The sequence below is a fragment of the Streptomyces africanus genome (genome assembly GCF_030816955.1).
Lineage (GTDB): Bacteria > Actinomycetota > Actinomycetes > Streptomycetales > Streptomycetaceae > Streptomyces > Streptomyces africanus.
In genome coordinates this window covers 7,221,816-7,336,527 of the sequence record NZ_JAUSYP010000001.1, presented here as the reverse complement: position 1 = coordinate 7,336,527, position 114,712 = coordinate 7,221,816, and the positions used below count along the sequence as shown (strand labels likewise).

Sequence of the window (114,712 nt, the reverse complement as noted above, 5' to 3'; positions counted from 1 at the left end):
CCCCGAGCGAGACGTCCTGGTCCGGGTGCATGTCGGAGGTGCCGTAACCCGCCATGTCCCACACGTGCACATGGTGTCCGGTGGCGGCGAGTGCCGGAGCGGTCTCGTGCCACACGTAGGAGGAGAACGGCGTCCCGTGCAGCAGTACGACCGGCTCGCCGCCGGGATCCCCGAACCGGTCCCAGCGCACGGTCCCCGACGTGGTGGCCAGGCTCTCCCGCAGTATCCAGTCAGCCAAGATCCCGCTCCCTCTTCTCTCGTGCGCCGGCCCGCGATCTCTCCGTGCACCGACCCGCGATTATTTGTCATTTCGGCGCGACAGTGTCGCTCCTCCGACCGTAATGTGACCTCATCGGACAGCCTGCGCAACGGATCTTGGCCGGACCTTTTGCCGCGCCGGAAGGAGCGGCTCGCATGAACGGGTATGCGCCCTCGGACCGGGACGCCGTCACGGCCGCGCCCGGTGGGCTGCTGGACCTGCTGAAGGTCGCGGCCGTGGTCCTGGACGGCGACGGGCACATCGCCCTGTGGAGCCCCGAGATCGAGCAGCTGCTCGGCTACACCGCCGAGGAGGCCTTGCGGCAGCGCGCCGACACACTCCTGATCGCGCCCGAGAACCGCCCCCGGGGCAGGGAGCTGTTCGCCCAGGTCAGGTCGGGGGAACGCTGGGCCGGTGTCTTCCCGCTGCGGCACCGCGACGGCACGGAACGCGCCGTGGAGTTCCGCACGATGCGGCTCCTCGACAGCGAGGGCCGGCCCCACCTGCTGGGTCTGGCCACGGACGCGACGACGGTACGGAAGGTGGAGCGGGACCTCGCCCTCTCGCACAGCCTCGTCAACCAGACCCCGCTCGGTATCGCCGTCTTCGACAACGACCTGCGCTGGGTCGGGGTCAACCCCGCGCTGGAGCGGATCAACGGGGTGCCCGAGGAGGCCTTGCTGGGCCGGCGGCTCGGCGAGGTGCTGCCGGGCCTGGACGTCGAGGCGATCGAGGCCCGGATGCGGCACGTCCTCAAGACCGGCAGACCCCTGCTCGACCAGCAGACCATCGGCCGTACGGCGGCGGACGAACAGGACCGCGCCTACTCGGAGTCGTACCACCGCATCGAGGACACCGACGGCCGCGTCCTCGGTCTCGCGATGGCCGTGCTGGACGTGACCGAACGCCAGCAGGCCGCGGCCGAGGTCGCGCAGGCGCGCCAGCACCTGTCGGTGATCGCCGAGGCCGGGGTGCGGATCGGCACCACGCTGGACCTTCAGCAGACCGCCCGGGAGCTGGCCGACGTGGTGGTGTCGCACCTGGCGGACCTGGCCGCCGTGGACGTCCTGGAGTCCGTCGTGGCCCGCGGCACCATCGCACCGGTGTCGGGCGGCGCGCCCGCGGAGTTCCGGGCGCTGGCCGTCGCGGCGGGCTACCCGACCGACGCCATCCACGCCGCCGACCCGGTCGGCGAACTGGCCACCTACGCCTCGTCGCGGATCATCACACAGTGCGTCCGCAGGGCCCGCCCGGTCCTGGTCGAGCGTGTCGACCCGAAGATGATGCGGCGCATCGCCCGGGACGCGCGGGCCGCCCGGACCCTGCACGAGGCCGGCGCACACTCCTACCTGGCGGTGCCGCTGGTGGCCCGGGGCAAGGTGCTCGGCACCCTCACCCTGTACCGCACGGTCGACGAACGCCCCTTCGACGACCGGGACCAGGTGCTCGCCTCGGAGCTCGCCGCGCGCGCCGCGATCTGCATCGACAACGCCCGCCTCTACGGCCGGGAACGCGGCACCGCCCTGACGCTCCAGCGCAGCCTGCTCCCGGCCACGCCCGCCGAGCAGGAGGGGCTCGACATCGCCGCCCGCTACCGCCCGGCGCTCAGCGAGGTCGGCGGCGACTGGTACGACGTGCTGCCGCTGGGCCCGGGACGCACCGGGCTCGTGGTGGGCGACGTCATGGGCAAGGGCGTCCAAGCCGCGGCGATCATGGGGCAGCTGAGCACGGCGACGCGGGCACTGGCCCGGCTGGACCTGCCGCCCGCCGAACTGCTGCGGCATCTCGACGACATCGCCGGCTCGCTCGGCGACGCGATCGCCACGTGCGTGTACGCGGTGTGCGACCTGCGGGCCGGGATCTGCTCACTGTCCAGCGCCGGTCATCTGCCGCCGGTACTCGCCGGGGCGGACGGCGGCGTGAAGCTCGTCGACGTGCCCGGCGGCGTGCCGCTGGGGGTGGGCGGCGTGGAGTTCGGCACCGTGGAGCTGGAGTTCGCGCCGGGCTCCCTGCTCGCCCTGTACACCGACGGGCTGGTCGAGAACCGCGGGGAGCCGATCGACACCGGCCTCAACCTGCTGACCCGCCTCCTGGAGAACGCGGGACCCAGCCTGCAACGGACCAGTGACAGCCTCCTCGGTGCGCTGAGCCCGGAGCCCGACGACGACGTCGCGCTCCTGCTGGTCCGCGCCCGCTCCTGAGCGAACGGCCTCAGACCCTGTCCCTGCGCACGACGCACAGGGCCCAGATGATGAAGCCGGAGATCGCGATCATCACGACCGACCAGACCGGGTAGGACGGCAGGGAGAGGAAGTTGGCGATGATGACGAGGCCGGCGATGCCCACGCCGGCGACCCGCGCCCACGTCGACGCCTGGAACAGCCCCATGCTGACGATCACGGCGACCACACCCAGGCTCAGATGGATCCAGCCCCAGCCCGTGAGGTCGAACGCGAACACGTAGTTGGGGGTCGAGAGGAACACGTTGTCCTCGGCGATCGCCGAGATGCCGCGCAGGATGCCCAGGATCCCGGCGACCATGAGCATGACGGCACCGAAGGCCATCAGGCCGACGGCGAATCCGCGGTGGGCGGTGTGTCCGTGCGTAGGGTGTGTGGCGGTCATCCTGGTGCCTCGTTTCTGTCGGGTGCGGCGCGCTCCGCGACCGGGAGGAGGTCCGGAGACCAGGCCCGGCTCGCTTCCCGGCTGCCCGTGTTCCTGCCCCGGGCGATGACGTAGGCGAACGCTCCGGGAAAGGGCAGGACGACGCGGAACCGTCTCAGCGTGCCCGCGTACAGGACGGGGCCGCCTCACCCGCGGCGGGTGATCCGTACGCCGTGCCGTGCCGCTGAGGTGGGTAGCGCACCCCCGAGAGACCGGAGAGAGCCGAGATGAACGATCCCGTACCGAGCCTCGCCCCGGCCTTCCGGTCACCGGCCGAGCGGGCCGCCGCGGGCCGCGAGGCGCGCCGGCGGGTCCCGCGTTCGTCCCACAGCTGGTTCGAGGCGGGGCCGGAGCGGCCGGACCCGGTCGAGGTGGTGGAGCGCCAGTCGGCCACCCGCCTGCCGGAGCTGGTGCCGATCCGCTACGGCCGCATGCTCGAATCGCCGTTCCGCTTCTACCGGGGTGCGGCGGCGATCATGGCCGAGGACCTGGGCCGCGCTCCGGACACGGGGCTGCGGGTGCAGCTCTGCGGTGACGCCCATCTGCTGAACTTCCGGCTGCTGGCCTCGCCCGAACGCCATCTGGTCTTCGACATCAACGACTTCGACGAGACCCTGGCCGGGCCGTTCGAGTGGGACGTCAAGCGGCTGGCGGCCAGTTTCGCCGTCGCGGGCCGTGCCCATGGCTTCGGGGCCGAGGAGCAGAGCGCCGCGGTGGAAGCGTGCGTACGGGCCTACCGGCGGCGGATGCGCGAGTTCGCCGGCATGCGCAACCTGGACATCTGGTACGCCCAGGACGACGCCGACCGCCTGCGGGAACTACTGGCCGCGTCGATGTCCGGGGAGGCCAGGCGGCGTACTGACGAGGCGACGGCGAAGGCCCGCACCCGCACCCACCTCCAGGCCTTCGCGAAGCTCACCCGCGTGACGGCCGAAGGGCGGCGGATCGCGCCCGACCCGCCCCTGATCACTCCGTTGCGGGACCTGGTGACCGACTCCTCGCCGCACGGGCAGGAGCAGGAGCTGCGCGCCGTCCTGGAGGGCTACGCCCGGACCCTGTCGTCCGAGCGCCGGCACCTGTTGCGCCGCTACCGGCTGGTGGACATCGCCCGCAAGGTGGTGGGGGTCGGCAGTGTCGGCACCCGCTGCTGGATCGTGCTGCTGCTCGGCCGGGACGACGACGATCCCCTGCTGCTCCAGGCCAAGGAGGCACAGGCGTCGGTGCTCGCCGCCCACACCGGGGGCGAGGGCTACGACAACGAGGGCCGCCGTGTGGTGGCGGGACAGCGGCTGATCCAGACGACGAGTGACATCCTCCTGGGCTGGACGCACGCCGTGGGCCTCGACGGACACGAGCGGGACTTCTACGTACGCCAGCTGCGGGACTGGAAGGGCATCGCGCGGCCGGACACCATGGGCCCCGGCCTGTTCCGCCTGTTCGCGCGGCTGTGCGGGGCGAGCCTGGCGCGGGCCCACGCCCGCTCGGGCGACCCCATCGCCATCGCGGCGTACCTGGGCGGCGGCGACCGCTTCGACCGCGCGCTCGCCGCGTTCGCCGGGTCCTACGCCGACCGGAACGAGCGGGACTTCGCCGCGCTGGGCGCCGCCGCCCGCTCCGGCAGGATCCCCACGGCGACTCTGTGAGCCCGGCTCACTCCGGCAGCTGGCGCATCTCCACGACCCTGAGTCCCAGCGCCTGGAGGCGGGTCAGCAGCCCGTACAGGTGGGCCTCGTCGACGACGGGGCCGTACAGGACCGTCTGGCCGGACATCAGCACGTGGTCCAGCTCCGGGAAGACCTTGGCCAGCGTCTCCGACATATGTCCGTCGACACGGATCTCGTAGCGCATGAACTGCTCTCCCGCGGACGGCCTGGAGCGGGCGGGGCACGCCCTTCCCTGGCGATGCTCCGCCCTGGCGCGCCCTGTGGCGTCACCCGGCGCAGGTGAACCTCACGGCAACCGTCACACCAGCCGCCGTTCGCGGGCGCGGCGGACCGCGTCGCTGCGGCGGCCGACCGCGAGTTTGCGGTAGATGCTCTTGAGGTGGGTCTTCACCGTGTTCACGGACACGTGCAGGCCGGCGGCGATCTCCTGCGTCGACCTCATCTCGGCCAGGAGCCGCAGCACGTCGCGCTCGCGTGCGCTGAGTTCCTCGACGGCCAGTGCCGGGTGCCGGTCCGGCGTGGCGGGCCCGGTGTCCGGGTGGCGGCCGGGGCGGGGGAGGAGCCAGCCGCCGGACAGTTCCCGGAGCCGGCCGGTGCTCAGCAGGGGGCGCAGCCAGGGACTGGCTTCCAGGAAGGGGCGGCGCAGGTGCCCGCGCCGGCCGTCGAGCAGGGCCCGGGCGACCAGGCGGCGGGCGGTGACGAGGTCGCCGGTCACGTGGGCGGCCTGGGCGCGGACCAGCGTGGCGCGGACGGTGACCGCCGGCCCGGGCCGGTCGTCCTCCGGCAGGCTGTCGATCATGTCGAGCGCCCCTTCGACCTGGCCTGCCGCGAGCCGGGCCCGCGCCGCCTCGACCGCGCAGGCCGTCCGGTGGTGTGCCACGTGCTCCAGGACCGCCCGGGCCGATTCGGGGTGCCCCCGGGCCAGGTGCGCGGCGGAGGCGAGCAGGGCGGCGTGGTCCTCCGCCCAGGGTGAGGTCACCGCTGCCGGCACGGACGCGTCCGCCGCCGCCAGCGCGGCCCGGGCGTCCCCTCGGGCGAGGAGCAGCCGCCCCCGGGTGAGGGTCCGGCAGGCCTGCGTCACCGGGTCGTCACCGAGCGGCAGGGAGACGGCCGCGTCGAGGAGCGCCTCGGCGTCGTCGAGTTCGTCGCGGTCGATCAGGACGGCGGCCAGGACCAGCTGGGCGAGGCCGGACCCGGACTGCGGGGGCAGACTGTGGCGCTCCGCCTGGCCGGCCGCCGCCAGGGCCTTGTGCTCCGCCGGGCCGGGCCGGCCGTTCAGGTGGTCGATCAGCGCGAGATGGCCGAGCGCCTCGCACCGGGGCAGCGCCATCGCCGCTCCGCCAGGGGGGCCGGCGACCGCCGACAGGGCGTCGCGGGCGTCGTCGAAACGCCCGGCCCACAGGCGGGCGGAGCCGAGGTGGGTGAGCAGCAGGGCGGTGACTTCCGGGTGGTTCTCCAGGACGTGTGCGGGGAGGTCCTGCCGGAGGGCCCGCGCCTCCTCGGCGGCTCGCTCCGCCCTGTCCGGAGAGCCGGTCATCCGTGCCGCCAGGGCCTCCAGCAGGGCGCGGCCGAGCAGGACCGGCGCCCGGTCGCGGCCGTTGCCGGCCAGCTCCCGCCCGGCCCGCCGCAGGTGGGACAGGCCGTGATCGAGGTCGTGGTGGGCCAGTTCGCGGGCGGCACGGACGAGGTCGGGGGCCGGGCCCGTGGTCTCGGGGCCCATCCGCGCGAACAGGGCGGACAGGTCCTCGGAGTGCAGGCCGGTGAACAGCTGCCCGATCGCGAGGTCGTCGACCACGGCGTCGGCCGTGAACTCCCAGTCGTCCGCCGCTGCGCCCTGGACGAGCGCTTCGTGCAGGGCGCCGGACCGCCGCAGCCACCGTGCGGCCCGGCCACGCAGCTCCGGCTCCAGTCCGGGGCAGCGTTCCCGCAGGTGGGCGCGGAGGATCTCGGCGAACAGCGGGTGCAGGGCGTACCACGAGTGGCCGAGGTACTGGACGAAGGCGTTCTCCCGGTGCAGCGCGGCCAGGACCGGCTCGGCGTCGGTGCGCAGCGTGAGCGCGTTCACCAGGTCGGGGCAGCAGCGGTCCAGGACGCTGATGCGCAGCAGCAGGCCCTGGGTGCCGGGTGGCTGCCGGTCGAGCACCTCGGCCAGCAGGAAGTCGGCCACCGCGCTGTGGTCGGCCTCGAACTGCTTCACGTACAGGTGGGGGTCCGCGACCTCCCGGGCGGCCAGTGCGCACAGTCTGAGGCCGGCGGCCCAGCCCTGGGTGCGGTGCACCAGGGCCCGCACGGCGCTGTGGTTCAGGTGCAGACCGTGTCGCGACAGCAGCTCCGCGGCCTCCTCGGCGGTGAACGCCAGCTCCGCGTCGCGGATCTCCGTCATCTCGCCCGAGGCCCGGTACCGGTGCAGCGGCAGCAGGGGTTCCGTGCGGGTGACGAGGACCAGGCGCAGGCCGTGTCCGGCGTGGTGCAGGACGAACTGCAACTGCTCCGCGATCTCGGGTGAGGTCACCCGGTCGAACTCGTCGAGCACGACGACGGTGGTGTGGTCCCGGCTCTCGAGGTCGGCGGCGAGGCGGGTCAGTGTCCGCCGGTCCACCCGGCCGGCCTCTGCCGGGCAGCCGACCTCGCCCGCCACGGGTACGCCGGCGGCGCGCAGTGCCTCCAGCAGATAGGCCCAGAAGATGCCGGGAGCCTGGTCGGAGGGGTCGGCGGTGAGCCAGACGACCGGTTCCCGCAGGCCGGCGGCCCAGTCGGCGACCAGGAGGGTCTTGCCCGCACCGGCCGGCCCGTTGACCATCGTCAGGGGGGTCACGAGCGCCTGGTCGAGGTGTCCGGTCAGGCGGGTCCGGCGCAGGAAGCCGGCGGGCCGCTTCGGCAGGGCGAACCGGGTGCGCAGCAACGGGTCGCCCGTGGGGTCGACGCCCGTGGGCGCCGGCTCCGCACCAGTCTCCGCGGTCGCGGCCATGGGGCTCCCACTGCCTGCCGTGCGCCGGATCATGAGCGGCGCTCGTTTCCCCAGGATCTCAGTGTTCACTGACCCGCGCACACCGGCCCGGGCCTCACCACTCCCCCGGCAACCACCCGTGGCGGGCGATGCGCCACCGCGGGTGACCGGTGTTGTCTGGGACGACGCGCCGCGGCCCCGGCGCGCGAAACACATCCGCACCGACACCTGAGAAGCCGCACGGCACGGCCGGGGCGGCTCGGATCGGGGGTGGCGACCATGTGCCGCTGGCTCGCCTACTCGGGCACTCCCGTGCTGCTGGACGATGTCCTCTACCGGCCGCAGCACTCGCTGATCGACCAGAGCCTGCATGCCCGGATGGGGGTCGAGACCACCAACGGCGACGGCTTCGGAGTCGGCTGGTACGCATGGCACCTGCGCACCCCCGCCGTCATCCGCGACACCGGCCCGGCCTGGAGCAACCGCAATCTCCGGGAGATCGCCGACCACGTCCGCTCGCCGCTGTTCTTCGCCCACGTCCGCGCCTCCACGGGGTCGGCCGTGCAGCAGACCAACTGTCACCCCTTCCGGCACGGGCAGTGGATGTGGATGCACAACGGGGCGATCACCGGGTTCAGCGAACTGCGCCGCGACCTCATGCTCGCCGTGGATCCGGAGCTGTTCCCGTCGCTGGAGGGCACGACGGACTCCGAGGTGATGTTCCACGTGGCCCTCACCCTCGGGCTGGACGGCGATCCGCCGGGCGCGGTGGCCCGCATGGTGGGGCTCGTCGAGCGGCTGGGACACGAGCACGGGGTGCCGGAGCCGCTCCAGATGACGGTCGCGGTGACCGACGGCGAACGGCTGTGGTTCTTCCGGTACTCCAGCGCGGGAGACTCACGGTCGCTGTACTACAGCAGCCGGGTGGAGGACGTGCGTGCTCTCCACCCCGACCTCGCGTTCCTGAAGCACATCTCCGACGACACCCGGCTGGTCGTGTCCGAGCCGCTCGGTGATCTCCCCGGGGTCTGGAACGCGGTACCGGAGAGCAGCTACGGCGTCGTGCAGCCCGGCCGGGAGCTGCTGCGGCACTTCGAGCCCGAGCCGGTCTGAGCCGGTCCGAGCGGGCCGGCCCGACCGGGTCGCGTCAGCGGAGCCGGCCGGCGAACACCTCGTACGCCCGCTCGTCGAAGAGCACGAACCGGACCTCCTCGACCGCCGTGTCCGCTGCCCGTGCGGTCTCCACGGCGATGCGCGCGCCGTCGTCCATCGGCCAGCCGTAGACGCCTGTGGATATGGCCGGGAACGCCACCGTGCGGGCGCCGAGCTCGTCGGCGACGCGGAGGGACTCGCGGTAGCAGGAGGCGAGGAGGGCGGAGCGGTCCTCGGTGGCGCTGTAGACGGGGCCGACCGTGTGGATCACCCAGCGGGCGTCCAGGTCGCCGGCGGTGGTGGCGACCGCCCGGCCGGTGGGCAGGCCCCGGCCGTAGTGGGCGGCGCGGAGCTTGCGGCACTCCTCCAGGATCGCGGGGCCGCCGCGCCGGTGGATCGCCCCGTCCACGCCTCCCCCGCCCAGCAGCGAGGAGTTGGCGGCGTTGACGATGGCGTCGACGCTCTCTCGGGTGATGTCGCCCTGGACCAGTTCGATCGTGGTCATGTCTGCCTCAGTCGCTTCCAGACGGCCTTCGCCGCGTTGTGCCCCGACATGCCGTGCACACCGGGGCCCGGCGGGGTCGCCGACGAGCAGATGAAGACGGCCGGGTGGGGGGTGCGGTACGGGAACAGGGTCGGTTTGGGGCGCAGCAGGACCTGGAGGCCGGAGACCGCGCCGGAGGCGATGTCGCCGCCGACGTAGTTGGCGTTGCGGGAGGCGAGTTGGGGCGGCCCCGCGGTGGCGCGGGCCAGGACGCGGTCGCGGAACCCCGGGGCGAACCGCTCCAGTTGGCGTTCGATGGCGTCGGTGAGGTCGCCGGTCCAGCCGTGCGGTACGTGGCCGTAGGCCCAGAAGACCTGCTTGCCCGCCGGGGCCCGGGTGGGGTCGACGACGCTCGGCTGGACCGTGATCAGGAACGGTTTGTCGGGGGCCCGGCCCTCCCGGGACGCCGCGCGCAGGGCAGCGCCGATCTCCGCGCGGTTCGCGCCGATCTGCACGGTGCCGGCGACGCGGGCCTCCTTCGCGGTCCAGGGCACGGGGCCGTCCAGCGCGTAGTCGATCTTGAAGACGCCCGGGCCGTAGCGGTAGTCCGCGTAGTGGTTGCCGAAGCCGGCGATGCGGGCCAGGGCGGTGGGTGAGGTGTCGAAGACGTACGCGCGGGCCGGCGGCAGGTCGTCGAGGCGCTTGACCTCGTAGTCGGTGTGGACACTGCCGCCGAGGTCGCGCAGGTAGGCGGCGAGGGCGTCGGAGATGGCCTGGGAGCCGCCGCGGGCGACGGGCCAGCCGCGGGCGTGTGCCGCCAGGGCGAAGACCAGGCCGATGGCGCTCGTGGCGAAGCCGCCGAGCGGTGCCATGACATGCGCGACGAGCCCGGCGAACAGCGTCCTGGCCGGTTCGTCGCGGAAGCGGCGCGTCAGCAGTGTCGACGGGGGCAGGCCGACCAGGCCGAAGCGGGCGAGGGTGACCGGGTCTCGGGGCAGTGCCGTGAGCGGCAGGGACATGAAGTCGCGGGCCAGCACGTCCCACTTGGGCAGGAAGGGCTCGACGAGCCTGCGGTAGGCCCCGGCGTCACGCGGCCCGAAGGAGGCGGCCGTCTCGCCCACCGACCGGGCCAGCACCGCCGCCGAGCCGTCCGGGAAGGGGTGCGCCATGGGGAGCTCGGGGTGCAGCCATTCCAGGCCGTAGCGCTGGAGCGGCAGGGCGCGGAACGCGGGTGAGTTGATGGCGAGCGGGTGCGCCGCGGAGCACGGGTCGTGCCGGAAGCCGGGCAGGGTGAGCTCCTCGGTGCGGGCACCGCCGCCCACGGTGCCCTGGGCCTCGAACACGGCGACGGAGAATCCGCGGCGGGCCAGCTCCACGGCCGCGGTCAGTCCGTTCGGCCCCGCACCCACTACGACGGTATCGAGCATCGACGGCACCTTCGGACCCCTTCGTCAGCCGACGGCCACTGAGGATCAGGATAGGCCCGGGGACTGACAGTCACCGGCCGCGGGAGGATTCGCGCGCAAACGCCGCCCGGAGTAGCCCTTGAGCGACGCGGCATGTACGGTCCGTGACATTCAGCTTCCGCTCGCCAGCAGTGCCGCCACCCGGCGGGCCGTGGCCGCGTCGCGGGCCGCGGTGAAGGGCAGGTCGTTACCGCCCGTGATGCGGAACGGCTCGCCCGTGCGGGTCAGGTGGGCGCCGCCCGCCTCCTCGACCAGGAGCAGACCGGCCGCATGGTCCCATGCCGCTTCCCACGAGAAGGCGACTGCGTCGGACTCGCCCCGTGCGATGGCGAGGTACTCCAGTCCGGCCGAGCCGCACGCGCGCGGTGCCACACCCTCGGTGCGCAGGCCGAGCAGGGCACGCTTCTGCTCGTCCGTCGTGTAGTCCGGGTGGGAGGTGGCCACGCGGAGGTCCCGGCCGGGCTCGGGCACCCCGGCGAACAGCCGCTCTCCGTCGAGATAGGCGCCCTTGCCCCGCTGGGCGGTGGCGAGCCGGTCGCGGGCTGCGGCGTAGGTCCAGGACGCGAGCAGGGTGCCGCCGTGGGCCAGCGCGACCAGAGTGCAGAAGGCCGGTTCGCCGCGCACGAACTGCCGGGTTCCGTCGACCGGGTCGATGATCCAGACCGGGGCGTCGCCGCGTATGGCCTCGTAGGACGCCGGGTTGGCGTGGACCGCCTCCTCGCCGACCACGGCCGAGCCGGGCAGCAGGGCGCCCAGCGCCTCGGTCAGGTACAGCTCGGCCTTGCGGTCGGCGTCCGTGACCAGGTCGTGCGGGCCGGCCTTCTGGTCGACCTCGTGTGCGGCGAGCCGGCGCCAGCGCGGCATGATCTCGGCGGCGGCCGCGCTGCGGATCGCCTCCTCGACGTCGGAAGCGTGCCGTGCGAGAAACTCTTCGATGGTTCCGGTGCTGTCGATCACCCCACCATCACAACACGCGGCACTGACAATCCCCACCCGCCCGCCGCACTGCGGGTGGCCGCACGATGAACAGCGACGGGTCCGCGCGGGCCGCACAGCCGGGTGGACCCGGCTCGGCGGGCGGCGGGGATCACCGCCCGACCGCGTACCCCTGCATGCCGCGCGGGTTCGCCGCCGCCGACAGGACGCCCGTCCCGGGGTCGCGCGCGACCGCGCAGAGCCGGCCCTCCGACCAGGGGCCGCCGACGGTCACCCGGTGGCCGCGCCGCCGCAGCTCCTCGACGACGGCCGGGTCGGTGCGCGACTCCACGGTGACGCTCCCCGGGCGCATGCCGCGCGGGTAGAAGGAGCCGGGGAAGCTGTCGTTGTGCCAGTTCGGGGCGTCGATCGCGCCCTGGAGGTCCAGGCCGCCGCGCACCTCGGCGCGCAGCGCGACCGCCAGGAGGAAGTGCAGCTGCCACTGGTCCTGCTGGTCCCCGCCCGGTGTGCCGAACGCCATGACGGGCACGCCCTCGCGCAGGGCGATCGAGGGCGTCAGCGTGGTGCGGGGGCGGCGGCCGGGGGTGAGGGAGTTCGGCAGGCCCTCCTCCAGCCAGGTCATCTGGAGCCGGGTGCCGAGCGGGAAGCCGAGTTCGGGCACGACGGGGTTGGACTGGATCCAGCCGCCGCTGGGCGTGGCCGCGACCATGTTGCCCCACCGGTCGACGACGTCCAGGTGGCAGGTGTCGCCGCGGGTGGCCCCGTCGTCGCCGACCTCCGGTTCGCCGGGCACGGGGGACGCCGGGCTCTTCGCGACGGTCGGTTCGCCGACGCCCGGGGCGGCGGCCCGCTGCGGGGCGGTGGCCGCCACGCGCGCGTGCCCGCACAGCCGCGGAGTGCGTCCGCCGGGGCTGCCGGGCCGCAGGTCGGGGCAGGCCCGCTCGCCGACGAGCGTGCGGCGGCCGGTGTTGTACGCGTCGGACAGCAGGTCGTCGAGCGGCACGCCGGCGGCGTCCCCGTACCAGGCCTCCCGGTCGGCCATGGCGAGTTTGCAGTTCTCGACCAGCAGGTGGACGTAGTCGGCGGAGCCGTGGCGGGGCAGTTCGGGCGGGAGCAGGGCGAGTTGCTGGAGGAGGACCGGGCCCTGGCTCCAGGGGCCCGGCTTGCACACGGTCCAGCCGTTCCAGTCGTACGTCGCCGGCGTCTCGTAGGTCGCGGACCAGGCGGCGAGGTCGGCGGCCGTGAGGGTGCCGGTGTGGCGTTCGCCGCTGGTGTCCAGGGTGGGCTGCCGGGCCTGCCGTACCAGGGCCTCGGCGATGAAGCCGGTGCGCCACACCTCCCGCGCGGCCTCGATCCGGGCCTCCCGGTCCCCGGCCCCCGCGGTCTCGGCGAGCAGGCGCTTCCAGGTGACGGCGAGCGCCGGGTTGGCGAAGAGCTCGCCGGGGCGCGGGGCCTTGCCGCCGGGCAGGTAGACGTCCGCCGACGAGGTCCATTCCGTCTCGAACAGCTCGCGTACGGTCTCGACGGTCTCGCCGACGCGTTCCACGGGCGGGTGCCCGTGCTCGGCGTATCCGATGGCGTACTTCAGGACGTCGGCGAGGGACTTGGTGCCATGGTCGCGCAGCAGCAGCATCCAGGCGTCGAACGCGCCCGGCACGGCGGCGGCGAGCGGCCCGGTGCCGGGGACGAGGTCCAGGCCGAGACCCCGGTAGTGCGCGACCGTCGCCCCGGCCGGTGCGACGCCCTGCCCGCACAGCACCCGTACCTCGCCGCCGGCCGGCGCGAGCAGGATCGGCACCTCGCCGGCCGGGCCGTTGAGGTGCGGCTCGACGACATGCAGCACGAACGCGCCCGCGACGGCCGCGTCGTAGGCGTTGCCGCCGTCCTCCAGGACGGCCATGGCCGACTGCGAGGCGAGCCAGTGCGTGGAGGACACCATGCCGAAGGTGCCCTGGAGGGTGGGGCGGGTGGTGAACATGCGGTCTTTCACCTCGCTGTGCGAATCCGGGCCGGCCCAGCAGGCTATCGGCGTGGCAGGACCTGGCCCCTGCCAGGGCTTGGGCGATCCGGACGGGCTGGACTTGTCCCGAAGGCAGGCTGCCCCACTGAGAGGGGTGCCGGCCGTGCTCCGAGACGGAGTCGGTCCGGGCCCGGTGGGCGGGCTCGAAGCAGCGCTCCTCACGCAGCAGGTCATGCGGGGCCGCGTGACGGTTGATGGTGGCCGCGACGACCAGGCCCCCGGGCCGAACCACCCGACGCGCCTCGCTCAGTGCCCGGGCGTCCCCGGCCCGGACCGCGACACCGGGCAGCCGCGCCGCCTGTTCCAGGTGCAAGGGCACCGGATCGACGAGTTCGGCCTCGTGCCCGTCCTCGGCAAGCCACTCCGCGTGCACACCGCTGCCGCCGCCGACGTCCAGCACACGCACCGGGCCCTCGGGCAGGAGCCGCCCGCAGCGCCGCCGCACCGGAGCAAACGGTATTCCGGCTCGCGTGTTCCCGCGCCCGGCACAAACCGTTCACTCGCCTTCGAACCGGCCGAAACCCCAGCCGGCGACAGTGAGTCACCGTCACCGCGCAGGCACGGAGCGAGTTCGCACTTCCGCGTCACAGGGAGTCATGTGAAACTGTCGTCCCGTCCGCCGTCCCCCACGAGAAGGGCGCTGTGCGTTCCCTACCTCTGCCCCTGGCCCTGACCGCACGCCTGTCCCCGGTGGTTGTGCTCGCCGCGGCGGGCTGGGCGCTGTCGTCCGGTCCGCTCGCCGCGCCGCAGGCCGCCGAGCACAAGCCGGCCGACGAGAAGCCCGCGACCCAGTCGGCGTCCGCCCCGTCGACGTCGACGGTGTCGAAGGCCTACTCGGCCGCGCCGGCGCCGTGCGAGAGCGTCGCCAAGAAGACGGTCGAGTCGCTGGTGCCGGGTGCCAAGACGGCCGGGAAGGAGATCCCGTCCACGGACACGGCATTGCGCCGCACCTGCTCCTGGAACGCGCTCAAGGGGTACGACTACCGCTGGCTCGACGTGTCCTTCGAGGTGATGGAGTCGGACGAGGCGGCGGAGAAGGCCTACAAGGGGCGCACCGAGGAGAGCAGCGGCGGAGGCGCCGTCCCCGGTCTGGGCGACACGGCGTACTCCATCGTCAACCTCACCACCGAGGACAAGCAGCAGACCCGCGAGGGCCAGGTGTTCGTCCGCGCGTCCAACGCGCTGGTGGTCGTCACGTACAACGGCAGCGACTTCGAGTCGAAGAAGGCGCCGAGCACGGACACGATCAACAAGGGTGCCATCAAGGCGGCGAAGGAAGCGGTGGCCGCGCTGGAGGGCGGCAAGGGCTGACCGGCTGACCGCCCTCCAGCGTCCGCGTCCGTGGCCGTGTCAGACGGTGGCCCGGTTGCCGCCTCGTGCCGCCATCAGAAGCAGGTACAGCAGCATCGACGTGCCGAGGCCCACCGCCCAGCCGTAGTCGGCCAGATCGGCCAGTGCCGGGATGGGACGGCCGTCGATCAGCGGCTTGAAGTCGGCGCCGCCGACGGCGAGGACACCCCCGGTCACGAAGGCGACGACGGCCCGCCAGTTCCAGCCGCCCTCGTACCAGTAGCGGCCGCCCGTGCGGTACAGGTCGGCCAGGTCGAGCCGGGAGCGGCGCAGGATCCAGTAGTCGGCGATCAGGATGCCGGCGACGGTGCCGAGCAGGCCGCCGACCAGGCCGAGCCAGGTGAAGATGTAGCCCTGCGGGTCGGAGTACAGCTTCCACGGGAAGATCAGCACACCGAGGACGCAGGTGGCGAGCGCGCCCGCCCGGAAACTGATCTTCCGCGGCGCGATGTTGGAGAAGTCGAACGCGGGTGAGACCAGGTTGGCCGCGACGTTGACGGACAGCGTGGCCACCAGGACGGTGACGAGGGCGAACAGCAGGCCCACCGTGTTGTCGGTCTTGGCCGCGAGCTGTACCGGGTCCCAGATCGCCTCGCCGTAGACGGCCTGCGAGCCCGAGGTGACCATCACGGACAGGAACGCGAACAGCGTCATCGTCGTCGGCAGACCGAGGGCCTGACCCCACGTCTGCGCCTTCTGGCTCTTGCCGTAGCGGGTGAAGTCGGGGATGTTCAGCGACAGCGTGGACCAGAAGCCGATCATGCCCATCAGGGCGGGCGCGAACAGCTTCCAGAAGTCGGCGCCCCAGCCGAGCTTCGACGGCTGGTCGAACAGCGGCCCGAAGCCGCCCGCCTTGTCGCTCATCCACCACAGCATCACGAACGCGCCGACGAGCACGAACGGCGCCGCCCAGTTCTCGAACCGGCGGATGGTCTCCATGCCCCGGTAGATGATGACGACCTGGAGCGCCCAGAAGATCGCGAACGACAGCCACATGGTCCAGGCGTAGCCGCCGACCTTCGCCGCGTCCGTCCAGCCGCTGCCGACGAGCTTGCCGGCCAGGAAGTAGATGGCCTCGCCGCCGATCCAGGTCTGGATGCCGAACCAGCCGCAGGCCACCAGCGCCCGTACGACGGCGGGCAGGTTGGCCCCGCGGATGCCGAAGGAGGCCCGGGCGAAGACCGGGAAGGGTATGCCGTACTTGGGTCCGGCGTGCCCGGTGAGCAGCATCGGTATCAGCACGATCACATTGGCCAGGGCGATGGTGAACACCGCCTGCTTCCAGTCCATGCCGACGGCGATGAGGCCGGAGGCCAGGGTCCAGGAGGCCGTGTTGTGGGCCATGCCGACCCACAGCGCGGAGAAGTTGTACGTGGTCCAGGTGCGCTTGTCGACGGGGACCGGCAGCAGGTCCTCGTTGGCGTAGGGCCCGGTCGGTGCGGGGGCGCCCGGGGCGATCTCCACCCGGCCGTCGGCGAGGGTGACTTGGGTGGTCGGCGGCGGTGCCGTGGGAACGGTGTCGGTCATGGGCCAGGCCAATCATGGAGGTGGGACGGGAAAGGCCATGCGGGTGACGCCGATGGGGGGTGCGCTCGGGAGCGCCCTGGGCCCCCTTCCCGGGCCGGCGGGAAGGGGGAGATCAAAGGGAGTGGTGCGAGGTGGTCAGCCGTTGACGGCCGGGATGACCCGCGATCCGTACGTGTCGATCACGGCTTCCTGCGCGTCGTGCATGTCGTAGACGGCGAACTGGTCCACGCCGAGGGCGCGTAGCGCGTTCAGCTTCTCGACGTGCTTGTCGACCGGGCCGATCAGGCAGAACCGGTCGACGATCTCGTCGGGCACGAACTGGGTGTCCGGGTTGTCGGCGCGGCCGTGGTGGGAGTAGTCGTAGCCCTCCCGTGCCTTGATGTAGTCGGTGAGTTCGTCGGGGACGGCGGCCGAGTGCTCGCCGTACTTGGACACCAGGTCGGCGACGTGGTTGCCGACCATCCCGCCGAACCACCGGCACTGTTCGCGCGCGTGGGCGAGCGCCTCGGGCGAGTCGTCCTCGGTGACGTAGGCCGGGGCGGCCACGCAGATGGTCACCTCGGACGGGTCCCGGCCGGCGGCGACGGCCGCGTCCTTCACGGCCTTGACCATGTACTCGGTCAGGTAGAGGTCGGCCAGCTGGAGGATGAACCCGTCGGCCTCCTCGCCGGTCATCTTCAGGGCCTTGGGTCCGTACGCGGCCATCCATACGGGCAGTTCGGCGCCCGGCTTGATCCACGGGAAGCGGACGACCGTGCCGCCGCCGAGGTCGGCCTCCTGGCCGCTGCCGAGGGACCGGATGACCTTCATGGCCTCGCTGATCCGGGCCAGCGTGTTGGGCTTGCGGCCGGCCACGCGCATCGCGGAGTCGCCCCGGCCGATGCCGCAGACCGTGCGGTTGCCGAACATGTCGTTGAGCGTGGCGAAGGTGGAGGCGGTGACCTCCCAGGTGCGGGTGCCCGGGTTGGTCACCATCGTCCCGACCTTCAGTTTCGTGGTGTTGGCCAGGATCTGGCTGTAGATCACGAACGGTTCCTGCCACAGCACGGCGGAGTCGAAGGTCCAGCCGTAGGAGAATCCGTTCCGTTCCGCGCGTTTCATCAGGCTGATCACCCGCGAGGCCGGCGGGTCGGTCTGCAGGACGAGTCCGAAGTCCATCCGCACCACTCCTAGTTGAGGTACTGACAGGTGGAACGCGGGGTGAAGACGCCGTGCCCGGCGTGCCCGGTGTACTCCCGCTCGGTGATGACGGGTACGCCGCGCGAGAGGACCGTCTCGACCCGGCCGGTGACGCGTTTGCCCTCGTACGCCGAGTAGTCGACGTTCATGTGGTGCGTCTCGACCGACATGACCTGCTCGGCGTGCGGGTCGTAGATGACGACGTCGGCGTCGGCGCCCGGCGCGATGGTGCCCTTCTTCGGGTAGAGGCCGAACATCCGGGCCGGGGAGGCGCAGGCGATCTCGATCCAGCGGCGGCGCGAGATGTGCCCGTCGAGGACCGCCTGGTGGAGCAGGTCCATACGGTTCTCCACGCCCGGCAGGCCGTTGGGGATCTTGGAGAAGTCGCCGCGGCCGAGTTCCTTCTGGCCGACGAAGCAGAAGGGGCAGTGGTCGGTGGAGACCACCTGGAGGTCGTTGGTGCGCAGGCCCCGCCACAGCGCGGCCTGGTGCTCCTTCGGCCTGAGCGGGGTGGAACACACGTACTTCGCGCCCTCGAAGTCCGGCTCGGCGAGGTTGTCGGTGGACAGGAACAGGTACTGCGGGCAGGTCTCGCCGAAGACGTTCAGCCCCTCGTCGCGGGCCCGGGCCAGCTCGGCGACCGCCTCCGTCGCCGAGACGTGCACGACGTACAGGGGCGCGCCCGCGACCTGCGCGAGCTTGATGGCGCGGTGGGTGGCCTCGGCCTCCAGCAGGGCCTTGCGGACCTCCCCGTGGTAGCGCGGGTCGGTCTCGCCCCGGGCCAGGGCCTGCTCGACCAGGACGTCGATCGCGATGCCGTTCTCGGCGTGCATCATGATCAGGCCGCCGTTCTCGGCGGAGCGCTGCATGGCGCGCAGGATCTGGCCGTCGTCGGAGTAGAACACCCCCGGGTAGGCCATGAACTGCTTGAAGGAGGTGACGCCCTCCTCGATCAGCAGGTCCATCTCCTTGAGCGTCTCCTGGTTCACGTCGGAGACGATCATGTGGAAGCCGTAGTCGACGGCGCAGTTGCCCTCGGCCTTGGCGTGCCAGGCGTCGAGGCCCTCGCGCAGGCTGTGCCCGACGCTCTGCACGGCGAAGTCGATGATCGTGGTCGTGCCGCCCCAGGCGGCGGCGCGGGTGCCGGTCTCGAAGGTGTCGGAGGCGAAGGTGCCGCCGAAGGGCAGCTCCATGTGGGTGTGGGCGTCGACGCCGCCGGGGATGACGTACTTTCCGGTGGCGTCGATCGTCCGGTCCGCGGTGAAGGCCTCGGCGGCGGGGGTGCCGGAGGCTGCGAGGGCGGCGATTCGGCCGTCCTCGATCAGGACGTCGGCGTGGATCTCGTCGGATGCGGTGATGACGAGGCCGCCACGGATCAATGTTCGGCTCATTGGTCGCTCCTCGCGGTTTGAATCTGCCGGTTGTCCGGGGCTGGTCGCGCAGTTCCCCGCGCCCCTAAAGCTCCGTCAGCGGACCGTACGTTCCAGGTGCCCTGTCCCGGTAGAACTGCCAGCGGTCGCGGACCTCGCGGAGTTTGGCCATGTCCAGGTCGCGGACGACCAGTTCGGGCTCCTTGTCGCTGGCCACCTCGCCGACGAACTGGGCCTCCGGGTCCACGAAGTACGACGTCCCGTAGAAGTCGTTGTCGCCGTACTCCTCGACGCCGACCCGGTTGATCGCGCCCACGAAGTACTCGTTGGCGACGGCCGCCGCCGGCTGTTCCAGCTGCCAGAGGTAGCCGGACAGGCCGCGCGAGGTGGCCGAGGGGTTGAAGACGATCTCCGCGCCCGCGAGGCCGAGCGCGCGCCAGCCCTCGGGGAAGTGGCGGTCGTAGCAGATGTAGACGCCGATCCTGCCCACGGCGGTCTCGAAGACCGGCCAGCCGCTGTTCCCCGGACGGAAGTAGAACTTCTCCCAGAAGCCCTGGACCTGCGGGATGTGTGTCTTGCGGTACTTGCCGAGGTAGGAGCCGTCCGCGTCGATCACGGCGGCGGTGTTGTAGAGGACCCCGGGCTGTTCCTCCTCGTACATCGGCAGGACCAGGACGAGGCCCAGTTCCTCGGCGAGGGCCTGGAAGCGGCGGACGATCGGGCCCTCGGGGATCTGCTCGGCGTACTCGTAGAAGGCCGGGTCCTGGACCTGGCAGAAGTACGGTCCGTAGAACAGCTCCTGGAAGCACAGGACTTGAGCACCCTGCGCGGCGGCGTCGCGGGCCGCCTGCTCGTGGACCTGGATCATGGACTCCTTGTCGCCCGTCCAGGCGGTCTGGAAGACGGCGGCACGGATCACTCGGCTCATCGGGACCTCCGGTCGCTCGGTGTGCCGTGAGCCTAGGAAGCCGGGACGCGCTCTTTGAGTTGCACCGTGTCACGTCTGCGGGCGCGCGGCGTGTCACCGTGTCACTCTGCCGTGAGCCCATGTTTCACCGCCGTTTTCCCAGATGGTCGGGTGTTTCACTGCTGTTGCGCGTCGTGCGCGAGGAGTGCGATGTGCACCGAGGCGGCCTGCTCGAAGTCGTCGAGGTCCACCCCGAGGCGGACCTGTATGGATTCCAGGCGGCGGTACAGGGCGGGCCGCGAGACGTGGTGGAGCTGGGCGGTCCGCGACTTGTTGCGGCCGGTGGCGAGGTAGGTGCGCAGCACGGACAGCAGGTCCTCCTCGGTCTCGCACAGCAGCCCGTCCAGCTCCCGCTCCGCGAAGGACTGCACGTGCGGATCGTCGCGCAGCAGGCGGATCAGGCCCCGCAGGTGGACGTCCCGCAGGCGGACGACCGGCGGGAGGTCCAGGGCGGCGGCGGAGTCGGCGACGGCGTCCGCCACGTGCCGGGCCTCGCGCAGTCCGGCGGGGACGTCGTCCCAGGCGGCCCGGGGGTCGGCCGCGGCGACGACCGTGCGGGCCGGTCCGGACTCGGTGCGCAGCCGGGTCGCGAAGTGCGCGGCGAGGGCGTCCGCGTCCTGGTCGCGCGGGAGGCTGAGCAGCACGGCGGTGGCTCCGTCGGCCAGTTCGGCGACCAGCCCGGGCAGGCCCAGCAGCCGCAGCAGCCGGTCGAGCCGGGCTGTGTCGCCGTCGCGGACGACCAGCGGCACGAACGTCCGCCGGTTGACCGGCAGCCCGGCCGCGCGCGCCCGCGGCAGCAGCTGCCGTGCCGGTACGACGCCGCTGACCAGGTCGGTCAGCAGGCTCTGCGCGGACTGCTCCTCCCAGGAGCAGGCGGCGCCGCCCAGCATGCGGTGCAGGACGAGGGCCTCGGCGGCGCGGTCGGCCAGCAGCCGCCCGGTGGCGGTGTCGCCCCGGTAGCCACACAGCACGATCCGGCCCCAGCGCTCCCCGCGGCCGCCCAGTTCGGCCCGGATCCAGCCGTCGCCCTCGGTGCCTCCCCCAGTGCCTGAACGGCCTGGGCGGTGCCCCCATGCCTGGCGGGCGATTCGCTCCCAGTCGCGCAGCACGTCGTCCACCGCCGGCCGCTCCCCCGCCGTGCCGAGGACGCGGTGGGCGAGGTTGGTGACGACGACCGGGCAGGCGCTGTGCCGGGCGACCTCGTCGAGCAGGCGTTGCAGCGGGGCGCCCGCGGTGATCAGGGCGGTGAGTTCGGTGCGGACGGCCTCGGAGAGGCTGACGGCGGCGAACTTGCGCCGCACCAGCCGCGACTGGACCTCCTCGGTCAGCTCGGCGAAGGGGAAGGGCCGGTGCAGGACGACCATCGGCAGTCCGCACCGCTCGGCCGCCCGGCGCATCACGGCCGGTGCGGCGGGGAAGGCGCGGCCGAGTCCGAGGACGACGGCGGCGGCGTCCGCGCGGTGCAGCGACCGGACGTACTCGGCCTGCTTCTCCTCGTCGCCCGCGAGCAGCACCCCGGTGGTGAGGACCATCTCGCCGCCGCTGAGCATCACGCCCACGTCGGCGGCCTCGGCGACGTGCACCCAGCGCACGGCCCGGTCGAGATGGCTCGCGCCGGCCACCACCTCGGGCTCCCCGGCGAGCACCCGCTCCAGGGTGAGGACCTGCCGGACCGACAGCGCGGGTTCCAGGGAATCCAAGGTGATGGTCATGGTGCCGTTCCCTTGTTCAGTTCACTGCTACTGAATGCTCCTCAGAGCGTTCTCGAGGATCGCGGCGCCTTCCTCGGCCTCCGCGACGTTGAGGGACAGCGGCGGGGCGACGCGCAGGGCGCTGGTGTTGTGGCCGCCGCCCTTGCCGATCAGCAGGCCGCCCTCGCGGGCCGCCTCCAGGACGGCCGCCGCGGCCTGCGGGTCGGCCTCGTCGGTCCCCGGCCTGGTGATCTCGATGCCGATCATCAGTCCGCGTCCGCGCACCTCCCGTACGGCCGGCACCTGCGCGGCGGCGGACCGGAGCCGCTCGATGAGCATGCCTCCGACGCGCCGGGCGTTGCCCTGGAGGTCGTGTTCCAGCAGGTAGTTGAGGTTGGCGAGGCCCGCCGCCATGGTGATCTGGGTGCCGCCGAACGTGGAGATGCTGTTGGAGTCGAGGCAGTTCATGATCTCGGAGCGGGCGACGACACCGCCGATGGACATGCCGTTGCCGATGCCCTTGGCGAAGGTCATGAGGTCCGGTGGCCCGTTCTGCCCATGGGCCTGCCAGCCCCAGAAGTGCTCGCCGGTGCGGCCCCAGCCGGTCTGCACCTCGTCGGCGATCCACAGGATGCCCCGCTCGTGCAGCACCTCGCGGAAGGCGGCGTACAGCCCGTCCGGCGGTGCGGTGAAGCCGCCGACGCCCTGGACGGGCTCCGCGATCAGCGCGGCCGGGGGACGCGTGTGCCCGAGCAGGTCCTTCAGGTCGTCGACGCAGGCCGCGATGAAGTCGTCGTCGCCGAGGGAGGCGAACGGGCCGCGGGTGCGCACGCCGCCGTGGACGTACAGCGTCTGGAGCGGGGAGAGCGAGGTCGGGGACCAACCGCTGTTGCCGGTGATGCCCACGGAGCTGAAGGAGCGCCCGTGGTAGCTGTTGCGCATCGCCAGGATCGTGTTGCTGCGCCGGTACGCCGTGGCCAGCAGCAGGGCGGTGTCGTTGGCCTCGGTGCCGGAGGTGGTGAAGAAGACGCGGGCGTCCGGGATGCCGCTGAGCTGGGCCACGCGCTCGGCGAGCTCGATCATCGGCCGGTTGAGGTACAGGGTCGAGGAGTGGACGATCCGCCCCGCCTGCTCGCTCACCGCCTTGGTCACCTCGGGCAGGGCGTGCGCGGTCATCGTGGTGAGGATGCCGCCGAAGAAGTCGAGGTACCGGTTTCCGTGGGCGTCCCAGACGTGGCGGCCCTCGCCGTGGGTGATCTCCAGGGGGTCCTCGTAGTACAGGGCGAGCCAGTCGGGGAGCACGGCCCGGTGGCGACCCAGCAGGTCGTTGGTCACGGCTGCACCAGTCCTTCGTAGGCGTCGGGGCGGCGGTCGCGGTAGAAGGCCCACGTCTGCCGCACTTCTTCGATGAGGTCGAGGTCCAGGTCGCGGATCACGAGCTCCTCCTGGCTGTCGCTGGCGACGTCGCCGACGAACTGCCCGCGGGGGTCGACGAAGTAGCTCGTCCCGTAGAAGTCGTTGTCGCCGTACTCCTCCTGTCCGACGCGGTTGATCGCGGCGATGTAGTACCCGTTCGCGACGGCGGCCGCGGGCTGCTCCAGCCGCCACAGGTGGGACGACAGGCTGCGGTGGGTGGCGGAGGGGTTGTAGACCAACTGGGCTCCGGACAGGCCGAGCTGCCGCCAGCCCTCCGGGAAGTGGCGGTCGTAGCAGATGTAGACGCCGACCTTGCCGGCCGCCGTGTCGAAGACGGGCCAGCCGAGGTTGCCGGGCTTGAAGTAGAACTTCTCGCGGAAGCCCTTGAGCTGCGGGATGTGGTGCTTGCGGTACTTGCCGAGGTAGGTGCCGTCGGCGTCGATCACGGCCGCGGTGTTGTAGTAGAAGCCGGGCTGCTCCGCCTCGAACACCGGCGCGACGATCACCATGCCGGTCTCGCGCGCGAGGGCCCGCATGCGCCGCACGGTCGGCCCGTCGGGCACGGGTTCGGCCCAGCGGTAGTGCTCCGGCTCCTCGACCTGGCAGAAGTAGGGGCTGTTGAAGACTTCCTGGAAACCGATGATCTTCGCGCCCCGGCGGGCCGCCTCGCGGGCGTGCTCCTCGTGTTTCGCCACCATGGACTCGGTGTCGCCGGTCCAGGTGGCCTGGACCAGGGCGGCACGTACGACGTTGGCCATGAGCTGCTCCTTCGACGCGACGGCTGCGCCTCTACGCCCGTAGAAGCGGGCCGTAGAGCCACGAACGTAAGCCTCCGGCACGGGCTTGCCAAGACCATCGTCGCCAACCCGCGGTACCGGGCGCCATTCGCACTCCGGTGGGTGAGTCGCCGGGGGCACGGCATGCCCGGTCAGGCGGGGTATCCGGCGACCCGGAGGGCGTGCACGAGGTCCCGGCGGCGCTCGTCCGACACGCCCCGGGCGGCCTCCAGGAGAAGCGGTACGAGGGTCTGCGGACCGGGCTCGGCGCTGCGGGCCGCCTCCTCGGGGGTGCGGGCTCTGACGTACGCGTCGAGCAGCACGCGCACCTCGCGGTGACGCCCCTCGGCGACGAGTCCGAGGACGGCCTCTCCGATCTCGCCCGGGGGCCGTCCGACGCCCTGCCGCAGGATCTGCTGCCCGTCGCCCGCGCGCCCGGCGGCACCCAGCGCGTCCGCCGCGGCGACCAGCCGCCCGGCGGGCAGCGAGCCGGCCTCCCAGAGCAGCGTCTGCCAGTCCGCACCGAGCCCGGCGCGCTCCAGCTCCTGCGCGAGCAGCGGGAACCGGGCCGGGGCCCAGGACGCGGCCTCGACCAGCAGGGCGTGCGCCTCGCCGCTGCGGCCCTCCTTCCGCAGCCGCGCGAGGGCCTCGACGGCCTGGACGACATCCCTCCGCTCCGCCACCCCGACGGCCGCGGCGCGCGGCTCCGTCCGTTCCTCCCCCACCTCTTCGTCGGCGGCCCCGGCGAACCGCGCACCACGCGGCTTACGGCGGCCGGTCACGGGGGCGGGTTCAGGAAGCAGCGGCACGGCAGCGGGCGGCACGACGACGGGTGCGGCGTCCTCCTCGACCATCCCCGCGAAACGGGCGCTGCCGCGGCGGCGTTTGCGTTGCTTGGGGGTGAGGGGGTCGGGCGTGCCGGCCCCGTCCCCCGGATACTCGCCGTCACGCCCACCGCCCCCGCGGACCGGAGCCGCGAACGCGCCCCAGGCGCCGTCAGACCCGGCCTCCCGCGAGGCGGCACGCCCAGCCGCAAACTCGCCGCCCTCCCGGGCATCGGCCCGGCCCGGCGGAGCCGCGGACGCTCCAGAGGCACCGCCGGATCCAGCCTCCCGGAAGCCGGCGTGCCCAGCCTGGAACTCGCCGTCCTGGGCACCGGGCCGCCCGGCCGGGGCCGCGGACGCTCCAGAGGCACCGCCGGATCCGGCCTCCCGAAAGGCGGCACGCCCAGCCGCAAACTCGCCGCCCTCCCGGGCATCGGCCCGGCCCGGCGGAGCCGCGGACGCTCCAGAGGCACCGCCGGATCCGGCCTCCCGGAAGGCGGCACGCCCAGCCTGGAACTCGCCGTCCTGGGCACCGGGCCGCCCGGCCGGGGCCGCGCCGGTGTCCGTATGGCGGGGGTCGTCATGGCCGGCCGCACCCGTCGCGCCTGGCGCCGGGGCGTCGCGGTGCCAGGGCGTGGCAGGCGTGCCCGAGTCATACGGGCCGCCCGGGGCCGATCGCATGCGGCCGCTGTCCGGTGCCGGGCCGTCAGGCGTGTACCCGTCGGCCCTTACCGGCCGGCCACCGTCCGCCGCGGCACCAGAGTCTGCCCACCTGGCGGATCCTGCTCGCGAAGCCCCGGCCGCCGGGCCCGCGCCCCTGCCCGACCCTGCTCCCGAAGCCCCCTCCGCCGCGGCACCAGAGCCCACCCACCCGCCCGATCCTGCTCGCGAGACCCCATCCGCCGCTCCGACGCCTCCGTCGTTCGGCCTGTGGCGCCACGCGCCCGGCCAGACCCCGTCGTCGTCGGGTCCCCCTGACGTCGCGTCCGTGCCACTGGACACACCCGCGGGAGCCCCCGACGTGCCACCGACCCGTCCGTCGCCCCACACCTCGCGGGAGACGCCCTCGCGACGGTCCAAGTCGGCCATCCGGGCCCGGAGTTCCGCGCAGCGCGCCGTCGCGCGTCGGTGGTCGTCGTGGGCCCAGGCGAAGTCGAGGCGGAAGGCGTCGGCCTCTTCGCGGGTCGCGGCCGTGGCGAGGAGGCGGGTCAGCTCCGTCTGGCGTTCGGCCGCGTACTTCTGCTCGCGGAGCATGACGTCGAGCCGGTCCCCGAGGGCGTCACGGCCACCGGGCCGGGCGTCGTACGCGGCGAGCGCGGCGGCGTGCAGGGCCCGGGCGCGTTCCGTCTCCGGGCCCGCGCCCCCCGGGCCGTACTGCCCGGCGAGGTCCTGCAGCAGCGCCTCGACCACGTCCCAGGGCGGCACCTCACGCCCGTCGAGACAGGCCCGCATGCCCTCGGGGTCACGCTGCCAGAACACCGCGCACCAACCCCCGGACGGGTCCAGGCGTGCCAGCAGACCGTCCAGGTAATGCGCGAACTCCCGTACTTCACTTGGGAGTCGATCCGCCGCCATCGCTCAACTCCCGCCCGACCGGAGTACTCCGCCCAGTAGGCAACACCAGTCGTGTTACAGCCGTGCTACGGGGAGTTTTCACACGCGGCGCAGCAGCCTCAGCACAGGTGTCGTCAGACCGGCACCAGTACGCACCGCCCGGCCAGCTCGTCCATCGACAGCCCGAGCGTGCCCGCCAGCGCGGCCACGGTGAAGAAGGCGGGGGTGGGAGCCCGCCCGGTCTCGATCTTCCGGAGCGTCTCCGGGGAGATGCCCGCGCTCGCCGCGACCTCCGCCATGCTCCGGTCGCCACGCGCCGCACGCAGCAACCGGCCGAGCCGTTCGCCGCGTTCGCGCTCTTCGGGGGTGAGAGGGGTGCGCACCATGCCCCCATTCTAATACCGGTATAGTAATTGGCATGGTTGAGCTGAAGACCGATGTGTCGATCGAAGCGATGTACGAAGCGGGCCAGGTCGTCGCCCGCGCCCTGACAGCCGCACAGAAGGCCGCTGACGTGGGCGTCTCTCTGCTGGAGCTGGACGAGGTGGCGCATGACGTCCTGCGGGAGGCGGGAGCGACCTCACCCTTCCTCGGCTACCGGCCGACCTTCGCGCCGACCCCCTTCCCCGCCGTCCTGTGCGTCTCGGTCAACGACGCGATCGTGCACGGCATCCCGACCCGCTACCGGCTGCGCGACGGCGACCTGGTCTCCATCGACTTCGGCGCGGAACTGGGCGGCTGGGTCGGCGACTCGGCCCTCAGCTTCGTCGTGGGCACCCCGCGCCCGGCCGACCTGCGCTTGATCGAGACCGCCGAGCGCGCCCTCGCGGCGGGCATCGAGGCCGCCGTCGTCGGCAACCGCATCGGCGACATCGCCCACGCGATCGGCACCGTCTGCCGCGCCGCGGGCTACGGCATCCCGGACGGCTTCGGCGGCCACGGCATCGGCCGCCGTATGCACGAGGACCCCGGAGTGCCGAACGAGGGCAGGCCGGGCCGAGGGATGCGGCTGCGGCACGGCATGGCGCTGGCGATCGAACCCATGGTCATCGCGGGCGGCACGGACACCTTCCACGCCGCTCCTGACGGCTGGACCCTGAAGACGGACGACGGCTCCCGCGCGGCCCATGCGGAGCACACGGTCGCGATCACGGACGCGGGGCCGAGGATCCTGACCGCACGCTGAGATCACCCTGACCGCACGCTGAGACTGCCGGAATTACCCAGGTACGCCCCGAAGGTGCCCCTTGTCCGCGATCGTGCGAAGGTGTTCTACGAGCGCGCCCCAGGTGTAACCGGCTGCCACCCGGGTTACCCGACCCCGGCACGTCGACCAGCGAGGGCGTCCCCCGCCCGCGCGCCGGGGACGCCGGGAACGGAAGGCCCATGAGCAGCGGCTTCAGCAGCCCGGAGGGCTACGGCTCGGATCCCTTCGGAGAATTCCTCGCACGCTTCTTCGGCGGACCGCGTCCCGGTCCCCGGCAGATCGACATCGGCCGGCTGCTCAGCCAGCCGGCCCGGGAACTCGTCCGCGGCGCCGCCCAGTACGCCGCCGAGCACGGCAGCCGGGATCTCGACACGGAGCACCTGCTGCGGGCGGCGCTCGCCACCGAACCCACCCGCACCCTGCTCACCAAGGCCGGCGCGAACCCCGACTCGCTGGCGTCGCAGATCGACGAGCGGTCGGGCCCGGCCCAGCACACCCCGGACGACGCACCGCCCCCGACCACGCTCTCCCTCACCCCGGCCGCCAAGCGCGCCCTGCTGGACGCGCACGACATGGCCCGGGCCCGCGGCTACGGCTACATCGGGCCGGAGCACGTGCTCAGCGCCCTGGCCTCGAACCCCGACTCGGCCGCCGGGCACATCCTGAACGCGGCCCGCTTCGCCCCCTCGGAACCCCCCGAGGCCCAGGAGGCCCCCCAGGCCGAGCGGCCGCGCCCGACGAACACGCCGACCCTCGACAAGTACGGCCGCGACCTCACCGAGCTGGCCCGGCAGGGCCGTATCGACCCGGTGATCGGCCGGGACCAGGAGATCGAGCAGACCGTCGAGGTCCTCTCCCGCCGCGGCAAGAACAACCCGGTGCTGATCGGTGACGCGGGCGTCGGCAAGACCGCCATCGTGGAGGGGCTGGCGCAGCGCATCTCCGAGGGGGACGTGCCCGACGTGCTGACCGGGCGCCGCGTGGTCGCCCTGGACCTGACGGGCGTGGTCGCGGGCACCCGCTACCGGGGTGACTTCGAGGAGCGGATGAACAACATCGTCGGCGAGATCCGCGCCCACTCCGACCAGTTGATCATCTTCATCGACGAGCTGCACACGGTCGTCGGCGCCGGTGCCGGTGGCGGCGACGGCGGTTCCATGGACGCCGGCAACATCCTCAAGCCGGCCCTCGCCCGCGGCGAGCTGCACATCGTGGGCGCCACGACGCTGGAGGAGTACCGCCGGATCGAGAAGGACGCGGCGCTGGCCCGCCGCTTCCAGCCGATCATGGTGCCGGAACCGACCGCCGCCGACGCGATCGAGATCCTGCGCGGCCTCCAGGACCGCTACGAGGCCCACCACCAGGTCCGCTACACCGACGAGGCCCTGGTCGCCGCCGTGGAGCTGTCCGACCGCTACCTCACCGACCGCCGGCTGCCGGACAAGGCGATCGACCTGATCGACCAGGCCGGTGCCCGGGTCCGGCTGCGCGCCCGCACCAAGGGCACCGACGTACGGGCCATGGAGCGGGAACTGGAGCAGCTGACCCGGGACAAGGACCAGGCGGTCGCGGACGAGCAGTACGAGCAAGCGACACAGCTGCGCGACCGGATCATGGACCTGAAGCTGCGGATCACCCAGGCGGGCGGCGACGGCGAGATCGACGAGGGCCAGGACCTGGTCGTCGGGTCCGAGGCGATCGCCGAGGTGGTGTCCCGGCAGACCGGCATCCCGGTCAGCAGCCTCACCCAGGAGGAGAAGGACCGCCTGCTGCACCTGGAGGAGCACCTGCACGAGCGGGTGGTCGGCCAGGACGAGGCCGTGCGGGTCGTCTCGGACGCGGTGCTGCGCTCCCGCGCCGGGCTGGCCAGCCCCGACCGGCCGATCGGCAGTTTCCTGTTCCTCGGCCCGACCGGCGTCGGCAAGACCGAGCTGGCCCGGGCGCTCGCCGAGGCCCTGTTCGGCAGTGAGGACCGCATGGTCCGCCTCGACATGAGCGAGTACCAGGAGCGGCACACCGTCAGCCGCCTGGTCGGCGCCCCGCCCGGTTACGTCGGCCACGAGGAGGCGGGCCAGCTCACCGAGGTCGTGCGCCGCCACCCGTACTCGCTGCTCCTGCTGGACGAGGTGGAGAAGGCCCACCCGGACGTCTTCAACATCCTGCTCCAGGTCCTCGACGACGGACGCCTCACCGACTCCCAGGGCCGCACGGTCGACTTCACCAACACCGTCATCGTGATGACCAGCAACCTCGGCTCCGAGGTGATCACCCGGCGCGGCGCCTCCGTGGGCTTCGCGTCGGGCGGCGCGGACGCGGACGAGGAGGCCAGGCGCGAGCAGATCCTGCGCCCCCTGCGCGAGCACTTCCGCCCCGAGTTCCTCAACCGCATCGACGAGATCGTCGTCTTCCGCCAGCTCAGCACGGAACAGCTGCGCCGCATCACCAACCTCCTGCTGGACCGCACCAGGTCCCTCGTGCAGAGCAAGGGCATCTCGGTGACCTTCACCGACCGGGCGGTGGAATGGCTGGCCGAGCACGGCTACCAGCCGGAGTACGGCGCCCGCCCGCTGCGCCGCACGATCCAGCGCGAGGTGGACAACGAGCTGTCACGGCTCTTGCTGGACAGCAGGGTCGCGGAGGGCGGCCGAGTGACGGTGGATGTGGAGGACGGCCGCTTGAGTTTCCAGACGCAGGCAAGTGCAACGCCCTGACAGGGGCGCGGGGCTGTGCCGATGCGCGGCTCCGCCGCGTGGGCGCGACCAGCCCCCACGCACCGTCAGACGGGACTCAACGCACAGGCCGCACGACCATCGCCGACCCCCCACCCCGCCGCACGGTCTCAGCCGCGGCGAGCCACTTCCCACCCGGCAACCGCTGCACCCCCGTGGCCGCCCCGATCTCCGGGTTGGCCTTGAAGGAGTGCCCGATCGCTTCGAGCTGCTTCCTCACGCCACTGTCGAGGCCCGGCTCCAGCTCGGTCTGCGCAGCGTTGCGCTGACTGGCCCGGGGCGCCGCGATCGCGTCGACCAGCGGCAACCCCCGGTCGAGGAACCCGACCAGCGTCTGCAGGACGGTCGTGATGATGGTCGCCCCACCCGGCGACCCCAGCGCCACCACGGGCCTGTCATGCCGGTCGAGCACGATCGTCGGCGACATCGAAGACCGCGGCCGCTTCCCCGGCCCCGGCAGGTTCGGGTCGTGCACGGCGGGGTTCGCCGGGGTGAAGGAGAAGTCCGTCAGCTCGTTGTTGAGCAGGAACCCCCGCCCCGGCACGGTGATCCCGCTGCCGCCCGTCTGCTCGATGGTGAGCGTGTAGGCGACGACGTTCCCCCACTTGTCGGCCACCGTCAGATGCGTGGTGCTGTCGCCCTCGTACGTCGTCGGAGCGGCCGTACCACCGGAACCGCACGGCTCCGGATCGCGCGGATCACCCGGCGCCACAGGACTCTTGAGCACCGCGTCGTCCTTGATCAGGCACTCGCGCGAGTCGGCGAACCGCTGCGACAGCAGTTCCTTCGTCGGTACGTCCTCGAAGGCCGGGTCGCCCACCCAGCGGCCCCGGTCCGCGAAGGCGATCCGGCTGGCCTCGATGTAGCGGTGCAGGTACTCGGCCTGGCTCGCCTTCGACAGGTCGGTCCGCTCCAGGATGTTGAGCGCCTCGCCGACCGTCGTGCCGCCGGAGGAGGACGGCGCCATGGAGTAGACGCCGAGGCCGCGGTACGAGGACCTGGTGGGTGCCTGGAGCTTGGCGCGGTAGGCGGTCAGGTCCCGCTCGGAGAGGTCGCCGGGGCGGGCGTTCCAGCCCGAGGCGGGGTCCACGGGCGGCTTGTTGACCGTGTCGACGACGTCCCGGCCGATGTCGCCGCGGTAGAGCGCGCCGACTCCCTTGCGGGCCAGCTCCGCGTAGGTGCGGGCGAGGTCGGGGTTCTTGAAGGTGGAGCCGACGACGGGGAGCCGGCCGCCGGGCAGGAACAGCTCGGCGGTGTCCGGGAAGTAGCGGAAGCGGATCTCGTTGGACGCCGTCTGCGAGCGGAAGGTCTCGTCGACGGTGAAGCCGTCACGGGCGAGCCGCTCGGCCGGCTTCAGGACGCTCGCGAGCCGCTTGCTGCCCCACTGGTCGAGCGCCGTCTGCCAGGTGGCGGGCGTGCCCGGGGTGCCGACGCTCAGGCCGCTGCTGACGGCCTGGGCGAAGGGGACGGGCTTGCCGTTCTCGACGAACAGGTTCTCGTCGGCGGTCAGCGGGGCGGTCTCGCGGCCGTCGATGGTGCGGACGGTGCGGGACTTGGCGTCGTAGTAGACGAAGTAGCCGCCTCCGCCGACGCCGGCCGAGTAGGGCTCGGTGACGCCGAGCGCGGCGGCCGTGGCGACGGCCGCGTCGACGGCGTTGCCGCCCTGGCGCAGCACCTCGAGCCCGGCCGCGGAGGCGTCCCGGTCGACGCTGGAGACGGCACCCCCGTAGCCGACGGCCAGGGGCGTTTTCTCACCGCCGGTGCGCTGCGCGGTGGGCGGCGCCGCCGATCCCACCGACACCACCACGGCGGCCGAAACCGCCAGGACCGTCAGATTCCGTGCGACAGGGCGACGCATCCGCACCTCCAGTCAAAGGCCGTCCGCGCAGCTTAATTCATCGCCATGGCCGCGTCAGGGAGGCGTCGAACACCGGTGCGTCGGGCCGCTACCATGCGCGCCCATGAATGACGACGTGCGCAACATCGTCCTGGGGGTGGTCGCGGCGGGCATCAGCGCCGCGCTGGGCTGGATCGCCCGCACCTACCTGTGGAGGCGCAAGCTCCGCCGTAAGCAGGCCTTCTTCGGACTGCCCGACAACTCGGAATCGCTGCTGGTGGTGAACCGGGGTGCGGCGGGGCCCGAGTTCGCCGTGATGCGCTACGACGTGTTCGCGCTGCTCGAACTCGCCGCGCTGATCAAGGACTGCAACGCCCACGCCCAGATCCTTCCGCACGACACGGCACGTCAGGGGTTCGGTGAGCGCACCGAGTTCTGTGTGGGCGGCCCGGCGTCCAATCGCCGCATGGCGGCGCACCTGTCCTCGCTGCTGCCCGGTGTGCGGGTGAACGTCGACGCCGAACCGAGCCCGGACCGGGGCTCGTTCCTGGTCGGCTCCGAGCGCTACCGCGTCGAGAGCGGCAAGGAGGAGTACGCGCTGCTCGCCCGGCTCACGGCGGAGCGGAGCCAGCACACCCGTCCCGTCTTCCTGTTCTGCGGCCAGACGTCGATCACCAACCAGGCCACCACCCGCTATCTCGCCCGCCACCATGAGCGGTTGGCGCGCAAGTACGGCAACAACTCGTTCGTGCTGCTGCTGAAGGTGATCAATTCGCAGGCGTACGGGCCGGACGTCGTCGAAATGGTGGCGGACGTGACGCGCGCGGCCCAGACCCCGCTGCCCGCCGCGGCGACGGCGGCTCCACGCAACAGCCACCGGGCCTCCTGAAGTCCTCCACTTCTCAACAATCGTTACTGGCACGTAACTTACCGACGGGTTACCACTGGTAAGGGGGCGAGGTTACCGTCTGGTCACTTTGCACTGACACGAGTGAGGAGTGACCCGTGGGACACCCCCGCAAGGCCCTGCGCACCACCGCCGTAGGCGCCGTCTCGGCGACCCTGGTCGCCGGCACAGCCCTCGGACTCGCCCCCACCGCACAGGCGGCGCCGAACCCGGTCCGGTTCGTCGACATCGCGGGCGACGGCGGCACCGTCCTCAAGGCCAACGTCGTCACCCCGGCCGGCGCCGACGGCACGCGCCGCTACCCGCTGCTCGTCATGCCCACGAGCTGGGGTCTGCCCCAGGTCGAGTACCTGGCCCAGGCCCAGAAGCTCGCCGACTCCGGGTACGTCGTCGTCACCTACAACGTGCGCGGCTTCTGGCAGTCGGGCGGCGAGATAGAAGTCGCGGGCCCGCCCGACGTGGCCGACGCCTCGAAAGTCATCGACTGGGCGCTCGCCCACACCCCCTCGGACGCCGGGCACATCGGCATGGCGGGCGTCTCCTACGGCGCCGGCATCAGCCTGCTCACCGCCGCGCACGACAAGCGCGTCAAGGCGGTCGCCTCGCTGAGCGGCTGGGCCGACCTGATCGACTCGATCTACTCCGAGCGCACCCAGCACGTCCAGGCGGCCGCCCTGCTGGACGGCGCGAGCGTGGTGACGGGCCGGCAGAGCGCCGAACTCCGGCAGACCTTCGACGACTTCTACGCCTCCAACCTGGCGAAGGAGCCGGAACTCGTCGCCTGGGGGAAGAAACGTTCCGCTGCGACCTACGTCGACCAGATCAACAAGAACGGCGCGGCGATCATGCTCGCCAACGCCTGGGGCGACACGGTCTTCCCGCCCAACCAGTACGCCGACTTCTACGAGAAGCTGACCGGCCCGAAGCGGCTGGAGATGCGGCCCGGGGATCACGCCACCGCCGAGCTGACCGGCCTGTTCGGGCTGCCCAACGACGTGTGGAAGGACACCGAGCGCTGGTTCGACCACTACCTGCGCGGCGAGGACAACGGCATCGACCGGGAGCAACCCGTCCAGCTCAAGTCCCGCTCCGCGGGCGGCTACGAGGGTTACCCGGACTGGAAGTCGGCCGGCGCGACGCACCGGAAGATCGCCCTCGCCGGCACGACCACGATCCGTACGAACGTGAACTCGGGCGCCGACGGCGGAGTCGTCTTCCTGTCCAGCATCCTCGACCAGGTGGCCCAGCTGCCCCCGATGGCCTCGATCCCCCTGCTCCCCCGCCGCTGGGCCGCCGTGTGGCAGTCGGAGAAGTACGCCGCGGCCCAACAAGTACGCGGAACGGCGACGTTGCACACGACCCTCACCCCGACCAAGGAGAGCGGCACCCTCGTCGCCTACCTGTACGACGTGGGGCCGCTCGGCCTCGGCAAGCTGGTCACCAACGCGCCGTACACCTTCCACGGGCGCACCCCCGGAAAGCCGTTCGGCGTCGACCTGGAGCTGTACTCCACGGCCTACGACGTCCCGGCCGGGCATCGCCTCGCCCTGGTCGTCGACACGGTCGACCCGCTCTACATCGAGCACAACCCGTCCGGCGCGCAGCTGACCTTCTCCTCGCCGGCGAACGACCCGTCGTACGTGTCGGTTCCGCTGCGCGAGCAGTGATCTCCGGCTGCCGCCGGACGGGCCTGGCCGATGTGAACCGCCGCCCCCGTGGCCCGACTGGGCCGTGGGGGCCGCACCCGGTGGGAATGGCCCGCAGGCCGGGCGGGCGGTCTGCTCATCCCGGGCGGGATCGGCGGAATTCGGCGAAGTCCCCCTCTCCGACAGGGATGAAGGGCACATCGTAGTCGAGGTCCGATGCGATGAGCCGTCCGGTGCCTGCCCGTTCAGTGCTTGAGGATCTTGGAGAGGAAGTCCTTGGCGCGGTCGCTGGTGGGGTTGGTGAAGAACTCGTCGGGGATGCGGTCCTCGACGATCCGGCCGTCGGCCATGAAGACGACGCGGTTGGCGGCCGAGCGGGCGAAGCCCATCTCGTGGGTGACGACGATCATGGTCATGCCTTCGCGGGCCAGTTGCTTCATGACCTCCAGCACCTCGTTGATCATCTCCGGGTCGAGGGCCGAGGTCGGCTCGTCGAAGAGCATCGCCTTGGGCTCCATGGCCAGGGCGCGGGCGATGGCCACGCGCTGCTGCTGACCGCCGGAGAGCTGTGCCGGGTACTTGTCCGCCTGGTCGGCGACGCCGACCCGGTCGAGCAGTTCACGGGAGCGCTTGTCGGCGTCCTCCTTCTTGCGCCCGCGTACCTTGACCTGCCCCAGGGAGAGGTTCTGGAGGACGGTCTTGTGGGCGAAGAGGTTGAACGCCTGGAAGACCATCCCGACATCGGCGCGCAGCCGCGCCAGGGGCTTGCCCTCGTCCGGCAGCGGTTGCCCGTCGAGGACGATCTCTCCGGACTCGATGGTTTCCAGACGGTTGATCGCCCGGCACAGGGTGGACTTTCCCGACCCCGAGGGGCCGATGACCACGACCACCTCCCCCCGGCCGACGGTGAGGTTGATGTCCTGCAGGACATGCAGCTCCCCGAAGTGCTTGTTGACGTCACGCAGCTCGATCAGCGGATCGACGGCCATGCTCAGCCCTACTCACTCTCAGCTGTGTGGTGGTTGCCGCAACGTATCCAGGCAAGATCGGACTTGTCGGGCGACACGCACTTTTCGATCATTAGCCGTATTTACGGCGAACTTTGGGCCAAAGGTTGCGGCCATGGGGCTCACGACTCCGCGACTTCCGCGTACAGCTGGGACAGCTCGGGCACCCCGTTCGCGGCCCACTCGTGACCGGAGTCCACGACGTCGAACTCCCGGCCGGAGGCCAGCCGCACGACGGGCTGCCCGTCGGGCCGGATCTCCCAGGCGGCTCCCGGTACGGTCCGCACGATGACCGTGCCCAGGTAGAGCCCGGCGTCGTTGCCGAGCCAGGTCAGGGTCTCCTCGTCGTCCCTCCAGCGCGGCACGAGCTGGTCCAGCGCCTCAAGCGAGGCTGCCGAGTCGTCCAGCCGGACACCCGCCCGGGACGCCTGGGAGCGGAGCAGTTCACACTCGGCGAGGAGTTCCGCGATGCCCGCCGGATCGGGAACCCCGAGCTTCCGGCGCCGGTTGCCCAGGAAAGGGATGTTCATAAGCCCAGCGTGTCATTCGTACCGCCGTACGCACCACAGGCGCGCGGGCCCGCCATTCCTGACGAGTTCACGCCGAGTTCGCGCACGGCTCGTTGACGGGTCCCTGGAGTCTCCCTAGTTTCACCAGGCGTCGTGTGTCTCGCCTTCGTCGTGTCTTCTGTTCCGTCCCTGCGTTTCGTCTTGGTGCGTTCGTGTGTCGATGAGCGGGAGGTGTCGGCCGTGCGCCGATGTGTCCGGGGGATCCTGGTCGTCCTGTCCCTGTGCGTGTCCCTGATGCCGGCGGTCTCGGCGCGGGCCGTCGAGGAGCGGCGGGCCGCGCCGGTGCCGCTTGAGCGGCTGTTCGACAACATCGCCGTCAGCGACGACGACCGGCCCGCGCAGGCCGACTTCGACGGCGCCGGTTCGTCCTTGTCGGCGCGGGACCTCGCGGCCGCGGGCTGGACGCCCGGCCGCGGCCTCACCGTCCAGGGGGCCCGGCTGACCTGGCCGCGGCGGCAGCCCGGCGAGCCGGACAACGTCCGCGCCGCCGGCCAGGACGTACGGGTCACGGGCCGCGGGGACGCCCTCACCTTCCTGGTGGCGGGCACCGCCGGCACCGAGGCGGGCGGCGCGGGCGTGATCACGTACGCGGACGGCACCCGCTCCGGGTACCGGCTGACCGCGCCCGACTGGCGCACCGGGCCGCTCGCCACGAAGGCGGTGGCCCTGCCGCGCATCAACACCCCTGGCGGGCAACTCGCCGAGCGGGCCCGCCTGTACGTCGTGACGGTGCCGCTGGTCCCGGGGCGCCCGGTCGCCTCGGTCCGGCTGCCGCACGCGGCCGGGCTGCATGTCTTCGCGGTGTCGGTACGGACCGCGACGCGGGGCTGGACGGGCAGCTGGACGACGTCCACCGGCGGCTACACCGCCGTGGGGCCCTGGACGGACCGGACGCTGCGGCTGGTCGTGCACACGTCGGCGGGCGGGCCCCGGGTGCGGGTGCGGTTCGACAACACCTTCGCGGCGGCGCCGGTACGGATCGGCAGCGCGACCGTCGCCGTGCGGGCGTCGGGCGCGGCGGCACGCGGGACGCCGGTGCCGCTGTCCTTCGGCGGTGCGGGACGTGTGGAGATCCCGGCCGGGGCCCAGGCGTACAGCGATCCCCTGGGCTTCGCCGTCCCGGCGGACGCCGACCTGCTGGTGAGCTTCCATCTGCCCGGCACGGTGACGGCGGCGCCCGTGCACCGGCTCGCGCAGCAGCGGTCCTACGTCAGCGGGCCGGGCGATCACGCGGCGGACGCCTCCGCCGACGCGTACACCTCGGTGATCACCGGCTGGCCGCTGCTCGCCGGGGTCGACGTGAGCGGCGGGCCCGGGTCCGTGGTGCTGCTCGGGGACTCGATCACCGACGGCGACAAGTCCACGGTGGACGCGAACCGGCGGTGGCCCGACGTGCTGGCCGGCCGGCTGCTGACGCAGAGCGAGGTACCTCGCTACGGAGTGCTGAACCAGGGCATCTCGGGCAACCGTGTGGTCACCGACCGGTATCCCGGCGACGGGGTGTCCACGGACGCGGCCGGGGTGAGCGCCCTGCACCGGTTCGACCGGGACGTCCTCGCCCAGCCGTCCGTGCGGACGGCGGTCGTCTTCCAGGGCGTCAACGACCTGCGGTGGGACACCTCGGCGGAGCAGGTGATCGCGGGCCTGCGGGAACTGGCGGCACGCGGGCACGCCCGGGGCGTCAGGATGCTCGCGGCGACGATCCTGCCGTGCGAGGGCGAGGCGCGCTGCACGGCCGTCGTCGACGCCGAGCGGGTCACGGTGAACGAGTGGATCCGGGACGGCGGTGCCTTCGACGGCGTGCTCGACTTCGACGCGGTGGTCCGGGACCCGGGGCGGCCGTCCCGGATCCTGCCCGCGTACGACAGCGGGGACCATCTGCACCCGGGCGACGCGGGGCTGGCGGCCCTGGCGGACTCGGTCGACCTGCGGTTGCTCTAGGACATCGCCCAGGGCGCGAAGTCCTCAGACGTCGAGGTCCACCACGACCGGTGCGTGGTCGGACGCGCCCTTGCCCTTGCGCTCTTCGCGGTCCACGTACGCGTCCTTGACCGCCTTCGTGAACGGCTGGTTGGCGTACACCAGGTCGATGCGCATGCCGCGGTTCTTCGGGAAGCAGAGCTGGCGGTAGTCCCAGTACGTGAACGGGTGCTCGTACTTGAGGGGCCGCGGGACCACGTCGGACAGGCCCGCCTCGCGCAGGGAGGCGAGGGCGGCGCGCTCGGCGGGGGTGACGTGGGTGGAGCCCTCGAAGGCCGCGCGGTCGTAGACGTCGTCGTCCGTCGGCGCCACGTTGTAGTCGCCCATCACCGCGAAGGGGCGGCTGCCGGACGCGTCACCGGCGACGGCGGCCTTGAGGGCCTCGATCCACTGGAGCTTGTAGGCGTAGTGCGGGTGGTCCACCTCACGGCCGTTCGGCACGTAGACCGACCAGACGCGGAGCGGGCCGCACGTCGCCGAGATGGCGCGGGGCTCCACCGAGCCGTCGAACCCGGGGTCGCCGGGCAGGCCCTTGACGACGTCCTCGATGCCGACGCGGGAGAGCACCGCCACGCCGTTCCACCGGCCCGTCGCGTGGACCGCCGACTCGTAGCCCAGCTCGCGCAGCTGCTCCGCCGGGAACTGGTCCTCGGCGACCTTGGCCTCCTGGAGGCACAGCACGTCCGTGCCGCTGCTCTCCAGCCAGGCCAGGAGCCTCGGCAGGCGGGCGGTGATCGAGTTCACGTTCCAGGTCGCGATGCGCATGTCCCACAACCTACCCGGCGGGTCTGACAACGCGGCCCGGTCCCCTTCGGCCTCCGGCCTCGGGCCTCAGACCTCGGCGGAGTCCCCCGGTGTCAGCCGCAGGTGCTCCGAGCCGCCGAGCTGCCCGATCTGGCGGTCGTAGATCGGCCGGGCCAGGTCGGTGAGCAGGGCGTCGTGGATGTCGTAGGCGCGCTGCGGCCTGACCTCGCGGACGTAGTCGATGACCTCCGAGATCTTGTTCCAGGGGGCCATCACCGGGAGCATCAGCGTCTCGACCCGGTGGCCGGGGACGGTGAGGGCGTCGCCGGGGTGGAAGAGCTTGCCGCCGTCGACGAGGAAGCCGACGTTGGTGATCCGCGGGATGTCCGGGTGGATCACCGCGTGGAGCTCGCCGTGGACCTGGATGTCGAAGCCTGCGGCAGTGAAGGTGTCGCCGTGGCCGACGGTGTGCACGCGGCCGGGGAACGCCGAGGAGATCTTCTCGGCGACGGACTTCAGGGTCCAGATTTGCGCGGCCGGGTTGTCCTCCATCGCGGCGCGCAGCCGGAACTCGTCGAAGTGGTCGGGGTGCTCGTGGGTGACGAGGATCGCGTCCGCGCCGAGCGCGGCGTCCTCCTCGCTGAACCCGCCGGGGTCCAGAACGAGGGTCTGACCGTCCTTTTCGAGGCGGACGCAGGAGTGCGACTTCTTCGTGAGCTTCATGATTCCATCCTGCCTCCGCACTGCCCCGCGGGCTCACTCCTGGGGCGTGGTCTCCTCGCGGATGACCTGCTGGGCGACCTTGAACGCGCTGTTCGCCGCCGGTACGCCGCAGTAGACGGCCGCCTGGAGCAGCACCTCCTTGATCTCGCCCGGGGTGAGGCCGTTGCGCAGGGCGGCGCGGGTGTGGAAGGCCAGCTCGTCCAGGTGGCCGCCGGCGACCAGGGCGGTGAGGGTCACGCAGCTGCGGGTGCGCCGGTCGAGGCCGGGGCGGTCCCAGATCTCGCCCCAGGCGTAGCGGGTGATGAACTCCTGGAAGTCGCCGGAGAACTCGTCGGCCTGTGCCAGCGCCCGGTCGACGTGCGCGTCGCCCAGCACCTCACGGCGGACCTTGAGCCCGGCGTCGTAGGGGTCGGGCCGCCCCTGGGGCTGCGGCGGCACGACCGGGGCGATCTCCGCGACGGGCCCGGTCTGGAGGGGCTGCGCGGGGGCGGCGGACAGGACCGGCTTGACGGCGGCCGCGGGCAGGGCGGTCTGGCCGGTGGAGGTCTCGAAGGCGGGCTGCCAGGCGGTGGAGAAGTGCCGCACCAGCAGGTCCGTGACGGCCGCGGGCTGCTCCACCGGCACCAGGTGGGAGGCGCCGGGGACGACGGCGAGGCGGGCGTCCGGGATGCCGGCGACCAGGGTGCGGGCCTCGGCGGGGCCGGTGACCTGGTCGTCCGATCCGACGAGGACCAGCGTCGGCACGCCGACCCGCCCGAGCTCCGGCCGGACGTCGAACGAGGCGAGCGCCTCGCAGGCGGCGATGTAGCAGCCGGGGTCGGTGGTGCGCACCATCTGCACGGCCCACTCGGTGATCGCGGGCTGCGCGGCGGCGAACCCGCCGGTGAACCAGCGCTCGGGCGCGGTACGGGCGATGGGGTCCAGGCCGTTCGTGCGGACGATCACCCCTCTCTGCCGGAACTCGTCGGGCGTGCCGAAGCGCGGCGAGGCGGCGATCAGCGCGAGGGAGGCGAGCCGCTCGGGGTGGCGCAGGGCCAGCTCGATGCCGACCGCGCCGCCGAGCGCGCAGCCTGCGTAGCCGAAGCGCTGCACGCCGAGCCCTTCGAGGGTGGCCAGCAGCCGGGTGGTGAGGTCGGTGACCGAGCCCGCCGGGTACGCGGGCGCGCCGCCGTGCCCCGGCAGGTCGAACCGGAAGACGCGCCACTGCTTGATCAGCTCGGGGATCTGGCGGTCCCACATGTGCCATGTGGTACCCAGTGAGGGACCCAGGATCAGGACCGGGGCCTCTTCTGGCCCGTCAAAGCGGTATTGCAGGGTGTTCGGTGGTGTCTCGCTCACCCGTCAGACCCTCTCATCTCTCACGGGATCTCACATGGCCGGTCCCAACCTAACGGCTCTTGCCCCTCTCGCTACGACAAATCCCGGCGTCGAAGAGCGTCCTTCCTCGTCACGGCTTCCAGGTGATGCGGGTTGCAGCATCGCGTGTGGCTGGTCTCCGTGACTCGTCGCGACTCACCTGAAAGCCTTCCGGAATCTCCCCAACCAGCACCTTGAACACCACATGGTGAACGAGTTGCGTCTTCCCCCGGTAGGCGACGGTGCCGTAGCCCGACGGCCCCTCCGATTACAGCTACCGGCAGGTCGCTCGGCCGGCAGACCGCCGGGCTCACGCTTACCCCTCCGCCTCAATACCGTCGCCTTGCTGCGTGTTCATCAGTGCTTCCGTGACAGATAGCGGCCGGCGAGCAGGACTGCGGCGCCGACGGCCAGAGCGATGAAGAAGTGGTAGACGTTGCCGCGGCAGCCGCCCACGCCAGGGCGCCGACCAGGCGGAATGCGGCGGGTGTGCCGTCCTCCTCGTCGCCGGCCATGGCCCAGGCTGAGTTCCACGTCCTGGCCGACCCGGACGAGCGGGCCGAAGGGGCACGCTCGTCGTCTCCCACGCACTGACCACAACACCGGCCCGGCCACCGTCCGGGCGGCCGTTCAGGCGCAACCGCACTCCGAACGGACGCGGTCGGTTGGTCGGTCCGTCTGCCCTGAGGTGCACTGAGGTCAGCGGCCCCGATGTGCGGGCTGCGTGACACCCATGGGGCGGCCGACGTTCAAGGAGACCCTCATGAAACGGCACATCAGGACGGCCACGGCGCTGGTCGCCGCCCTGCTGGTCGCCGCCGCGGCGGCTGGGTGTTCGAACGGCGGTGACGAAGGCAGCGCAAGCGGTACGGAGACCGGCAATGCGGCGGACAGCCTCGACACCCACGTGGTGCCGGCGGCGACCTCGTCGGCCGGACCCGCGGTCGACGTCAAGGACGGCACCTACGGCAAGATGCTGGTCGACGAGAAGGGCCGGACCCTCTACCTCTTCGAGATGGACACGAAGGACAAGTCGAAGTGCAATGACGACTGTGCCCAGGCGTGGCCGCCGTTCACCGTCAAGTCGACACCGACCGCGGGCAAGGGACTGAAGAAGGACCTGCTCAAGACCACCAAGCGGGACGACCGCTCCCAGCAGGTGACGTACAACGGGCATCCGCTGTACCGGTTCGCCGACGACCGGAAGGCCGGCGACGCCAACGGGCAGGACGTCGACGCGTTCGGTGCCAAGTGGTTCGTCGTCGACCCCGACGGCAAGAAGATCACCACCAAGCCCAAGACCAACGACGGCGGCTACTGACCTTCAGCCGGTCCGGCCCACCAGCGCTCGGAGACTCCATGCCGTTCTCGTTCCCCACCGGCGCGGCCCGGTTCGTCGCGGCCACCGCCTGCGCACTTGCTCTGACATCCCTCGTCGGATGTTCGAACGGGGAAGGCGGTGGCGGCGACAGTACGACCGAGTCGGCCACCAGTCCCTCCAAGAGTGGTGGGACGCAGGTCACGATCAACGACTTCAAGTTCCAGCCTGCTTCCCTGACCGTCTCTCCCGGGGCGAAGGTCACCGTCGTCAACAACGACACGACCACACACACCCTGACGGCGTCCAAGGGCGGTTCCTTCGACACCGGAGACATCGACCCTGGTAAGAGCGCCACCTTCACGGCGCCGTCCAAGCCGGGCGACTTCCCTTACACATGCACGATCCACCCGCTCATGAAGGGCACGCTCACCGTCGAGTGAGCCCCGGCCGCCGGCGGTCCGTCCCGCGGCGGCAATGGAGACCTGCCATGTCCCCACAGCCCACCGCCCCGCCCACACGTCGAGGCAGTGCCGGCCACTTCCTGCGGGGCGCCGCTCGAGTGCTCGCCGCGGCCGGTCTCGCCGTGGACGCATACCTGCACGCCCATCTCGCCGAGCGATACGACGCCATCTCGTCGAGTATCAGCCAGGGCACCCTCTTCCGTATCGAGGCGGCCCTCGCGGCGCTGGCCGCGCTGCTCGTCCTTGTCTGGCGCCGGCTTCCGGGGGATCTCTTCGCGGCCTCGGTTGCGGTCGGCGGGCTCGCGCTCCTGCTCGTGTACCGCTACGTGGACGTCGGCGAGCTGGGACCGATCCCCAACATGTACGAACCCATCTGGTACGGCGAGAAGGAAGCCACCGTAGTGGTCCAGGCCGTCGCCGTGCTCGCCACCCTGTATCTGCTGCTCGTCCGCCCCCAGGGCAGACGCGTGCACTGAGGAGGCGGCTTCTGCGGCTGCCTGGCCGGGGTGACATCGCCAGGTGAACGCGCAGCGTGCGGGGCGGGCCGCGGCCGAGACGTCAGCCGTTCTCCGTCAGGTCGGTTGTGGCAGCCAGGTCGGTGCCGATGTCGGCACCGTACGCCTCCTTGAGCGGGACGAAGACCACGCCCGTCCGGCGCAGGCTGCGTGACGAGCGGACGCGCCTGGTCACCCCCAGGCCGGCGGCGACCAGGCCGAGAAGGCCCTGCAGATCGTGCAGTACCTGCGCTCCGGAGCAGTACTTGCCGCTACCGGATCCCGCGTCCACGAGGGGACTCGGACGCTCCCGGGGCGGCCTGACCTGCAAGTCCACCTTGCCGGTGAGGGCCGACGCCGCCCACTGGCCCTGCTGATCACCCCGGGCCATTTGGGGCGACGCCCCGCAGCTCATCCCGGTCGAGCGCGCCCATGTCTTCCACGGCACCGTCACCGTGGCTTCGATCCGTCTTTGGCTCAAACCGTGATCACTTGGCTTTCGTGACAAGATCTGGGCGTGACGACGTTGTTCCTGACGGTCGGTCTGCCCGGGTCCGGAAAGACCACGAGAGCGCGGCAGCTGGCCAAGGAGCACAGCGCGCTGCGGCTGACGCCGGATGAGTGGATGATCCCGCTGTTCGGCGATCCGCAGCCGGCCGGGAAGCGCGATGTGCTGGAAGGACGGCTGCTCTGGCTTGGTCTGGAGGCGCTGAGGCTGGGAACGAACGTGGTCCTGGATTTCGGATGCTGGTCTCGTGACGAGAGGTCCGCGATCCGCTGGTTGGTGATGTCTGTGGGCGCGTCCTGTCACCTTGTGTACGTGCCGGTGGACCATGAGACCCAACGCGCTCGGATCGCCCATCGCCAGTCGACCACTCCTGATCAGACCTTCGTGATGAGCGAGACGGACCTCTTGCACTGGAGGACGCTGTTCGAGGAGCCCGACGCCACGGAACTCGATGGACATGAGGTAGGAGGTCCGCCTCCTGGGTGGTCAGGATGGCTGGAGTGGGCCGCCGACCGGTGGCCATCGCTCGCGTGACTGTCCGGCCAACCTTCCACGGCCCCCGTAATCGCCGTTGCCGGTGAGGAAGCCGTCGGGCCTTCGCCTGCCGGTGGTCGACCGTGAGGGGGGCGCGCTGCGCCGCCGTGCCTGCGGAGTCGGTGGTCGTCCGGTCGCCGTGTGGGGCAGTCGACTTCCCCGAGGAGCCGGCAGTAGGAGGTGTGGTGGTGGGGGTGTTCCCTCGGGTGGGTCAAGCGCTTCGATGATCAGACGCCTTTTCAACTCATCATCAAGCAGCGCGCGTTCAATCCACTGCTTGTTGCAGCAGGGTTACCTTCGAAGCGCTTCGATAATACGGTGTGCCCCAAGCCGACCACGCGTCACAGAGGGGGAGCGCAGGTGCAGGCACCGCTGATACGCATCCTGGGGCCGATCGAGGTCAGCGACAGCGCACACCCGGGGCCGCTTCGCGGCATCAAGCCGTGCGCGCTGCTCACCGCGCTGCTGCTCAGGCCGGGGAGCGTGGTGTCCCTGGAGAACCTGATGGACGCCCTGTGGGCGGGCGAGCCGCCGCGCTCGGCCGTCGCGAACCTGCGCTCGTACGCCCATCTCCTGCGCCGGCGGCTCCCGGTGGCCACCCCGCTGATCAGCCACCAGGGCGGTTATGAACTCCGGATCGCGCCGGACTTCGTCGACCACCTGGTGTTCGAGCGGCTCGCCGACCGGGGCCGCAGCGCGGTCACCGATGACCCGCCCCGGGCCATCGAGCTGCTCAATGCAGCGCTGGCGCTGTGGAGTTCGGACCACGCGGCCCCCGGAGTCGAGCGGTACGGCATGCTCGACGGCCCGCTGCGCACCCTGGACGCCGAGCGCATCCGCGCCACCGAGGATCTGGCCGATGCCTGGCTCGGCGTCGGCCAGCCGCACTCCGCACTGCGTACGGCGGGGCAGGTGCTCGCCGCGGAGCCGCTGCGCATCCGCAGCTGGCTGCTCGTCCTGAACGCCCATCACCACCTCGGCGAACCAGGGCGCGTGACCGACGCGTTCGAGTCGGCGCGGACCGTCTTCCGCCGCGAGCTCGGCACCGAACCCGATGCCTGTCTGGGCCGGTTGCATCAGCAGCTGCTCGCGGGGTGAGCGCCATGGCCGCCGGGCTCTTGACGGCCTGCCACATTCTGGTCGCCGTCGTTTTCGCCGCATCCGCCGTGGGCAAGGCACGGCCCGCCGGATTCCGTGCGTTCCTCACCACGCTCGCCGATATGGGTCTTGGCACTCGGGGCCTGCGCCGCCCGCTCGCGTACGCGACCGTCACGGCCGAAGGCGTGTCCGCCGGCCTGCTGTTGCTGCCCGGCACGCGGGCCGGTGTGATCGGGCTGCTCCTTGCCTCGCTGGTCCTTGCCGCGCTCACCCTCGGCGTGGTGCGGGCGGTACGGGGCGGCGGTCCGCCCGTGACGTGCGCCTGTTTCGGCCGCACGGGGCGGCCTCTCGGCGTACTGCACCTGGTCAGGAACACCGGACTGCTGCTGGCCGCCGTCGGTGCCCTGGTCGTCACCGGCTCCGGTCCGGTGCGGGCAGCGGGCGGCGAGCTGGTCGTGGCCGTGGCCGCGGGTGCCGTGCTGGCCGTCGTCGTGATCGGCCTGGACGACATCGCCGATCTGTTCACGGCGCCCACCGCCTCCACCACTCGCTCCACCGACCTCCCGTAGGAGTCCCTGTGTCCCTCGGTCTCTCCGTACTCGGCCTGCTCCTCGGCCTGTTCAATCTCCTTCTCCTGTACGGCGTCATCCGCCGGCTCAAGGAGATCGAGGCCCGCCCGGCGGGCGCGGCGCCCGCCCCGGTCACCGGCATCACCGACGCCCACCGGATGACCGCCGGCGCCCTGGTGGACATACCGGACGGCACCCGGCCCGCGCTCGTCGCCTTCTTCGCACCGGGCTGTGAGCCCTGTGAGCAGTTGCTGCCGCTGGTCGTCACGAGGGCCATGGACGAGCCCGGCGGCAGCGAACGTGTCGTCGCCGTCCTCTCCGAGGGCACCGACGACGACAACGCGCGTTTCACGAAGGCCCTGGACCCGGTGGCCCGCGTCATCGTCGGCGGCCCGAAGGACCCCTGGGTCGAGTCGTGGATCACCACGTTCCGGGTGGACGGGCTGCCCCTGGTCTGCGGTCTCGACGACACCGGCGACGGCATGGCGATCCGCTGGTCGGCGGTGAGCCCGCCGGAGCTCATCGCCAAAGCGGGGATCGCGGGCCGGCCGGTCGTATGACGCACCCGGCACAGCACCCCGTGTCCCGGCCCCGGGTCGCGGCCACGGCGCTGCGGCTCGCGCTCGGCGCGCACCGCCGCGCCCTCGCGGCGACCCTGCTGCTCGCCCTCGTCGAGGCCACCGGGCCGATCGCGGCGGCCTGGCTGACCAAGCAGCTGATCGACTCGCTCACCGGGTACGGGACGCGCGAGGTCACCGCGACCGCCGTGGCCCTGGCCGCGATCGGCGTGCTGCTCGCGCTCCTGCCGTACGTCGACGATCTCTGCCAGGGCGTGCTCACCCGGGCCGTGGCGCTGACCGCGCAGGACCGGCTGTTCCGTGCGGTCAACGCCCATCCGGGCCTGGACCTCTACGAGGATCCGGTACGGCTCGACCGGCTCCGGCTCGCCCAGCAGTCCGGCCAGGACACCCCCGTACAGCTGGTGCAGTGCGCGCTGATCGTGCTGCGGTCGGGGTGGACGCTGGTGGGGTTCGCCGGGATGCTGGCCGCCGTCAGCCCGGTCCTGGCGGGACTGGTGCTGCTCGGTGCCGTACCAAAGCTGGTCGCGGAGCTACGGCTGGCGCGGGCGACAGCCGCGGCGTTCGCGGGCGTCACGGCCGGCGAACGCCGCGAGGCGTTCTTCTCGACGCTGCTCGGCGGTACGACGGCGGCCAAGGAGATACGGCTGTTCGGCATCGGGGATGTGCTGCGGGAGCGCATGCTCGTCGAGCGGCGGGCCGTCAACCGGATCCGGCACCGGCTCGACGTACGCCGGCTGAGCGTCAACTCCCTGCCCACTCTGCTCGCTTCGGGTATCGCGGGCGGCGGACTGCTGTGGGCGGTGGGCCGGGTGTCGGCGGGGACGCTGACGGTCGGGGACCTCTCCGTGTTCCTCGCGGCGGTGGCCTCGGTACAGGGCGGACTCGGCTCGGCGGTCACGGCGGTGGCCAACGGCCATCAGCATCTGCTGGTGTTCGCCGAGTACGTGGCCGTGGCCGAGGGCGGCGCACGGCCCGACACGGCGCGGCGGGTCGCGGGCCATCTGCTCGACCGGATCGTCCTCGATGACGTGTGGTTCCGCTACGCCCCGGATCTGCCGTGGGTGCTGCGGGGCGTGACGCTGACGGTGCGCGCCGGGGAGAGCGTGGGTCTCGTCGGCGTGAACGGGGCCGGCAAGAGCACGCTGGTCAAACTGCTCTGCCGGTTCTACGACCCCGAACATGGGCGGATCCTGTGGGACGGGACGGATCTGCGGGAGTTCACGCCCGAGTCGCTGCGGGACAGGCTCAGTGTCGTCTTCCAGGACTTCGTCTCGTACGAGATGACGGCGGCGGAGAACATCGCGCTCGGCGATCCGGCGCTGGCCGTTCGCACGCCCGACGGCGCACCCGGCCCGGAGGTCGTCGAGGCCGCGCGCGAGGCGGGGGTGCACCAGGTCCTCGCGGGTCTCCCGGCCGGGTACGACACGATGCTGACCCGGGGGTTCTTCGGTGCGAACGACCGGGACAGCGGTGTCGTGCTCTCCGGCGGACAGTGGCAACGGGTCGCACTGGCCCGGGCGTTGCTGCGGGCGGACCGGGACCTGTTCGTGCTCGATGAACCGACGTCGGGGCTCGATCCGGATGCTCAGGCCGAAGTGGCCCATCTGATCAGGGGGTTGGGGCAGGGACGGGCCCGGCTGCTGATCTCGCACCGGCTGAGCGAGGTTCGTGCTGCGGACCGGATCGTGCTCCTTGACGGGGGTGCGGTGCGGGAGGAAGGGCCGCACGAGGAGCTGATGAGGTTGCCGTCGGGACGGTACGCCGAGCTGTTCCGGGGGCAGGCGGCGGGGTTCTGGGAGGACTCGTCGGGGCCGGAGCGGGAGGTGGCGGGGGTTCAGGGGGTCGAGCCCGGCCGGGAGCAGGAGGTCGCAGGGTGAAGCGGGTGCTCGGCAGGTGGCTGATGCTCGTGACCGTACGGGGGCACAGCATGGAGCCCGGCCTGCGGGACGGGGCGGTGGTCCTGGCCCGTCGGATCGGAGGTCGTGCGGGCGGAGGCGAGCGGCTTCCGGGCGGAGGCGGGGGGCTTCCGGGGCGGCGCAGTGGCTCGGCGGGCCGACGGCTGCGCGTGGGCCAGGTGGTCGTCCTGCCGGTGCAACTGCCGTACGGCGCCCGTGTGGTGGGGCCGGTCGCGGACGGGGACGGGCTGTGGGTGAAACGGGTCGCGGCGTTGCCGGGCGACCCGGTTCCGGCGGGGGTTCCCGGGTGTCCTGGCCGGGTGCCGCCCGGGCGCATGGCGGTGCTCGGCGACAACGCGGCGGTGAGCACGGACTCGCGGACCATCGGCCTCGTACCCGTGGACGTGGTGGTCGCGGTGGTGCTCGGCACGAACGCCCGGCCCCCCGCCGCAGGGCGCGACGGGGGGCCGGGCGCGACCGATGCCACGGGGAGGCACCGCGGACTACAGGAACCGCGTCAGTAACAGCAGGAGTAGAGCGTCCACGCGGTGCAGTTCGTGCCCGGCGACTGGCAGGTGCGGCGCCAGTTCCCCTTGGCGGAGGGGTACTGGGGGCCGCAGCTCGTGTCGCGGCGGCACCAGTACTCCGTGGTGCTCGCCTCGGCCTCGGCGCGCGGTACCACCCGGCCGAGGACCACGTCTGCGAGTCGGTTCAGAGTGCGCATCACAAAACCCCCAATTGGGGCCGTCGCTCGTCACGACGGCGTTCGCCCATGACGCTACGGGGACGGCATACGCCTGCCATACATCGCCGATACGCGGACCACGTACGCCCCTCTCACCGGGCACGCCCCGATCTCAAGCCCCGCTGCCCGCCACCTCACCGAGCCGCCCGTCCCGTACCCGCAGCACGTCCCTGCAGCGTTCCGCCACCTCCATGTCATGCGTGGCCACCACAAGCGTGCAACCTGATGCGGCGGCCAACTCCCCTACCAAGTCCATGAGTTGCTCACCGGTCGCCGAGTCCAGGCTCCCGGTGGGTTCGTCGGCGAGCAGCAGCCGGGGCCGGGCGATCAGCGCCCGCGCCACCGCGACCCGCTGCTGCTGTCCGCCGGACAGCTGCGAGGGCAACGCCGACTCCCGTCCCTGAAGGCCCACCGCCGCGAGGAGTTCGCGGGCGCGTGCGTCCCGGTCGAAGCCGGCCTTGCGGGGCAGCACGGGCGCCAGCACGTTGTCCAGCGCGCTCAGGCCTGGCAGCAGATGGAACCGCTGGAACACGAACCCCACCGTGCGCCGGTACGAAGCGGCGGCCCGCCGCCCCAGCGCGGTGACGTCCTGGCCGTCCACCCACACCCGCCCCGCATCGGCCCGTTCGATGGCCCCGATGAGGTGCAGCAGCGTGGATTTGCCGGAGCCGGAGGCGCCGACGAGGGCGACGCTGTGTCCGGCCGGGATGTCCAGGCTGATGCCGTCGACGGCCTTGATCAGCCCGTCACCGGTGCCGAAGCTCTTGTGCAGGTCCTCCACCCGGACCGACGCACCGTCCCCCATAGGGTTCTCTCTCCCTCTCCGTATCTCTGTCCATCCTTCTCGGATCATCCCTCTTCGGCCAACGGCCCCGCCGGCGACCGCCGTACCGCGAGCCCGGCCGCGACGACGCTGCCCGCCACGGCCGCCAGCACTCCCGCCACCGCGACCACGCCCACCGCCACCGGCAGCCCCGCCGGAATCGAACCGGTGAAGGCCACGGTCAGTCCGAGCCCGGTCGCTGCGCCGGGCACCGCGCCCGCCACGGCGATCACCGCACCCTGCGCGACGACCAGTCGCATGACCTCGGTGTCGGCCCAGCCGCAGGCCCGCAGCATGGCGAACTCCCCGTCCCGTTCACAGCTGTCGAGATAGAGGACATCGGCGAGGGCGAACACCCCCAGGGCCGCCGTGAGTACGGCCGCGGCCACATCGACCCCGCGCACCTCGAGGGACACCGCCTCACCGAGGAGCGTGCCCTGGACCGCGCCCTGGAACGTCCATATGACCGCCGTGAGCAGGGAGACCGCTGCCACCCCCACCGCGAGCGCCAGCGCGCCGAGCGCAGAACGGGACGGCGTACGCAGCGCCCCGCTCACCGCGAGCCCCAGCAGCGTGCGTCCGCGCCCGGCGCGCCGGGCCCGCCGCGGCCCGGCCACCGAGCCCCGCAGCGCCTGTGCGGGATACGGCCGCCCTGCCCGTATCGCCGGAAGCGCCCCGGCCAGCAGGGCCGTGGCCACCACCAGCGGTATCGCGAACAGCGCGCGCCCCACGGTGACGTCGAGGCCGAAGGCCCAGCCCAGCGGGAACGAGGCCCCGGCACCGGCGGCACCGGCCACGGCTGCGACCAGGGCGACCTCACCGAGGACAAGTCCCGCGAGGCGGGCGCCCGTCCAGCCGGTGCAGGCGAGGACGGCCAGTTCGCGCTGCCGGGTGCGTACGGAGGCGGCCACGGCGTTGCCGAGAAACAGCGCGCACACGCCGAGCACCAGGCCGAAGAGCAGCACGCTCTTGCGGTCGGCGGCCTCGACGAGTGCGACGGCGGTGCCCTTGGCGGTCCAGTTCTCCCTCAGCGCGAGCGCGGGCCGCCCGAACTTGCCCTCCCCCAGTGCCACGTGCTGCGGCGCCGGGGAGGAACCCGCTGTGATGTCCACGTCGAGCCCGGTGCGGGCGGTGATCGCCTCGGCGACCGCGCGGATACGTTCCCGGGACGCCTTGTCCGTTCCGTGAACACCGGCGATCCTGACCCGCACCGCGGAGATCGGGTCCTTCGCACGCGGGGAGTCCGGGCCGGTGACGGACTCCACCGACTGGAGGGTGGTGAGCAGTTGCGGCGGGGTGGCGAGGTAGCCGCCCGGGTTGCTGTTGGGCGCGAGCGCCTGGCCGCCGAGTGCGGCGCGGGCGGCCTCGTCGGCGGCGCGGGCGGCGGGCGGCCGGTAGGTCTCCAGGGGGACTTCGGACAGTTTCGAGAAGCCCTTCAGGCGCTCGACGGCGTAGGTGCCGACCACGCTGAACTGCGGGAAGTGGTCCTGGCTCGCGTCGGTTCCGGGCAGCCTGGTCACCGGCCGGAACGCCGTGTCCTGAACGAACCACGCCGGCAGGTCGCCGCCGTACGTCGACTGCCGCCACAGCTCACCGCTGTCCGATGCGACGGGCGCGGGCCGCAGCACTCCCCCGCCGGCCGCATAACGGGGGGCTCCGGCCTGGAGGACGACGAAGGGGTTGACGTCGATCGTGCCGTCCGCGACCGACCGCCGGAACACGGTGTCGGCGTCGGCGCGCGTGGTCGCCCCGGGGCTGACGGGCAGCCCGGCCAGCAGACCGCGCAGCTCCTTGGCGCCCCGCCCGGAAAGCTTCGGAAGCGTTTCTGTGACGCGTGAGACCGACGTGCTCAACTGCTCGTCCAGATAGGGACGGTCCGTACTGATCAGCGGGATGTCCTCGAACCGCGACCCGCCCTGCGTGTCCATGGCGGGCTTCTCACCGTCCTTCAGATACCGGCCGGAGGCCATCGCCCCGTCCACCCCGACCAACCGGGCCTCCTGCTCGGGATCGACGGCGGCGAGCAGCAGCGTCATCGACCAGTCGATGTCGACCACCGCGCGGCGGGAGGTCGTGCGGTTGGACACGTCCGTCCCGCTGGTGAAGGTGCCGTCCGCATGCCGCCGCACGACGACGAGTTCGCTGCGCTGGGCGGGGTCGAGCTGGTCATTGACCGCGCCACCGCCGTACGAGGAGACCGTACGAATGGCACACAGCGGCTCGAACCTCCCTCCGGGCAGCACCTCGAGCGGAGGCATCTCACCATCGTCGCAGGGGCTGTCCCCCCGGCTCAGCGCGTCACCGACCTCGGTCAGGTGCCGTCCGCGGTAGGTGTACAGACTCTTCCAACTCGGGTCCTTGGCCGTCGATGTGGCATCCGGCAGCACGACCGGATTGCTCGTGACGTAGACGTACACCGAACCCGGGTCCTGGGCCTTGCTCAGCGACCGGTCCGTGGTCCAGGTGTTGCGCAGCCGCAGCATCTGCCGATCGGCCGCGGGGTCGAGCTGCCCGGTGACATCGACCTGGGCGTGCGTCCCGGCCTGCACATAGCCGAGCATCGCCACGGGAGCCGCGATCTCCACCCCTCGTAGGCCGGCGATCTCCCGCCACTGACCGGGAGTTATCCCACCGAACTGCCCGGACAGGAAATTGGGCCGCACCTGCCCGACGGACTCCTCGCGCCCGGTCCGCGCACCGGCGGGCCGCACGAGAATGTCGTACGCGGCACGGAAGTTGGCGTCGGCGGACGCCTTCACCGTCAGCCGCGAGGTCTCCACGGACCCGGTCAGCAGAGTGAACCCGGCCGTGGCCACCAGCACACCGACCAGCAACGTCAACGTCCGCACGGACTGTCTGCGCAGCTGACCGGTGATCATTCCCCACATAGCGCCTCCACCGGCGTCACGCTAGGGAGCGGCCATACATGGGCGATACACGACGCCCGGTGAAGGTCAAGAGCGAACGTCCACTACGCCGACTCCTGACCTGCACTCACCGCACACCCCGGCTGCGCCCCACCCGCCCGGAGCGCGCTCAGCGTGGCGGCGAACCTCTCCAGGTCCTGCTCAGGGATCACGGAACCGACCCGCGTCTCAAGCTCCGCCTCGAAGACTTCCATGGCCCTGTCCGCCAGGCGACGTCCCTCGGGCGTGAGCTCGACGAGCGACGAGCGCCGGTCGTTCGGATTGGCGCGCCGTCGGCAGTAACCGGCCGCCTCGATGCGGTCGACCACCTTGCTGGTGCCGCCGACAGTGATCCCGAACTCCTCCGCCACGTCCTGGATCCGGCACTCCGAGCGCCTCGCGAGCAACTGCATCACCTCGAACCAGGTGAGCTGAAGGTCGCAATCGGCGCGCAGCCGCGCATCGACGGCATTCCACAGCGCGATCTCGAACTGGACCAGGTCGTGGAACACCAGCTTCAGATCAACCACGGCGTCATCTTCCATGGAACATTATTCCGGCGAATTGATTCATCGTATCCGTGGACCGATTGTGGCTGTGCCATGCAGCGACCTGGGCTCGGTCTGCCTCGGCGGCACCGCATTGCGCACGCTCGGGCGCATCCTGACCGTACTGGTCGTTCCGGGGCACCGACTGCGTACGCGCAGCTCCGTCCGGAGGAAGAGATCACGCAGGCGATGGATCATCCCGTCCCGCTCTCCGGGTAACGTCGAGGTATGAGTCATCCACACCCCGAACTCAAAGCCGCCCCGCCCCTTCCCGCAGGAGGGTTGCGGGTCGTCGCCCTGGGCGGCCTGGGGGAGATCGGCCGCAACATGACCGTCTTCGAGCACTCCGGCAAGCTGCTCATCGTCGACTGCGGCGTGCTGTTCCCCGAGGAGACCCAGCCCGGCGTGGACGTCATCCTGCCGGACTTCACGTCGATCCGGGACCGGCTGGACGACATCGTGGCGGTGGTGCTCACCCACGGCCACGAGGACCACATCGGCGCCGTGCCGTACCTGCTGCGCGAGCGGTCCGACATTCCCGTCGTCGGCTCCAAGCTGACGCTGGCGTTCCTGGAGGCCAAGCTCAAGGAACACGGCATCCGGCCGCGCACGGTGCGGGTACGGGAGGGCGACCGGCGCGGCTTCGGGCCGTTCGACTGCGAGTTCGTGGCGGTCAACCACTCCATCCCGGACAGTCTCGCGGTCGCGATCCGCACCAGTGCCGGGATGGTGCTGCACACCGGCGACTTCAAGATGGACCAGTTCCCTCTCGACGACCGCATCACCGACCTGCGCGCCTTCGCCCGCCTCGGCGAGGAGGGCGTGGACCTGTTCCTCACCGACTCCACCAACGCCGAAGTACCCGGCTTCACCACCTCCGAGCGTGAGCTGAACCCGGCGATCGAGCAGGTGATGCGCACCGCGCCGCGCCGGGTCATCGTCTCCAGCTTCGCCAGCCATGTGCACCGCATCCAGCAGGTCCTGGACGCCGCCCACCAGCACGGCCGCAAGGTCGCCTTCGTCGGCCGGTCGATGGTCCGCAACATGGGCATCGCCCGCGACCTGGGCTACCTGAAGGTCCCCTCCGGTCTGGTCGTGAGCACGAAGGAGCTGGAGAAGCTCCCGGACCACAAGATCACCCTGGTGTGCACGGGCTCCCAGGGCGAGCCGATGGCCGCGCTGTCACGCATGGCCAACCGCGACCACCAGATCCGCATCGGCAAGGGCGACACCGTCCTGCTCGCCAGCTCCCTCATCCCGGGCAACGAGAACGCCATCTACCGGGTGATCAACGGACTCACCCGGTGGGGCGCTCATGTGGTCCACAAGGGCAACGCCAAGGTGCACGTCTCCGGGCACGCCAGCGCCGGCGAACTCGTCTACTGCTACAACATCGTCAAACCCCGCAACGTCATGCCCGTGCACGGCGAATGGCGCCATCTGCGGGCCAACGGTGACCTCGCCATCCGCACCGGCGTCGACCCCGACCGGGTCGTCATCGCCGAGGACGGCGTCGTCGTCGACCTCGTCGACGGGCGCGCGTCCATCACCGGCAAGGTCCCCGCCGGCAACGTCTACGTCGACGGCATGGAAGTCGGCGGCGCGACCGAGGCGTCCCTCAAGGACCGCCTCACCCTCGCGGAGGAAGGCGTGGTCACGGTGGTGGCGATCGTCGATGCGGACACCGGCGCTCTCGCCGAGGCCCCCGACTTCCTGGCCCGGGGCTTCGTCCATGACGACGCCACCTTCGAGCCGGTCATCCCGGTCATCGAGAAAACCCTGGCCACCGCGGCCGAGGAAGGCGTCGGGGACGCACGCCAACTCGAACAACTCCTCGCCCGCGCCGTGGCGAACTGGGCGTTCCGCACCCACCGCCGCAGGCCCCTGATCATCCCCGTCATCATCGACGCCTGAGCCACAGCCCGGCAGCACGCCCCTCATTCCGGCAGGGGCGCAGCTGCTGTACGCGCTGAAGCCGGTGGTCGGCGGCCGCGTGTTCCTCTCCTACGGCCAGGCCGACGGCCCCGTCTCGCTGTTCTTCACCGGCGGCTATCCGGCCCTGACCTGGGTTCCGTTCGTCATCGCCGGTATGGCCGTCGCCCGCTGCGACCTGGCCGCCACGGCGGTCCGGATACGCCTCGCCCTCACCGGCGTCGCCCTCGCCGTCACCGGCTACGGCGGTTCCTGGCTGGCGGTGCGGCTCGTACCCGGTGCCGCCGAAGCCGTCCGGAAAGCCGAAGAGGGACCGGGCATGTCGTCCGTGTCGTCCGTATCGCCCGACAGCATCGGCATCTTCGGCGACACCCCCGCCGGGATGCTGGCCTCCGCCCCGCACAGCGAGGCGACCCTGTCCATCGTGGCCGCCACGGGTGTGGCGATCCTGGTGATCACCGCGTGCCTGGCCGCCGTGGACGCCTTCCCCCGGCTGCGCCGCCTGGCCACGCCCGTCATCGTGGTCGGCTCGATGTCGCTGACGGCGTACGTTTACCACATCGTCGCCATCTGGCTCCTGAACACCGAGGAAGCGACCGTCCCGCCCCTGTACACCCTGCTCGGCTTCATCGCGTCCGTCACCGTCCTCGCCACCGTATGGTCCCGCTTCTGCCGGCGGGGGCCGCTCGAATGGCTGATGGGAAGGGCGACCGGGATCGCCCGGCGCATTCAGTGAGACGCGAGCGCGCCGCCTCCTTCTCACCCCTCGGGCGGGTCTCCGTTCCGGAGCATGCGCAGCACCGCCCGTTCGACGGGTCCGTGGGTGGCGGGGATGCCGTACGGGCCCTCGTCGCCGAGATGAGACAGCGCCGCGGAGACCGTCACGCCTTCCTCGTACAGCTCGATCACCCGTGGGTTGATGTAGGAGGCACGGCAGACCGCGGGCGTGTTGCCGAGATACCCGGCGACCTCGCGCGCCGCCCGGGCGATGGCCCGGCGCCGGGCGGTCTCGCTGCGCGCCACGGGTTGTGAGACGGCCAGCGCGACAGCCGCCATGACGGTGGCGTGCCAGGTGCGGAAGTCCTTGGCGGTGATCTCCAGGCCGGCGAGTTCCCTGAGGTACGCGTTGACGTCATCGCCGCTCAGGTCGTGCCAGGCGCGTCCCTCCCAGTAGGCCAGGAGCCGGTCACCGCCGGCCCGGCGCCGCAGCAACGCGGTGAGGCTGCGACAGGCGGCCGGGTCCGCGATGGTCTGGACGATCTCCTTGCCGTGTTTGCCGGTGTAGGTGAACAGGACCGCACCGGCGTGGCAGCGGGAGTGCTCGCGCAGCAGCGTGGTGAGGCCGTAGCTGCTGTTCTGTTCGGTGTAGCGGTCGCTGCCGATACGGAAGAAGCCGAGGTCGAGCAGGCGCACGGCCGTGGCCAGGACCCGCTGCCGGGTCAGCCCCCGATCGCTCAGATGCCCCTCGACGGCCTCGCGCACCGCGGGCAGGGCCTCGGCGACATCGAGCACGTGCTCGTGCTTGGCCTGCTCCTGTTCGGCACGGAACTGCGGGTGGTACAGGTACTGGCGGCGTCCGGCGGCATCCGTGCCGACGGCCTGCAGATGCCCGTTGGCCCTGGTGCAGATCCACACGTCCCGCCAGGCCGGCGGTATGACCAGTGCCCGGATCCGAGCCAGCTCCTCGGGATCGCGCAGCGGCTCCCCGTGGGTGTCCAGGTAGCGCAAGCCGCGTCCGTGGCGCAGGCGGCGGTACCCGGGGTCGGTAGGACGGCTGTGGAAAAGACGCATCCCGACCTCCGACCACACAAGCTGTGTCGTGTCGGTACCCGCCCACATCCCCCACACACCGGGCTCGTCGCCTCCGCCCCGCGTGCTCAGCCCTCGACGCCGGTGGCGGAGTCGGACGCGCCCACGGGCTTCGACTCCGGCGATCCGCGCTGCCTCAGGTAGATGGAGAGGACGGCCATGGAGGCGACGGCCAGCAGTTCGGACTGCCAGTTCTGCAGGCTTCGGCTCCAGAAATCCGCGGCCGACAGGTACTGCGCCCAGCTGACGGGCGCTTGCAGCCGGCGCAGTTGCTCCTCGTTGTAGGCGGCGACACCGGCGACGGACTGGGTCAGCCAGGACAGCAGGAAGATGGTGCCCATCACCAGCCCCAGGGAGCGGGAGTACACCAGGCCCCGCCAGTCCGCGGCCGCGGCCCAGCGCGGAGAATCCTCCTTGGCGTGACGCCCCGCCATCTGGTCCTGGTCGGACTCGGTACCGGCCCTGTCCAGTTCCTTGGACTCCGGTGAGCCGCGTTGCAGCAGCCAGACGGTGGCGAAGATGTAGAGGAAGAACTGCAGGTATTCCGACTGCCAGTTCTCCGTGACGTCGACGGCGAAATCCGAGGAAGCGAGGTAGGCGCCGAAGTCGAGGGGTGCCATGCCGTCCGAGACGAGCTGGTTGTTGAACTCCGCGTGTCCCGCCACGGCCTGTCCGGCGAGGGCGAGCAGGAACGTCGTCAGGAAGAAGAGACCGAGACCGTTGTGGCGGAGAAAGCGCCGCGCCCGGCGCCGGGGCGGTGCGGTGTCCCCGCCGTGCTCCGGTGCGGGGGTCACCGGTGCATCAGTCCCAGCGTCATGAAGTACGCCAGGCCGACCACGATCACCAGCAGTGTTCCGGCGAACAGCGTCCTCACGGTCTTCTCACCCGGCCTTGATCTCGCACTGGTACGGGCGCTGCGGCCGGGGCCGGCACCCGGCCGCGGTGACCTTCCACCCCGTGGGGAAGTGCGCCAGGAAGACGGTGTCGTGATCCAGCACCACCCGGGCCTGTTCGCCGTAGACATCAACGCGGCGTACGGCGCCCGCCGCCGGAAGGCTCTGCTCGCCGATCGCCTGGGCGCAGCGGCGCTTGGCCGACTGCTCGAGTTCCTCCCGGGTGGACGGTGCGAGGGCGGCGCACAGTCGTTGCCGCTGTCCGGCGTCCAGCGCCCGCTCGAAGCGCGTCAGTTGCGCGGTGACGCCGTCGCGCCGCTCCGATGGCGTTCCACAGGCGCCGGCCGTGGCGAGGACCACCACCGCCACCACGCCGGGGCCGTACCACCGTCCTGACATCCCGCCTCCCGTGCGGCCCCGGGCGGAGTCGGGCCGCCCGCTCCGTCATGTGGGGTGGCCGCTCGCTCATGAGACAGGGGCTCGCCGGCGACCGCAACCGGGCCGGAGCCGATGGAGTTCAGCGCACCGCTGTTCAGCCCAGGGCGACACGCTTATGGCGGCCTTCGGCGGGAACACGGAGTCATGCCCGAAAAGGGCAACGAATGGAAGGAGTTGTCGTGTCGTTCCTGTGGGCGATCATCGCTGGGCTCATCATCGGCCTGCTGGCCAAGCTCGTTGTTCCCGGACGTCAGCCCATCCCCCTGTGGCTGACGGTTCTCATGGGCATCGTGGGTGCCGTCGCCGGCAACGCGCTCGCCACCGCGTTCGGTGTGCGCGACACCGGCGGTATCGACTGGATCCGCCACGTCTTCCAGATCGGCATCGCCGCCGTCCTCATCGGATTCGTCACCCCCCTGTGGGCCCGGCGACGCGCCTGACGGCTCACCGCCCGCCCCCCTCGCACCGGAGAGATTCCGGACTCCGCTGAGCTGACCCACCCGCATCCCGGCAGCCGGGCGGGGTACCCGGGCAGGGCTCGCGAGGGGGTCTCGGGGCCGTGAAGGAGGCTTCGTGCCATGTCCCGGCGCACGGGGAGCTCGAAGGTCCGGTCGGAGGCGGGCGGGCACGACCGGACCGGGGAGCTGCGCCGCGTCGCGCGGGAGCGCTTCGGGTGGAGCGACCTGGGGCCCGAGCAGACGGAGGCGATGCGGGCCCTGCTCGATGGCCGTGACGTACTGGTCGTCATGCCCACCGGTTCCGGCAAGTCGGCGATCTATCAGGTGCCGACCGTCGTCCTGGGCGGCCCCGCCGTAGTGGTGTCGCCGCTGATCGCCTTGCAGCGCGACCAGGTCACCGGACTGCGGGAGAGCGCGGCACCGGACGCCGTGGCCGTGAACTCCGAGCAGCCCGAGTCGGCCACCGACAGGGGCTGGCGGGCCGTCCGGGAGGGCGCTGCCGAGTACCTCTTCCTGTCCCCGGAGCAGCTGGCCAAGGACAGTGTGCTGAAGCGGCTGCGTGAGCTGGGCCCCTCGCTGTTCGTCGTCGACGAGGCCCACTGCGTCTCCGTGTGGGGGCACGACTTCCGCCCCGACTACCTGGGCCTGGGCGAGGTGGCCGAACGCCTGGGCCGTCCGCCGGTGCTCGCTCTGACGGCGACGGCCGCGGCCCCTGTCCAGGCCGACATCGTCGAGCACCTGCACATGCGCGACGCCTGTGTCGTGACAGCCGGAACCGACCGGCCGAACATCCACCTGGCGGTGCGCACGTTCACCGACGACGCCGCCAAACGGGGCGCCGTCGCCCACTGGGCGGCCGGAGCACGCGCGCCGGGCATCCTCTACACGGCCACCCGCAAGGACGCCGAAACCCATGCGGCGCGACTGCGCCAGGACGGCGTGGACGCCGAGGCGTACCACGCGGGGATGAAGGCGGCGGAGCGGCGGCGGGTCCACGACGGCTTCCTGGCCGGCCGGCCCGCCGTGGTCGTGGCCACCTCCGCGTTCGGGATGGGCATCGACAAGCCCGACGTACGGTTCGTCGCCCACGCGTCCGTCCCGGAGTCACTGGACTCCTACTACCAGGAGATCGGGCGCGCCGGGCGGGACGGGGAACCGGCGGAGGCCGTGCTCTTCTACCGCCCGGAGGACCTGGGACTGCAGAAGTTCCTCACCGCCCGGTCCCTGGACCTCGACGGGCTGCGCCGGATCATGACCGCACTGCTCGGCCAAGACGTCCCGCACAGCCGCACCCGGGTGGCGCAGCTCTGTGACCTGTCGCGCCGGAAGGCCACCGAGCTGCTGAACCTGCTGGAAGAGGCCGGAGCCCTGTCCGTCGAGGGCAGGCGCCGCGCGGTCCGGGCCCTTCCCGGCCGTACGGCGGACGAGGCCGTCGAAAGGGCGGAGCAGGTGTTCGAGCGGCGTCGCCGGACGGACCGGTCCCGTATCGAGATGATGCGCGGGTACGCGGAGACGCCGTCCTGCCGCCGTCAGTACCTCCTGGGCTACTTCGGCGAGCAGCTCGACGAACCGTGCGGACGGTGCGACGTGTGCGAGCGGGACGACGGCCGGCGCACCGGGGCCGGGCGGCGGGAATCCTCCACCGCGCCAGGGGCCCGTGCGCCGTACGAGCCCCACGACAGGGTCCGCCACGCCGAATGGGGCACGGGCATGGTCATGCGCGTGGAGGAGGACCGCCTCGTCGTGCTGTTCGAGCAGGTCGGGTACAAGACGCTGTCCATGGCGGCCGTACAGGAGAGCGACCTGTTGGCCGACGCGTGATCAGCACCGGCCGACCGGGTGCGGGGCGTCCTCGCCGGAGTGCCGCCGACGCCCTCAGCGGAGGGTGCCGCTGGTCGAGTGCCGCCGCGGGACCGGTTCGGCGCGGGAGCCGCGGCCCGGAGCCCACGCGGTCAAGCATGGCTGGCACTCACCCCCCTTACGGCGAGTGATCTCCTCGTCGCGGGGGACCTGCGTAGGCACCGTCAACCGCCCTGGAGGCACAGTGACCTTCACCCCCCCTGGAACAGCGCGGTATCCCACTGGACCGTCAGATCAGGAACTGGCGAGAGCTCAACGTCGCTCCGATCGACCCCGATCACTGTGCCCCCTACACCCGCTGCCGGATCATCACGATGAACGGCATCGAGGTCGAGGCGATCATGTTCAGTCACCAACTGGCCCGCAACACCGTCGATCCCGAGGTGAAACGGCAGCTGGCCCAGACGCGTTACATCGAGGCGCAGCGCAGAAAGCGGTGAACTGGCTGCTGTGTTCATCCACATCCGGCGCGGCGCCGACACCGCGACGCTCGCCTCCCTGGCCAAGGGCGTGAAGGCAGCCGAGGCCATGGCGCCCACCCGGCCCCATCCGCGCGTGGAGTCCGCCACGGCCAACATGGCGCTCGGGCCGGTCACCGCCCTGATGGAGCGCACACGCGATGCTGTCCGCAAGGCCATGGGCCGCGACGGATCGTAGGCGTCCGGCACATCAGGCGCGGTGAGGCGGCTGCCCGCAGGCGCTCAGAGGTCGCTCGGTATGCCCAGGCCCGTCAGGGCGCCGACGGGGTCCAGGTCGGGGGTGCCTCGGGGCCACCAGTCCTCGTGGCCCGGCTCGGACTCGTAGGCGTACCACAGGCCGTCGTGGCCCAGGCGGAGCTGGACATGGCCCTGCGGGTGGGTGAGGTGGTTGCGCCAGGGGCGGAAGGCGGGCAGGTCGGCGGCGAGGAGCAGCGGACGGGCCCGGTCGAACCGGCCGGCCGGCGGATCCCACGGCTCCTCCAATACGGCGAGGCCCTCCGGTCCGCCCTGGCGCCAGGCGGCGACCGCGCGGGCCAGCTCGGACGGGGTGCGGCCCGCCGCTGAGGCGAGGGAGGAGTAGAGCGCCCGGGTGCCCGCGGTGAGCCCCGAGCCGGGGCGGGCCGCGGCCAGGCGGACCGCGTCCTCCCAGAGCGTCAGCTGCCCGACCGGGTCACGGCCCGTCGTGAGCAGCGCGTGGGCCCGCGCGGCGGCGTCCGTGGCCAGCTGGTCCAGCGCGAACGGGTCCGGGCCGCCGGGGGCCGCCGGGTAGGCCGGGGGCTGCTCGGGGTGCGGGGGCGGGGGCAGCGGCGCGGGCAGGGGCGGGAGGGCGCGCGGGGCGACGACGTCACCGGCCCGCACGCCGGGGAGCGGCGCCGGTCCTCTGTCCTGGGCGGCGCGCGCCGCACGGGTGGCACTCAGCCGGGACAGCGCGTCGAGCAGCTCGCGTTCGCCCCGGCCGCGCAGCAGGAGCAGCACGAAGGGATCGGCGTCGAGCAGCCGCGCGGTCTGGTAGCAGAGGGCGGCGGCGTGCTTGCAGGGGTGGCCCCGGTCGGGGCAGCTGCACCGCGGTTCCAGATCGCCCGGGCCCGGCAGCAGGGGCACGCCGCAGTCCGCGAGGGACCGGGGCATCTCCTTGTCGAGGAGTGCCGCGATGTGCCCGGGCCGGTCGGCGGCGGCGTCCAGGAACCGCTCCCAGTCGGAGTCGCCGAGCGTGCGCAGCCGCACCTGCACGCGGTACGGGCGCGGACGGCTGCCCCGCACGTACGCCAGCACCAGGCCGGGCGTCACGGTGATGGCGTCGACATGCCCCTGCCCGGCGTAACCCCGCCCGCGCTCCAGCCGCTTGGCGTCCAGCGCGCCCTGCTCCAGCGCGGCGACCCACGCGTTTCCCCACCAGCTCTCGGCGAAGCCCTTGCCGTCCGGGTCCCGGGGCGGGAAGGCGGGGAAGGTACGGCGGAGCTCGGTGTCGCGGTCGGGGGCCGCCATGGAGTGGGGGATCCGGGGAGTCTCGGACGGGGTGGGCGAGGAAGTGGGCGTGAGGGTGGGTTCGGCTGGGCCGTGCCTGTACGGCGAGTCGGCCATGCCGTGGGGTGGGCGCTGCTGGGCGGTTTCGTCAGGGCCCTGGGGCGCCGCGTCCGGCTCGTCCGTGTCCGCGGGCATGCGAAATGCGTCGGCCAGCAACTTCCGTACGTCCCGCACTCCCCCGCCGGCAGCGTGCCCGCGCGCCTGCCGACCGGCCCTGGGCCGCGCGTCCCCACGGCTGTGCCGCGACCGGCGTCCCGCACTCTCGGCCTCTTCCCGAGCCCGCCGCGCGTCCTGCCGTGCCGCACGCAGCGCCTCGCGCGCGATGTCCGCAGCGCGGGGACCCGGGCCCTCGTCGTCGCCTACGGCCGGGGTGTCCGCCGGTGCGGCGGCGGGCTGGTCCTGCGCGGCGGCAGCAGCACCGGCCGAGGGCGTCCGGGCCGGGGACTCGCCCGGGGCACGGGAACGGTCCGGCCCGTTGGGGGCGCCGGCACCGTCCGGCCGGGCCGGGGCACCGGAAGCGTCCGGCCCACCCGGGGCGCCGGAAGCCTCAGCCTCACCCGGCGCGCCGGACTCCTCCGACGAGCCCGGGGTATCGGAACCCTCCCATCCACCCGTGGTGCGGGCACCGTCAGGCCCAGCCGAGCCGCCGGGACCCTGCAACCCACCCGAGGCGCCGGAACCTCGCGACCCACCCGGGTCGTCGACACCGTCGGACCCGGCCGACGCGCCTGGACTCTCAGACCAGCCCGCGGCGCCCGGACCGTCAAGCTCACCCGAGGCGCCGGGCCCGTGGGGTGCACCCGTGCTGTCGGAAGCTTCCGACACAGCCGAGACGCCAGAAAGGTCAGACCCGTCGGGGCACCCGGAACGGTCAGAGTCACCAGCGGCCCCAGAGCCCTTCGCCCCCTCAGAGACGCCAGAACCCTCGGCCCCATCCAACTCGCCGGCACCGTCTGCCCCGGCAGGCCCAGCCCTGCCCTCCGAGGCGCCATCGCCCGCCGCCCCCTCCCCACGACGGTGCGCGGAGATCGCCCTGCGCAGTGCCTCGCGGGCCACGTCTGCCGGGCGGGGGGTCTCCTCCTGGTCGGTGGGTCGCTCGGCCGGGTGGGGAGGGGAGGGCGTCTCCGGGGGCCGGTGTGCCTGCTCCCGGGCCGCCCGCAAGGCCCGGCGGGCCTCGTCGGCCGGGCTGGGCGTCATGGTGTCCTCCGCAGGGAGACCAGGTCGGACAGCTCACGGTCCGTCAGTTCGGTGAGGGCCGACTCGCCGGAGCCGAGGATCGCGTCGGCGAGGGCACGCTTGGCCTGGAGCATCTCGGCGATGCGGTCCTCGATCGTGCCCTCGGTGATGAGGCGGTGGACCTGGACGGGCTGGGTCTGGCCGATGCGGTAGGCGCGGTCGGTGGCCTGTTCCTCGACGGCCGGGTTCCACCAGCGGTCGAAGTGGACGACGTGACCCGCGCGGGTGAGGTTGAGGCCGGTGCCCGCCGCCTTGAGGGACAGCACCAGGACCGGGGTCGAGCCGGCCTGGAAGCGGTCGACCATGCGCTCCCGCTCCGGGACCGGTGTGCCGCCGTGGAGGAGGTCGACCGGGACCGCCCGGGTGGCCAGGTGAGAGGTGATCAGGCGGGCCATCCCGACGTACTGGGTGAAGACCAGGGCGGATCCGTCTTCGGCGAGCAGCGTGTCCAACAGCTCGTCCAGCAGGGCGAGTTTGCCGGAGCGGGCGGCGAGCCGGTCGCCGCCGGCCCGGGCGGGCTCCTCCTTCAGGTACAGCGCCGGGTGGTTGCAGATCTGCTTCAGCGACGTCAGGAGCTTCAGCACCAGGCCACGGCGTGCCATGCCCTCGGCGGTCTCGATGGCGAGCATCGACTCGCGCACCACCGCCTCGTACAGCGCGCCCTGTTCGCGGGTGAGCGGCACCGGGTGGTCGGTCTCCGTCTTGGGCGGCAACTCGGGGACGATGCCCGGGTCGGACTTCTTCCGGCGCAGCAGGAACGGCCGGACCAGACGGGCCAGGCGCTCCACGGCCTCCTCGTCCTCGCCGTTCTCCACGGCCCGGGCGTGCCGGGCGCGGAAGGACTTCAGCGGGCCGAGGAGACCCGGGGTGGTCCAGTCGAGCAGCGCCCACAGCTCCGAGAGGTTGTTCTCGACGGGCGTGCCGGTCAGGGCCACGCGCGCGGGGGACGGGATCGTGCGCAGCGCCTTGGCCGTGGCCGAGTAGGGGTTCTTGACGTGCTGCGCCTCGTCGGCGACGACCATGCCCCACGCCTGCCCGGCCAGCACGGGGGCGGCGGAGCGCATCGTTCCGTAGGTGGTGAGGACGAAACCGCCGTCCAAGCCCTCCAGGCTGCGGTCCGGGCCGTGGAAGCGGCGGACGGGGACGCCGGGTGCGAAACGGGTGATCTCCCGCTGCCAGTTGCCCAGCAGCGAGGCCGGGCAGACCACCAGGGTCGGCTCGCGGCGGGCCCGCTTCAGGTGCAGGGCGATGAGCGTGACGGTCTTGCCGAGGCCCATGTCGTCGGCGAGGCAGCCGCCGAGGCCGAGGGAGGTCATCAGGTCGAGCCAGGCCAGGCCCCGCAGCTGGTAGTCGCGGAGGGTGGCGTGCAGGCCTGGCGGCGGTGCGGCCGGGCGCACTCCCGCGGTGAGGCGGTCGCGCAGGGTGGCCAGCGCGCCCGCCGGTACGGCCTCGACCGTCTCGCCGTCCACGTCGGCGGTGCCGGTGAGGGCGACGGACAGCGCGTCGACCGGGTCGAGCAGCCCCAGGTCCCGCTTGCGGGCCTTGCGGACGAGGGCCGGGTCGACCAGCACCCACTGGTCGCGCAGCCGGACGACCGGGCGGTGGGCCTCGGCGAGGGCGTCCATCTCGCTCTCGGTGAGCGGGTCGCCGCCGAGCGCCAGCTGCCAGCGGAACTGGAGCAGGTCCTCGCTCTCGAAGAAGCCGGTGCCGTCGGTCGCCGAGCCGGGGGCCGGCCGGACCACCGCGGCGGCCGAGAGGTCCTGGGCCAGGTCCCGGGGCCAGTGCACGGCGACGCCGGCCGCGGCGAGCCGGGTGGCCGCGACTCCGAGCAGGTCGCTCAGCTCCTCCTCGGTCAGCGCCAGCACGTCGGGCACGTCCTGGTCACAGAGCCGGTCGAGCGGAGGCCAGACCCGGGCCGCGCGGCGGACGGCGAGGGCCGCGTCCACGCGGGCGCGCGGGCCGAAGGCGTCGTCCGCCTCGCCCGCCCACAGCGCCGCCGCGTCGGCGACGAGGGTGGGGTCGGCGAGGCTGTGCACCTGGACGACCGCGGCGCCGGCGCTGCGCGCGGCGCCGGCGAAGGCGTCGTCGAACAGGTCGTACGCCGAGAGGTCCAGCCGGAGCGAGATCCGCACGCCGGCGTCCATGCCGGCGGCGACCTCGGCGGCCCAGTCGTGGGCCTTCGGCAGGTACTGGGCGTCGCGGGCCGCGAAGGGCCTGCCGGTGGCGTGGGGTGCGGCCGGGGTGCGCGGCAGGGTGTCGGCGACCGCGTCCAGGAAGGCGCGCACCAGCGCTTCCGGTTCGGGCAGGCGGATCGGGCCCGGGCCGGGCAGCGGGACGGCGTGTCCCTCGTAGGGCAGGGCGGCGGCGACCGCGCGCAGGTGCGCGATGTCGTCCGGGTCCAGCGGGCCGGCGCGCCAGGCGTCGTGGCCCGTGGGGGTCAGGCCGGGCAGCAGCCGGCCGCGCGCGGTCAGCCGCAGGGCGTGCAGGGCGGCGGCGCCCCAGCAGGCGGTGGCGGGGTGGGCCGCCGGGTCGTGCCGGGCGCGCACCAGGAGCGGCAGGGCCTCGTCGAGCGGGAGGGACAGCGCCGGGGTGGTCCGCCGCCGGACCGCGGCGCCGTGCCGTCGTACGACCGTGAGCTCGGTGTCCTCCGTGAAATCGGTGAGCTCGGCGGGCAGGGGCTCGCCCGCGGGGTCCCAGAAGGCGATGCGCCCGTCGCGCGGGAGGGGTGCGGGCAGGAAGACGGCCGGGAGCCGGACCGGGACCGTGGCGTCCCCCGCCCGCTCGGCCACCGCAGCCGTGTCGCCCATACGTCCTGTCACCTCCCGCCCCGCGTGTCGGAATCAGTTGTCTCCGACTCTACGGGCGGGGTCTGACAATCGGCCCCGGCGGCCGCGCCGCCCGAGCCGGGCCGCGGGTCAGGGCACGGTCCGGGAGACGACGTACACCCAGGGATACGCCGGGTTGGACAGGTCCACCACCACGTCGTGCGTGGGTGCGGGGTTCTTCTGCCGGTGGACGAAGCCGTACCACGCGTCACCACCGGGACCACCGGGGAATTTCCAGCCGGTGATCTTGCGGTCGCGGGCGCCGATGGTGATGTGCCCCTTCTCCAGGTCGGCCCGGGTCACGCCCAGGCCCGTCAGATAGGCGTCCAGACCGGCCGCGTTGGTCTCGAACTGGGCGTACAGGCGGCTGGTCTTCCAGTTGTTGGTCTCGTAGTACGCCACGTGCCAGGCCGGGTGCGGGACGGGCACCTGGTAGATCCGGCGCTGGAGCTTGGACGGCCAGCCCGCGGTCAGGCCGGTGGCCGAGTACTTCGCCTCCTTGTCCTTGCCGCTGTCCCGGCTCTGGTTCGCGGAGATCACCAGGTAGCCGGCCGGAACGCCGATGAGCAGCACGATGATCAGCAGGGTGAGCGCCCGGCGGCGGATCATGTGGCGGTGGTCCTCGGCCGGGCGCTCCTCGCCGTCCGGCCACGAGCCCTGGTGCGGCAGGGAGGCGGTCACGGCGTCTCCTGGGTGCTGCGGAGGGACTGCGCGTACCGCTCGTAGCGCTCGTAGCGCTCCACGCGGCGGCGCTTGGCGCGCCGGAAACGGCGGGCGACCAGCCGGGCCAGATCGGCGGCGCCGACCATACCGGCCTCGGGGCCGAGCTGGGCCCGGGCGATACGGGCCTCGGGGCGGTAGCCGCGCCCGGTCAGATGCCTGCGGAAGGCGTCGCGCGCGGGGCCGATCAGCAGGTCGTCGGCGGCCGAGACGCCGCCACCGATGACGAAGCAGGAGGGGTCGAGGGCGGCCGCGAGGTTGGCGATGCCGACGCCGAGCCACTGGCCGATGTCCTGGAGCAGCTCGATGCACATGGCGTCGCCCTCGCGGGCCAGCTCGGTGATCATCGGGCCGGTGATGTCGCCGATGTTGCCCTTGACGTGCTCGATGATCCCGTACGCCACCGGCGAGTCGGCCGCGGCCAGCTCGCGCGCCTCGCGGACCAGGGCGTTCCCGGAGCTGTACTGCTCCCAGCAGCCGCGGTTGCCGCACGGGCAGCGGTGGCCGCCGGGCACGACCTGCATATGGCCGAACTCGCCGGCGACGCCATACTTGCCGCGCTTGACCTGCCCGTCCTCCAGGATCGCGCCGCCGATGCCGGTGCCCAGCGTGATCATCACGAGGTGGTCCTCGCCGCGGCCGGCGCCGAAGCGCCACTCGGCCCAGGCGGCGGTGTTGGCGTCGTTGTCCACGAGGACCGGTACCGAGAGCCGGCCCGAGAGGCGGTCGCGGAGCGGTTCGTTGCGCCAGGACAGGTGGGGGGCGAACAGCACGCGGTTGCGGTCGGCGTCGACCCAGCCGGCCGCGCCGATGCCGACGGCGTGCACGTCGTGCCGGTCCGAGAGGTCCAGGACCAGCTCGGCGATGGTGTCCTCGACGACCTTGGGGCTCTTGGACTTGTCCGGCGTCTCCGTGCGGACCTTCTCCAGGATGTTGCCGTCGGCGTCGACGACGCCCGCCATCACCTTCGTACCGCCGATGTCGATGCCGACCGTCGGTACACGGGGTGCCGTCAGGTGTGAGCGGCGCTCCCGGGTGCCGACGGTGCGGAGCACGGTGGCACGGCGGGAGCCGATGGGGGCGGTGAAGTCGCGGTAGGTGCTCATCGTCGCCGATTCTGCCTCACGGGGAGGCAGGGTGCGGAGCAGAGGGGTGGTGCGGATCAGTGCCGACTGCGGGTGCGTGGGGGCCTTTCGCGCAGTTCCCCGCGCCCCTTAAGTACGCACGAGCAACTGGAATTCGAAGGAATAGCGCGTCGGTCGGTACGTGTGCGTGCCGTACTCGACCGCGCGGCCCGTGTCGTCGAACGTGACGCGTTGCATGGTGAGCAGCGGGGCGCCCGCCTCCTCCGCCAGTCGTTCCGCCTCCGCCGTCGTGGCCGCCCGGGCGCCGATCGACTGGCGGGCGCTGTGGAGGGTGATTCCCGCCGCGCGCATCAGGCGGTACAGGCCCGTGGTCTCCAGTTGGGCGGTGTCGAGGGCGATGAGGCCGGGGGGCAGGAAGTTGCAGAGATAGGCCATGGGCTCGCCGTGGGCGAGGCGGAGGCGTTCCACGCGGTGGACGTCGCTGTCCTCGGCGACGCCCAGTGCGGCGGCGACCTCGGCGGAGGCGGGGACGAGCGTGTTGACGAGGACCTTGGTGGCCGGGCGCTGGCCCGCCGCCTCCAGGTCGTCGTAGAGGCTGCTGAGCTCCAGCGGGCGCTTGACCTGGCTGTGCACGACCTGGGTGCCCACGCCGCGGCGGCGGACGAGGAGGCCCTTGTCGACGAGCGACTGGATGGCCTGGCGGACGGTCGGCCGGGACAGGCCGAGCCGGGCGGCGAGTTCGATCTCGTTGCCCAGCAGGCTGCCGGGGGTCAGCGTGCCGTGCTCGATCGCGGCCTCCAGCTGCTGGGACAGCTGGAAGTACAACGGCACGGGAGAGCTGCGGTCCACGCTCAGCTCGAGCTGCACGGTCGGGTCCACTTCTGGTTTCGGCACGGGCCGAGCGTAGCTCCGTGCGTTGTTGACGGGAAGTTGTGTAGTCAGATTGTCCGGACATTCCGATTGACAGGGGCGGGCTGTGCACGCACTTTGTTTCCATGCGCATCGGCGTCATCGGTACGGGCCGCATCGGCAGGATCCACGCGAACACGCTCAGCCGGCACCGCGACGTGGGCTCCCTGATCCTCACGGACGCGGACGCCTCGCGGGCCCAGGAACTGGCGCAGCGGCTGGGCGAGACGGCCGCGCCCGGCGTGGAGGAGATCTTCCGCTGGGGCGTGGACGCCGTGGTGATCACGACGGCGACGTCGGCCCACGCCGAACTGATCGGTCGGGCAGCACGCTCGGGCCTGCCGGTGTTCTGCGAGAAGCCCATCGCGCTGGATCTGCCCGGGACCCTGAGCGCGATCACCGAGGTCGAGACGGCCGGGACGGTGCTCCAGATGGGCTTCCAGCGCCGCTTCGACGCCGGCTACCGGGGCGCCCGCGAGGCCGTGCGCTCCGGCAGGCTGGGGCGGCTGCACACCGTGCGGGCGCTGACCAGTGACCAGACGCCGCCGCCCGCGGCGTGGCTGCCGGTGTCCGGCGGGCTGTACCGGGACACGCTGATCCACGACTTCGACGTGCTGCGCTGGGTGACGGGCCGGGAGGTGGCGGACGTCTACGCGGCCGGGTCGGACGCCGGGCCCCCGATGTTCCGCGAGGCGGGCGACGTCGACACCGGCGCCGCGCTCCTCACCCTCGACGACGGCACGCTCGCCACGGTCACCGGTGCCCGGCTGAACGGGGCCGGCTACGACGTGCGCATGGAGCTGGCCGGGGAGCGGGACCAGATCGTGGTCGGCCTGGACGACCGTACGCCGATCGCGTCCACCGAGCCGACCGGTCCACCCGCCGCGGACAAGCCCTGGACCGGCTTCCTGGAGCGTTTCGGCCCCGCCTACGAGGCGGAGCTGAACGCGTTCGTCGAGGTCGTGCGGGGCGAGCGGGCCAACCCCTGCGACGGGCGCGAGGCCCTTCAGGCGCTGCGCGTCGCCGAGGCGTGCGAGCTGTCGCGCCGGGAGCGCAGGCCGGTGCACCTCGCGGAGATCCCCGGCGGGACCGCCTCCGCCTTCGGATGACGGCGGGGCGGCGGGGCGGTCAGTGGCCCTGTTCCTCCTCCAGGAGTCCCGCGTCGTACGCCAGCAGCGCGATCTGCACGCGGTTGTTGAGGTCGAGCTTGGCCAGGATGCGGGAGACGTGCGTCTTGACCGTGGCGACGCTCATGAAGAGGCCGGTGGCGATCTCGGCGTTGGACAGGCCCCGGCCGACCGCGACGGCGACCTCGCGCTCGCGGTCGTTGAGGGCGGCCATGCGGTCACGCGCATGCGTGCGGCGGGTGTCGGCGGCGGTGCCGACCGCGTGCTGCACCAGCTGACGGGTGACGGTGGGCGACAGAACCGGGTCGCCGGCCGCGACCCGGCGTACCGCCGCGAGGATCTCGGTCGGCGGGGTGTCCTTGAGGACGAACCCGGCGGCGCCCGCGCGCAGCGCCCGCAGGACCTGTTCGTCGGCGTGGAAGGTGGTCAGGACCACCACCTGCGGGGCGTCCTTGCGGGCGCGCAGCCGCTCCGTGGCCGTGAGGCCGTCCACCGTCGGCATCCGGATGTCCATGAGCACCACGTCCGGGCGGGTTCGGTCCACGAGCGCCTCCACCTCGCCGCCGTCGGCCGCCTCGCCGACGATCTCGATGTCGTCGGCTCCGCCCATCATGAAGGACAGTCCGGCCCGCACCAGCGGATCGTCGTCGACGAGGAGCAGTCTGATCGCAGTCATGGGCCTTACGTAATCACGGCAGGGGCGGACGCGGGGCGCGGACGCCGACGCCTGGCACCACCCCCGGCCATGTCAACTCCGTTCAGGGCAGGGGTTCATGAGGAGGGATCCGCGAGGCCGCGCCTCAGCCCCACGGCAGCCACGCCCGTACCTCGAACCCGCCCTCCGGCGTGTGGCCGTGCTCCAGGCGGCCGCCCGCCAGGGTCGCTCGTTCCGTCAGGCCGATGAGGCCCTGGCCGGATCCGGGGACGTGCGGTACCTCGCCGTCGGGGGGCGGGTTGTGCACGGAGACCGTGAGGCCGGTTCCCGGCCCGCCGGTGACGGTCACCGTGACCTCCGTGCCGGGCGCGTGCTTGCGGGCGTTGGTCAGGCCCTCCTGGGCGATCCGGTACGCGGTGCGGCCGACGGAGGGCGGCACGGCGGCGGCGTCGTCGACCCGATGGTCGAGGGCCACCTTCATGCCGGCCTCACGCGACTCGGCGACCAGCGTGTCCAGCGCCGCCAGTGTCGGCTGCGGCCGCCCCGTGTCGTCGGGCTCCCCCGCCCGCAGGACGCCGATGATCTCGCGCAGGTCCTGGAGGGCCTCATGCGCGCTCTCCCGGATCACCCCCGCCGCCCGCGCCGTCTCCGCCGGGGGCGCGTCGGGCCGGAACTCCAGGGCGCCCGCGTGCACGCTCAGCAGCGTCAGCCGGTGCGCGAGCACGTCGTGCATCTCCCGCGCGATGGCCTCACGGGCGAGCCGCTGCGCCTGCTCGGCCCGCAGCCGCGCCTCCGTCTCGGCCCGCCGGGCCTGGTCCCTGAGGCTCACCATGAGCTGCCGCTTGGCCCGTACGAACATGCCCCAGCCGACGATCGCCAGCGTGAGCAGACCAGCGAAGAGCACGCTCACCAGGTACGGGATGTCCGCGTCGGGGCGCAGCCAGTAGTAGAGCGGAACCAGCGCCACGTTGATGCCGCCCACCCAGGCCACGTACCGGAAGGGGCGGTGCACGGCGAGGGTGAACAGGGCGATCAGCCCCGCCCCGCCCGCCGTGTCCGAGACGAAGGTGACGGCGGTCATCGCCACGGCCAGCCCCAGCGGCCAGCGGCGGCGCAGCCAGACGGCCGCGCAGGCCAGCGCCCCGATCAGCTGGTCGACGACGGCCAGCCCTTCCGAAACGTGGGGGTTGTCGGTCAGCGCCTCTATGGCGGCCGCGCCCACCAGCACGGCCAGCACGAAGCAGGAGAAGTCGACGACCCAGTCGCGGGCGGTACGCCGGGGCCGTCGTCCGGCGCGTGCGGCGTCGGGGTCGAGTTCGTGCAGCAGGGCGGAGGGGATGAACCATCTGCGCCCGGTGAACAGCGCAGGTGTCTCGCCCGTCAGCACCGGGGAGGCCTGCACCGCGTCGTCACCACTCACGGTCGACAAATCTACGCAGGGCCGGGCCCGTTCATCGCACCCCGGCCCGAATCGTCGACCAAAGTCACCACGGCGCAGACTTTCGACGGGCCGACCGGGTCCGGACGGGACTTCCGTCCAACGGACGCTCGCCCCGCGGCCGATGTGCGTGGGGGGTCCGCGGGGCGAGGCTGTGGTCCATGAAGCAGGTGCTGGAGATTCTCGGCTTCCTCGCCCTCGTACAGGGCGTGGCGGGCCTGGTGCACGAGTTCACCGACTGGAACTGGGGCGTCGTGCAACGACTGGGGTTCCTCGACGGCTACGAGATCTACGCGAGCGTCGCCCTGCTCGTGCTGGGCATCGCCCTGTTCGCGGCGGCCGGGAGCCGGAAGTCCGCCTGAGGCCCCGGGCGGACTTCCGGCCGGCGTTCACGGACGTGGCCGCTCAGCAGCCGTAGTCGACCAGGTCGAACGACTCGTAGTGGTCGGCCGTGTAGTAGTCCTCCCGGTTCTCCTCACCGGTGACGATGCGCCGCGCACCGCGCGTGGAGGAGCCCGGGGTGATGACCGTGTACTCGTGGTAGTAGCCGGTCGACTGGCTCGGCAGGATGCCTTCCCGGTTCTGGAAGACGGTGCCGTCCTGCTCGAACGGGAAGGGGCCGCCCTGCTCGATCAGGTCGAGCGTGTCGTGGGCCTGGGACGGCAGGTCGCTGTAGCAGATGCTGCCGACGGCGGTGGGGGCCGCGTCGGCGGTGGTGGCGGAGACGGTACCGCCGACGAGGAGCGCGGACAGAAGGGCGGCTGCTGCGCCGAGCCGCGAGGCGCGTGGGGGGAAATTCATGCGCACATGATGACGCGCGTAGACAGTGGCATGTCAATGACAAGCCCGGAGAATTTCCCGTCAAGTCCGATGAGTTTGCGGGAAGTTAACCCGCCCTCCGGCGCCCTCACGCGCTGTCCACGCTGTTCACCAGGGCCGACGAGGACGCGGGGGCGCAGACGGCTACGCGTTCTCCGGCAGCGTGTACTCGCCGTACTGCGGCCGGCCGGCCACGTCGTACGTCCGGATCGAGACGCCCGTGCTGGTGACGCTCTCCCCGGCGTGCCGGAACGCGGTCGGTACGGCGCCCTCCGGGAACAGCCGGAACCCGGTGCCGAGCACGACCGGGAAGGTCAGCAGATGGAGGGAGTCGACGAGGCCGAGCGCCAGCAGGGACCGGACGAGGGCGCCGCTGCCGTGTACCTGGATCTCGCCGTCGGTGCGCTCCTTCAGGGCCGTGACCTCCTTGGCGAGGTCGCCGGTGAGCACGGTGGTGCCCGCCCACCCGGGGTCCTTGAGCGTCGAGGACGGGACGTACTTCGGCAGCGAGTTGAGTTTCGAGGCGACGGGATCGGCGGGGTCGGTGACCTTCGGCCAGAACGTGCTGAAGATGTCGTACGTCCGGCGCCCGATCAGGAAGGCGCGCGGACGGGCGAAGACCTCGCCGACGAACCGGCCGAAGTCCTCGTCGGCGTAGGGGAAACTCCAGCCGCCGTGGGTGAAGCCGCCGCGGGTGTCCTCGTGCGGGCCGCCGGGGGCCTGGTAGACGCCGTCGAGGGTGACGAAGAGGGTGGAGACGAGCTTGCCCATGGCGGGTGCCCTTCTTGTGGGACGGTCAGGGTCTGTTGTCATCGGTTCAGACCCGGTTCGCCCCCGCAACTCATCGCTCGGCCGTACGGCTCCCTTCGGTGCGGGACCGGAGGAGCCCACCTCGACGTCCGTTCACCGCCAGCGTCGAAGCCGTCCCGGCGCTGAGATGGACGCATGACTTCTCAAGGAACTCTCGGCACTTCTCAAGGAACTCTCGACGGCAAGGTGGCTCTGGTGACCGGTGCGAGCCGGGGCATCGGCGCGGCGACGGCCCTGCGGCTGGCCCGGGAGGGCGCGGACGTGGCGGTCGGCTATGTGAACGGCAAGGAGGCGGCCGAGGAGGTCGTACGGGCCGTGGAGGCCCTCGGGCGCCGGGCGGTGGCGGTACGCGCGGACGCGGCGGACGCCGACGAGGCGGCCGGGGCCGTGACCGCGGCGGCCGAGGCGCTGGGCGGCATCGACGTCCTGGTGAACAACGCGGGCGTGGGGGTGCTCGGGCCGCTGGAGACCCTGTCGCTCGCGGACGTGGACCGGGTCCTCGCCGTCAATGTGCGCGGTGTCTTCCTGACGTCCCAGACCGCCGCCGCGCGCATGCCCGAGGGCGGGCGGATCATCACGATCGGCAGTTGCATGGCCCAGCGCGTGCCCGGGCCCGGCGGGACGCTCTACGCGACGAGCAAGGCGGCCCTGGCCGGTATGACCAAGGCCTTGGCCCGGGAGCTGGGCGGGCGCGGGATCACGGCCAACCTCGTCCATCCCGGGCCGATCGACACCGACATGAATCCGGCGGACGGGCCGTACGCGGCCGGCCAGGCGGCCATGACGGCGCTGGGGCGGTTCGGGACGGCGGACGAGGTGGCGTCGATGGTGGCGTATCTGGCGACGGCGTCGTACGTCACCGGTGCGGAGTTCGCCGTGGACGGAGGGCACACGGCATGAGGCAAGGGGCATGAGGAGCAGGGGGCGCACCGGTGCTGTCCGGCCGGTGCGGCCCCTGGCCCCGGGGGCCGGGCCGGGGGCCAGGGGCCCGGGGCCGGGGCCAGGGGCCCGGGGCCAGAGGCCAGAGGCCGGAGCCAGAGGCCAGAGGCCAGAGCCAGAGGCCAGAGGCCGGAGCCAGAGGCCAGAGGCCGGGGCCGGGGCCAGAGGCCAGAGGCCGGGGCCAAGGGCCAGAGGCCAGAGGCCGGGGCCGGGGCCAGAGGCCAGAGGCCGGGGCCAAGGGCCAGAGGCCAGAGGCCGGGGCCGGGGCCAGAGGCCAGAGGCCGGGGCCAAGGGCCAGAGGCCAGAGGCCGGGGCCAAGGGCCAGAGGCCGGAACCAGGAGCCCGAGGCCGGCTCAGACGCCCAGCTCCTGGTGACGTGCCGCGAGGCGCCGGGCACCGTCCTCGGTCAGGGAGCCGAACAGCCGCAGCCGGGAGATGCCGCCGTCCGGGAAGATGTCCACGCGCGCGTGCGTGCCGACGGCCGGGGCCGGGAGGACGAAGCGGTGGTTGGTGTCGGGCTGGAGGCGCGTGCGGGGCAGGATCTCCCGCCACTCGCCGTCCTCGCCGTCGCGCACGGACACCGCGGCCCAGCCGGCGCTGTTGCCCTTGAGGTACGCGGTGTCGATCTCCAGGGCGCGGATCCGGGACTGGGCGGTCAGCCGGTAGCGGATCCAGTCGTGGCCCCGGTCGCGGCGGCGCCGGGTCTCCCAGCCGTCGTCCATCTTGCGGGAGCGGCCCGGCTGGATGGTGTTGGTGGCGGGCGAGTAGAAGAGGTTGGAGGCGTCCTCGACCTGGCCGCCGTTCTCCAGGGCGACGACGTCGAAGGTGCCGAGCGCCTCAAGCCAGGCGGGGTCGGGGACGACCTCGCCGTGGACGCGCAGGCGTGCGATGCCGCCGTCGGGGTGCTGGTTGACCCGCAGGTGGGTGAAGCGCTGCTCGACGGCGACGGCGAAACCGTTCGCCGCGTGGCCGCCGACCGGGGTGCGCGGGACCAGGGTCGTCCACTTCACGTCGTCCCCGAGGAGCTCCTCCGGCGACGGCGAGCCCGGCACGCAGGTGCCCTCGACGGACACGGCCTGCGGGTAGTTGCCGCGGAAGTGCGCGGTGTCGACGACGATCCCCCGCACCACGCCGGGGGCGCCGAGCCGGACCAGTGCCCAGTCGTGGTCCTCGGCGGTCGGCCACGGGTGGTCGGCCAAGGCGCCCCGGCGGCGGCGCGTCTCCCAGCCGTCCATGATCTTGCCCTTGTGCCCGAAGTGCTCGGGGTCGAACTCGGCGCGCCCGGGCACCAGCAGATTCTCGCGCTGGGCGAAGAATTCGTCGTTGGCGGCGATGACACCGGCACCGAGGTGCCGGTCGGCGAGGTCGGCGTACTGGGTGAAGGGGAAGTCGGCGGTGCGGTAGTCCGCGTACGGGTCGCCGCCTCCGTAGGGGTTCGCGTCGCCGGTGAAGCTGGGAATCGCCGTCACGGTGATCAGATCTGCCTTTCGAGGTCCGGGTTGGGATTCAGTCGGTCCGGGTGAGGAGCCGCCCCTTCGGTTCGGTGAACTCGCCGTCCGCGACGATGCGCTGCCCGCGCAGCCAGGTGGACTTCACGACGCCGTGGAGGGTCCTGCCCGCGTAGGCCGTGACGTGGTTGCGGTGCTGGAGGGCCGCCGGGTCGACGGTGAAGGTCTCGTCGGGGGCGAGGACGGCGAAGTCGGCGTCGCGGCCCGCCGCGATGGCGCCCTTGCGGTCGTCGAGCCCGACGAGTTCGGACGTCCGCGTGGACATCCAGCGGACCACGTCCTCCAGTCCGTGCCCGCGCCCCCGCGCCTCGGTCCACACCGCCGCCAGGCTCAGCTGGAGTCCGGAGATGCCGCCCCAGGCGGTCGCGAAGTCGTCGGTCTTCAGGTCGGCGGTGGACGGGGAGTGGTCGGTGACGACGCAGTCGATGGTGCCGTCGGCCAGTGCCTGCCAGAGCAGGTCCTGGTTGGCGGCCTCGCGGATCGGCGGGCAGCACTTGAACTCGCTGGCGCCGTCGGGGACTTCCTCGGCGGTGAGGGTCAGGTAATGGGGGCAGGTCTCGACGGTGACGCGGACGCCCTGCGCCCGCGCCTCGGCGATCATCGGCAGGGCGTCGCTGGAGGACAGGTGCAGGATGTGCACGCGCGCGTGGCGGGCCTTCGCCTCGCGGATGAGCAGGCCGATGGCGGTGTCCTCGGCGTCCCGGGGGCGGGAGGCGAGGAAGTCGGCGTACCTGGGGCCGGGCTGCTGGGGAGCGGAGGCGAGGCGGTGGGGGTCCTCGGCGTGCACGATGAGGAGGCCGTCGAAGGCGGCGATCTCGGCCATGGCGCGGGCGAGCGGCTCCCGTTCGAGGTGCGGGAACTCGTCGACGCCGGACGGCGACAGGAACGCCTTGAAGCCGAAGACGCCGGCTTCGTGCAGCGGGCGCAGGTCCTTGACGTTGTCCGGGAGGGCGCCGCCCCAGAAGCCGACGTCGATGTGCGCCTTGTCGGCGGCGACCTGCTGCTTGGTCCGCAGGTGCGCGACGGTCGTGGTGGGCGGCAGGGAGTTGAGGGGCATGTCGACGAGGGTCGTGATGCCTCCGGCCGCTGCGGCGCGGGTGGCGGTCCAGAAGCCCTCCCACTCGGTGCGGCCGGGGTCGTTGACGTGCACGTGGGTGTCGACCAGGCCGGGCAGCAGGACGTGGTCGCCCAGGTCCTCCAGGCGGGCGGTCTCCGGTACGGGTGCGTCGTACGGGAGGACGGCCGTGATCGTGCCGGCGGCGACCGCGACCGATGCGGCGCGGGTCCCCTCGGGGGTGATGACACGCGTCGAGCGGAGCACCAGTTCAGCGTCGGACACCCGGACCCCTTACCTTCACTTGCTTCCCGTTAACTTCCGCGTAACGGAATTCAACTTTCTGTTGAAGGAGTCTTCACTCCCTCTCCCGCGCCGTCAAGGGCACACTGGACTCCCGTACCCGCCACGCGGCCACTCCTGGACGTTTCCACAAAGCGGAATTACGCTTCCAGCAAGCAGAACGTAGCTACGTACCAGCGGGGAGTCAACCGACTGCCGGGTAGGCTTCAGCTCTTCCGCCAGTCCCGAAAGGAACGCGCCGTGCCGACGTCCAGCGCCAGCACCACCGACTCCGCCCGGTCCTCCGCCAATGGCGGGGTCCAGTCCCTGGAGCGCGCCTTCGACCTGCTCGAACGGATGGCGGACGCGGGCGGCGAGGTCGGCCTGAGCGAGCTGTCCGCGAGCAGCGGGCTGCCGCTGCCGACGATCCACCGCCTGATGCGCACACTGGTGGCCTGCGGGTACGTACGGCAGCAGTCCAACCGCCGGTACGCGCTGGGCCCGCGCCTGATCCGCCTCGGCGAGTCCGCCTCCCGGCTGCTGGGCACCTGGGCGCGGCCCTACCTCGCCCGGCTGGTCGAGGAGACCGGCGAGACGGCGAACATGGCGCTGCTGGACGGGGACGAGATCGTCTACGTGGCGCAGGTGCCGTCGAAGCACTCGATGCGGATGTTCACGGAGGTCGGCCGGCGCGTGCTGCCCCACTCCACGGGTGTGGGCAAGGCCCTGCTCGCCGGTTTCCCGCCGGAGGAGGTGCGCGCCCTGCTGAACCGTACGGGCATGCCCGCCGCGACGGAGAAGACGATCACGACGCCCGACGGGTTCCTCGCGGCACTGGAGGACGTACGCCGCCAGGGCTACGCGATCGACGACAACGAGCAGGAGATCGGCGTCCGCTGCCTGGCGGTCCCGGTGCCCGACTCCCCCACGGCCGCGGCCATCTCCATCTCCGGCCCGGCGGGCCGGGTCACGGAGGCGGCGACGGAGAAGATCGTCCCGGTACTCCAGCAGGTCGCAGGCGAACTCTCCGAGGCCCTGGCCACGCAGAGCCCCGCGTAACGGGCTGCCGCCCCCGCCCGGGCGACCACACGCCGCCACGGAACCGGGCGGATCCGAGGCGCCTCACGCCAGGACCGACGAATTCCGAAGCCGCCGCGACCCGGCCGGCGCATGCCGCGACACCCGCCGACGGGACCGAGCGGGACACCGGGAACACCCTGCGCCGCGCCGGCGAACTGCGCCGCACCTCACGGCACGGCCGGGCGGACACCGCCGCACGCGCTGGTTGGCCCCTGCGGGACACCGGGGCCCCGCGACAAGGCCGACGAACTCCGCGACGCCGGCGGCACGGCCGCCGCAGGCCTGGGCCGTCTGGTCGACGCAGCCCCGCCGCCCCTCTCCGCAGCGCCCCGCGAGCCGACCGCACGGACCCCGGAGCGCGCCGGTCGGACCGGGCGGAGCTCCGAGCCGGAGCGCCCGGCGGCACCGCCGCCGTACGCCGGGCCGTCCTGTCGGCGTGGCCCCGCAGGTGCTTCGCGCCTTGTCGGTGCGGTGGCGCGGTCGGTGCACGCCAGGCTCGTCCGAGGGGCGTGCACCGTCGGCCACTTGGAGACCGAGCAACGCTCGAGGCCCGGATCCAGCTCCCCGGACCTCGCACTCGAGCAACCGTGATCCGACCGCCCGGTCCTACCCCTGCCCCCGCACCGGTCCCCCGAAGAGGTCGACCGCGTGGCGGACCTCCGTCAGTTCCGGGGAGAGCGCGCTCACCGAGCCGATCGCACCTGCGATCAGCAGGAGGGAGCGGCGCAGACGCGGGATCTCGGGAGTGCCGTCGGCCGCCATCGCGTCCAGGGCGGCCAGTTCCTCCTCGGCAATGGTCCGGTCGGCGAATTCACCGGGATGTGCGGCGAGCCGGCGGCGCAGCCGGGCGACGGCGGAGCGCAGCTCCGTCACGCGCGGATCCTCGCCGCCGCCGGTCACAGGCCCCTGCCGCCTCTGCTCAACGCTCCGCAACACAGTCCTCCCCCTCGCACTCCGTCGTGCGCGTGTCCTTCCGACGCGAAGTCCCCCACACCGGGCGCCGGTCGGCCGCCCGGCCGGTCGGTGCGGGCGACAGTAAACGACGCGAGCCGCCAGGCGCCAGTCCATTGCGTCATCGACTTGTTTCGCTGCGTGACTTCTCGGCCCGAGGTCGTGCGGTATGCAGGATTCATGACGACATGGGAGACGCGGAACAGGACGGGTGCGGTTGCCGGGGTGCTGCTGGCCGCCGGTGGCGGGCGGCGGCTCGGCGGGCGGCCCAAGGCACTGCTCACCCACCGGGGGCGTCCCCTCGTGGAGCACGCGGTACGGGTGTTGCGCGAGGGCGGCTGCGAGCGGGTCCACGTCGTGCTGGGCGCGCGGGCGGACGACGTCCGGGCCCGGGCCGTGCTGCCGGGATGCGTGCTGGTCGGCAACCCCGGCTGGGAACAGGGCATGGGGACGTCCCTGCGGGCCGGGCTGGACTCGCTCGCGGGTACGGGCGCGACGGCCGCCCTGGTCTCGCTCGTGGACCAGCCCGGCATCGGCCCGGAGGCGGTGGCCCGGGTGCTCACGGCGTACGAGGACGAGGAGTCACTGGTGTCGGCCGCGTACGACGGGGTGCGCGGCCATCCGGTGCTGTTCGGCGCCGCCCACTGGGCCGGTATCGCCGCGACTGCGACCGGGGACCGGGGGGCACGCGCCTATCTGAAGGAGCACGAGCCGGGGATCACGCTCGTCGAGTGCGGGGACGTGGCCCGGCCCTTCGACATCGACACGGAGGCCGATCTGGCCCACCTTGAGTGAGCGGCGTGGCACGGAGCGCCACCTTTCCTCGACCCGGAGAATCTCGACATCAACAGATGATTGAACTTCCACTATGAGGAAACTAGTATCCACTGTTCAGAAGCGCCCGAGGCCCCCGCGGGTGCCGAACGCCGTATCCGGGAAGACTGGCACCCGGTGCCGAACCGCCGGCTCGTCTTCACAGCTCGCTGAAGGAAGTGACCGTTCATGTCCGCACCAGCGCCGTCCCCGCTGGCCATCGTCGACGCCGAACCCCTGCCCCGGCAGGAGGAGGTCCTCACCGAAGCGGCGCTCGCCTTCGTGGCCGAGCTGCACCGGCGGTTCACGCCCCGGCGTGACGAACTCCTCGCCCGCCGCGCCGAGCGCCGAGCCGAGATCGCCCGCACCTCCACCCTCGGCTTCCTCCCGGACACCGCCGCGATCCGCGCCGACGACTCCTGGAAGGTCGCCCCGTCCCCGGAGGCTCTGAACGACCGGCGGGTCGAGATCACCGGCCCCACCGACCGCAAGATGACCATCAACGCCCTCAACTCGGGCGCCAAGGTGTGGCTCGCGGACTTCGAGGACGCCTCCGCGCCGACCTGGGAGAACGTGGTCCTCGGCCAGCTCAACCTGATCGACGCCTACACGCGGAACATCGACTTCACGGACCCCGGGTCGGGCAAGTCGTACGCCCTGAAGGCGAACGAGGAACTCGCCACCGTCGTCATGCGCCCGCGCGGCTGGCACCTGAACGAGCGTCACCTCGTCGACGCGGACGGCACCCCGGTGCCCGGCGCACTCGTCGACTTCGGCCTGTACTTCTTCCACAACGCCAAGCGCCTGCTGGGCCTGGGCAAGGGCCCGTACTTCTACCTGCCCAAGACGGAGTCGCACCTGGAGGCCCGCCTCTGGAACGAGATCTTCGTCTTCGCGCAGGACTACATCGGCATCCCGCAGGGCACCGTCCGCGCGACCGTGCTGATCGAGACGATCACGGCCGCGTACGAGATGGAGGAGATCCTCTACGAACTGCGCGAACACGCCTCCGGGCTGAACGCGGGCCGCTGGGACTACCTGTTCTCCATCGTCAAGAACTTCCGGGACGGCGGCGCCAGGTTCGTCCTGCCGGACCGCAACGCGGTGACGATGACGGCCCCGTTCATGCGCGCCTACACCGAACTCCTCGTCCGCACCTGCCACAAGCGCGGCGCCCACGCGATCGGCGGCATGGCGGCGTTCATCCCGTCCCGCCGGGACGCGGAAGTCAACAAAGTGGCCTTCGAGAAGGTCCGCGCCGACAAGGACCGCGAGGCGAACGACGGTTTCGACGGCTCCTGGGTCGCCCACCCCGACCTGGTGCCGATCGCCATGGAGTCCTTCGACAAGGTCCTCGGCGACAAGCCCAACCAGAAGGACCGGCTGCGCGAGGACGTCGACGTCAAGGCGGCCGACCTGATCGCGATCGACTCGCTGGACGCCAAGCCGACGTACGCGGGTCTGGTGAACGCCGTGCAGGTCGGCATCCGCTACATCGAGGCCTGGCTGCGCGGCCTCGGCGCGGTCGCCATCTTCAACCTGATGGAGGACGCCGCCACCGCCGAGATCTCCCGCTCGCAGATCTGGCAGTGGATCAACGCGGGCGTCGTCCTCGACAACGGCGAGCAGGTCACCGCCGACCTGGCCCGCAAGGTCGCCGCCGAGGAACTGGCGAACATCAAGGCCGAGATCGGCGGGGAGGCCTTCGCGGCCGGCAACTGGCAGCAGGCGCACGACCTGCTGCTGACGGTCGCCCTCGACGAGGACTACGCCGACTTCCTGACACTCCCGGCGTACGAGCAGCTCAAGGGCTGACTCAGTCCGCGGACGGCTTGTCCGAGTGGCCCAGGGGCTTGCCCGGGGCCACTCGGTCGCGTACGGCCCGCTTCACGGCCGTCGGCTCGGGGAAGCCCTGCTCGCGGCGGTCCCAGACGACCTCGTCGCCGACGCGCACGACGAACACCCCGCCCGTGCCGGGTTTCAGCGCCAGCTCCGTCAGTTCGGACTCGAAGGTCGTGAGCAGCTCCTGCGCCAGCCAGGCCGCCCGGGGCAGCCAGCGGCACTGGGTGCAGTACTCGATCTCGACACGGCCACTCATCCGAGGTGCACCGACCAATCCTGTTCGGCCGCGGGCTTGCCGTGCAGGTCGGGGACCTGCCGGAGCCACGCGGGTCGTCCTTGCTGGTTACGCGCCGCCCGGAGGGCCTCCTCGGCGGCGAGCTCCTCCCGGTCGGGGAAGTCGGTGGGCAGCCAGGCCCCGGAGGCCCGCACGCGCGCGTGGAGGTACGCCACGTACGCCTCGCGTGCCTCCTGCGGGGTGGCGAAGCCCGGCTCGTCCGCGAGCCAGGCGTCCGGGACCTCCGCGAGGATCCGGCGCAGCAGCTCCTCGGTCACCCGGGGAGCGAGCTCGGCGTCGGCGGCCCGGACGTCGGGCCCGTAGTGGCCGAGGGCGTGGTGCCGGAAGTCGTAGGCCTTGGCGGGGTCGGTGCCGTCCCAGCGGTGGTGGAAGACGAGCGCGGCGCCGTGGTCGATCAGCCACAGGCGCGGGGGCGCGACGCCCAGGGTGGGCCAGAGCATCAGGTTGGAGCTGTGGACCGTGCGGTCGACGTTCACGGTCAGGGCGTCGAGCCAGACGATCCTCCCCGCCTCCAGGGGATCGACGGGGAAGACCCGCGCGATCTCCGGCGTGAAGTCCCGGGCGCCCGGCAGGTAGTCCATGCCGAGGTTCACGCCCGCGCTGGCCGCGTGCAGGTCCCGCACCTCCTGATGCGGTTCGTTCCGCGCGATCACCGGGTCGAAGTGCACCAGCACCAGCTCGGGGAAGCGCAGCCCGAGGGCGCGGGCCAGCTCCCCCACGATCACCTCGGCGACCAGCGCCTTGCGGCCCTGCGCGGAGCCGGTGAACTTCACGACGTACGTGCCCAGGTCGTCGGCCTCGACGACGCCGGGGACGGAGCCGCCGGACGTCAGGGGCGCGACGTAGCGGGTCGCGGTGACCTCTCTCAGCATGTCCTCAGGCCGTTCGCCTCTGGGGAGTTTCGACGAGCATGCGGATCTCCTTGTCTCCCCAACAGTCCGTCAATGGCCGTCCGCCCCTTGCTGCCGGCCTCCGGCATGAAGTGAGCATAGTAACCAGGGGTGATCACCGGAGAGCGGGATGCTCCAGCGCATGAAGCACACACCGGGGCGCGGCGGCGCCACGCCGCTTGACGAGACGGCGTGGCGCTGCGGACCGCGTTGATGTGTGATGCGAGATGTCGGGGGCTTTTCAGCCGGGCCAGGCGGCACGTAGTGGTGCTTTCGTCCGCTCACTCTTTCCCGCGGCGGCATGCCAGCCATACGAGTGCGGCACCCACGGCCGCCGCCAGCAGCACGGTTCGGTTGTCCCGCGCCGCCCGCGCACCCTGGGCTGCTTTCTGCCGCACCGGTTCGGGCGCCTTCTCCTGGAGCAGGTGACCGGCCCGGGCAGTCTTGGCCCGGGCCTGTTCGGCGGCGTGAGCCGCCTTGTCCTTCACCGGATCCGGCAGCTTGTCCTGCACCTGGTGTGCGGCCCCAGCCGCCTTGGCCTTCAGCTCCCCGGCCTTCACGGCTGCCTGCTGCTTGACGTCAGCGGCCTTCTCCTGCGCCTTGGCCTTGACATCGGTCTTGGCTGCCGGCGCGTCAACCGTCTGCCCGAGCCCCTGACGGGTCTCCTCGACCTGCTCGCGCAGCTCCTCGGGGCTGGAAGCGGTCTGTTCGTCGTGAGGCGGTTGGGTCATCGTTGTGTACTCTCCTTGCTCTCGGCCACGTCGGCCTTGACGCTGTCGATCGCCTGCTGGGGTGCCGGTGGTGCACCTTCACTGATCGGAGTGCGACTGTGCACTCGACACGACGATCACCTCCCGTCCTTCCTGGTCCGCGCAGGGCGGGCCACGTCGTCGCCCGTCCGCCCGGTGGGGGCGCGAGTACCCCGAACAGGCCGGTAAGGACACCGCCACGACCACCCGTTTGAGAAGCCGTTCGTGTCCTGGCCGGCAGGGGCGCTGCCCTAAGGCCGACGGCGCAGCAGCACGCGTGGGGCGGATCGGGTGAGCCAGGCGGCGAGCAGGCCGATGGCGGCGCCGGTGGCGACATCGCTCGGATAGTGGGCGCCGCTCTGGACACGCTCGACGGACACCATTGCGGCCGGCACCGCGCACAGGGCACCGACCAGCGGCCACGAGGGGGCCACGGCCGCCGTGAACGCGACTGCGGCCGATGTGTGCCCGGACGGGAACGACGACGACTCGGGACGGTCCTCGACCTCGTCGTGCGGGATCCACTCCCTCGGCGGCCGAGGACGCTGGGCCAGTTGCTTGCACACGCCGTTCGCGGCCACCTGGGCCGCGGCCACCGCCGCCAGGCCGGCGGCTGCCGCCGTGCGGCCGCGCCGACCGCCCCGCCATGCCATCAACGCAGCCGCGCCGCACCACAGCTTGGTGCCCTCCGCCATCTCCTCCACCACCGACAGCGCTCCGTGGACGCTCGACGAGGTCCACGCGGCCACGCGCTGCGTCACACGGCGATCAGCCTCACTCACTTCTGCCAGCAAGCCCATGACCTGTGGGTATCCGCCGGATCAGCGGCCACACCCCGAACGAGTTGGTGATCCACAGTTGGACCAGCCCCCCTTGGGGATCTCAGGCGCGCGTCGGCATGCTCTGGACGATCCTGATCGGCGTCGTCGCTCATCGGCACCGGGGCCGGCGGGCCGGGGCGCGATCACGGCGGCACTTGACGACGTACGGGCCTGGCGCCCGGCAAACTCGGGTACCCGTGGGCGGCAGGCGGAGAGCCGCCCGGCGCGACCGGACCTCGCGCACGGTCGGCGGCTCAGGAAGGTGGTTCCCCGATGAGGCGCACCCCTTTCGACGCCTCCGGGGCGGATGTGGCCGGGCTGGCGGCGGCGCTGAGCGAGGAGGTGGACGCCGAGGTCAGGTTCGACGCGGGCAGCAGGGGCGCCTACTCGACCGACGGCTCCAACTACCGGCAGGTGCCGATCGGCGTGGTGGTGCCTCGTACGGTGGAGGCCGGGGCCCAGGCCGTGCGTGTGTGCGCCCGCTTCGGCGCCCCGGTCCTGTCGCGGGGCGGCGGCACCAGCCTCGCGGGCCAGTCGACGAACACGGCCGTGGTGATCGACTGGAGCAAGTACTGCACCAGGCTGGTCTCCGTCGATCCCGGCGCACGGACCTGCGTGGTCGAGCCGGGGATCGTCCTGGACGTGCTCAACCAGCGACTGGCCGGCCACGGGCTGCAGTTCGGGCCGAAGCCCTCGACGCACAGCCACTGCGCCCTGGGCGGCATGATCGGCAACAACTCGTGCGGCGCCTCCGCGCAGGCGTACGGCAAGACCGTCGACAACGTGCGCCGCCTGGAGGTGCTCACCTACGACGGCGTCCGGATGTGGGTCGGGCCGACCTCGCGGGCCGAGCGGGAACGGATCGCCGCGGAGGGCGGCCGGCGCGCCGAGCTGTACGCCGGCCTGGACGACATCGTCACCGGGTATCTCGGCGACATCCGGCGCGGCTACCCGAAGATCCCGCGCCGGGTCTCCGGCTACAACCTCGACTCGCTCCTGCCCGAGAACGGCTTCGACGTGGCCCGGGCCCTGGTCGGCAGCGAGGGCACCCTGGTGACCGTGCTGCGCGCCGAGCTCGACCTGGTGCCGGTGCCCGCGTACCAGTCGCTGCTGGTCCTCGGCTACGACGACATCTGTACGGCCGCCGACGACGTCCCCCGCCTGCTGGAGCACTGCGCCCCCGGCCAGCTGGAGGCCCTGGACGGGCGCATGGCCCAGCTGATGCGCGAGGAGGGCGCCTACCTGGAGTCCCTGGACACCCTGCCGGAGGGCGACAGCTGGCTGATGCTGCAGTTCTTCGGCGACAGCCAGGACGACGTCGACGAGCAGGCGCACGCCCTGCTGGGTGCCGTCGGCCGGACCGAGAAGGACCGCGCCGTCGCCTTCTCCGACGACCCGGAGCGCGAGCAGCGGATGCTCAAGGCCCGTGAGGCCGGGCTCGGCGTCACCGCCCGTCCGCCCGACGACCGGGAGACGTGGGAGGGCTGGGAGGACTCGGCCGTCCCGCCCGAGCGACTCGGCGACTATCTGCGGGACCTGCGGAAGCTGTTCGGGGAGTTCGACTACGACCACCCGTCCCTGTACGGGCACTTCGGGCAGGGCTGTGTCCACACCCGCATCCCGTTCGGGCTGCGGACCACCGAGGGCGTCGCCGGCTTCCGGCGCTTCGTGGAGCGGGCCGCCGACCTCGTCTCCTCCTACGGCGGCTCCCTGTCGGGCGAGCACGGCGACGGCCAGTCCCGGGGCGAGCTGCTCACCCGTATGTTCGGCGAGCGGCTCGTGACCGCGTTCGGCGAGCTGAAGGCGCTGTTCGACCCGGGCAACCGGATGAACCCCGGCAAGGTCGTCGACCCCAACCCGGTCGACGGGCAGCTGCGTCTCGGCTCCTCCTGGCACCCGGCCGCGCCCTCGACGCACTTCGCCTTCCCGGAGGACGACCACTCCTTCGACCGGGCGGTGATGCGCTGTGTCGGCATCGGCAACTGCCGCAGCCACTCCGGCGGCGTCATGTGCCCCTCCTACCGGGCCACGAGGGAGGAGGAGCACTCCACTCGAGGCCGTGCCCGGCTGCTGTTCGAGATGCTCGGCGGCCACGCCGACTCCGCCGTCACGGACGGCTGGCGCTCCACCGAGGTGCGCGATGCCCTCGACCTGTGCCTGGCCTGCAAGGGCTGCAAGTCGGACTGCCCGACCGGCGTCGACATGGCCACCCTCAAGGCGGAGTTCCTCGCGCATCACTACGAGGGGCGGATGCGCCCCGCGGCCCACTACTCCATGGGCTGGCTGCCCGTGTGGGCGCGCCTGTCCCGGATCGCCCCCGGACTGGTCAACAGTGCCCTGCACGCGCCCGGTCTGGCCCGGGCGGGCAAGGGGCTGGCCGGCGTGGACGAGGCCCGTGAGGCACCCGTGTTCGCCCGGCAGTCCTTCCTCCAGTGGTGGCGGCGGCGCGACACCGAGGAGCCCGACCCGGCCGATCCGCGGACCGTGCTGCTGTGGCCCGACACCTTCAGCACCTACTTCCACCCCTCCGTCGCCATCTCGGCCGTACGCATGCTGGAGGACGCCGGTTTCCGCGTCGCCGTGCCCGCCGAGCCGGTGTGCTGCGGCCTGACCTGGATCTCCACCGGCCAACTGCCCCGCGCGCAGAAGGTCCTGCGCCGCACCCTCGACACGCTGCGGCCGCATCTGGAGGCGGGCACCCCGGTCATCGGCCTCGAACCGTCCTGCACCGCCGTCTTCCGCGCCGACGCCCCCGAGCTGATGCCCGGTGACCAGGACGTGCAGCGGCTGGCCCGGCAGGTCCGCACCTTCGCCGAGCAGCTCGTCCAGCACGCGCCCGACGGCTGGCAACCCCCTCGGCTGGCCCGGCCGGCGACGGTGCAGACCCACTGCCACCAGCACGCGATCATGAAGTTCGACGCCGACCGGGAACTCATGCGCCGCGCCCATCTCGAGGCCGACGTCCTCGACGAGGGCTGCTGCGGCCTCGCCGGCAATTTCGGTTTCGAGCGCGGCCACCACGAGGTCTCCCTGGCCGTCGCGGAACAGGGCGTCCTGCCGGCCGTCCGCGAGGCGGCCCCCGGCAGCCTGCTGCTCGCCGACGGCTTCAGTTGCCGCACCCAGATCGAACAGGGTGACACCGGACGGCGTGCCCTGCACCTGGCCGAAGTCCTGGCCCTCGGGCTGGAGGGCACCCTCCCGTCCGAGCGCCCGGAACGCCTCGCCGTGCGCCCCGACCGGCCCTCCCGAGCGGCCCGGTGGACGACCACCGCCGGCGCCACCGCCCTCGCGGCGACCGCCGCGACGGCGGCCGGCCGGGCCGCCCTGCGGTCGCTGCGGCGCGCTTAGGACCCCTTAGTCAGGCCCTGCCGAAGCCGGGCCCCTGTTCTGCGTAATGCCGGGTATGTGCGCGAGGGGCCGCTCATAGTCGCTCAAGGCGCGGGTACCGAGGGAGCGTGTGCATGCTGCTGTTCCGGAAACGGAGGGCGAGGCTGGAGGCCAGGACTCGACAGGCGGCGGTGACCGGATACGTCGGTGTGGACGGTCGCGCACCGGTGTCCGAGGCGGGGCGGCAGCTGCTGCGCAAGGCGTTCCCGGACCACTGGTCGTTCCTGCTGGGCGAGATCGCGCTGTACAGCTTCATCGTGCTGGTGCTGACCGGCACTTATCTGACGCTGTTCTTCGATCCCAGCATGAGCGAGGTCACCTACCGGGGATCCCATGTGCCCTTGCAGGGCCTGCAGGTCACGAAGGCGTACGAGTCGACGCTCCACATCAGCTTCGAGGTGCGAGGCGGCCTGCTGATCCGGCAGATGCACCACTGGGCCGCGCTGGTCTTCGTCGCCGCCATCGGCGTCCATCTGTTGCGGGTCTTCTTCACGGGCGCGTTCCGCCGGCCGCGCGAACTGAACTGGATGGTGGGGGTCACGCTCTTCCTGCTCGCACTCCTGGAAGGGTTCGGCGGCTATTCGCTCCCCGACGATCTGCTGTCCGGCATTGGGCTGCGGACCGCGAACACCATCGTGCTGTCCCTTCCCTTGGCCAGCACGTACCTGAGTTCCTTCATCTGGGGCGGACCGTTCCCCGGGCACGTGCTGATTCCCCGGTTGTACGTCGTGCACGTGCTGTTCGTCCCGGGGCTGCTCATCGCCCTGATCAGCGCTCACATCCTGCTCGTCGTCCACCTGAAGCACACGCAGTGGTCCGCGCCCGGAAAGACCGACCGCAACGTCGTCGGGCAACCGATGTTCCCGCACTTCACCGCCAAGTCCTCCGGCCTGTTCCTGATGGTCTTCGGAGTCATCACCGCGCTCAGCGGCCTGGCCCAGATCAATCCGGTCTGGGCGTACGGTCCGTACCGGGCCGACCAGTCGTCGACCGGATCGCAGCCGGACTGGTACGTGGGCTTCCTCGAAGGCGCCCTGCGGCTCATGCCACGGTGGGAGAACACGGTGGCAGGACACACCGTCATGTGGAATGTCCTCCTCCCGGCCGTGGTGCTTCCCGCCCTGCTGTTCCTGGTCCTGTACCTGTACCCCTACGTCGAGAAGTGGGTGACGGGGGATCCGAGGGAGCACCATCTGTGCGACCGGCCCCGCGACCGGCCCACCCGGACGGGTCTGGGAGTCGCCGCCCTCTTCTTCTACGCGGTTTTGCTGACGGCTGCGGGAAACGACGTGATCGCCGCCGGATTCCGGATGTCCGTGGAGGCTCTCACCTGGATCTTCCGGGTGGCCGTGGTCGTCGGTCCGGTCCTCGCCTTCCTGGTCACCAAGCGCGTCTGTCTCGCCCTTCAGGCCCACGACCGCCGGTTGCTGGAGGAGGGAGAGGAGACCGGCAGGGTCAGCCAGAACGTCAGCGGAGGGATCAGCGACAGCCACCGGCCCATCGACGCGACGCGGCGCTACCGCCTCCTGGTGCGGGACATACCGCGTCCGTTGCCGCATCCCGGCGAGCGAGCACCACGCCGGCACCGGCTCCGGGCCAGGCTGAGCGGCTGGTACTACCGCGACCGGGTGGACATGCCCGCCACCACGGAGGAACACCGGGAGATCGCGGGCAGGACCCTGGATCCGATCGCGGGGCGCGAAGAGGAATAGGCGCCGACGAGGCCGGCGTCGCCGCCGCGTCCGTCAGTCGTCACGCCCGGCGAACTGGAAGACCATGCCGAGTACTCCTGCCATCGTGACACCGAACCCGATGAGGAACAGCCACAGTCCGTAGACGACGCCGACGGCCAGCAGGGCGACTCCGAAGCCGGTCACCGGGGGGGTAACCGCTGTGCGGCGGGAAGAAGTCCAGCGGGCCGGAGCGCTCGCGGATCTCGGAGTCCGGGCGGTCCTCGGGACGTTCCCCCTTGCGCCGGTAGTTCACCGTGCAGAAGAACGCGATGACCGCGGCCATGCCGAAGGAGACGGTCAGTGCCGCGATCCCCGCCGGTTCGCGGGCGAACCAGATGTAGGCGGCGTCGGTGACGAGGAAGAACGCGGCGACGCCCGCGAAGAGATACGCCTCGGACTTCATTCGCTCTGCCCTTTGAGGGTGTCCGGTGTGGGTGTGACCCGGCCGCTTTCACCCGGGCGGATCATCCGCACGTCCGGATGGTGCAGGTCGAACGCGGGAGAGTCGGAGCGGATCCGGGGCAGCGCGTCGAAGTTGTGCCGGGGCGGAGGGCAGGACGTCGCCCACTCCAGTGAGCGCCCGTAACCCCACGGGTCGTCGACCTCCACCTTCTCCCCGTATCTGCCGCTCTTGAAGACGTTGTAGAGGAAAGGCAGCGTGGACAGGCCGAGGAGAAACGCCCCGATCGACGAGATGGTGTTGAGGGCGGTGAAGCCGTCGGCCGGCAGATAGTCGGCGTAGCGGCGGGGCATGCCCATCTCGCCGAGCCAGTGCTGGACGAGGAACGTGGTCTGGAAGCCGACGAACAGGGTCCAGAAATGAATCTTGCCGAGGCGTTCGTCGAGCATTTTCCCGGTCATCTTCGGCCACCAGAAGGAGAAGCCGCCGAACATGGCGAAGACGATCGTGCCGAACAGCACATAGTGCAGGTGAGCGACGATGAAATACGAGTCCGTGAGGTGGACGTCCAGTGGCGGCGACGCGATCAGGACACCGCTGAGACCGCCGAGGAGGAAGGTGACGAGGAAGCCCATGGACCACAGCATCGGCGTCTCGAACGACAGGCTTCCCTTCACCATGGTGCCGATCCAGTTGAAGAACTTGACTCCGGTCGGCACCGCGATGAGGAACGACATCAGGGAGAAGAACGGCAGCAGGACCGCGCCCGTGGCGAACATGTGGTGGGCCCAGACCGTGGCCGACAGCATGGTGATGGCGATCGTCGCGCCGACCATGCCGACGTAGCCGAAGACCGGCTTCCGGCTGAAGACCGGGACGATTTCGCTGATGACGCCGAAGAACGGCAGGGCGACGATGTAGACCTCGGGGTGGCCGAAGAACCAGAACAGGTGCTGCCACAGGATCGCGCCGCCGGCCGCCGGGTCGTAGATGTGCGCACCGAACTTGCGGTCCGCCTCCAGGGCCAGCAGAGCCGCCGTGAGAACGGGGAAGGCCAACAGGGCGAGAAGGGAGGTGAAGAGGATGTTCCAGGTGAAGATCGGCATCCGGAACATCGTCATGCCCGGGGCCCGCAGGGTGATGATGGTGGCGATGAAGTTCACCGATCCCAGGGTGGTGCTGAGCCCGGCCACGACCAGCCCCATCGTCCACAGGTCCCCACCGGCCCCGGGGGTGTGGACGGCGCTGTTCAGCGGGGCGTAGGCGAACCAGCCGAAGGAAGCCGCGCCGCCCGGAACGGCCAGTCCGGAGACGACGATCAGCCCGCCGAAGAGGAACAGCCAGTACGTCAGCGCGTTGAGGCGGGGAAAGGCCACGTCCGGTGCGCCGATCTGCAACGGCATGATCGCATTGGCGAACCCCGCGAAGGTGGGGGTCGCGAAGAGCAGCATCATGATCGTGCCGTGAATGGTGAACAGCTGGTTGTACTGCTCCTCGCTGACGAACTGCAGTCCGGGGCGCGCCAGTTCCGCCCGCATCAGCATGGCGAGGACGCCGGCCAGGAGGAAGAACGCGAAGGCGGTGACCAGATACATGTTGCCGATCGTCTTGTGATCGGTCGTGGTCAGGTAGTTCCTGATCCTGCTGCCCGTGATGACGCGCGGGTTGGCGGAGTCGTCCGGCGTCCCGTGACGCCGCCCCTGTTCCAGCTGCGACATGAGCCCTCCGAGGACGCTGGCCAAGCCCGAAGAAAATCCCTGTCCCCCGAAGAATTCCCTGTAAGGGGTTGTGGCCGATGTGCGGCCCGCGACGCCGCCACCCGAGTGGCCTAACGGTGGATCCGGGTGCCGGATTCGGCCGTCACCCGAGGGATCCGACCGTCGAGGCCGGGGAGCCACCACGACCGCAGTGACAACTGCGCGGCAACCTCCGGGGCGTCACCTCTCGCGTCGGCGCACTCACTCTCAGTCAGCACAGCTGTGCGGGAGCGGCCGCACCGGCCCCTGCCCACGGGCCTGCCCGCGTCGACTCGCGGCGGTCGCTGCACGGATTTACCTTGGCGACACGGCATGAAGCGAAAGCAGGCCACAACGGCACGGACAGCCGCGTTCAAGCGCGGCTAGTGTCTGGGAGGATCATCATGGCCGTCGAGATCCAGCCCCTTCTGAAGCCCTCACGGCTCAGGCGCCGTGCAGGCTTGTGGGGCGAATGCCTTGCGGAGTTCCTGGGGACGTTCGTCCTCATCTCCTTCGGTTGCGGCGTGGTCGCGATGACGGTCGCGGCGCTGCCCGGCTCGGGGCGCACAGAAGGCCCCACCACGTTCTTCCTCAGTGCCGGGGACTGGCTGCTGATCACCTGGGGATGGGCCATGGCCGTGATCCTCGGTATCTATGTGGCCGGCGGGGTCAGCGGTGCGCACATCAATCCGGCGGTGACCCTGGCCTTCGCCGTGCGCCGCAAGTTCCCGTGGGTCAAGGTCGTCCCCTACTGGGTGTCACAGGTGCTCGGCGCCCTGGCCGGCGCGGCACTGGTCTACGGCGTGTACCACGACGCCATCAACACCTTCGACGACGCCATGAAAGGGCCGAAGACGGGCGGGCACACCCTCGCCTCGTTCTCGATCTTCGCCACCTTCCCAGCGCCGTACTTCCACGGCGGTATCTGGGGTCCGCTGATCGACCAGGTCGTCGGCACGGCCTTCCTCGTCATGCTGGTGGTGGCGATCATCGACCTGCGGAACACGGCCGTGAAGGCGAACCTCGGCCCCCTCGTGATCGGGTTCGTCGTGGCGGCCATCGGCATGTCCTACGGGGCGAACGCGGGCTACGCGATCAACCCGGCCCGCGACTTCGGCCCACGCCTGTTCACCTGGTTCGCGGGCTGGAAGGATCTGGCGTTCTCCGGCAGCTTGTCGGGGGCGTTCAGCGCCTACTGGTGGATCCCGATCGTCGGACCGCTCGTCGGCGGCGTGATCGGGGTGCTCGTGTACGACCTGCTCATCGGCGACGTGCTCCACATCCGGGCGCAGGAGGGCGAGCTCCCGGAGCCAGGCCGTACCCGCCCCACCACCTCCGACGACACGTGAGCCGGGGCCCGGTCACCCGTCGCCCTCCAGGTCGCCCTCCGTCTCCAGGTACACCTGCCGCAGGCCCTCCAGCACGGCCGGGTCGGGCTTCTCCCACATCCCGCGGCTCTCGGCCTCCAGCAGGCGTTCGGCGATGCCGTGCAGGGCCCAGGGGTTGGCCTGCTGGAGGAACTCGCGGTTGGCCGGGTCCAGGACGTAGGTCTCGGTGAGCTTGTCGTACATCCAGTCGGCTACGACGCCGGTGGTGGCGTCGTAGCCGAAGAGGTAGTCCACGGTGGCGGCCAGTTCGAAGGCGCCCTTGTAGCCGTGGCGGCGCATGGCCTCGATCCACTTGGGGTTGACGACCCGGGCGCGGAAGACCCGGGAGGTCTCCTCGACGAGGGTGCGGGTGCGGACCGTCTCGGGGCGGGTGGAGTCGCCGATGTATGCCTCGGGGGCGGTGCCGCGCAGCGCCCGGACGGTCGCCACCATGCCGCCGTGGTACTGGAAGTAGTCGTCGGAGTCGGCGATGTCGTGCTCGCGGGTGTCGGTGTTCTTCGCCGCGACCGCGATCCGCTTGTACGCCGTCTCCATCTCGTCCCGCGCCGGGCGGCCGTCGAGTTCGCGGCCGTAGGCGTAGCCGCCCCAGACCGTGTAGACCTCGGCGAGGTCGGCGTCGGTGCGCCAGTCGCGGGAGTCGATGAGCTGGAGCAGGCCGGCGCCGTACGTGCCGGGGCGGGAGCCGAAGATGCGGGTGGTGGCGCGGCGTTCGTCGCCGTGGGAGGCGAGGTCCGCCTGGACGTGGGCCCGTACGTGGTTGGCCTCGGCCGGCTCGTCCAGCGAGGCGGCCAGGCGTACGGCGTCGTCCAGCAGGCCGATGGTGTGCGGGAAGGCGTCCCGGAAGAAGCCGGAGATGCGCAAGGTGACGTCGATGCGGGGGCGGCCCAGCTCCTCGTACGGGACGGGCTCCAGGCCCGTGACCCGGCGGGAGGCGTCGTCCCAGACGGGGCGGATGCCGAGCAGGGCGAGTGCTTCCGCCACGTCGTCGCCCGCCGTGCGCATCGCGCTCGTGCCCCACAGGGAGAGTCCGACGGAGGTGGGCCAGTCGCCGTTGTCGGTGCGGTAGCGCTCCAGGAGGGAGTCGGCGAGGGCCTGGCCGGTCTCCCAGGCGAGGCGGGAGGGGACGGCCTTGGGGTCGACCGAGTAGAAGTTGCGGCCCGTCGGGAGGACGTTGACGAGGCCGCGCAGGGGGGAACCCGAGGGGCCCGCGGGGACGAAGCCGCCCGCCAGCGCGTGGACGGTGTGGTCGACCTCGGCGGTGGTCGCGGCGAGCCGCGGCACGACCTCGCGGGCCGCGAACTCCAGGACGGCGGCGACCTGTTCACCGTGTTCGGCGGGGATCGCGGCCGGGTCCCAGTCCGCGTCGTCCATCGCCTGGACCAGGGCGCGGGCCCGCTCCTCGGCCGCGTCGGCGGTGGTGCGGGTCGCGGCGGACTCGTCCAGGCCGAGGGCCTCGCGCAGGCCGGGCAGGGCCGTGGCGCCGCCCCAGATCTGGCGGGCGCGCAGGATGGCGAGGACGAGGTTGACGCGGTCGGCGCCCTGCGGCGGGTTGCCGAGGACATGCAGTCCGTCGCGGATCTGGGCGTCCTTGACCTCGCAGAGCCAGCCGTCGACGTGCAGGAGGAAGTCGTCGAAACCGTCGTCGTCGGGGCGGTCCTCCAGGCCGAGGTCGTGGTCGAGCCGGGCGGCCTGGATGAGCGTCCAGATCTGGGCGCGGATCGCCGGCAGCTTGGCAGGGTCCATGGAGGAGATCTGGGCGTACTCGTCGAGGAGTTGCTCCAGGCGCGCGATGTCGCCGTAGGAGTCGGCGCGGGCCATGGGCGGGACGAGGTGGTCGACGAGGGTGGCGTGCACGCGGCGCTTGGCCTGGGTGCCCTCGCCGGGGTCGTTGACCAGGAACGGGTAGATCAGGGGCAGGTCGCCGAGGGCGGCGTCGGGGCCGCAGGCGGCGGACAGGCCGGCGTTCTTGCCGGGCAGCCACTCCAGGTTGCCGTGCTTGCCGAGGTGGATCATCGCGTCGGCGCCGAAGCCACCGTCCTCGGTCCGGGCGGCGATCCAGCGGTAGGCGGCCAGGTAGTGGTGGGAGGGCGGCAGGTCCGGGTCGTGGTAGATCGCGATCGGGTTCTCGCCGAAGCCGCGCGGGGGCTGGATGAGGATCAGCAGGTTGCCGAAGCGCAGGGCCGCGAGGACGATGTCGCCCTCGGGGTTGCGGCTGCGGTCGACGAACATCTCGCCGGGGGCCGGGCCCCAGTGCTCCTCGACGGCCGTGCGCAGTTCCCGGGGGAGCGTGGCGAACCAGCGGCGGTAGTCGGCCGCCGGGATCCGCACCGGGTTGCGGGCCAGTTGCTCCTCGGTGAGCCAGTCCTGGTCGTGCCCGCCCGCCTCGATCAGCGCGCGGATCAGCTCGTCCCCGTCACCGGAGGCCAGGCCCGGCACCTCCGCGTCCGTGCCGAAGTCGTAGCCCTCGTCGCGGAGGCGGCGCAGCAGGGCGACCGCGCTGGCGGGCGTGTCCAGGCCGACCGCGTTGCCGATGCGGGAGTGCTTGGTCGGGTAGGCGGAGAGGACCAGCGCGAGGCGCTTGTCGGCGGGCCGGATGTGGCGGAGCCGGGCGTGGCGTACGGCGATTCCGGCGACCCGGGCCGCGCGCTCGGGGTCGGCGACGTAGGCCGGGAGGCCGTCGGCGTCGATCTCCTTGAAGGAGAACGGGACGGTGATGAGGCGGCCGTCGAACTCGGGGACGGCGATCTGGCTGGCCGCGTCGAGCGGGGAGACGCCCTCGTCGTTGTCCTCCCAGTCGGTCCGTGAGCCGGTGAGGCACAGGGCCTGGAGGATCGGTACGTCGAGGGCGGTGAGCGCGCCCGCGTCCCAGGACTCGTCGTCGCCGCCGGCCGAGGCCTCGGCGGGCCGGGTGCCGCCGGCGGCGAGGACGGTGGTGACGATGGCGTCGGCGGCGCGCAGTTCCTCGATCAGCTCGGGCTCGGGGGCGCGCAGGGAGGCGACGTACAGGGGCAGGGGCCGGCCGCCCGCGTCCTCGATCGCCTCGCACAGGGCGCCGACGAAGGCGGTGTTGCCGCTCATGTGGTGGGCCCGGTAGTACAGCACGGCGACGGTCGGGCCGTCGGTCTCCCGGCCCTCCCGGGGCAGCGGGCCCCAGGTGGGGGCCGCCGCCGGTGCCTCGAAGCCGTGGCCGGTGAGCAGGACCGTGTCGGAGAGGAAGCGGGCGAGCTGCTCCAGGTTGGCCGGGCCGCCGTGCGCGAGGTAGGCGTGGGCCTCGGCGGCGATGCCGACGGGGACGGTGGAGGACGCCATCAGCTGGGCGTCGGGGGCCTGTTCACCGGTCAGGACGACGACGGGACGGCCGTCGGCGAGGAGCAGGTCGAGGCCGTCCTGCCAGGCCCGGATGCCGCCGAGGAGGCGTACGACGACCAGTCCGACGCCGTCGAGGAGGGCGGGGAGGTCGTCGAGGGCGAGGCGGGAGGGGTTGGCGAAGCGGTACGGGACCGGGCCGCCGGCCGCGCGGGCGCTGAGCAGGTCGGTGTCGGAGGTCGACAGGAGCAGGATGCGGGGGTGCGGGGGGCGTTCCCCGGCTGAGTGCAGCATGCGGCGGCTGGCCTTCCTCGGGGTGTCCGCGCCCCGGGCGGGTGGTGGGACGGCGGGAGTTCCTGGCTCGCCCGGCCCGTACGGGCCGGGCTCACAGTGGCGGGACCGCGCCGGACTCGCACCGGGCTTCCTCCCCTGTCGCCGTCGTGGCGTCGGCGGACCGGATGATCCACCGAGGAGCATAGTAAGGGGCAGGGGAAAAGGGCGGGGCGTACACCGGGTGTGATGGTAGGTATGCTCGCCGCCATGCCCACGCCTGCCCTCCGATCATCGCCCCAGGCCACAGCGGTCTCCCGGGACCGCGGTGACGCCTGCCCGGGGACGCTGCGGCTGCACGCGGCGGACGACGGCGCGCTGGCCCGTGTCCGGGTGCCCGGCGGGGTTCTGACCGTGCGGCAGGCGGAGGCGCTCGCCGACGCGGCGGAGCGGCTGGGCGACGGGGATCTGCATCTGACCTCGCGCGGCAACGTGCAGCTGCGGGGTCTGGACGACGGCTGCGGCGGGGAGTTGGCCGGGCTGCTGGACGCCGCCGGGCTGCTGCCCTCGCGCGGCCATGAGCGGGTGCGCAACATCGTGGCCTCGCCGCTGTCCGGTCTCGACGGGCGGGGCGTGCTGGACGTACGGCCCTGGCTGACGGCCCTCGACGCGGCGCTGTGTGCGAGCGGGGCGGCGCGGGCCCTGTCGGGGCGTTTCCTGTTCGCGCTCGACGACGGGCGCGGGGACGTGGCCGGCCTCGATGCCGATGTGACGGTACGGGCGACGGCGGACGGCGGTGCGCACCTCGCCCTCGGAGCGGCCGGAGAGGCGCTGCGTGTCTCCGTCGAGGAGGCGGCCCGGGCCGCGCTTTTGGCCGCGGAGACTTTTTTGGAGGCGGCCCGGGCGAGCGGGGCACAGGTCTGGCGCGTGGATGAACTCGCCCTCTCTCACGGCGAGTTGCTCGATGCGGTCGGTCGGCGGCTGACCGCCGGGGGCATCCGCCACGAGCGGCGGAGCCGGGAGACCGGCCGCGCGGACGGCCCGCTCCCGGGAGTGGTCGGTGACGGCATCTCCGTGCATGTGCCCCTGGGGCGGCTCTCGGCGCGGCAATGGCGGGAGCTGACGCGCGTCGCCGCCGGCGAGCTGCGTCTGACCCCGTGGCGCGGTGTGGTTCTTCCCACACAGGGCGGCCACGCGGAAGAGTCCCTCGCCCGCCTCGCCGAAACCGGCCTCGTCACCGACCCCCGCTCCCCCTGGCTGCGCGTCGGCGCCTGCATCGGCAGGCCCGGATGCGCCAAGTCGCGGGCCGACGTGCGGACCGACGCGGCCGGGGCCCTCGACGCGAGCGGCCCGCACGGCAGCCTGCCCCTGTACTGGTCCGGCTGCGAACGCCGCTGCGGACATCCCCGGGGCGACCGCGTCGACGTGGTCGCCGCTGCGGAGGGCGGCTACCGCCTCTCCACCGCCGGACCCGGCCGGGAACCCCGGACCACCACGATGAACGACCCCGCCCGACTCGCCGCCGCCCTGGCGGAGATCACCTCATGACCCCTACGACGACCGAGAGCAGCGAGAAGACCACCGTGACCACGTACGACTACGAGAAGGACGGCGCGGCCATCTACCGCCAGTCCTTCGCCACCATCCGCGCGGAAGCGGACCTCGCGGCCCTGCCCGCCGACGTCAGCCAGGTCGCGGTCCGGATGATCCACGCCTGCGGGATGGTCGACCTCGTACGGGACCTGGCCTACACGCCTGCCGTGGTCGCCCGGGCCCGTGCGGCCCTGCGCGCCGGCGCGCCCATCTTCACCGACGTGCAGATGGTGGCCAGCGGGGTGACGCGCAAGCGGCTGCCCGCCGGCAACGACGTGCTCTGCACGCTCTCCGACCCGTCCGTGCCGGAGCTGGCCGCGAAGCTGGGCACCACGCGCAGCGCCGCCGCGCTGGAGCTGTGGCGGGAGAGGCTGGAGGGTTCGGTGGTCGCCGTCGGCAACGCGCCCACCGCGTTGTTCCGGCTGCTGGAGATGATCGAGGAGGGGGCGCCCCGGCCCGCCGCCGTGATCGGTGTGCCGGTCGGCTTCGTCGGGGCCGCCGAGTCCAAGGACGCCCTGGCCGCGCATCCGTCCGGTCTTGAGCACCTGGTCGTGCGCGGCCGTCGCGGGGGCAGCGCCATGGCCGCCGCCGCGCTCAACGCGATCGCGAGTGAGGAAGAGTGAGCGGCGAGCAGTCCACAACGGGCAAGCTGTACGGGGTCGGGCTCGGCCCCGGTGACCCGTCCCTGATGACCCTGCGGGCCGTGGAGGTCATCGCCGAGGCGGACGTGATCGCGTACCACAGTGCCCGGCACGGCCGTTCCATCGCCCGCTCGATCGCGGCGAAGCACATCCGAGCCGACCACATCGAGGAGCGGCTGGTCTACCCGGTCACCACCGAGACCACGGACCATCCCGGCGGTTACCAGGGCGCGATCGAGGAGTTCTACGCCGAGGCGGCGGCCCGGCTCGCCGCGCACCTGGACGCGGGGCGGACGGTCGCGGTCCTCGCCGAGGGCGATCCGCTCTTCTACGGCTCCTACATGCACATGCACAAGCGGCTCGCCGACCGCTACGACACCGAGGTGATCCCCGGCGTCACGTCCGTGTCCGCCGCTGCCGCCCGGCTGGGCACCCCGCTCGCCGAGGGCGAGGAGGTGCTGACGATCCTGCCGGGCACCCTGCCCGAGGAGGAGCTGACCGCGCGACTGGCCTCGACCGACGCGGCCGTGGTGATGAAGCTGGGGCGGACCTTCACCAAGGTGCGCGGTGCGCTGGAGGGTTCGGGGCGGCTGGGCGACGCCCGCTATGTGGAGCGGGCCACGATGGACGGGGAGCGGCTGGCCGAACTGGCCGACGTGGACGCGGAGTCGGTGCCGTACTTCTCGGTGGCCGTGCTGCCGAGTCAGGTGGACACCGAGCGGCCCGGGGCCCGGGAGCGGGGCGAGGTCGTCGTGGTCGGGACCGGGCCTGCCGGTCCGCTGTGGCTGACGCCCGAGACCCGCGGTGCGCTGGCCGCCGCCGACGACCTGGTCGGCTACACGACCTATCTCGACCGGGTGCCGCGGCGCCCCGGGCAGGTCCGGCACGGCTCGGACAACCGGGTCGAGTCGGAGCGCGCCGAGTTCGCCCTCGATCTGGCCCGGCACGGGCGGCGGGTCGCGGTCGTCTCCGGCGGCGACCCGGGGGTGTTCGCCATGGCGACGGCCGTCCTGGAGGTCGCGTCCCAGCAGGAGTACGCGGACGTCCCGGTGCGGGTGCTGCCGGGCGTGACCGCCGCCAACGCGGCAGCGGCCCGGGCGGGCGCCCCGCTCGGCCACGACTACGCCGCCATCTCCCTCTCCGACCGGCTCAAGCCCTGGGAGGTCATCGCCGAGCGGCTGCACGCGGCGGCCTCCGCGGACCTGGTGCTGGCCCTGTACAACCCCGGTTCGCGCAGCCGCACCTGGCAGGTGGGCAAGGCCCGCGAGCTGCTGCTGGAGCACCGGGCGCCGGACACCCCGGTCGTGGTGGCACGGGACGTGGGCGGCACCGGCGAACACGTCCGGATCGTACGACTGGCCGATCTGGACCCCGCCGAGGTCGACATGCGCACGATCCTGCTGGTCGGCTCCTCCCAGACCCGGGCCGTCCGGCGCGGGAACGGCGAGGAGATCGTGTGGACGCCGCGCCGCTATCCGGAGGCGTGAGAGAGAGCGACGCCGGGCTCACCCCCGCCTCGGAGAACGGGCCCGGCCACGGACCGGCCGGGCCTGCCACCTCCTGGCCGGGCCGGGTTCTCAGCCGGTCTGCGGAAACCCTCGCCCGTGCAACCGCTCCCCGACCCACCGGGCCGCCTCCTCCGGGCCGGGCACGACCGGGACGTCCTCGGGGACCGGGGGGCGGCGGATCACGAGGACCGGCAGTCCGGCCTCCCGGGCCGCCGTCAGTTTCGGGGCGGTGGCCGCTCCCCCGCTGTCCTTGGTCACCACGACGTCGATACGGTGCCGGCGCAGCAGGTCGCGTTCGCCGTCCAGGGTGAACGGGCCGCGGTCGAGCAGCACCTCCATGCGGGCCGGGTGCGGGGCCTCGGGCGCGTCGACGGAGCGGACCAGGAACCACAGGTCGTCCAGACCGGCGAACGCGGCCAGGCCCATGCGCCCGGTCGTGAGGAACACGCGCCTGCCCAGTGCGGGCAGCAGCCGCGCGGCCTCCTCCAGGGAGCCGGCGTCGTGCCAGTCGTCACCCGCGACGGGGACCCAGCCGGGGCGCCGCAGGGCGAGCAGGGGAACATGGGCGGTGGCGGCGGCCCGCGCCGCGTGGAAACTGATCGTCCCGGCGAAAGGGTGGGTGGCGTCGATGAGCACGTCCACCCGGTGCTCGCGCAGCCACGCGGTGAGCCCCTCGACCCCGCCGAAGCCCCCGATCCGGACCTCGCCCGGAGGCAGGCGGGGGTCGGCCACCCGCCCGGCGAGGGAGCTGGTCAGGGCCAGGCCGGGCGTGGCGTGGAGCAGTTCGGCAAGACGGCGGGCCTCCGTGGTGCCCCCGAGTATCAGTACACGCATGGAAGTCCAGGTCCGTTCATGAGCAGTGAAGTGAAGGGCGGCCGCAGGGCCCAGCTGGAGCACACCGGCCTGCGGCCCGGCTGGACCACCGGCGCCTGTGCGACGGCGGCCACGACGGCGGCGTACACCGCCCTGCTGACCGGCGAGTTTCCCGACCCCGTGACCATCACCCTGCCGAAAGGGCAGACACCGTCATTCGCGCTGGCCGTCGAGGAACTGGGCCACGGGCACGCGACGGCGGGGGTCGTGAAGGACGCCGGCGACGACCCGGACGTCACGCACGGCGCGCTGGTCCGGGCCACGGTACGGCGGCTGCCCGCCGGGTCCGGGGTGGTGTTCCGGGCGGGCCCGGGCGTCGGCACGGTCACCCGCCCCGGGCTGCCCCTGCCCGTCGGCGAACCGGCCGTCAACCCGGTCCCGCGCACACTGATGCGCGAGCACGTCGCCGAGGTCGCCGCCCGGCACGGCGCCCCGGGCGACGTCGAGATCACCGTCTCCGTCGACCACGGCGAGGAGATCGCCCGCTCGACCTGGAACCCCCGGCTCGGCATCCTGGGCGGCCTGTCCATCCTCGGCACGACCGGCATCGTCGTCCCGTACTCCTGCTCGGCGTGGATCGACTCCATCCGGCGGGGCGTGGACGTCGCGCGGGCGGCGGGGCGTACGCATGTCGCCGGCTGCACCGGGTCGACGTCGGAGAAGACGGTCGTGGCCGAGTACGGGCTGCCCGAGGACGCCCTGCTCGACATGGGCGACTTCGCGGGCGCCGTGCTGAAGTACATCCGCCGCCACCCCGTCGGCCGCCTGACGATCTGCGGCGGCTTCGCCAAGCTCTCCAAGCTCGCCGCCGGGCATCTCGACCTGCACTCGGGCCGGTCCCAGGTCGACAAGGGCTTCCTCGCCGAACTGGCCCGGCGCGGCGGCGCGGACGAGGCGCTGGCCGCACAGGTGGCGGACGCCAACACCGGGCTCGCCGCGCTCCAGTCGTGCCTGGCCGCCGGGGTGCCGCTCGGCGACCTGGTCGCCACGACCGCCCGCGACGAGGCCCTCGCCGTGCTGCGCGGGGCGCCGGTCGTGGTCGACGTGATCTGCATCGACCGGGCGGGGACGGTGGTGGGGCGCAGCGCGCCGGCCTGACGGCGGGGGCCGCTCACCGCTGTCAGCACACGTGGCGTTCCCGTTCCGGCGAGTACAGGTGGCTGTCCCGGAACTGTTCCGCCCCGAGCGTGCGCCCCACCATGATCACGGCCGTGCGCAGCACACCGGCCTCCTTCGTCTTTCCCGCGATCTCGTCGAGGGTGCCGCGGATGATCAGCTCGTCCGGGCGGGAGGCGTAGGCGACGACCGCGGCGGGGCAGTCGGCGCCGTAGTGCGGGAGGAGTTCGGCGACCACGCGGTCCACGTACTTGGCGGCCAGGTGCAGCACGATCAGCGCGCCGCTGCGGCCGAGGGTGGCCAGGTCCTCGCCCTCGGGCATGGCGGTGGCCCGGTTGGCGACCCGGGTGAGGATCACGGTCTGGCCGACGGTCGGCACGGTCAGCTCCCGCTTCAGGGAGGCGGCCGCGGCGGCGAAGGCGGGGACGCCCGGGACGACCTCGTACGGCACCCCGGCCGCGTCCAGCCGCCGCATCTGCTCGGCGACCGCGCTGAACACGGCGGGGTCCCCGGAGTGCAGCCGGGCCACGTCGTGCCCCTCCTCGTGGGCGCGCAGCAGCTCGGCGGTGATCTGGTCCAGGTCGAGCTGCGCGGTGTCCACCAGCCGGGCGTCCGGCGGGCATGCGTCGAGCAGTTCGCGCGGGACCAGGCTGCCCGCGTACAGACAGACCCGGCAGGCGGCGAGCGTGCGGGCGCCGCGCACCGTGATCAGGTCGGCGGCGCCGGGGCCGGCACCGATGAAGTACACGGTCATCTGTCTGCTCCTGAAGAGGTGTCGGGCGTTTTCCGTACGGCCCACTGGGTCACGGGCATCGCCTGCCGCCACCCGGTGAAGCCTCCCACCGGCACGGCGTGCGCCACCGCGAGCCGCACCAGTTCGCCGCCGCGGCGCCGGTGGGCGTCGGCGAGCAGCGCCTCGGACTCCAGCGTCACGGTGTTGGCGACCAGCCGCCCGCCGTCGGGCAGCGCCTCCCAGCAGGCGTCGAGGAGGCCGGGCGCGGTGAGCCCGCCGCCGACGAACACCGCGTCGGGGGGCGGGAGTTCGGCGAGGACGGCGGGTGCGGCGCCGGTGACGACCCGCAGTCCGGGCACGCCGAGCCGGTCGGCGTTGCGGGTGATCCGTTCGGCGCGCGCCGGGTCCCGCTCCACGGTGACCGCGCGGCACGAGGGGTGGGTGCGCATCCACTCGACGGCGATCGAGCCGGAGCCGCCGCCGATGTCCCACAGCAGTTCGCCGGGTGCGGGGGCGAGCACGCCGAGTGTGGCGGCGCGGATGTGCCGCTTGGTGAGCTGCCCGTCGTGCTCGTACGCCTCGTCCGGGAGCCCGGGCACGGCGCCGAGCCGCAGGGCGTCGGGGGCGCGGCGGCACTCCACGGCCACGATGTTGAGGGGATCGCCGGGCGGCTGTGACGCGGGCCAGTCGTCGGCGGTGGACTCGGCGGTCACGCGTTCCCGGTCGCCGCCGAGCTGTTCGAGGACGCGCATCCGGCTGGGCCCGAAGCCCCGGTCGCGCAACAGGGCTGCGACCTCGCCGGGGGTGGTGGCGTCCGCGCTGAGGACGAGGAGCCGCCGGCCGTCGTGCAGGGCGGCGGCCAGGCGGGCGGTGGGCCTGCCGACGAGCGTGACGACCTCCGCGTCCTCCAGCGGCCAGCCGAGCCGGGCGGCGGCGTAGGAGACGGAGGAGGGGTGCGGCAGGACGCGCAGGGCGCCGGTCTCCTCGGCGAGGGCGCGGCCGATGCCGTAGAACATGGGGTCCCCGCTGGCCAGTACGGCGATCCGGCGGCCGGCGTGCGCGGCGAGCAGCCCGGGAACGGCGGGGCGCAGCGGCGAGGGCCAGGCGACGCGCTGCCCGGCGCACTCCGGGGGCAGCAGATCCAGCTGGCGGGGTCCGCCGATGAGGACCTCGGCCTCGCGCAGTGCGGTGCGGGAGGCGTCGGGCAGTCCCGCCCAGCCGTCGGCCCCGAGCCCGACGACGGTCACGGCGGCGGTCGGTGCGGGGGGTACGGGGGTCACTGCGGTACCTCGGTGCTCGGGGACAACAGAGGCGCACTCTACTGGGCGCTGACCAGCGCGCCTGTGCTCGGGGGCACCTGCCCTCGCCGGGTGCGGTGACCGTCCTCGCCCCGTCCCGCGCCGGCCGGCTCCGGAATCATGAGGGGTCCGGGCGCCGTCGCGCGAGGGGACTGAAGACGTACAGGTCGAGGATCTCGGGCCGCGGGGCGACGCCCGGGCCGCCCTCGCGGACCCAGGAGACGACGTCCTCGGTCGCGGCCGGGTCGTTGACCAGCCCGAGCCACACCGGGCGGGCCCCGGCGGCCCGGCCCTCGGCGGACGGCTGGACGACGATGACGTTGGCCTGATCGCAGACGTCGAGACACGCGGAGATCCGCACCGGCCCCGCCGCGCGCAGCCGCTCGGTCTGGGCCGCGTGATCGACACCGGTCACCTTGCCACTGCCGCAACAGCAGTCCCGGCACACGACGATGCGGCAGGGTGCCGGACCGGACGCCGCCGCGTCCAGGGGATCGTCACTCACACCGGCTTCCTCGTCGTTCCGCCCTTGCCTTGCCGCTGATCATCATTTCATGGGGCCGTGGGAGCGGATCGCGGGTGTGGGGTTCGGATACCGTGCGGGCGGGATCCTGCGAGGGGTGGGGAGGCAGCATGGGGTCGGGGAGACGGCAGGCACCGGGGAGCGTGGTCTGGCTGCTGATGGGTGTCGTGACGCTCGTCGTCGCAGTGGCCATGGCTCTGGAGGTCCGCGGGGCGCTGGACCGGGAGCGGGAGTTCCGTGCCGCGCCGGCCTGCGCCTCCGTCCCGGTGAAGGCGTCGGGGTGCCGGTGGGAGCAGGAGTTCACCGTCCGTCAGGCCGACACGAACCGCGGGAAACGCAACGCCTCGCCGGAGGCGGAGCTGCTACTGCCCTCCGGCAAGCCCTGGGACGTGACGTTTCGGCAGACCGATCCGGTCGTGTCGGAGCTGGAGCCGGGCGAGAAGGTCGTCGGCGTGATCTGGCACGGGCAGGTCGTCGAGGTACGGGACGCCGACGGGCGGCGGCAGCAGACGTCCGACGGGCCCGTGGGCTGGCCCGCGGACCGGCTCGGCGGCGCGCTCATCTGTTTCTCGTTCGGCCTGCCCGCCCTCGTCGGCGGGGTGTGGCCGCTGTTCGCGCGGGGCGACCGGCGGCACGCGAAGGCGGCGGTCGTGGTGCGGTGGCACGGCGTCTGTCTGGCCGCCGTGGCCGTCTTCACCCTGTGGGCGCAGGACGCCAACCACTGGCCGCTCTGGGCGATTCCCGCGATCTGGGGGCCGTTCGCGCTGCTCGGCCTGGCCTCCATGACGGCCTTCGTCATCGCCGCCCTGCGCGGCGACATGGACGACGAGGCCCCGCCCGTCCCGGAGGCGGATCCGGCGGCACCGGCGTCAGGTCACTCCTGACCCCGGACGCCGTCGGGGAGCCGCGCACCGTCGCACAGTGACGCGCTGCCGCAGGCGGCGGCCCGGGCCCGGAGGGGGACGCCGTTGGCGCGCAGCACCTCGCGGACGTCGAGGAGCAGCGGGAAGACCTCGTGGTTGCGGTCCTCGCCCTGTTCGTCCCAGGCCCGCTGCTCGGCTTCCACGGCCATGCGGTCCTCGGCGAACACCCGCTCGGTGAAGCGCCTGATGAACGGCCAGGCGACCTGGAGGAGGCCGGGGATGCCTGGTTTCTCGATCATGAGCAGGCCGAAGGCGTGGCACGTGCGCTGCTCGGCGTCCTCGGGCACGTAGGCGGCCCACAGGCGGAAGGCCGGGCGTTCGGCGTTCTCCGGGACCAGGTCGAGCGTCTGGTACGGGTACTCGGTGCGGATGGTCATGACGTCGGCGGTGCCGCCCCCGATGCCCTCGGCGGCCAGCAGTCCGGCGCTGCGGTTCCGTTTTCCCCCGGTGTGGGTGAACAGGTACCGGGCCTCCACGGACCGCTCGTCGGCCTCGTATCCCAGCAGTTCGGGGTGGAGCCTGCCGACCACGCCCCGGTGGAGGAACTGGTGGTTCATGTCGAGGAGGTTCTCGTGCATGAACGAGTAGTGGCAGCGCACGGTCCGCGAGAACGTCATGGTCCGGTACCGGGGTGAGCCGAAGGCGGGCAGGTGCGGCAGCGGTGTGGCCGCCGCTCGCCGCGGGTCGCCCGGGAAGACGAAGACCAGGCCGTACGCCTCGCGCACGGGGTAGCCGCGCACGCCGCGGGGCGGCCGGCGGTCGCCCTTGGCCAGGTACGGGATCTGCGAGATGCGGCCGTCGCCGCGATAGGCCCAGGCGTGGTAGCGGCAGCGGAGCGTCTCGCCCTCCACGACGCCCATGCTCAGCGGCACCTGCCGGTGGGCGCATCGGTCCTCCAGCGCGTGCACCTCGCCGCTCTTTCCCCGGAACAGGGCGATGCGCTCCCCCGCGAACGTGACCGCCAGCACCTGTTCGGCGCGCACCCGCCGGGACAGGGCGACCGGATACCAGTGGTCCGGGTTCACGCCCACGCGCCGCAGATCGGCTTTGGCGGGGTCCGGGCCGGTGTGCTCCGAGGGCTCGGCGGCGAGGGCGGTGGCCCTGTCGGTCTCGGTCATACCTCTCCTCGCAGGGGGGGACACGGCACGGACAGCCACCCTCACCCTGACTGCGGCCCCGCGCCGGTGCCCTGCCGGAGGGTCCGGACGGGTGACGCCTCTCTCAGGCGCCGCGCAGTGGGTTGGGCAGCGGCAGGTAGCGGGCGTCCGCGCCGTCGGCGCCGGTCCAGCGGAGCAGCAGGTTCGTCTTGCCGGGGAGGGTGGGTGAGGTGAGCAGGGCGGGGATCTCCGGGACGTCGTGGCGGGCGAGTTCGCGGCGGGCCGCCGGCCAGGGGTCGAAGCCGGGGTGGCGCTCAGCGAGAGCGCCGGCGATCTCGCTGAGGTGGTTGACGACCAGGCAGTACACGAGCCGCTGCCAGCCGGCTTCGCGCGAGACGTCCGGCAGCAGTTTCACGCCCTCGGCGTCCCGGTACAGCGCCTGCACGGGCATGCCGCCGGCGTCCACGGCGACCAGCGTGTTCTGCAGGTGCGCCTCGATGACGACACCGTGCCGGGCGAAGGCCGTCAGGGCCGGCGGCACCACCCGCGCCAGGTACGCCGCCCACCAGGCCCCGGGGTCGGCGGCCCCGTCGAGCGGGCTGCCGTCGAAGCCCTCGACGAGACCGGCGGCGAGCAGCGGGGTCGCGCCGGGCAGGAGACGGCCACCGAAGCCGTCCCGGACGAGGACGGCCAGGGCCTCGAAGGCGAAGTCGGCGGTGCGGTACCCGCGGTCGCCGAGCCAGGCCGGGGGGCCTTCGCACGTGTCGAGGGCGGTGCGCACGGCCGCGTCGGTGCGGCGCAGGGCGAGCAGGTCGTGACGCCACAGCCGGCGGATGTCGTTGGTGATGCGCACGTCCAGGCTGAACTTCAGGAAGAGGTCGGGCCCGGGCGCGTAGAGGGTGCGGATCGCGGCGGTCGGCCAGGTGTCGAAGGTGGTCGTGCCGAGCCGGAGGAGTCTGCCGTCCGCGAAGGCGTCGGCGAGCTCGGCGCCGGCCAGGTCGAGCTGCCAGGGATGGGCGGGCAGCAGCCGGTAGCCGGGCGGGGCGGTGCCGAGGGCGTCGAGGGCCGAGGTGTCGCCCTCCTCGGCGACGGTGTCCTCGCGCAGCGCGAGCAGGGTCAGCGGGAAGCGGGCGTACGCCTCGGGGGCGTAGGGCAGCCAGCCGGCGGCGGGGCCGCCGCCGCGCGCCTTGGGGGCCGGGTGGTGGGTGTGGCCGGTCAGGAGGCACTGCTCGGAGCGCCGATAGGGGTCGTCGGGCGGGGACACCCGGGCGCGGGCGGCCAGCAGGGCGGCCACGGCGTCCCGGCTGTCGATCATCTCGGCGGGCAGTTCGTGGTTGGACAGGCCGGTGTGCCGGCGCAGTTCCTCGGCGACGAGTTTGACCAGTTCGGTGTGGCCGATACGGTGCCAGCGGCCGGCCGTGCGGACCTCGGGCTCGGTGGGCCGCCGCGGGCCGCGCACGCGCAGCAGGCGGTCCCCGCCGGGCAGGTGGTAAACCCGGTGCTCGCCCGTCTCGCTCACCGGCCGCGCCACCTCCCGCAGCAGGCAGTTCAGCAGCGGCACGGCGGCGTACGCGTCGGCCCGTTCGGCGAGGGCGCCGGTGACCGGGTCGTCCTGGGCGGAGACACCGTGTGCGGAGTCACCCTGGGCACAGGCACCGTGGGCGGAGTCGTCGCCGTCGGGCGGGGGCATGAGGTCCACGCGTTCCACTCGTTCCCTGCGGTCCTTGAAGGATTTCCGGACGTCCGGGCGGAGATGATCAGTATGCGTGCCGTCGTCATCCCGCCGTGACGCCCTATTCGTACCCGAGGAGCCCGCCCGTGCACCGTTCCCCCACCGCCGAGGCCGAGGTCGCCGAGGAACTGGCCGTCGTGCGGCCCGGTCTCCTGCCGCGGTACGAGGCCGAGCTGCCCGGTGCCCGGGCGGCCGTGCTGTCCCGTCTGTGGCGCGGTCTCGCCCATGACCCGCTGCCCTGGGTCACCCGCCGTGAGCAGGGCCGGGACGGGCTGACCCTGTACCTGGCGGACGGCCGCCGGCTGCACGGCCCGCGGCCGGATCCGTACACGACCGGCGCGTACGTCACCGTCGTACGGCTCGACGAGGCGGAGTACGACGATCCGGCCCGGCTGGTGACGGACCTCGCCGTACCGCACTCCGCGTCCTTCGCCGCCGAACTCGGGCACAGTGTCGCCTCCTTGGCGCTGTCGAGAGCGGGGCAGGAGGGGTGCGACACGGACGGGTGGCCGGAGCGCGACTGGGAGTGGGAGCAGCGGATCGTCGACGGGCATCCGTTCCACCCCACCTGCCGGTCCCGGCCCGGTTTCTCGGTGGCGGAGCAGCTCTCCTACGGGCCCGAGCACCGGCCGCTGGTGGAGCTGGGGCTGGTGCCGGTGCGGGCGCGGGAGTGCCTGGTGACGGGGGCGTGGCCGCGGGAGCTGCGGGACGGGGAGCGGGTGGTGCTGCCGGTGCACCCGTGGCAGGCGGCGCATGTGCTGAAGCGGACGTGCGAGGAGTGGCGGGCCGGGCATCCCCTGATGGCGCTGCGGACGCTCGCGCTGCCCGGCGGGCCGCACGTCAAGACCTCGCTCAGTGCCCGGCTGACGTCCTCGGTGCGGGACATCTCGCTGCCCTCGGTCGCCGCGTCCGTGGTGCTGTCGGACTTCGCCGAGGCGCCGGCGGCGCACACCGACGGCCTGCTGCACACGACGCGCACCCTGGGCGCGGCGGCGGCCGGCTCCCCCGACCTCGCGGCCGTCCTGCGAGAGCCGCCGGAGACCTACGCGACGGCCGGCGAACGGGTCCCTGCCGGTGGCGGCACTCGCCACCACCGGGCTCCCCCGCTCCCCCGCCTGGCTGGCCGGTTTCGCGCGCCTCGCCCTCACCGTCGGGCTGCGGCTGCTGGAGCTGGGCGTGGCCCTGGAGGCGCACGGCCAGAACCTCCTGGTGATCCTGTCGCCGGCGGGCGATCCGCTGCGGCTGGTCTACCGCGACCTGGCCGACATCCGCGTCAGCCCGGTCCGTCTCGCCCGGCACGGCATCACGGTGCCCGACCTGCCCGCCCGGATGGTCACGGACGACGAACGCACGCTGCGGCGCAAGCTGTTCGGCTCGCTGGTGGCGGGCGCCCTGGCCGGCACGGCGGGGTCCGGGGCGGCGCTCGCGCTGGCCCTGGAGACGGCCGTACGGGACCTGCCCCGCACCCCGGACCTCGTGGCGCTGCGCGCGGAGCCCCTGCCCACGAAGGCGCTGACGCTGATGCGGCTCTCGCCGCAGACGCCCGGCGACCAATGGGCGGACCTGCCCAATCCCCTTGCCTGAGCCTCGTTTTGGAGCACGGCACCCCGGATCAATAAGATCCGCCGATGATCACAAGAAAACGGCTGGCGGCGGGCGTCTGTGCCCTGCTCGCCGCGTTCACGGCCGGGCTCGCCTTCCCGGCCGGAGCGGCCGCCGGTGAACCCACCGGCCAGGACGCCCCCCAGGTCGACCTCGTCCTCGACGTCAGCGGCTCGATGCGGGCCCGCGACATCGACGGACAGTCGCGGATGGCCGCCGCCAAGCAGGCGTTCAACGAGGTGCTCGACGCGACGCCCGAGGAGGTCGAACTCGGCATCCGCACCCTCGGCGCGAACTACCCGGGCGACGACCGGAAGACCGGCTGCAAGGACACCGCGCAGCTCTACCCGGTCGGCCCGCTGGACCGCACCGAGGCCAAGACGGCCGTCGCCACGCTCAGCCCGACCGGCTGGACACCGATCGGCCCGGCCCTGCTGAAGGCGGCCGGCGACCTGGACGGCGGCGACGGCTCCAAGCGCATCGTGCTGATCAGCGACGGTGAGGACACCTGCGCCCCGCTCGACCCGTGCGAGGTGGCCCGCGAGATCGCCGCCAAGGGCATCGGCCTGACCATCGACACGCTGGGCCTGGTGCCGACCGCCAAGCTGAGCAGGCAGCTGAGCTGCATCGCCGAGGCCACCGGCGGCACGTACACCTCGGTGGAGCACCAGGACGAACTCACCGACCGGGTCAACCAGCTGGTGGACCGGGCTGCCGATCCGGTGGTGACGCCGGTGCCGGCGGAGGGCGCCGCCGAGTGCGCGAAGGCACCGGCGCTGAGGTCCGGGCTGTACACGGACCGGGAGGAGTTCGGGCAGCAGCGCTGGTACCGGGTGGACGTGCTGCCGGGCCAGGAGCTGCGGGCCTCGGTGAGCGTGGCGGCCGACCGGGCCGTGAACCCCGCCTACGGGGTGCTGCTGCGGGCGGTCACGACGCACGGCCGGGAGATCGTGCGCGGCGAGGCGGCGGGCGACGGCCGTACGGATGTGATCTCGACGGGGCTCAGATACCCCGAGCCCGAGCGTGACGACTCCGACGGTGACAAGCCGGCCGCGGAAACCGTGTGCCTGGCGGTCACCCACTCCTTCTCGGCGGCCTCCGGCGTGAAGACCACGCCCGGGCTGCCGCTGGAGCTGACGGTCGACGTCGTGGACGGCCCGAGCCAGGCGGGCGACGTGGCCTCCTTCGGCCTCGGCCGCGGCTGGTGGCTGCTCGGCGCGCTGATTCTCACCGGCTTCCTCGCCGGTCTCGTCTGGGGCTGGCTGTCGCGCTGGCGGGTCGCGGTCTGGAGGACCAACTGATGCGAACGGTACGTGCGTTGAGCGCCGCGCTGCTGACCCTCGGACTGGCGGCCGCGCCGGCCGCGGCCGATGCCTCGCCGAGTCCGTCGCAGGACGCGTCGGCGGCACCCACCCGCGCGGGCACCTCGTTCCGTACGGCGACGGAGATCGAGCAGGGGCAGCAGGCCACGGCGAACGGCTCCACCGGTGACTACCTGTACTGGTCGTTCCCCGCCGACACCGGACAGCGCCCCACGGTCAGGGCGACGGTGAAGCTGCCGGACAGCCACGCCGCGCAGACCTGGCAGATCGACGTCTACGACGGCCTGCGGCGCCGCCAGGCCTGCCAGTACGGGGCCCAGACCCGCACCGCGGCGGCGGACGCGCCCTCCGTGGAGCTGGCCTGTGTGCTGCGCACGGTCCGCGCCTGGTCGGAGCCGTGGGCGAACGACCCGTTGCCCGGCACGTATTACATCCGGCTGACGGCGACCGGCGTCCCCACCTCCGACCTGGGCCTCCCGGTCGACACCGAGGTCCGCGTGGAGTCCAGGGACATCGGCGGCGCGGCGGCGGTGGACGGCTCGCTGTCCGAGCCCCTGGTGCCGGGCATCGCGACGACGTCCGAGGAGCGGCAGGAGAAAGCGGCGGTGCTGGCCGGCCTCGAACCGGAGGACGGCTGGGCGTCCGGCTGGTGGTCGGACCGGTGGGTGTGGACGGGGGTGGGCGGTGTGCTGGCCGCGCTGGCGGGGGTCGCCGGGTACGCGCTGACGCGCGGTCCGGGACGGCCGTCACGGGTGCCTCCACCGAGCGCCTGACACCTCACCAGAAGGCCCGCGTCCCGCGGGCCTTCTTCATGCCTGCCGGAGGGCCTCGGCGAGGTCACGCCTCGCGGAGCGCCTTGGCGAGCGTGCCCTCGCCGCTCACCTCGACCCGGCCCTCCCGCACGGCCCGGGCCAGGCTCAGCTCCCCCCGGCTGAGCGCCGTACACGTGCCGGTGTCCAGGACCAGGCGGGCGTCCGGCTCGCCGGGGGCGGGCCCGTCGCCGTACACGGGCCCCTCCTCGGCGCCGGCGCGCAGGTGGAACTGCCCCTCCTCCAGGCGGACTTCGACGAGCCCCTCCCCGTCCAGCAGGCGCAGCAGGGGCAGGGCGAACCAGTGCGCCCGCACCGCGTCCGTCGGCCGCCGCTCCCCGAGCTCCGCCCGGCCCCACTCCCCCAGCGCCTGGAGCACGGGCAGCAACTCCCGTCCCCGGGAGGTGAGTTCGTAGACGTACGCCGCGCCGGGCGGGGGCAGCCGACGACGGGTCGCGAGGCCGTCGCGCTCCATGTCCTTCAGCCGCGAGGCGAGTACGTCCGTGCTGACGCCGGGCAGGTCCGCGTGCAGGTCGGTGTAGCGGCGGGGACCGGCGAGGAGCTCCCGGACGATCAGGAGGGTCCAGCGGTCGCCGACGACGTCGAGGGCGCGGGCGGCGGAACAGTACTGGTCGTAGCTGCGGCGAGGTGGCATGCGACGCAGTCTAGACAAGTTGTTGGACTTTCCAAGCGGCTACTTGGTAAAACCAAGCAACACAGTCGGCGAGGGGAAGCAGCGCATGGAGTTCCGGCAGTCGAGCAAGCTGAGCGAGGTCTGTTACGAGATCCGCGGCCCGGTGATAGAGCACGCCGACGCGCTGGAGGAGGCCGGTCACAGCGTGCTGCGCCTGAACACCGGCAACCCCGCCCTCTTCGGATTCGAGGCGCCGGACGAGATCCTCCAGGACATGATCCGGATGCTGCCGCAGGCGCACGGCTACACCGACTCGCGCGGCATCCTCTCCGCCCGCCGCGCGGTCGCCCAGCGCTACCAGACGCTGGGCCTGGAGGTCGGCGTCGACGACGTCTTCCTCGGCAACGGCGTGT

The 114,712-nt window shown here is 72.5% G+C and carries 94 protein-coding genes, 7 pseudogenes and 1 riboswitch (2 of these 102 only partly in view); of the genes and pseudogenes, 43 read left to right on the top strand and 58 right to left on the bottom strand.

The features are described 5' to 3' along the window. A protein-coding gene (locus QF034_RS33700; protein ID WP_307178471.1) for an alpha/beta fold hydrolase crosses the window boundary here: on the bottom strand, positions 1-238 show its beginning. The gene continues 593 nt to the left of window position 1, outside the view; the window shows 238 of its 831 coding nt (coding positions 1-238); its start codon is at positions 236-238; its stop codon lies off the left edge, out of view. A 176-nt stretch (positions 239-414) separates the two neighbouring features. Between QF034_RS33700 and QF034_RS33695 the strand changes: the two genes are divergently transcribed. Further along, positions 415-2,460 carry a SpoIIE family protein phosphatase gene (locus QF034_RS33695; RefSeq protein WP_307178470.1) on the top strand — a complete coding sequence of 682 codons (2,046 nt, stop codon included), beginning with the start codon at positions 415-417 and terminating at the stop codon, positions 2,458-2,460. Positions 2,461-2,470: 10 nt separating this feature from the next. On the opposite strand, the gene QF034_RS33690 is transcribed toward QF034_RS33695, so the two are convergent. Continuing rightward, positions 2,471-2,884, bottom strand: coding sequence for a DUF7144 family membrane protein (locus QF034_RS33690; protein WP_307178469.1), 414 nt, complete (start codon positions 2,882-2,884; stop codon positions 2,471-2,473). Positions 2,885-3,150: 266 nt separating this feature from the next. On the opposite strand from QF034_RS33690, the gene QF034_RS33685 reads away from it, so the two are divergent. Next, positions 3,151-4,566, top strand: coding sequence for a DUF2252 domain-containing protein (locus tag QF034_RS33685; protein ID WP_307178468.1), 1,416 nt, complete (start codon positions 3,151-3,153; stop codon positions 4,564-4,566). A gap of 7 nt (positions 4,567-4,573) precedes the next feature. On the opposite strand, the gene QF034_RS33680 is transcribed toward QF034_RS33685, so the two are convergent. Next, positions 4,574-4,771, bottom strand: coding sequence for a DUF8691 family protein (locus tag QF034_RS33680; RefSeq protein WP_307178467.1), 198 nt, complete (start codon positions 4,769-4,771; stop codon positions 4,574-4,576). A gap of 114 nt (positions 4,772-4,885) precedes the next feature. Further along, a complete protein-coding gene (locus tag QF034_RS33675; protein ID WP_307178466.1) occupies positions 4,886-7,555 on the bottom strand; it encodes a winged helix-turn-helix domain-containing protein in 2,670 nt (889 codons plus the stop codon). 258 nt (positions 7,556-7,813) lie between these two features. On the opposite strand from QF034_RS33675, the gene QF034_RS33670 reads away from it, so the two are divergent. Then, the gene (locus tag QF034_RS33670) at positions 7,814-8,647 is read left to right on the top strand and encodes a class II glutamine amidotransferase (RefSeq protein WP_307178465.1); all 834 of its coding nucleotides are present in this window, start codon (positions 7,814-7,816) and stop codon (positions 8,645-8,647) included. A gap of 34 nt (positions 8,648-8,681) precedes the next feature. Here the strand turns inward: QF034_RS33670 and QF034_RS33665 are convergent, their stop codons facing one another. The 5 genes and pseudogenes from QF034_RS33665 to QF034_RS33645 form a co-directional block, all read right to left on the bottom strand. Then, positions 8,682-9,191, bottom strand: a complete 510-nt coding sequence (locus QF034_RS33665) for an O-acetyl-ADP-ribose deacetylase (RefSeq protein WP_307178464.1) — start codon at positions 9,189-9,191, stop codon at positions 8,682-8,684. Then, entirely contained in the window at positions 9,188-10,597 is a 1,410-nt protein-coding gene (locus QF034_RS33660; protein ID WP_307178463.1) for a phytoene desaturase family protein, read from the bottom strand. Before QF034_RS33660 ends, QF034_RS33665 begins: the two co-directional genes overlap by 4 nt. 150 nt (positions 10,598-10,747) lie before the next feature. Continuing rightward, the gene (locus QF034_RS33655; protein WP_307178462.1) at positions 10,748-11,593 is read right to left on the bottom strand and encodes an inositol monophosphatase family protein; all 846 of its coding nucleotides are present in this window, start codon (positions 11,591-11,593) and stop codon (positions 10,748-10,750) included. A gap of 130 nt (positions 11,594-11,723) precedes the next feature. Then, positions 11,724-13,550 carry a gamma-glutamyltransferase family protein gene (locus QF034_RS33650; RefSeq protein WP_307178461.1) on the bottom strand — a complete coding sequence of 609 codons (1,827 nt, stop codon included), beginning with the start codon at positions 13,548-13,550 and terminating at the stop codon, positions 11,724-11,726. A gap of 133 nt (positions 13,551-13,683) precedes the next feature. After that, positions 13,684-14,019 (bottom strand): annotated as a pseudogene (locus QF034_RS33645) (class I SAM-dependent methyltransferase); the annotation flags it as partial. 215 nt (positions 14,020-14,234) lie between these two features. Between QF034_RS33645 and QF034_RS33640 the strand changes: the two are divergent. Continuing rightward, a complete protein-coding gene (locus tag QF034_RS33640) occupies positions 14,235-14,903 on the top strand; it encodes a hypothetical protein (protein ID WP_307178460.1) in 669 nt (222 codons plus the stop codon). Positions 14,904-14,942: 39 nt separating this feature from the next. Here the strand turns inward: QF034_RS33640 and QF034_RS33635 are convergent, their stop codons facing one another. From QF034_RS33635 to QF034_RS33595, 9 genes are all read right to left on the bottom strand, one after another. Beyond that, complete coding sequence (locus QF034_RS33635) at positions 14,943-16,469, bottom strand: NCS1 family nucleobase:cation symporter-1 (RefSeq protein WP_307178459.1); 1,527 nt, start codon at positions 16,467-16,469, stop codon at positions 14,943-14,945. 135 nt (positions 16,470-16,604) lie between these two features. Further along, positions 16,605-17,627: a TIGR03842 family LLM class F420-dependent oxidoreductase gene (locus QF034_RS33630; protein WP_307178458.1), complete on the bottom strand. Its 1,023-nt coding sequence runs from the start codon at positions 17,625-17,627 to the stop codon at positions 16,605-16,607. Positions 17,628-17,638: 11 nt separating this feature from the next. Further along, positions 17,639-19,039 (bottom strand): dihydropyrimidinase, encoded by a 1,401-nt coding sequence (gene hydA / locus QF034_RS33625; protein ID WP_307178457.1) that lies wholly within the window; start codon positions 19,037-19,039, stop codon positions 17,639-17,641. Between the two features lie 64 nt (positions 19,040-19,103). Continuing rightward, a complete protein-coding gene (locus QF034_RS33620; protein ID WP_307178456.1) occupies positions 19,104-19,946 on the bottom strand; it encodes a nitrilase-related carbon-nitrogen hydrolase in 843 nt (280 codons plus the stop codon). A gap of 155 nt (positions 19,947-20,101) precedes the next feature. After that, the gene (locus QF034_RS33615; RefSeq protein ID WP_307178455.1) at positions 20,102-21,697 is read right to left on the bottom strand and encodes a PucR family transcriptional regulator; all 1,596 of its coding nucleotides are present in this window, start codon (positions 21,695-21,697) and stop codon (positions 20,102-20,104) included. Positions 21,698-21,724: 27 nt separating this feature from the next. Beyond that, the gene (locus tag QF034_RS33610; RefSeq protein WP_307178454.1) at positions 21,725-23,011 is read right to left on the bottom strand and encodes an aspartate aminotransferase family protein; all 1,287 of its coding nucleotides are present in this window, start codon (positions 23,009-23,011) and stop codon (positions 21,725-21,727) included. After that, positions 23,008-23,850 (bottom strand): nitrilase-related carbon-nitrogen hydrolase, encoded by an 843-nt coding sequence (locus QF034_RS33605; protein ID WP_020277068.1) that lies wholly within the window; start codon positions 23,848-23,850, stop codon positions 23,008-23,010. Before QF034_RS33605 ends, QF034_RS33610 begins: the two co-directional genes overlap by 4 nt. 170 nt (positions 23,851-24,020) lie before the next feature. Next, the gene (locus QF034_RS33600) at positions 24,021-26,267 is read right to left on the bottom strand and encodes a hypothetical protein (RefSeq protein WP_307178453.1); all 2,247 of its coding nucleotides are present in this window, start codon (positions 26,265-26,267) and stop codon (positions 24,021-24,023) included. A gap of 113 nt (positions 26,268-26,380) precedes the next feature. Next, positions 26,381-26,632: a helix-turn-helix domain-containing protein gene (locus QF034_RS33595; protein WP_307178452.1), complete on the bottom strand. Its 252-nt coding sequence runs from the start codon at positions 26,630-26,632 to the stop codon at positions 26,381-26,383. A gap of 32 nt (positions 26,633-26,664) precedes the next feature. Between QF034_RS33595 and map the strand changes: the two genes are divergently transcribed. Both map and QF034_RS33585 read left to right on the top strand, forming a co-directional pair. After that, positions 26,665-27,432: a type I methionyl aminopeptidase gene (gene map / locus QF034_RS33590; RefSeq protein WP_307178451.1), complete on the top strand. Its 768-nt coding sequence runs from the start codon at positions 26,665-26,667 to the stop codon at positions 27,430-27,432. Between the two features lie 200 nt (positions 27,433-27,632). Then, positions 27,633-30,164: an ATP-dependent Clp protease ATP-binding subunit gene (locus QF034_RS33585; protein WP_307178450.1), complete on the top strand. Its 2,532-nt coding sequence runs from the start codon at positions 27,633-27,635 to the stop codon at positions 30,162-30,164. Between the two features lie 76 nt (positions 30,165-30,240). On the opposite strand, the gene ggt is transcribed toward QF034_RS33585, so the two are convergent. Further along, positions 30,241-32,040, bottom strand: coding sequence for a gamma-glutamyltransferase (ggt, locus tag QF034_RS33580; protein WP_307178449.1), 1,800 nt, complete (start codon positions 32,038-32,040; stop codon positions 30,241-30,243). A gap of 103 nt (positions 32,041-32,143) precedes the next feature. On the opposite strand from ggt, the gene QF034_RS33575 reads away from it, so the two are divergent. Continuing rightward, positions 32,144-32,908: a hypothetical protein gene (locus QF034_RS33575; RefSeq protein ID WP_307178448.1), complete on the top strand. Its 765-nt coding sequence runs from the start codon at positions 32,144-32,146 to the stop codon at positions 32,906-32,908. A gap of 116 nt (positions 32,909-33,024) precedes the next feature. Beyond that, positions 33,025-34,593, top strand: coding sequence for a CocE/NonD family hydrolase (locus QF034_RS33570; RefSeq protein WP_307178447.1), 1,569 nt, complete (start codon positions 33,025-33,027; stop codon positions 34,591-34,593). 224 nt (positions 34,594-34,817) lie between these two features. On the opposite strand, the gene QF034_RS33565 is transcribed toward QF034_RS33570, so the two are convergent. Both QF034_RS33565 and QF034_RS33560 read right to left on the bottom strand, forming a co-directional pair. Then, positions 34,818-35,561 carry an amino acid ABC transporter ATP-binding protein gene (locus tag QF034_RS33565; protein WP_307178446.1) on the bottom strand — a complete coding sequence of 248 codons (744 nt, stop codon included), beginning with the start codon at positions 35,559-35,561 and terminating at the stop codon, positions 34,818-34,820. 140 nt (positions 35,562-35,701) lie between these two features. Further along, positions 35,702-36,109, bottom strand: coding sequence for a DUF6278 family protein (locus QF034_RS33560; RefSeq protein ID WP_307178445.1), 408 nt, complete (start codon positions 36,107-36,109; stop codon positions 35,702-35,704). 273 nt (positions 36,110-36,382) lie between these two features. On the opposite strand from QF034_RS33560, the gene QF034_RS33555 reads away from it, so the two are divergent. After that, a complete protein-coding gene (locus QF034_RS33555) occupies positions 36,383-38,089 on the top strand; it encodes an SGNH/GDSL hydrolase family protein (protein ID WP_307180035.1) in 1,707 nt (568 codons plus the stop codon). A gap of 24 nt (positions 38,090-38,113) precedes the next feature. Here the strand turns inward: QF034_RS33555 and QF034_RS33550 are convergent, their stop codons facing one another. The 3 genes from QF034_RS33550 to pcaDC all read right to left on the bottom strand — a co-directional run bounded on the left by QF034_RS33550 (position 38,114) and on the right by pcaDC (position 40,933). Beyond that, the gene (locus QF034_RS33550) at positions 38,114-38,893 is read right to left on the bottom strand and encodes an exodeoxyribonuclease III (protein ID WP_307178444.1); all 780 of its coding nucleotides are present in this window, start codon (positions 38,891-38,893) and stop codon (positions 38,114-38,116) included. A 66-nt stretch (positions 38,894-38,959) separates the two neighbouring features. Beyond that, positions 38,960-39,595 carry an MBL fold metallo-hydrolase gene (locus QF034_RS33545; protein WP_307178443.1) on the bottom strand — a complete coding sequence of 212 codons (636 nt, stop codon included), beginning with the start codon at positions 39,593-39,595 and terminating at the stop codon, positions 38,960-38,962. Between the two features lie 33 nt (positions 39,596-39,628). After that, positions 39,629-40,933 carry a bifunctional 3-oxoadipate enol-lactonase/4-carboxymuconolactone decarboxylase PcaDC gene (gene pcaDC, locus QF034_RS33540; protein ID WP_307178442.1) on the bottom strand — a complete coding sequence of 435 codons (1,305 nt, stop codon included), beginning with the start codon at positions 40,931-40,933 and terminating at the stop codon, positions 39,629-39,631. A 781-nt stretch (positions 40,934-41,714) separates the two neighbouring features. On the opposite strand from pcaDC, the gene QF034_RS33535 reads away from it, so the two are divergent. From QF034_RS33535 to QF034_RS33525, 3 genes are read left to right on the top strand one after another with little or no spacing between them, the layout of a single operon-like run. Then, positions 41,715-42,272, top strand: coding sequence for a COG4315 family predicted lipoprotein (locus tag QF034_RS33535; protein ID WP_307178441.1), 558 nt, complete (start codon positions 41,715-41,717; stop codon positions 42,270-42,272). A gap of 38 nt (positions 42,273-42,310) precedes the next feature. Next, positions 42,311-42,712, top strand: coding sequence for a cupredoxin domain-containing protein (locus QF034_RS33530; RefSeq protein WP_307178440.1), 402 nt, complete (start codon positions 42,311-42,313; stop codon positions 42,710-42,712). 47 nt (positions 42,713-42,759) lie between these two features. Then, entirely contained in the window at positions 42,760-43,209 is a 450-nt protein-coding gene (locus tag QF034_RS33525) for a hypothetical protein (protein WP_307178439.1), read from the top strand. Positions 43,210-43,291: 82 nt separating this feature from the next. On the opposite strand, the gene QF034_RS33520 is transcribed toward QF034_RS33525, so the two are convergent. After that, positions 43,292-43,519 (bottom strand): type 2 periplasmic-binding domain-containing protein, encoded by a 228-nt coding sequence (locus QF034_RS33520; protein WP_307178438.1) that lies wholly within the window; start codon positions 43,517-43,519, stop codon positions 43,292-43,294. Positions 43,520-43,523: 4 nt separating this feature from the next. Here QF034_RS33520 and QF034_RS33515 point away from each other — a divergent pair. The 7 genes and pseudogenes from QF034_RS33515 to QF034_RS33485 all read left to right on the top strand — a co-directional run. Continuing rightward, positions 43,524-43,649: pseudogene (locus QF034_RS33515) on the top strand (IS5/IS1182 family transposase); the annotation flags it as partial. Positions 43,650-43,744: 95 nt separating this feature from the next. Beyond that, positions 43,745-44,269: a P-loop nucleotide/nucleoside kinase family protein gene (locus QF034_RS33510; protein WP_307178437.1), complete on the top strand. Its 525-nt coding sequence runs from the start codon at positions 43,745-43,747 to the stop codon at positions 44,267-44,269. 360 nt (positions 44,270-44,629) lie between these two features. Then, positions 44,630-45,367, top strand: coding sequence for an AfsR/SARP family transcriptional regulator (locus QF034_RS33505; RefSeq protein ID WP_307178436.1), 738 nt, complete (start codon positions 44,630-44,632; stop codon positions 45,365-45,367). A gap of 5 nt (positions 45,368-45,372) precedes the next feature. Next, positions 45,373-45,936 (top strand): MauE/DoxX family redox-associated membrane protein, encoded by a 564-nt coding sequence (locus tag QF034_RS33500; protein ID WP_307178435.1) that lies wholly within the window; start codon positions 45,373-45,375, stop codon positions 45,934-45,936. Positions 45,937-45,944: 8 nt separating this feature from the next. Next, on the top strand, positions 45,945-46,496 hold the full coding sequence (locus QF034_RS33495; protein ID WP_307178434.1) for a thioredoxin domain-containing protein: 552 nt from the start codon (positions 45,945-45,947) through the stop codon (positions 46,494-46,496). After that, on the top strand, positions 46,493-48,394 hold the full coding sequence (locus QF034_RS33490) for an ABC transporter ATP-binding protein (protein WP_307178433.1): 1,902 nt from the start codon (positions 46,493-46,495) through the stop codon (positions 48,392-48,394). The genes QF034_RS33495 and QF034_RS33490 overlap by 4 nt, the downstream gene beginning before the upstream one ends. After that, positions 48,391-48,936 (top strand): S26 family signal peptidase, encoded by a 546-nt coding sequence (locus tag QF034_RS33485; RefSeq protein WP_307178432.1) that lies wholly within the window; start codon positions 48,391-48,393, stop codon positions 48,934-48,936. Before QF034_RS33490 ends, QF034_RS33485 begins: the two co-directional genes overlap by 4 nt. On the opposite strand, the gene QF034_RS33480 is transcribed toward QF034_RS33485, so the two are convergent. From QF034_RS33480 to QF034_RS33465, 4 genes are all read right to left on the bottom strand, one after another. Next, entirely contained in the window at positions 48,930-49,136 is a 207-nt protein-coding gene (locus QF034_RS33480) for a hypothetical protein (protein WP_307178431.1), read from the bottom strand. The genes QF034_RS33485 and QF034_RS33480 overlap by 7 nt on opposite strands. A 133-nt stretch (positions 49,137-49,269) precedes the next feature. Continuing rightward, positions 49,270-49,962, bottom strand: a complete 693-nt coding sequence (locus QF034_RS33475; RefSeq protein WP_307178430.1) for an ABC transporter ATP-binding protein — start codon at positions 49,960-49,962, stop codon at positions 49,270-49,272. A gap of 44 nt (positions 49,963-50,006) precedes the next feature. Beyond that, positions 50,007-52,859, bottom strand: coding sequence for an FtsX-like permease family protein (locus QF034_RS33470; protein ID WP_307178429.1), 2,853 nt, complete (start codon positions 52,857-52,859; stop codon positions 50,007-50,009). 92 nt (positions 52,860-52,951) lie between these two features. Continuing rightward, positions 52,952-53,431 carry a MarR family winged helix-turn-helix transcriptional regulator gene (locus QF034_RS33465; protein WP_307178428.1) on the bottom strand — a complete coding sequence of 160 codons (480 nt, stop codon included), beginning with the start codon at positions 53,429-53,431 and terminating at the stop codon, positions 52,952-52,954. Positions 53,432-53,662: 231 nt separating this feature from the next. On the opposite strand from QF034_RS33465, the gene QF034_RS33460 reads away from it, so the two are divergent. Together QF034_RS33460 and QF034_RS33455 are read left to right on the top strand one after the other, a co-directional pair. Then, positions 53,663-55,348 (top strand): ribonuclease J, encoded by a 1,686-nt coding sequence (locus QF034_RS33460; protein WP_307178427.1) that lies wholly within the window; start codon positions 53,663-53,665, stop codon positions 55,346-55,348. Positions 55,349-55,382: 34 nt separating this feature from the next. After that, positions 55,383-56,102 (top strand): annotated as a pseudogene (locus QF034_RS33455) (DUF418 domain-containing protein); the annotation flags it as partial. Positions 56,103-56,125: 23 nt separating this feature from the next. Here the strand turns inward: QF034_RS33455 and QF034_RS33450 are convergent. The 3 genes from QF034_RS33450 to QF034_RS33440 form a co-directional block, all read right to left on the bottom strand. After that, positions 56,126-57,157 carry a DNA topoisomerase IB gene (locus QF034_RS33450; protein WP_307178426.1) on the bottom strand — a complete coding sequence of 344 codons (1,032 nt, stop codon included), beginning with the start codon at positions 57,155-57,157 and terminating at the stop codon, positions 56,126-56,128. An 86-nt stretch (positions 57,158-57,243) separates the two neighbouring features. Further along, entirely contained in the window at positions 57,244-57,969 is a 726-nt protein-coding gene (locus QF034_RS33445; RefSeq protein WP_307178425.1) for a DUF6766 family protein, read from the bottom strand. Positions 57,970-58,056: 87 nt separating this feature from the next. Beyond that, positions 58,057-58,467 carry a hypothetical protein gene (locus tag QF034_RS33440; protein ID WP_307178424.1) on the bottom strand — a complete coding sequence of 137 codons (411 nt, stop codon included), beginning with the start codon at positions 58,465-58,467 and terminating at the stop codon, positions 58,057-58,059. Positions 58,468-58,685: 218 nt separating this feature from the next. Here QF034_RS33440 and QF034_RS33435 point away from each other — a divergent pair, with 218 nt between their 5' ends. From QF034_RS33435 to QF034_RS33420, 4 genes and pseudogenes are all read left to right on the top strand, one after another. Further along, positions 58,686-58,946 carry a GlsB/YeaQ/YmgE family stress response membrane protein gene (locus QF034_RS33435; protein ID WP_307178423.1) on the top strand — a complete coding sequence of 87 codons (261 nt, stop codon included), beginning with the start codon at positions 58,686-58,688 and terminating at the stop codon, positions 58,944-58,946. Positions 58,947-59,084: 138 nt separating this feature from the next. Beyond that, a complete protein-coding gene (locus QF034_RS33430) occupies positions 59,085-60,785 on the top strand; it encodes a RecQ family ATP-dependent DNA helicase (RefSeq protein WP_307178422.1) in 1,701 nt (566 codons plus the stop codon). Between the two features lie 239 nt (positions 60,786-61,024). Beyond that, positions 61,025-61,275, top strand: a pseudogene (locus tag QF034_RS33425) (hypothetical protein); the annotation flags it as partial. Further along, positions 61,275-61,481 carry a hypothetical protein gene (locus QF034_RS33420; protein ID WP_370880903.1) on the top strand — a complete coding sequence of 69 codons (207 nt, stop codon included), beginning with the start codon at positions 61,275-61,277 and terminating at the stop codon, positions 61,479-61,481. The pseudogene QF034_RS33425 and the gene QF034_RS33420, both read left to right, overlap by 1 nt. A 44-nt stretch (positions 61,482-61,525) precedes the next feature. Here QF034_RS33420 and QF034_RS33415 read toward each other — a convergent pair. The 5 genes and pseudogenes from QF034_RS33415 to QF034_RS33395 form a co-directional block, all read right to left on the bottom strand. Then, positions 61,526-62,803, bottom strand: a pseudogene (locus QF034_RS33415) (SWIM zinc finger family protein); the annotation flags it as partial. A gap of 1,217 nt (positions 62,804-64,020) precedes the next feature. Further along, positions 64,021-66,870: an SCO1167/SCO6262 family helicase gene (locus QF034_RS33410; RefSeq protein ID WP_307178420.1), complete on the bottom strand. Its 2,850-nt coding sequence runs from the start codon at positions 66,868-66,870 to the stop codon at positions 64,021-64,023. 108 nt (positions 66,871-66,978) lie between these two features. Continuing rightward, on the bottom strand, positions 66,979-67,569 hold the full coding sequence (locus QF034_RS33405; RefSeq protein WP_307178419.1) for a sugar kinase: 591 nt from the start codon (positions 67,567-67,569) through the stop codon (positions 66,979-66,981). Next, complete coding sequence (locus QF034_RS33400) at positions 67,566-68,714, bottom strand: ROK family glucokinase (protein WP_086562791.1); 1,149 nt, start codon at positions 68,712-68,714, stop codon at positions 67,566-67,568. Before QF034_RS33400 ends, QF034_RS33405 begins: the two co-directional genes overlap by 4 nt. 108 nt (positions 68,715-68,822) lie before the next feature. Further along, positions 68,823-69,560, bottom strand: coding sequence for a GntR family transcriptional regulator (locus tag QF034_RS33395; RefSeq protein WP_307180034.1), 738 nt, complete (start codon positions 69,558-69,560; stop codon positions 68,823-68,825). A gap of 128 nt (positions 69,561-69,688) precedes the next feature. Between QF034_RS33395 and QF034_RS33390 the strand changes: the two genes are divergently transcribed. Then, a complete protein-coding gene (locus QF034_RS33390) occupies positions 69,689-70,711 on the top strand; it encodes a Gfo/Idh/MocA family protein (protein WP_307178418.1) in 1,023 nt (340 codons plus the stop codon). Between the two features lie 19 nt (positions 70,712-70,730). Here QF034_RS33390 and QF034_RS33385 read toward each other — a convergent pair whose 3' ends face one another. Next, positions 70,731-71,405 (bottom strand): response regulator, encoded by a 675-nt coding sequence (locus tag QF034_RS33385; protein WP_307178417.1) that lies wholly within the window; start codon positions 71,403-71,405, stop codon positions 70,731-70,733. Positions 71,406-71,529: 124 nt separating this feature from the next. Continuing rightward, complete coding sequence (locus QF034_RS33380) at positions 71,530-72,804, bottom strand: sensor histidine kinase (RefSeq protein WP_370880902.1); 1,275 nt, start codon at positions 72,802-72,804, stop codon at positions 71,530-71,532. Between the two features lie 179 nt (positions 72,805-72,983). On the opposite strand from QF034_RS33380, the gene QF034_RS33375 reads away from it, so the two are divergent. Further along, positions 72,984-73,184, top strand: coding sequence for a hypothetical protein (locus QF034_RS33375; RefSeq protein ID WP_307178416.1), 201 nt, complete (start codon positions 72,984-72,986; stop codon positions 73,182-73,184). Positions 73,185-73,227: 43 nt separating this feature from the next. On the opposite strand, the gene QF034_RS33370 is transcribed toward QF034_RS33375, so the two are convergent. Beyond that, positions 73,228-73,623, bottom strand: a complete 396-nt coding sequence (locus QF034_RS33370) for a guanyl-specific ribonuclease (protein WP_307178414.1) — start codon at positions 73,621-73,623, stop codon at positions 73,228-73,230. Between the two features lie 162 nt (positions 73,624-73,785). Continuing rightward, a complete protein-coding gene (locus QF034_RS33365) occupies positions 73,786-74,412 on the bottom strand; it encodes a dihydrofolate reductase family protein (RefSeq protein WP_307178413.1) in 627 nt (208 codons plus the stop codon). 174 nt (positions 74,413-74,586) lie between these two features. Here QF034_RS33365 and QF034_RS33360 point away from each other — a divergent pair, with 174 nt between their 5' ends. Beyond that, positions 74,587-75,351 (top strand): SDR family NAD(P)-dependent oxidoreductase, encoded by a 765-nt coding sequence (locus QF034_RS33360; RefSeq protein WP_307178412.1) that lies wholly within the window; start codon positions 74,587-74,589, stop codon positions 75,349-75,351. Between the two features lie 392 nt (positions 75,352-75,743). Here QF034_RS33360 and alc read toward each other — a convergent pair whose 3' ends face one another. Together alc and allB are read right to left on the bottom strand one after the other, a co-directional pair. Continuing rightward, positions 75,744-76,859 (bottom strand): allantoicase, encoded by a 1,116-nt coding sequence (gene alc / locus QF034_RS33355; protein ID WP_307178411.1) that lies wholly within the window; start codon positions 76,857-76,859, stop codon positions 75,744-75,746. 37 nt (positions 76,860-76,896) lie between these two features. After that, complete coding sequence (gene allB / locus QF034_RS33350; RefSeq protein ID WP_307178410.1) at positions 76,897-78,237, bottom strand: allantoinase AllB; 1,341 nt, start codon at positions 78,235-78,237, stop codon at positions 76,897-76,899. 258 nt (positions 78,238-78,495) lie between these two features. On the opposite strand from allB, the gene QF034_RS33345 reads away from it, so the two are divergent. After that, positions 78,496-79,293 carry an IclR family transcriptional regulator gene (locus QF034_RS33345; protein WP_307178409.1) on the top strand — a complete coding sequence of 266 codons (798 nt, stop codon included), beginning with the start codon at positions 78,496-78,498 and terminating at the stop codon, positions 79,291-79,293. A gap of 627 nt (positions 79,294-79,920) precedes the next feature. Here QF034_RS33345 and QF034_RS33340 read toward each other — a convergent pair. Beyond that, complete coding sequence (locus QF034_RS33340) at positions 79,921-80,214, bottom strand: DUF5955 family protein (RefSeq protein ID WP_307178408.1); 294 nt, start codon at positions 80,212-80,214, stop codon at positions 79,921-79,923. 231 nt (positions 80,215-80,445) lie between these two features. Between QF034_RS33340 and QF034_RS33335 the strand changes: the two genes are divergently transcribed. Together QF034_RS33335 and aceB are read left to right on the top strand one after the other, a co-directional pair. Next, positions 80,446-81,060, top strand: coding sequence for a nucleotidyltransferase family protein (locus QF034_RS33335; RefSeq protein WP_307178407.1), 615 nt, complete (start codon positions 80,446-80,448; stop codon positions 81,058-81,060). 207 nt (positions 81,061-81,267) lie between these two features. Beyond that, positions 81,268-82,893, top strand: coding sequence for a malate synthase A (aceB, locus tag QF034_RS33330; protein ID WP_307178406.1), 1,626 nt, complete (start codon positions 81,268-81,270; stop codon positions 82,891-82,893). A 1-nt stretch (position 82,894) separates the two neighbouring features. Here aceB and QF034_RS33325 read toward each other — a convergent pair whose 3' ends face one another. The 4 genes from QF034_RS33325 to QF034_RS33310 form a co-directional block, all read right to left on the bottom strand. Continuing rightward, positions 82,895-83,176, bottom strand: a complete 282-nt coding sequence (locus QF034_RS33325; RefSeq protein ID WP_307178405.1) for an Rdx family protein — start codon at positions 83,174-83,176, stop codon at positions 82,895-82,897. Further along, entirely contained in the window at positions 83,173-84,087 is a 915-nt protein-coding gene (locus tag QF034_RS33320) for a HipA family kinase (protein ID WP_307178404.1), read from the bottom strand. The genes QF034_RS33325 and QF034_RS33320 overlap by 4 nt, the downstream gene beginning before the upstream one ends. 299 nt (positions 84,088-84,386) lie before the next feature. Continuing rightward, positions 84,387-84,836 (bottom strand): DUF3618 domain-containing protein, encoded by a 450-nt coding sequence (locus tag QF034_RS33315; RefSeq protein ID WP_307178403.1) that lies wholly within the window; start codon positions 84,834-84,836, stop codon positions 84,387-84,389. Positions 84,837-85,105: 269 nt separating this feature from the next. After that, complete coding sequence (locus tag QF034_RS33310) at positions 85,106-85,615, bottom strand: phosphatase PAP2 family protein (protein WP_307178402.1); 510 nt, start codon at positions 85,613-85,615, stop codon at positions 85,106-85,108. A 333-nt stretch (positions 85,616-85,948) separates the two neighbouring features. Here QF034_RS33310 and QF034_RS33305 point away from each other — a divergent pair, with 333 nt between their 5' ends. Both QF034_RS33305 and qcrB read left to right on the top strand, forming a co-directional pair. Next, positions 85,949-89,023, top strand: a complete 3,075-nt coding sequence (locus QF034_RS33305; protein ID WP_307178401.1) for an FAD-binding and (Fe-S)-binding domain-containing protein — start codon at positions 85,949-85,951, stop codon at positions 89,021-89,023. Positions 89,024-89,139: 116 nt separating this feature from the next. Then, complete coding sequence (gene qcrB / locus QF034_RS33300) at positions 89,140-90,774, top strand: cytochrome bc1 complex cytochrome b subunit (RefSeq protein WP_307180032.1); 1,635 nt, start codon at positions 89,140-89,142, stop codon at positions 90,772-90,774. Between the two features lie 33 nt (positions 90,775-90,807). Here the strand turns inward: qcrB and ctaF are convergent. After that, positions 90,808-91,198: pseudogene (gene ctaF, locus QF034_RS33295) on the bottom strand (aa3-type cytochrome oxidase subunit IV). Then, complete coding sequence (gene ctaD / locus QF034_RS33290; protein WP_307178400.1) at positions 91,195-92,913, bottom strand: aa3-type cytochrome oxidase subunit I; 1,719 nt, start codon at positions 92,911-92,913, stop codon at positions 91,195-91,197. Before ctaD ends, ctaF begins: the two are co-directional and overlap by 4 nt. Positions 92,914-93,335: 422 nt before the next feature. On the opposite strand from ctaD, the gene QF034_RS33285 reads away from it, so the two are divergent. Further along, entirely contained in the window at positions 93,336-94,280 is a 945-nt protein-coding gene (locus QF034_RS33285) for an MIP/aquaporin family protein (RefSeq protein ID WP_307178399.1), read from the top strand. Positions 94,281-94,292: 12 nt separating this feature from the next. Here QF034_RS33285 and cobN read toward each other — a convergent pair whose 3' ends face one another. Beyond that, positions 94,293-97,919, bottom strand: coding sequence for a cobaltochelatase subunit CobN (gene cobN, locus QF034_RS33280; RefSeq protein ID WP_307178398.1), 3,627 nt, complete (start codon positions 97,917-97,919; stop codon positions 94,293-94,295). A 56-nt stretch (positions 97,920-97,975) separates the two neighbouring features. Then, a riboswitch (cobalamin riboswitch) is annotated at positions 97,976-98,052 on the bottom strand. Positions 98,053-98,153: 101 nt separating this feature from the next. Between cobN and cobG the strand changes: the two genes are divergently transcribed. From cobG to QF034_RS33265, 3 genes are read left to right on the top strand one after another with little or no spacing between them, the layout of a single operon-like run. Beyond that, entirely contained in the window at positions 98,154-99,443 is a 1,290-nt protein-coding gene (gene cobG / locus QF034_RS33275) for a precorrin-3B synthase (protein WP_370880901.1), read from the top strand. After that, positions 99,440-100,111: a precorrin-8X methylmutase gene (locus tag QF034_RS33270; RefSeq protein WP_208641621.1), complete on the top strand. Its 672-nt coding sequence runs from the start codon at positions 99,440-99,442 to the stop codon at positions 100,109-100,111. The genes cobG and QF034_RS33270 overlap by 4 nt, the downstream gene beginning before the upstream one ends. Beyond that, positions 100,108-101,616, top strand: coding sequence for a precorrin-2 C(20)-methyltransferase (locus QF034_RS33265; protein WP_307178396.1), 1,509 nt, complete (start codon positions 100,108-100,110; stop codon positions 101,614-101,616). The genes QF034_RS33270 and QF034_RS33265 overlap by 4 nt, the downstream gene beginning before the upstream one ends. 90 nt (positions 101,617-101,706) lie before the next feature. On the opposite strand, the gene QF034_RS33260 is transcribed toward QF034_RS33265, so the two are convergent. After that, entirely contained in the window at positions 101,707-102,471 is a 765-nt protein-coding gene (locus QF034_RS33260; RefSeq protein WP_307178395.1) for a cobalt-precorrin-6A reductase, read from the bottom strand. An 18-nt stretch (positions 102,472-102,489) separates the two neighbouring features. Here QF034_RS33260 and QF034_RS33255 point away from each other — a divergent pair, with 18 nt between their 5' ends. Further along, positions 102,490-103,608 (top strand): cobalt-precorrin-5B (C(1))-methyltransferase, encoded by a 1,119-nt coding sequence (locus QF034_RS33255; RefSeq protein WP_307178394.1) that lies wholly within the window; start codon positions 102,490-102,492, stop codon positions 103,606-103,608. Positions 103,609-103,630: 22 nt separating this feature from the next. On the opposite strand, the gene cobM is transcribed toward QF034_RS33255, so the two are convergent. The 3 genes from cobM to QF034_RS33240 all read right to left on the bottom strand — a co-directional run bounded on the left by cobM (position 103,631) and on the right by QF034_RS33240 (position 106,162). Next, positions 103,631-104,380 (bottom strand): precorrin-4 C(11)-methyltransferase, encoded by a 750-nt coding sequence (gene cobM, locus QF034_RS33250; RefSeq protein ID WP_307178393.1) that lies wholly within the window; start codon positions 104,378-104,380, stop codon positions 103,631-103,633. Continuing rightward, complete coding sequence (cbiE, locus tag QF034_RS33245; RefSeq protein ID WP_307178392.1) at positions 104,377-105,639, bottom strand: precorrin-6y C5,15-methyltransferase (decarboxylating) subunit CbiE; 1,263 nt, start codon at positions 105,637-105,639, stop codon at positions 104,377-104,379. The genes cobM and cbiE overlap by 4 nt, the downstream gene beginning before the upstream one ends. 136 nt (positions 105,640-105,775) lie before the next feature. Further along, positions 105,776-106,162 (bottom strand): (2Fe-2S) ferredoxin domain-containing protein, encoded by a 387-nt coding sequence (locus QF034_RS33240; RefSeq protein WP_307178391.1) that lies wholly within the window; start codon positions 106,160-106,162, stop codon positions 105,776-105,778. 128 nt (positions 106,163-106,290) lie between these two features. Here QF034_RS33240 and QF034_RS33235 point away from each other — a divergent pair, with 128 nt between their 5' ends. Next, positions 106,291-107,064 carry a hypothetical protein gene (locus QF034_RS33235; RefSeq protein WP_307178390.1) on the top strand — a complete coding sequence of 258 codons (774 nt, stop codon included), beginning with the start codon at positions 106,291-106,293 and terminating at the stop codon, positions 107,062-107,064. On the opposite strand, the gene QF034_RS33230 is transcribed toward QF034_RS33235, so the two are convergent. Then, entirely contained in the window at positions 107,055-108,221 is a 1,167-nt protein-coding gene (locus QF034_RS33230) for a Rieske 2Fe-2S domain-containing protein (protein ID WP_307178389.1), read from the bottom strand. The genes QF034_RS33235 and QF034_RS33230 overlap by 10 nt on opposite strands. 103 nt (positions 108,222-108,324) lie before the next feature. Then, complete coding sequence (locus QF034_RS33225; protein WP_307178388.1) at positions 108,325-109,908, bottom strand: IucA/IucC family protein; 1,584 nt, start codon at positions 109,906-109,908, stop codon at positions 108,325-108,327. A gap of 110 nt (positions 109,909-110,018) precedes the next feature. On the opposite strand from QF034_RS33225, the pseudogene QF034_RS33220 reads away from it, so the two are divergent. From QF034_RS33220 to QF034_RS33210, 3 genes and pseudogenes are all read left to right on the top strand, one after another. Beyond that, positions 110,019-111,516: pseudogene (locus QF034_RS33220) on the top strand (IucA/IucC family protein). A gap of 44 nt (positions 111,517-111,560) precedes the next feature. Next, on the top strand, positions 111,561-112,835 hold the full coding sequence (locus QF034_RS33215; RefSeq protein WP_307178387.1) for a vWA domain-containing protein: 1,275 nt from the start codon (positions 111,561-111,563) through the stop codon (positions 112,833-112,835). Next, positions 112,835-113,629 (top strand): hypothetical protein, encoded by a 795-nt coding sequence (locus QF034_RS33210; RefSeq protein ID WP_307178386.1) that lies wholly within the window; start codon positions 112,835-112,837, stop codon positions 113,627-113,629. Before QF034_RS33215 ends, QF034_RS33210 begins: the two co-directional genes overlap by 1 nt. A 64-nt stretch (positions 113,630-113,693) precedes the next feature. Here the strand turns inward: QF034_RS33210 and QF034_RS33205 are convergent, their stop codons facing one another. Beyond that, the gene (locus tag QF034_RS33205; RefSeq protein ID WP_307178385.1) at positions 113,694-114,320 is read right to left on the bottom strand and encodes a winged helix-turn-helix transcriptional regulator; all 627 of its coding nucleotides are present in this window, start codon (positions 114,318-114,320) and stop codon (positions 113,694-113,696) included. A gap of 85 nt (positions 114,321-114,405) precedes the next feature. On the opposite strand from QF034_RS33205, the gene QF034_RS33200 reads away from it, so the two are divergent. Then, positions 114,406-114,712, top strand: partial view of a pyridoxal phosphate-dependent aminotransferase gene (locus QF034_RS33200; RefSeq protein WP_307178384.1) — the beginning only. Its footprint extends 902 nt past the window's final position; 307 of the gene's 1,209 nt are visible here — the first part of the coding sequence; the start codon lies at positions 114,406-114,408; its stop codon lies beyond the right edge, outside the window.

Bases quoted from the DNA above. Each gene is read 5' to 3' on its own strand.
- QF034_RS33695 (WP_307178470.1), top strand. From the start codon at position 415: ATGAACGGGTATGCGCCCTCGGACCGGGACGCCGTCACGGCCGCGCCC.
- QF034_RS33690 (WP_307178469.1), bottom strand. From the start codon at position 2,884: ATGACCGCCACACACCCTACGCACGGACACACCGCCCACCGCGGATTC.
- QF034_RS33685 (WP_307178468.1), top strand. From the start codon at position 3,151: ATGAACGATCCCGTACCGAGCCTCGCCCCGGCCTTCCGGTCACCGGCC.
- QF034_RS33680 (WP_307178467.1), bottom strand. From the start codon at position 4,771: ATGCGCTACGAGATCCGTGTCGACGGACATATGTCGGAGACGCTGGCC.
- QF034_RS33675 (WP_307178466.1), bottom strand. From the start codon at position 7,555: ATGGCCGCGACCGCGGAGACTGGTGCGGAGCCGGCGCCCACGGGCGTC.
- QF034_RS33670 (WP_307178465.1), top strand. From the start codon at position 7,814: ATGTGCCGCTGGCTCGCCTACTCGGGCACTCCCGTGCTGCTGGACGAT.
- QF034_RS33665 (WP_307178464.1), bottom strand. From the start codon at position 9,191: ATGACCACGATCGAACTGGTCCAGGGCGACATCACCCGAGAGAGCGTC.
- QF034_RS33660 (WP_307178463.1), bottom strand. From the start codon at position 10,597: ATGCTCGATACCGTCGTAGTGGGTGCGGGGCCGAACGGACTGACCGCG.
- QF034_RS33650 (WP_307178461.1), bottom strand. From the start codon at position 13,550: ATGTTCACCACCCGCCCCACCCTCCAGGGCACCTTCGGCATGGTGTCC.
- QF034_RS33635 (WP_307178459.1), bottom strand. From the start codon at position 16,469: ATGACCGACACCGTTCCCACGGCACCGCCGCCGACCACCCAAGTCACC.
- QF034_RS33630 (WP_307178458.1), bottom strand. From the start codon at position 17,627: ATGGACTTCGGACTCGTCCTGCAGACCGACCCGCCGGCCTCGCGGGTG.
- hydA (WP_307178457.1), bottom strand. From the start codon at position 19,039: ATGAGCCGAACATTGATCCGTGGCGGCCTCGTCATCACCGCATCCGAC.
- QF034_RS33620 (WP_307178456.1), bottom strand. From the start codon at position 19,946: ATGAGCCGAGTGATCCGTGCCGCCGTCTTCCAGACCGCCTGGACGGGC.
- QF034_RS33615 (WP_307178455.1), bottom strand. From the start codon at position 21,697: ATGACCATCACCTTGGATTCCCTGGAACCCGCGCTGTCGGTCCGGCAG.
- QF034_RS33605 (WP_020277068.1), bottom strand. From the start codon at position 23,850: ATGGCCAACGTCGTACGTGCCGCCCTGGTCCAGGCCACCTGGACCGGC.
- QF034_RS33600 (WP_307178453.1), bottom strand. From the start codon at position 26,267: ATGGCGGCGGATCGACTCCCAAGTGAAGTACGGGAGTTCGCGCATTAC.
- QF034_RS33595 (WP_307178452.1), bottom strand. From the start codon at position 26,632: ATGGTGCGCACCCCTCTCACCCCCGAAGAGCGCGAACGCGGCGAACGG.
- map (WP_307178451.1), top strand. From the start codon at position 26,665: ATGGTTGAGCTGAAGACCGATGTGTCGATCGAAGCGATGTACGAAGCG.
- QF034_RS33585 (WP_307178450.1), top strand. From the start codon at position 27,633: ATGAGCAGCGGCTTCAGCAGCCCGGAGGGCTACGGCTCGGATCCCTTC.
- ggt (WP_307178449.1), bottom strand. From the start codon at position 32,040: ATGCGTCGCCCTGTCGCACGGAATCTGACGGTCCTGGCGGTTTCGGCC.
- QF034_RS33575 (WP_307178448.1), top strand. From the start codon at position 32,144: ATGAATGACGACGTGCGCAACATCGTCCTGGGGGTGGTCGCGGCGGGC.
- QF034_RS33565 (WP_307178446.1), bottom strand. From the start codon at position 35,561: ATGGCCGTCGATCCGCTGATCGAGCTGCGTGACGTCAACAAGCACTTC.
- QF034_RS33560 (WP_307178445.1), bottom strand. From the start codon at position 36,109: ATGAACATCCCTTTCCTGGGCAACCGGCGCCGGAAGCTCGGGGTTCCC.
- QF034_RS33555 (WP_307180035.1), top strand. From the start codon at position 36,383: ATGCCGGCGGTCTCGGCGCGGGCCGTCGAGGAGCGGCGGGCCGCGCCG.
- QF034_RS33550 (WP_307178444.1), bottom strand. From the start codon at position 38,893: ATGCGCATCGCGACCTGGAACGTGAACTCGATCACCGCCCGCCTGCCG.
- QF034_RS33545 (WP_307178443.1), bottom strand. From the start codon at position 39,595: ATGAAGCTCACGAAGAAGTCGCACTCCTGCGTCCGCCTCGAAAAGGAC.
- QF034_RS33535 (WP_307178441.1), top strand. From the start codon at position 41,715: ATGAAACGGCACATCAGGACGGCCACGGCGCTGGTCGCCGCCCTGCTG.
- QF034_RS33530 (WP_307178440.1), top strand. From the start codon at position 42,311: ATGCCGTTCTCGTTCCCCACCGGCGCGGCCCGGTTCGTCGCGGCCACC.
- QF034_RS33525 (WP_307178439.1), top strand. From the start codon at position 42,760: ATGTCCCCACAGCCCACCGCCCCGCCCACACGTCGAGGCAGTGCCGGC.
- QF034_RS33500 (WP_307178435.1), top strand. From the start codon at position 45,373: ATGGCCGCCGGGCTCTTGACGGCCTGCCACATTCTGGTCGCCGTCGTT.
- QF034_RS33490 (WP_307178433.1), top strand. From the start codon at position 46,493: ATGACGCACCCGGCACAGCACCCCGTGTCCCGGCCCCGGGTCGCGGCC.
- QF034_RS33480 (WP_307178431.1), bottom strand. From the start codon at position 49,136: ATGCGCACTCTGAACCGACTCGCAGACGTGGTCCTCGGCCGGGTGGTA.
- QF034_RS33475 (WP_307178430.1), bottom strand. From the start codon at position 49,962: ATGGGGGACGGTGCGTCGGTCCGGGTGGAGGACCTGCACAAGAGCTTC.
- QF034_RS33470 (WP_307178429.1), bottom strand. From the start codon at position 52,859: ATGATCACCGGTCAGCTGCGCAGACAGTCCGTGCGGACGTTGACGTTG.
- QF034_RS33465 (WP_307178428.1), bottom strand. From the start codon at position 53,431: ATGGAAGATGACGCCGTGGTTGATCTGAAGCTGGTGTTCCACGACCTG.
- QF034_RS33460 (WP_307178427.1), top strand. From the start codon at position 53,663: ATGAGTCATCCACACCCCGAACTCAAAGCCGCCCCGCCCCTTCCCGCA.
- QF034_RS33450 (WP_307178426.1), bottom strand. From the start codon at position 57,157: ATGCGTCTTTTCCACAGCCGTCCTACCGACCCCGGGTACCGCCGCCTG.
- QF034_RS33440 (WP_307178424.1), bottom strand. From the start codon at position 58,467: ATGTCAGGACGGTGGTACGGCCCCGGCGTGGTGGCGGTGGTGGTCCTC.
- QF034_RS33430 (WP_307178422.1), top strand. From the start codon at position 59,085: ATGTCCCGGCGCACGGGGAGCTCGAAGGTCCGGTCGGAGGCGGGCGGG.
- QF034_RS33410 (WP_307178420.1), bottom strand. From the start codon at position 66,870: ATGGGCGACACGGCTGCGGTGGCCGAGCGGGCGGGGGACGCCACGGTC.
- QF034_RS33400 (WP_086562791.1), bottom strand. From the start codon at position 68,714: ATGAGCACCTACCGCGACTTCACCGCCCCCATCGGCTCCCGCCGTGCC.
- QF034_RS33390 (WP_307178418.1), top strand. From the start codon at position 69,689: ATGCGCATCGGCGTCATCGGTACGGGCCGCATCGGCAGGATCCACGCG.
- QF034_RS33385 (WP_307178417.1), bottom strand. From the start codon at position 71,405: ATGACTGCGATCAGACTGCTCCTCGTCGACGACGATCCGCTGGTGCGG.
- QF034_RS33375 (WP_307178416.1), top strand. From the start codon at position 72,984: ATGAAGCAGGTGCTGGAGATTCTCGGCTTCCTCGCCCTCGTACAGGGC.
- QF034_RS33370 (WP_307178414.1), bottom strand. From the start codon at position 73,623: ATGAATTTCCCCCCACGCGCCTCGCGGCTCGGCGCAGCAGCCGCCCTT.
- QF034_RS33365 (WP_307178413.1), bottom strand. From the start codon at position 74,412: ATGGGCAAGCTCGTCTCCACCCTCTTCGTCACCCTCGACGGCGTCTAC.
- QF034_RS33360 (WP_307178412.1), top strand. From the start codon at position 74,587: ATGACTTCTCAAGGAACTCTCGGCACTTCTCAAGGAACTCTCGACGGC.
- QF034_RS33335 (WP_307178407.1), top strand. From the start codon at position 80,446: ATGACGACATGGGAGACGCGGAACAGGACGGGTGCGGTTGCCGGGGTG.
- aceB (WP_307178406.1), top strand. From the start codon at position 81,268: ATGTCCGCACCAGCGCCGTCCCCGCTGGCCATCGTCGACGCCGAACCC.
- QF034_RS33325 (WP_307178405.1), bottom strand. From the start codon at position 83,176: ATGAGTGGCCGTGTCGAGATCGAGTACTGCACCCAGTGCCGCTGGCTG.
- QF034_RS33320 (WP_307178404.1), bottom strand. From the start codon at position 84,087: ATGCTGAGAGAGGTCACCGCGACCCGCTACGTCGCGCCCCTGACGTCC.
- QF034_RS33315 (WP_307178403.1), bottom strand. From the start codon at position 84,836: ATGACCCAACCGCCTCACGACGAACAGACCGCTTCCAGCCCCGAGGAG.
- QF034_RS33305 (WP_307178401.1), top strand. From the start codon at position 85,949: ATGAGGCGCACCCCTTTCGACGCCTCCGGGGCGGATGTGGCCGGGCTG.
- ctaD (WP_307178400.1), bottom strand. From the start codon at position 92,913: ATGTCGCAGCTGGAACAGGGGCGGCGTCACGGGACGCCGGACGACTCC.
- QF034_RS33285 (WP_307178399.1), top strand. From the start codon at position 93,336: ATGGCCGTCGAGATCCAGCCCCTTCTGAAGCCCTCACGGCTCAGGCGC.
- cobN (WP_307178398.1), bottom strand. From the start codon at position 97,919: ATGCTGCACTCAGCCGGGGAACGCCCCCCGCACCCCCGCATCCTGCTC.
- cobG (WP_370880901.1), top strand. From the start codon at position 98,154: ATGCTCGCCGCCATGCCCACGCCTGCCCTCCGATCATCGCCCCAGGCC.
- QF034_RS33270 (WP_208641621.1), top strand. From the start codon at position 99,440: ATGACCCCTACGACGACCGAGAGCAGCGAGAAGACCACCGTGACCACG.
- QF034_RS33260 (WP_307178395.1), bottom strand. From the start codon at position 102,471: ATGCGTGTACTGATACTCGGGGGCACCACGGAGGCCCGCCGTCTTGCC.
- QF034_RS33255 (WP_307178394.1), top strand. From the start codon at position 102,490: ATGAGCAGTGAAGTGAAGGGCGGCCGCAGGGCCCAGCTGGAGCACACC.
- cobM (WP_307178393.1), bottom strand. From the start codon at position 104,380: ATGACCGTGTACTTCATCGGTGCCGGCCCCGGCGCCGCCGACCTGATC.
- QF034_RS33235 (WP_307178390.1), top strand. From the start codon at position 106,291: ATGGGGTCGGGGAGACGGCAGGCACCGGGGAGCGTGGTCTGGCTGCTG.
- QF034_RS33230 (WP_307178389.1), bottom strand. From the start codon at position 108,221: ATGACCGAGACCGACAGGGCCACCGCCCTCGCCGCCGAGCCCTCGGAG.
- QF034_RS33215 (WP_307178387.1), top strand. From the start codon at position 111,561: ATGATCACAAGAAAACGGCTGGCGGCGGGCGTCTGTGCCCTGCTCGCC.
- QF034_RS33210 (WP_307178386.1), top strand. From the start codon at position 112,835: ATGCGAACGGTACGTGCGTTGAGCGCCGCGCTGCTGACCCTCGGACTG.
- QF034_RS33205 (WP_307178385.1), bottom strand. From the start codon at position 114,320: ATGCCACCTCGCCGCAGCTACGACCAGTACTGTTCCGCCGCCCGCGCC.